104 protein-coding genes, 2 tRNA genes, 1 pseudogene and 1 riboswitch (2 of these 108 running past the window's edge) are annotated in these 115343 nt (G+C 57.9%); of the genes and pseudogenes, 51 read left to right on the top strand and 56 right to left on the bottom strand.

The window, feature by feature from the left end:
* Both ACR0NA_RS17700 and ade read right to left on the bottom strand, forming a co-directional pair.
* On the bottom strand, positions 1-1078 hold the 5' portion of the coding sequence (locus ACR0NA_RS17700; protein WP_480731159.1) for an AMP nucleosidase. Its footprint begins 386 nt before the window's first position; the window shows 1078 of its 1464 coding nt (coding positions 1-1078); its start codon is at positions 1076-1078; the stop codon falls past the left edge of the window.
* Complete coding sequence (ade, locus tag ACR0NA_RS17695) at positions 1075-2877, bottom strand: adenine deaminase (protein ID WP_480731157.1); 1803 nt, start codon at positions 2875-2877, stop codon at positions 1075-1077. The genes ACR0NA_RS17700 and ade overlap by 4 nt, the downstream gene beginning before the upstream one ends.
* Between ade and ACR0NA_RS17690 the strand changes: the two genes are divergently transcribed.
* On the top strand, positions 2876-3019 hold the full coding sequence (locus tag ACR0NA_RS17690; protein ID WP_480731155.1) for a hypothetical protein: 144 nt from the start codon (positions 2876-2878) through the stop codon (positions 3017-3019). The genes ade and ACR0NA_RS17690 overlap by 2 nt on opposite strands.
* Positions 3020-3291: 272 nt before the next feature.
* Here the strand turns inward: ACR0NA_RS17690 and ACR0NA_RS17685 are convergent, their stop codons facing one another.
* Positions 3292-3738 carry a c-type cytochrome gene (locus tag ACR0NA_RS17685; protein ID WP_480731152.1) on the bottom strand — a complete coding sequence of 149 codons (447 nt, stop codon included), beginning with the start codon at positions 3736-3738 and terminating at the stop codon, positions 3292-3294.
* A gap of 491 nt (positions 3739-4229) precedes the next feature.
* Here ACR0NA_RS17685 and petA point away from each other — a divergent pair, with 491 nt between their 5' ends.
* Genes petA through ACR0NA_RS17670 form a run of 3 tightly spaced genes read left to right on the top strand, consistent with a single transcriptional unit; the run spans position 4230 to position 6944 of the window.
* On the top strand, positions 4230-4790 hold the full coding sequence (gene petA, locus ACR0NA_RS17680; protein WP_480731212.1) for a ubiquinol-cytochrome c reductase iron-sulfur subunit: 561 nt from the start codon (positions 4230-4232) through the stop codon (positions 4788-4790).
* A 12-nt stretch (positions 4791-4802) separates the two neighbouring features.
* Entirely contained in the window at positions 4803-6134 is a 1332-nt protein-coding gene (gene petB, locus ACR0NA_RS17675; protein ID WP_170655000.1) for a cytochrome b, read from the top strand.
* A 15-nt stretch (positions 6135-6149) separates the two neighbouring features.
* Positions 6150-6944, top strand: a complete 795-nt coding sequence (locus ACR0NA_RS17670; protein ID WP_170655003.1) for a cytochrome c1 — start codon at positions 6150-6152, stop codon at positions 6942-6944.
* Between the two features lie 61 nt (positions 6945-7005).
* Here the strand turns inward: ACR0NA_RS17670 and ACR0NA_RS17665 are convergent, their stop codons facing one another.
* From ACR0NA_RS17665 to dapF, 3 genes are all read right to left on the bottom strand, one after another.
* Positions 7006-7401, bottom strand: a complete 396-nt coding sequence (locus tag ACR0NA_RS17665) for a hypothetical protein (protein ID WP_480731149.1) — start codon at positions 7399-7401, stop codon at positions 7006-7008.
* A 125-nt stretch (positions 7402-7526) separates the two neighbouring features.
* Positions 7527-8786 (bottom strand): tRNA (N(6)-L-threonylcarbamoyladenosine(37)-C(2))-methylthiotransferase MtaB, encoded by a 1260-nt coding sequence (gene mtaB, locus ACR0NA_RS17660; RefSeq protein ID WP_480731147.1) that lies wholly within the window; start codon positions 8784-8786, stop codon positions 7527-7529.
* The gene (dapF, locus tag ACR0NA_RS17655) at positions 8783-9625 is read right to left on the bottom strand and encodes a diaminopimelate epimerase (RefSeq protein WP_480731145.1); all 843 of its coding nucleotides are present in this window, start codon (positions 9623-9625) and stop codon (positions 8783-8785) included. Before dapF ends, mtaB begins: the two co-directional genes overlap by 4 nt.
* 210 nt (positions 9626-9835) lie before the next feature.
* On the opposite strand from dapF, the gene ACR0NA_RS17650 reads away from it, so the two are divergent.
* Positions 9836-9911, top strand: a tRNA-Lys gene (locus tag ACR0NA_RS17650).
* Between the two features lie 333 nt (positions 9912-10244).
* Here the strand turns inward: ACR0NA_RS17650 and ACR0NA_RS17645 are convergent.
* A complete protein-coding gene (locus ACR0NA_RS17645; protein WP_480731142.1) occupies positions 10245-11099 on the bottom strand; it encodes a hypothetical protein in 855 nt (284 codons plus the stop codon).
* 1 nt (position 11100) lies between these two features.
* Positions 11101-12876, bottom strand: coding sequence for an amidohydrolase (locus ACR0NA_RS17640; protein ID WP_480731140.1), 1776 nt, complete (start codon positions 12874-12876; stop codon positions 11101-11103).
* Positions 12877-13024: 148 nt separating this feature from the next.
* Between ACR0NA_RS17640 and ACR0NA_RS17635 the strand changes: the two genes are divergently transcribed.
* On the top strand, positions 13025-13948 hold the full coding sequence (locus ACR0NA_RS17635; RefSeq protein ID WP_480731137.1) for an AraC family transcriptional regulator: 924 nt from the start codon (positions 13025-13027) through the stop codon (positions 13946-13948).
* Between the two features lie 316 nt (positions 13949-14264).
* On the opposite strand, the gene urtE is transcribed toward ACR0NA_RS17635, so the two are convergent.
* From urtE to urtA, 5 genes are all read right to left on the bottom strand, one after another.
* A complete protein-coding gene (gene urtE, locus ACR0NA_RS17630; RefSeq protein WP_480731135.1) occupies positions 14265-14960 on the bottom strand; it encodes an urea ABC transporter ATP-binding subunit UrtE in 696 nt (231 codons plus the stop codon).
* 3 nt (positions 14961-14963) lie between these two features.
* A complete protein-coding gene (gene urtD, locus ACR0NA_RS17625) occupies positions 14964-15704 on the bottom strand; it encodes an urea ABC transporter ATP-binding protein UrtD (RefSeq protein WP_480731133.1) in 741 nt (246 codons plus the stop codon).
* The gene (gene urtC / locus ACR0NA_RS17620; protein ID WP_480731130.1) at positions 15701-16930 is read right to left on the bottom strand and encodes an urea ABC transporter permease subunit UrtC; all 1230 of its coding nucleotides are present in this window, start codon (positions 16928-16930) and stop codon (positions 15701-15703) included. Before urtC ends, urtD begins: the two co-directional genes overlap by 4 nt.
* A 3-nt stretch (positions 16931-16933) precedes the next feature.
* Positions 16934-18886: an urea ABC transporter permease subunit UrtB gene (urtB, locus tag ACR0NA_RS17615; protein WP_480731128.1), complete on the bottom strand. Its 1953-nt coding sequence runs from the start codon at positions 18884-18886 to the stop codon at positions 16934-16936.
* Positions 18887-18948: 62 nt separating this feature from the next.
* Positions 18949-20229, bottom strand: a complete 1281-nt coding sequence (gene urtA, locus ACR0NA_RS17610) for an urea ABC transporter substrate-binding protein (RefSeq protein ID WP_480731126.1) — start codon at positions 20227-20229, stop codon at positions 18949-18951.
* A 398-nt stretch (positions 20230-20627) separates the two neighbouring features.
* On the opposite strand from urtA, the gene ACR0NA_RS17605 reads away from it, so the two are divergent.
* The 8 genes from ACR0NA_RS17605 to ureG are packed head-to-tail and all read left to right on the top strand — an operon-like array spanning position 20628 to position 25739.
* Positions 20628-21443 (top strand): urease accessory protein UreD, encoded by an 816-nt coding sequence (locus ACR0NA_RS17605; RefSeq protein ID WP_480731124.1) that lies wholly within the window; start codon positions 20628-20630, stop codon positions 21441-21443.
* A 1-nt stretch (position 21444) separates the two neighbouring features.
* Positions 21445-21747 carry an urease subunit gamma gene (locus tag ACR0NA_RS17600; protein WP_170655068.1) on the top strand — a complete coding sequence of 101 codons (303 nt, stop codon included), beginning with the start codon at positions 21445-21447 and terminating at the stop codon, positions 21745-21747.
* A gap of 18 nt (positions 21748-21765) precedes the next feature.
* Complete coding sequence (locus tag ACR0NA_RS17595) at positions 21766-21927, top strand: hypothetical protein (RefSeq protein WP_480731122.1); 162 nt, start codon at positions 21766-21768, stop codon at positions 21925-21927.
* Positions 21924-22256 (top strand): urease subunit beta, encoded by a 333-nt coding sequence (locus ACR0NA_RS17590; protein ID WP_480731120.1) that lies wholly within the window; start codon positions 21924-21926, stop codon positions 22254-22256. The genes ACR0NA_RS17595 and ACR0NA_RS17590 overlap by 4 nt, the downstream gene beginning before the upstream one ends.
* Positions 22231-23991 (top strand): urease subunit alpha, encoded by a 1761-nt coding sequence (gene ureC / locus ACR0NA_RS17585; protein WP_480731118.1) that lies wholly within the window; start codon positions 22231-22233, stop codon positions 23989-23991. The genes ACR0NA_RS17590 and ureC overlap by 26 nt, the downstream gene beginning before the upstream one ends.
* A 17-nt stretch (positions 23992-24008) precedes the next feature.
* Positions 24009-24461: an urease accessory protein UreE gene (gene ureE, locus ACR0NA_RS17580; protein ID WP_480731116.1), complete on the top strand. Its 453-nt coding sequence runs from the start codon at positions 24009-24011 to the stop codon at positions 24459-24461.
* On the top strand, positions 24427-25098 hold the full coding sequence (locus tag ACR0NA_RS17575) for an urease accessory protein UreF (RefSeq protein WP_480731114.1): 672 nt from the start codon (positions 24427-24429) through the stop codon (positions 25096-25098). Before ureE ends, ACR0NA_RS17575 begins: the two co-directional genes overlap by 35 nt.
* Positions 25095-25739, top strand: a complete 645-nt coding sequence (gene ureG / locus ACR0NA_RS17570; protein WP_480731111.1) for an urease accessory protein UreG — start codon at positions 25095-25097, stop codon at positions 25737-25739. Before ACR0NA_RS17575 ends, ureG begins: the two co-directional genes overlap by 4 nt.
* 212 nt (positions 25740-25951) lie before the next feature.
* Here the strand turns inward: ureG and ACR0NA_RS17565 are convergent, their stop codons facing one another.
* The 4 genes from ACR0NA_RS17565 to xrtT all read right to left on the bottom strand — a co-directional run bounded on the left by ACR0NA_RS17565 (position 25952) and on the right by xrtT (position 31868).
* Positions 25952-27505: an ATP-binding protein gene (locus ACR0NA_RS17565; protein WP_480731109.1), complete on the bottom strand. Its 1554-nt coding sequence runs from the start codon at positions 27503-27505 to the stop codon at positions 25952-25954.
* Positions 27502-28185, bottom strand: a complete 684-nt coding sequence (locus ACR0NA_RS17560) for a response regulator transcription factor (protein ID WP_480731107.1) — start codon at positions 28183-28185, stop codon at positions 27502-27504. The genes ACR0NA_RS17565 and ACR0NA_RS17560 overlap by 4 nt, the downstream gene beginning before the upstream one ends.
* A 153-nt stretch (positions 28186-28338) precedes the next feature.
* A complete protein-coding gene (locus ACR0NA_RS17555) occupies positions 28339-30417 on the bottom strand; it encodes a VIT and vWA domain-containing protein (RefSeq protein WP_480731105.1) in 2079 nt (692 codons plus the stop codon).
* Positions 30414-31868, bottom strand: coding sequence for an exosortase T (gene xrtT / locus ACR0NA_RS17550; RefSeq protein ID WP_480731103.1), 1455 nt, complete (start codon positions 31866-31868; stop codon positions 30414-30416). Before xrtT ends, ACR0NA_RS17555 begins: the two co-directional genes overlap by 4 nt.
* A 268-nt stretch (positions 31869-32136) precedes the next feature.
* Here xrtT and ACR0NA_RS17545 point away from each other — a divergent pair, with 268 nt between their 5' ends.
* Positions 32137-33294, top strand: a complete 1158-nt coding sequence (locus ACR0NA_RS17545) for an efflux RND transporter periplasmic adaptor subunit (RefSeq protein ID WP_480731101.1) — start codon at positions 32137-32139, stop codon at positions 33292-33294.
* Positions 33295-36414, top strand: a complete 3120-nt coding sequence (locus tag ACR0NA_RS17540; protein ID WP_480731098.1) for an efflux RND transporter permease subunit — start codon at positions 33295-33297, stop codon at positions 36412-36414.
* A gap of 145 nt (positions 36415-36559) precedes the next feature.
* On the opposite strand, the gene iolB is transcribed toward ACR0NA_RS17540, so the two are convergent.
* From iolB to ACR0NA_RS17510, 6 genes and pseudogenes are all read right to left on the bottom strand, one after another.
* Complete coding sequence (gene iolB, locus ACR0NA_RS17535) at positions 36560-37387, bottom strand: 5-deoxy-glucuronate isomerase (protein WP_480731096.1); 828 nt, start codon at positions 37385-37387, stop codon at positions 36560-36562.
* Positions 37380-38294 carry a myo-inosose-2 dehydratase gene (gene iolE, locus ACR0NA_RS17530; protein ID WP_480731094.1) on the bottom strand — a complete coding sequence of 305 codons (915 nt, stop codon included), beginning with the start codon at positions 38292-38294 and terminating at the stop codon, positions 37380-37382. The genes iolB and iolE overlap by 8 nt, the downstream gene beginning before the upstream one ends.
* Before the next feature lie 44 nt (positions 38295-38338).
* Positions 38339-40165, bottom strand: coding sequence for a 3D-(3,5/4)-trihydroxycyclohexane-1,2-dione acylhydrolase (decyclizing) (gene iolD, locus ACR0NA_RS17525; RefSeq protein ID WP_480731092.1), 1827 nt, complete (start codon positions 40163-40165; stop codon positions 38339-38341).
* Positions 40162-42075: a bifunctional 5-dehydro-2-deoxygluconokinase/5-dehydro-2-deoxyphosphogluconate aldolase gene (locus tag ACR0NA_RS17520; protein ID WP_480731090.1), complete on the bottom strand. Its 1914-nt coding sequence runs from the start codon at positions 42073-42075 to the stop codon at positions 40162-40164. Before ACR0NA_RS17520 ends, iolD begins: the two co-directional genes overlap by 4 nt.
* Positions 42072-42389 (bottom strand): annotated as a pseudogene (locus ACR0NA_RS17515) (P-loop NTPase family protein); the annotation flags it as partial. The gene ACR0NA_RS17520 and the pseudogene ACR0NA_RS17515, both read right to left, overlap by 4 nt.
* A 396-nt stretch (positions 42390-42785) precedes the next feature.
* Positions 42786-43601: a MurR/RpiR family transcriptional regulator gene (locus tag ACR0NA_RS17510; RefSeq protein WP_480731088.1), complete on the bottom strand. Its 816-nt coding sequence runs from the start codon at positions 43599-43601 to the stop codon at positions 42786-42788.
* Positions 43602-43703: 102 nt separating this feature from the next.
* Between ACR0NA_RS17510 and ACR0NA_RS17505 the strand changes: the two genes are divergently transcribed.
* From ACR0NA_RS17505 to ACR0NA_RS17470, 8 genes are all read left to right on the top strand, one after another.
* A complete protein-coding gene (locus tag ACR0NA_RS17505; protein ID WP_480731086.1) occupies positions 43704-44036 on the top strand; it encodes a Gfo/Idh/MocA family protein in 333 nt (110 codons plus the stop codon).
* On the top strand, positions 44027-44833 hold the full coding sequence (locus tag ACR0NA_RS17500; protein ID WP_480731084.1) for a Gfo/Idh/MocA family protein: 807 nt from the start codon (positions 44027-44029) through the stop codon (positions 44831-44833). The genes ACR0NA_RS17505 and ACR0NA_RS17500 overlap by 10 nt, the downstream gene beginning before the upstream one ends.
* 12 nt (positions 44834-44845) lie before the next feature.
* Positions 44846-45835: an inositol 2-dehydrogenase gene (gene iolG / locus ACR0NA_RS17495; protein WP_480731082.1), complete on the top strand. Its 990-nt coding sequence runs from the start codon at positions 44846-44848 to the stop codon at positions 45833-45835.
* Between the two features lie 174 nt (positions 45836-46009).
* Positions 46010-46969, top strand: coding sequence for a dihydrodipicolinate synthase family protein (locus ACR0NA_RS17490; RefSeq protein WP_480731080.1), 960 nt, complete (start codon positions 46010-46012; stop codon positions 46967-46969).
* Positions 46960-47892: a 4-hydroxyproline epimerase gene (locus ACR0NA_RS17485; RefSeq protein WP_480731078.1), complete on the top strand. Its 933-nt coding sequence runs from the start codon at positions 46960-46962 to the stop codon at positions 47890-47892. The genes ACR0NA_RS17490 and ACR0NA_RS17485 overlap by 10 nt, the downstream gene beginning before the upstream one ends.
* 47 nt (positions 47893-47939) lie before the next feature.
* On the top strand, positions 47940-49181 hold the full coding sequence (locus ACR0NA_RS17480) for an NAD(P)/FAD-dependent oxidoreductase (protein WP_480731076.1): 1242 nt from the start codon (positions 47940-47942) through the stop codon (positions 49179-49181).
* A gap of 332 nt (positions 49182-49513) precedes the next feature.
* Positions 49514-51286: a capsular polysaccharide synthesis protein gene (locus ACR0NA_RS17475; RefSeq protein WP_480731074.1), complete on the top strand. Its 1773-nt coding sequence runs from the start codon at positions 49514-49516 to the stop codon at positions 51284-51286.
* Between the two features lie 70 nt (positions 51287-51356).
* A tRNA-Leu gene (locus tag ACR0NA_RS17470) sits at positions 51357-51442 on the top strand.
* A 30-nt stretch (positions 51443-51472) separates the two neighbouring features.
* On the opposite strand, the gene ACR0NA_RS17465 is transcribed toward ACR0NA_RS17470, so the two are convergent.
* From ACR0NA_RS17465 to ACR0NA_RS17455, 3 genes are read right to left on the bottom strand one after another with little or no spacing between them, the layout of a single operon-like run.
* Positions 51473-51871, bottom strand: a complete 399-nt coding sequence (locus tag ACR0NA_RS17465; RefSeq protein ID WP_480452557.1) for a (deoxy)nucleoside triphosphate pyrophosphohydrolase — start codon at positions 51869-51871, stop codon at positions 51473-51475.
* Complete coding sequence (gene argJ / locus ACR0NA_RS17460; protein ID WP_480731071.1) at positions 51868-53094, bottom strand: bifunctional glutamate N-acetyltransferase/amino-acid acetyltransferase ArgJ; 1227 nt, start codon at positions 53092-53094, stop codon at positions 51868-51870. The genes ACR0NA_RS17465 and argJ overlap by 4 nt, the downstream gene beginning before the upstream one ends.
* Positions 53095-53099: 5 nt before the next feature.
* Positions 53100-53951 carry a peptidylprolyl isomerase gene (locus tag ACR0NA_RS17455; protein ID WP_480731069.1) on the bottom strand — a complete coding sequence of 284 codons (852 nt, stop codon included), beginning with the start codon at positions 53949-53951 and terminating at the stop codon, positions 53100-53102.
* 176 nt (positions 53952-54127) lie between these two features.
* On the opposite strand from ACR0NA_RS17455, the gene secA reads away from it, so the two are divergent.
* The 4 genes from secA (at position 54128) to ACR0NA_RS17435 (ending at position 60638) form a co-directional block, all read left to right on the top strand.
* Positions 54128-56833, top strand: a complete 2706-nt coding sequence (gene secA / locus ACR0NA_RS17450) for a preprotein translocase subunit SecA (RefSeq protein WP_480452561.1) — start codon at positions 54128-54130, stop codon at positions 56831-56833.
* Between the two features lie 100 nt (positions 56834-56933).
* Positions 56934-57869: a hypothetical protein gene (locus tag ACR0NA_RS17445; protein WP_480731066.1), complete on the top strand. Its 936-nt coding sequence runs from the start codon at positions 56934-56936 to the stop codon at positions 57867-57869.
* A 24-nt stretch (positions 57870-57893) separates the two neighbouring features.
* Entirely contained in the window at positions 57894-59453 is a 1560-nt protein-coding gene (locus tag ACR0NA_RS17440; protein WP_480731064.1) for a phosphate ABC transporter substrate-binding/OmpA family protein, read from the top strand.
* Between the two features lie 249 nt (positions 59454-59702).
* Entirely contained in the window at positions 59703-60638 is a 936-nt protein-coding gene (locus ACR0NA_RS17435) for a hypothetical protein (protein ID WP_480731062.1), read from the top strand.
* A 54-nt stretch (positions 60639-60692) separates the two neighbouring features.
* On the opposite strand, the gene ACR0NA_RS17430 is transcribed toward ACR0NA_RS17435, so the two are convergent.
* Positions 60693-61640 (bottom strand): cation efflux transmembrane domain-containing protein, encoded by a 948-nt coding sequence (locus ACR0NA_RS17430; protein WP_480731060.1) that lies wholly within the window; start codon positions 61638-61640, stop codon positions 60693-60695.
* 241 nt (positions 61641-61881) lie between these two features.
* Between ACR0NA_RS17430 and ACR0NA_RS17425 the strand changes: the two genes are divergently transcribed.
* From ACR0NA_RS17425 to ACR0NA_RS17410, 4 genes are read left to right on the top strand one after another with little or no spacing between them, the layout of a single operon-like run.
* Positions 61882-63060: an efflux RND transporter periplasmic adaptor subunit gene (locus ACR0NA_RS17425; RefSeq protein ID WP_480731058.1), complete on the top strand. Its 1179-nt coding sequence runs from the start codon at positions 61882-61884 to the stop codon at positions 63058-63060.
* A gap of 3 nt (positions 63061-63063) precedes the next feature.
* The gene (locus tag ACR0NA_RS17420; protein WP_480731056.1) at positions 63064-66192 is read left to right on the top strand and encodes an efflux RND transporter permease subunit; all 3129 of its coding nucleotides are present in this window, start codon (positions 63064-63066) and stop codon (positions 66190-66192) included.
* A gap of 38 nt (positions 66193-66230) precedes the next feature.
* The gene (gene aspT, locus ACR0NA_RS17415; protein WP_480731054.1) at positions 66231-67916 is read left to right on the top strand and encodes an aspartate-alanine antiporter; all 1686 of its coding nucleotides are present in this window, start codon (positions 66231-66233) and stop codon (positions 67914-67916) included.
* Positions 67917-67934: 18 nt separating this feature from the next.
* Positions 67935-69551, top strand: a complete 1617-nt coding sequence (locus ACR0NA_RS17410) for a bifunctional aspartate transaminase/aspartate 4-decarboxylase (protein WP_480731052.1) — start codon at positions 67935-67937, stop codon at positions 69549-69551.
* A 116-nt stretch (positions 69552-69667) separates the two neighbouring features.
* On the opposite strand, the gene radC is transcribed toward ACR0NA_RS17410, so the two are convergent.
* The 13 genes from radC to dnaK all read right to left on the bottom strand — a co-directional run bounded on the left by radC (position 69668) and on the right by dnaK (position 81242).
* Positions 69668-70423: a RadC family protein gene (radC, locus tag ACR0NA_RS17405; RefSeq protein WP_170655177.1), complete on the bottom strand. Its 756-nt coding sequence runs from the start codon at positions 70421-70423 to the stop codon at positions 69668-69670.
* A 35-nt stretch (positions 70424-70458) separates the two neighbouring features.
* A complete protein-coding gene (locus tag ACR0NA_RS17400) occupies positions 70459-71193 on the bottom strand; it encodes an ABC transporter permease (protein WP_480452573.1) in 735 nt (244 codons plus the stop codon).
* Entirely contained in the window at positions 71190-71918 is a 729-nt protein-coding gene (locus ACR0NA_RS17395; RefSeq protein ID WP_480731050.1) for an ABC transporter ATP-binding protein, read from the bottom strand. Before ACR0NA_RS17395 ends, ACR0NA_RS17400 begins: the two co-directional genes overlap by 4 nt.
* The gene (tenA, locus tag ACR0NA_RS17390; protein ID WP_480731048.1) at positions 71915-72595 is read right to left on the bottom strand and encodes a thiaminase II; all 681 of its coding nucleotides are present in this window, start codon (positions 72593-72595) and stop codon (positions 71915-71917) included. Before tenA ends, ACR0NA_RS17395 begins: the two co-directional genes overlap by 4 nt.
* Complete coding sequence (locus ACR0NA_RS17385; RefSeq protein WP_480731046.1) at positions 72592-73527, bottom strand: ABC transporter substrate-binding protein; 936 nt, start codon at positions 73525-73527, stop codon at positions 72592-72594. The genes tenA and ACR0NA_RS17385 overlap by 4 nt, the downstream gene beginning before the upstream one ends.
* A gap of 19 nt (positions 73528-73546) precedes the next feature.
* The gene (locus ACR0NA_RS17380) at positions 73547-74509 is read right to left on the bottom strand and encodes a HesA/MoeB/ThiF family protein (protein WP_480731044.1); all 963 of its coding nucleotides are present in this window, start codon (positions 74507-74509) and stop codon (positions 73547-73549) included.
* Positions 74506-75102 (bottom strand): thiamine phosphate synthase, encoded by a 597-nt coding sequence (locus tag ACR0NA_RS17375; RefSeq protein ID WP_480731042.1) that lies wholly within the window; start codon positions 75100-75102, stop codon positions 74506-74508. Before ACR0NA_RS17375 ends, ACR0NA_RS17380 begins: the two co-directional genes overlap by 4 nt.
* On the bottom strand, positions 75099-75869 hold the full coding sequence (locus ACR0NA_RS17370) for a thiazole synthase (RefSeq protein WP_480731040.1): 771 nt from the start codon (positions 75867-75869) through the stop codon (positions 75099-75101). The genes ACR0NA_RS17375 and ACR0NA_RS17370 overlap by 4 nt, the downstream gene beginning before the upstream one ends.
* 2 nt (positions 75870-75871) lie before the next feature.
* The gene (gene thiS / locus ACR0NA_RS17365) at positions 75872-76066 is read right to left on the bottom strand and encodes a sulfur carrier protein ThiS (RefSeq protein ID WP_170655197.1); all 195 of its coding nucleotides are present in this window, start codon (positions 76064-76066) and stop codon (positions 75872-75874) included.
* A complete protein-coding gene (locus tag ACR0NA_RS17360; protein WP_480731038.1) occupies positions 76050-77027 on the bottom strand; it encodes an FAD-dependent oxidoreductase in 978 nt (325 codons plus the stop codon). Before ACR0NA_RS17360 ends, thiS begins: the two co-directional genes overlap by 17 nt.
* Positions 77024-77827 (bottom strand): bifunctional hydroxymethylpyrimidine kinase/phosphomethylpyrimidine kinase, encoded by an 804-nt coding sequence (thiD, locus tag ACR0NA_RS17355; RefSeq protein ID WP_480731035.1) that lies wholly within the window; start codon positions 77825-77827, stop codon positions 77024-77026. Before thiD ends, ACR0NA_RS17360 begins: the two co-directional genes overlap by 4 nt.
* A gap of 47 nt (positions 77828-77874) precedes the next feature.
* Positions 77875-77979, bottom strand: a riboswitch (TPP riboswitch).
* A gap of 132 nt (positions 77980-78111) precedes the next feature.
* A complete protein-coding gene (gene dnaJ / locus ACR0NA_RS17350) occupies positions 78112-79260 on the bottom strand; it encodes a molecular chaperone DnaJ (protein WP_170655206.1) in 1149 nt (382 codons plus the stop codon).
* A 74-nt stretch (positions 79261-79334) separates the two neighbouring features.
* The gene (gene dnaK, locus ACR0NA_RS17345) at positions 79335-81242 is read right to left on the bottom strand and encodes a molecular chaperone DnaK (RefSeq protein WP_170655208.1); all 1908 of its coding nucleotides are present in this window, start codon (positions 81240-81242) and stop codon (positions 79335-79337) included.
* Between the two features lie 214 nt (positions 81243-81456).
* Here dnaK and ACR0NA_RS17340 point away from each other — a divergent pair, with 214 nt between their 5' ends.
* Positions 81457-82059, top strand: coding sequence for an alpha-ketoglutarate-dependent dioxygenase AlkB family protein (locus tag ACR0NA_RS17340; RefSeq protein WP_480731033.1), 603 nt, complete (start codon positions 81457-81459; stop codon positions 82057-82059).
* 3 nt (positions 82060-82062) lie between these two features.
* Here the strand turns inward: ACR0NA_RS17340 and ACR0NA_RS17335 are convergent, their stop codons facing one another.
* Positions 82063-82887, bottom strand: coding sequence for an ABC-2 transporter permease (locus ACR0NA_RS17335; protein WP_170655215.1), 825 nt, complete (start codon positions 82885-82887; stop codon positions 82063-82065).
* Positions 82888-83008: 121 nt separating this feature from the next.
* Here ACR0NA_RS17335 and cysQ point away from each other — a divergent pair, with 121 nt between their 5' ends.
* The 7 genes from cysQ (at position 83009) to ACR0NA_RS17300 (ending at position 91019) form a co-directional block, all read left to right on the top strand.
* Positions 83009-83806 (top strand): 3'(2'),5'-bisphosphate nucleotidase CysQ, encoded by a 798-nt coding sequence (gene cysQ / locus ACR0NA_RS17330; protein ID WP_480731031.1) that lies wholly within the window; start codon positions 83009-83011, stop codon positions 83804-83806.
* Positions 83806-84606, top strand: a complete 801-nt coding sequence (locus ACR0NA_RS17325; protein ID WP_480731028.1) for a 3-deoxy-manno-octulosonate cytidylyltransferase — start codon at positions 83806-83808, stop codon at positions 84604-84606. The genes cysQ and ACR0NA_RS17325 overlap by 1 nt, the downstream gene beginning before the upstream one ends.
* A 78-nt stretch (positions 84607-84684) precedes the next feature.
* A complete protein-coding gene (galE, locus tag ACR0NA_RS17320) occupies positions 84685-85668 on the top strand; it encodes a UDP-glucose 4-epimerase GalE (protein WP_480731026.1) in 984 nt (327 codons plus the stop codon).
* Positions 85669-85675: 7 nt separating this feature from the next.
* On the top strand, positions 85676-86710 hold the full coding sequence (locus tag ACR0NA_RS17315) for a glycosyltransferase family 2 protein (RefSeq protein WP_480731024.1): 1035 nt from the start codon (positions 85676-85678) through the stop codon (positions 86708-86710).
* A gap of 185 nt (positions 86711-86895) precedes the next feature.
* The gene (locus ACR0NA_RS17310) at positions 86896-87882 is read left to right on the top strand and encodes a glycosyltransferase family 2 protein (RefSeq protein ID WP_480731210.1); all 987 of its coding nucleotides are present in this window, start codon (positions 86896-86898) and stop codon (positions 87880-87882) included.
* Positions 87879-89579: a DUF5927 domain-containing protein gene (locus tag ACR0NA_RS17305; protein ID WP_480731022.1), complete on the top strand. Its 1701-nt coding sequence runs from the start codon at positions 87879-87881 to the stop codon at positions 89577-89579. Before ACR0NA_RS17310 ends, ACR0NA_RS17305 begins: the two co-directional genes overlap by 4 nt.
* Before the next feature lie 6 nt (positions 89580-89585).
* Positions 89586-91019: a sulfotransferase family 2 domain-containing protein gene (locus tag ACR0NA_RS17300; RefSeq protein ID WP_480731020.1), complete on the top strand. Its 1434-nt coding sequence runs from the start codon at positions 89586-89588 to the stop codon at positions 91017-91019.
* A gap of 6 nt (positions 91020-91025) precedes the next feature.
* Here the strand turns inward: ACR0NA_RS17300 and ACR0NA_RS17295 are convergent, their stop codons facing one another.
* From ACR0NA_RS17295 to hslO, 8 genes are all read right to left on the bottom strand, one after another.
* Entirely contained in the window at positions 91026-91547 is a 522-nt protein-coding gene (locus ACR0NA_RS17295; protein ID WP_480731018.1) for a L,D-transpeptidase family protein, read from the bottom strand.
* Positions 91548-91608: 61 nt separating this feature from the next.
* The gene (locus ACR0NA_RS17290) at positions 91609-92418 is read right to left on the bottom strand and encodes an ion transporter (protein WP_480731016.1); all 810 of its coding nucleotides are present in this window, start codon (positions 92416-92418) and stop codon (positions 91609-91611) included.
* A complete protein-coding gene (locus tag ACR0NA_RS17285) occupies positions 92415-93647 on the bottom strand; it encodes a class I SAM-dependent RNA methyltransferase (protein ID WP_480731014.1) in 1233 nt (410 codons plus the stop codon). Before ACR0NA_RS17285 ends, ACR0NA_RS17290 begins: the two co-directional genes overlap by 4 nt.
* A gap of 39 nt (positions 93648-93686) precedes the next feature.
* Complete coding sequence (locus ACR0NA_RS17280) at positions 93687-95519, bottom strand: ABC transporter ATP-binding protein (RefSeq protein WP_480731012.1); 1833 nt, start codon at positions 95517-95519, stop codon at positions 93687-93689.
* Positions 95516-97354, bottom strand: coding sequence for an ABC transporter ATP-binding protein (locus ACR0NA_RS17275; protein WP_480731010.1), 1839 nt, complete (start codon positions 97352-97354; stop codon positions 95516-95518). The genes ACR0NA_RS17280 and ACR0NA_RS17275 overlap by 4 nt, the downstream gene beginning before the upstream one ends.
* Positions 97355-97553: 199 nt before the next feature.
* Entirely contained in the window at positions 97554-98708 is a 1155-nt protein-coding gene (locus ACR0NA_RS17270) for a CCA tRNA nucleotidyltransferase (RefSeq protein WP_480731008.1), read from the bottom strand.
* Positions 98705-99349 (bottom strand): CoA pyrophosphatase, encoded by a 645-nt coding sequence (locus ACR0NA_RS17265; protein WP_480731006.1) that lies wholly within the window; start codon positions 99347-99349, stop codon positions 98705-98707. The genes ACR0NA_RS17270 and ACR0NA_RS17265 overlap by 4 nt, the downstream gene beginning before the upstream one ends.
* On the bottom strand, positions 99294-100280 hold the full coding sequence (hslO, locus tag ACR0NA_RS17260; RefSeq protein ID WP_480452608.1) for an Hsp33 family molecular chaperone HslO: 987 nt from the start codon (positions 100278-100280) through the stop codon (positions 99294-99296). The genes ACR0NA_RS17265 and hslO overlap by 56 nt, the downstream gene beginning before the upstream one ends.
* 76 nt (positions 100281-100356) lie before the next feature.
* Between hslO and ACR0NA_RS17255 the strand changes: the two genes are divergently transcribed.
* Positions 100357-100800 carry an NUDIX hydrolase gene (locus ACR0NA_RS17255; RefSeq protein WP_480731004.1) on the top strand — a complete coding sequence of 148 codons (444 nt, stop codon included), beginning with the start codon at positions 100357-100359 and terminating at the stop codon, positions 100798-100800.
* Here the strand turns inward: ACR0NA_RS17255 and ACR0NA_RS17250 are convergent.
* Positions 100797-102068, bottom strand: a complete 1272-nt coding sequence (locus ACR0NA_RS17250; protein WP_480731003.1) for a PP2C family protein-serine/threonine phosphatase — start codon at positions 102066-102068, stop codon at positions 100797-100799. The two genes, ACR0NA_RS17255 and ACR0NA_RS17250, sit on opposite strands and share 4 nt — an antisense overlap.
* A 167-nt stretch (positions 102069-102235) precedes the next feature.
* Between ACR0NA_RS17250 and ACR0NA_RS17245 the strand changes: the two genes are divergently transcribed.
* On the top strand, positions 102236-102562 hold the full coding sequence (locus ACR0NA_RS17245) for an Hpt domain-containing protein (RefSeq protein WP_480731000.1): 327 nt from the start codon (positions 102236-102238) through the stop codon (positions 102560-102562).
* Positions 102563-102565: 3 nt separating this feature from the next.
* Here the strand turns inward: ACR0NA_RS17245 and ilvA are convergent, their stop codons facing one another.
* Together ilvA and ACR0NA_RS17235 are read right to left on the bottom strand one after the other, a co-directional pair.
* The gene (gene ilvA / locus ACR0NA_RS17240; RefSeq protein WP_480730998.1) at positions 102566-103792 is read right to left on the bottom strand and encodes a threonine ammonia-lyase IlvA; all 1227 of its coding nucleotides are present in this window, start codon (positions 103790-103792) and stop codon (positions 102566-102568) included.
* A 58-nt stretch (positions 103793-103850) separates the two neighbouring features.
* Positions 103851-104618, bottom strand: a complete 768-nt coding sequence (locus tag ACR0NA_RS17235) for a hypothetical protein (RefSeq protein ID WP_480730997.1) — start codon at positions 104616-104618, stop codon at positions 103851-103853.
* Between the two features lie 139 nt (positions 104619-104757).
* Between ACR0NA_RS17235 and ACR0NA_RS17230 the strand changes: the two genes are divergently transcribed.
* From ACR0NA_RS17230 to ACR0NA_RS17220, 3 genes are all read left to right on the top strand, one after another.
* Positions 104758-105984, top strand: a complete 1227-nt coding sequence (locus ACR0NA_RS17230; RefSeq protein ID WP_480452616.1) for an argininosuccinate synthase — start codon at positions 104758-104760, stop codon at positions 105982-105984.
* Positions 105981-106421 (top strand): DUF1810 domain-containing protein, encoded by a 441-nt coding sequence (locus ACR0NA_RS17225; RefSeq protein ID WP_480730995.1) that lies wholly within the window; start codon positions 105981-105983, stop codon positions 106419-106421. The genes ACR0NA_RS17230 and ACR0NA_RS17225 overlap by 4 nt, the downstream gene beginning before the upstream one ends.
* A gap of 92 nt (positions 106422-106513) precedes the next feature.
* The gene (locus ACR0NA_RS17220; RefSeq protein WP_480730993.1) at positions 106514-106795 is read left to right on the top strand and encodes an SCP2 sterol-binding domain-containing protein; all 282 of its coding nucleotides are present in this window, start codon (positions 106514-106516) and stop codon (positions 106793-106795) included.
* A gap of 25 nt (positions 106796-106820) precedes the next feature.
* On the opposite strand, the gene ACR0NA_RS17215 is transcribed toward ACR0NA_RS17220, so the two are convergent.
* Genes ACR0NA_RS17215 through ACR0NA_RS17205 form a run of 3 tightly spaced genes read right to left on the bottom strand, consistent with a single transcriptional unit; the run spans position 106821 to position 110359 of the window.
* On the bottom strand, positions 106821-108329 hold the full coding sequence (locus ACR0NA_RS17215) for a heme biosynthesis HemY N-terminal domain-containing protein (protein ID WP_480730990.1): 1509 nt from the start codon (positions 108327-108329) through the stop codon (positions 106821-106823).
* Positions 108330-108339: 10 nt separating this feature from the next.
* Positions 108340-109590, bottom strand: a complete 1251-nt coding sequence (locus ACR0NA_RS17210; protein WP_480730988.1) for a COG4223 family protein — start codon at positions 109588-109590, stop codon at positions 108340-108342.
* A 55-nt stretch (positions 109591-109645) separates the two neighbouring features.
* A complete protein-coding gene (locus ACR0NA_RS17205; RefSeq protein WP_480730985.1) occupies positions 109646-110359 on the bottom strand; it encodes a uroporphyrinogen-III synthase in 714 nt (237 codons plus the stop codon).
* Between the two features lie 97 nt (positions 110360-110456).
* Between ACR0NA_RS17205 and tsaD the strand changes: the two genes are divergently transcribed.
* The 5 genes from tsaD to ACR0NA_RS17180 all read left to right on the top strand — a co-directional run bounded on the left by tsaD (position 110457) and on the right by ACR0NA_RS17180 (position 114419).
* Positions 110457-111554, top strand: a complete 1098-nt coding sequence (tsaD, locus tag ACR0NA_RS17200; protein WP_480730983.1) for a tRNA (adenosine(37)-N6)-threonylcarbamoyltransferase complex transferase subunit TsaD — start codon at positions 110457-110459, stop codon at positions 111552-111554.
* Complete coding sequence (locus ACR0NA_RS17195; protein ID WP_480730982.1) at positions 111551-112513, top strand: NAD(P)H-dependent glycerol-3-phosphate dehydrogenase; 963 nt, start codon at positions 111551-111553, stop codon at positions 112511-112513. The genes tsaD and ACR0NA_RS17195 overlap by 4 nt, the downstream gene beginning before the upstream one ends.
* Before the next feature lies 1 nt (position 112514).
* The gene (locus tag ACR0NA_RS17190) at positions 112515-112784 is read left to right on the top strand and encodes a YciI family protein (RefSeq protein WP_480730980.1); all 270 of its coding nucleotides are present in this window, start codon (positions 112515-112517) and stop codon (positions 112782-112784) included.
* Positions 112784-113206 (top strand): EVE domain-containing protein, encoded by a 423-nt coding sequence (locus tag ACR0NA_RS17185; protein ID WP_480731208.1) that lies wholly within the window; start codon positions 112784-112786, stop codon positions 113204-113206. The genes ACR0NA_RS17190 and ACR0NA_RS17185 overlap by 1 nt, the downstream gene beginning before the upstream one ends.
* Positions 113207-113369: 163 nt before the next feature.
* Positions 113370-114419 (top strand): hypothetical protein, encoded by a 1050-nt coding sequence (locus ACR0NA_RS17180; RefSeq protein ID WP_480730978.1) that lies wholly within the window; start codon positions 113370-113372, stop codon positions 114417-114419.
* Positions 114420-114638: 219 nt separating this feature from the next.
* Here ACR0NA_RS17180 and ACR0NA_RS17175 read toward each other — a convergent pair whose 3' ends face one another.
* Positions 114639-114980: a DUF2853 family protein gene (locus tag ACR0NA_RS17175; RefSeq protein WP_480730976.1), complete on the bottom strand. Its 342-nt coding sequence runs from the start codon at positions 114978-114980 to the stop codon at positions 114639-114641.
* A gap of 187 nt (positions 114981-115167) precedes the next feature.
* On the opposite strand from ACR0NA_RS17175, the gene ACR0NA_RS17170 reads away from it, so the two are divergent.
* Positions 115168-115343, top strand: the start of a protein-coding gene (locus ACR0NA_RS17170; protein WP_480730974.1) for a DUF899 family protein. 472 nt of this gene lie beyond the right edge of the window; 176 of the gene's 648 nt are visible here — the first part of the coding sequence; it begins with the start codon at positions 115168-115170; its stop codon lies beyond the right edge, outside the window.

Below are 115343 nucleotides of genomic sequence, written 5' to 3'. Positions count from 1 at the left end.
TTACCTCAGCCACTGCCTGTTCAAGCGCGATCTGGATTTCCGCCAAAGGCGGGATGGGGACCCAAACCGGCAAATCATCGTCCAGCACCTTGTCTTCGCGAAGATAGGCATGGGCCAGAACAAAATCCCCAAGGGCTTGTGTGTTGCGCAACCCGGCACAATGCCCGACCATCAGCCAGGCATGTGGGCGCAGAACGGCAATATGATCGGTTGCGGTTTTTGCGTTTGACGGACCGACACCGATATTGACCAGAGTGATCCCGGACCCATCCTCACGCTTGAGGTGATAGGTGGGCATCTGTGGCAGTTTCAGCGGAAGCTCGACCGGGGTTTCAGGATCGGTGATTTCAATATTACCGGTCGACACAAAACTCGTGTAGCCGCTGGCCGGATCAGCCAGTTGCGATCTGGCGTAATTCTCGAACTCCGAAACATAGAACTGATAGTTGGTGAACAGAACGTGGTTCTGGAAATGATGCGCGTCCGTAGCCGTATAATGCGCGAGACGTGCCAGAGAGTAGTCGATACGCTGAGCTGTGAACAATGCCAGCGGCCCGACACCGTTGTCCGGTTCGTGGACGCCGTTGACGATGTCGTCATTTGTTGTGGTCAGATCCGGCACATCAAAAACATCGCGCAGGGTAAACCCGGCGGCCCCCTGATGTGGCACCACCAGATCGGGGTTGTTTGCAACGGCGAAATGCACAGGAATTGGTGTCTTTGAAGGGCCGATCACGACCGGTTGGTCGTGGTTCTTTATCAATAGGGCAATCTGCTGAGTCAGATAGGACCGAAACAGATCCGGCCGCGTGACCGTAGTGGCATGCGTCCCGGGTTCCGAGACATGACCAAAGCTCAGTCGACTGTCGACTTGCGCATAGGACAAGGTTTTTATGCGAATTTCCGGGTAATAGGCCCTATACCGCCCAACTGGTGCTCCGTTTTCGATCGCTTCGGAAAACCCTTCGCATAAAAAGCTGATAGCCCTTTCATACAATTCCTCCAGATGCGCGACTGCAGCAACGGGATCGGTAAAGCTTTCGGCGTCAACGGTTTCCGGTGTTCTTATTGTTGTCATGCAAGCGGTTCCAAAAGGTCGATCTTTTCGAAGGTGCGCACATCCACCAGCCCAAGGTCGGAAATTCTGAGTTCCGGAATCACGACCAGGGCAAGCAGGGAATGCTGCATATACGCATTATTCAGGTCACAGCCACACGCCTGCATTGCATCAACCATCGCCTGCGCTTTGGCCGCGACTTCAGTTGCGGGGCTGTCAGACATCAATCCGGCGATCGGCAGTTCAACAAGCGCCAGTTCCTTGCCGTCCCGGAAAATGGTGATGCCGCCACCGACCTCGGCCAGCCGGTTGGCGGCCAGTGCCATTTGTTCGCGATCCGTGCCGACGACGATCATGTGGTGGCTGTCATGCGCCACGGTCGAGGCCATGGCCATCCGGCCCTGATACCCAAAGCCTGACACAAATGCGTTGGTTACCCCACCAGTGGCGCGGTGACGTTCCACCAGCGCGATCTGGCAGGTGTCGCCCTCACCTTCAACCAGACCGCCAATCACCGGCAGTTCCTTTTTCAGTGCTTTGGTCGGGGCCTGATTTTCCACGATACCAATAACATTGGCCCGGACCCTGTTGGCACCTTCGGGCGCTTGGATTTCAAAGTCTTCAGCTCGCAATGCATGCCCAAGGTGAACGGTGTTCCGTGCCGAGTCCGGCCAGTCAAAATGCGGACAATCCACCGTAATAGAGCCGTTTTCCGCAACAACCCGTCCGCGTGCGATCACCAGTTCGACAGGCAGTTCGCGCAAATCGGAGCTGAGTATGACATCGGCGCGCCGCCCCGGCGTGATCGAGCCGATCTCGCGTTCCAGCCCGAAATGGGTTGCGGTATTGATCGTCGCCATCTGCAGCGCCACCAGGGGATCGCAGCCACAGGCAATCGCGTGGCGCACGACGCGGTTCATATGACCCTCATTGACCAGAGTGCCCGAATGGCAATCATCCGTGCACAGGATGAAGTTGCGCGGGTCCAACCCCTTTTGCGTCACGGCCGTTATTTGGCTTTCGACGTCATACCAGGCCGAGCCTAGTCGCATCATAGACCGCATCCCCTGCCGTACACGCGCGATTGCGTCGGCTTCGCAGGTCCCCTCATGATCATCGGCCGGGCCACCCGCGACATATGCGGCAAAGTTTGGCCCCAGATCGGGCGAGGCATAATGGCCACCAACAGTCTTGCCAGCGCGTTGTGTCGCGGCAATCTCGGCCAGCATCTTGGGGTCTGCGTTGGAAACGCCGGGAAAATTCATCATCTCGCCCAGGCCGATAATGCCGGGCCATGTCATCGCTTCGGCAACGTCTTCGGGCGTGATCTCGTACCCGGTTGTCTCCAGCCCGGGCGCGGATGGCGCGCAGGAGGGCATCTGGGTAAAGATATTCACCGGTTGCATCAGCGCCTCGTCATGCATCATCCGCACGCCATCAAGGCCCAGAACGTTGGCAATCTCGTGCGGGTCAGTGAACATCGACGTTGTGCCATGCGGGATAACTGCTCTGGCGAATTCCGCCGGTGTCAGCATCCCGGATTCGATGTGCATATGCGCGTCACACAGGCCGGGTATCATATACCGCCCGTTCGCCTCGATGATCTGGGTATCTGATCCTGTGCAGTGCGAGGCGTCCGGGCCGACAAAAGCCACCCGACCCTCGGCTATTGCGATGGAATAACCGGTAAGTGTCTCTCGGGAATGGACATTGATCCAGATTCCATTGCGGATCACCAGATCCGCAGGCTCACGTCCTGCTGCGACGGCGATCAAGCGCGGGGCGACATCGGGCCAACTTGGGAAGGATACATTTTCCATGGCTCAACTTTCCCGAATGCTGCGACAGGTGCAACCCCTGCCGCAACGGGATCATGAAACCTTCATGAAGCAACCCTGTTTCAATGAGTTGCCCAATGACGAATATCAGGGATGGCTGAGCACATGTCCCAAAGGACGGTAGACGCGCATGGATCTGGACAGGCGTTGCGTCGATTGGCCTGAACATTCCCATTGAAAGTATGGTGGCATATTTCCCTTATTAGAGCCTGTTTTCTAAACAAAGACTGTGCTGCGGTACCAACGGCGACACACAACAAGGACCGGCGACTCCTCCTCGGAACTCGCCGGTCAATTCTTAAGCGGCTGCTATACCGCTATCTCTCCCCCCACAATCGTTCCAGTTTGGATAAGCCAAACACGGGAGTGAAACAGAAGCACGCAAGTTCCTGATTGTCAGTGACTGCTGAATGTCGCGATATATGCCGAGATATCCTCGGCGCCTTTCTTCAGCTTGACGCTCATGTTCGGGCGGGCGGTGTCGTCGTCCAGATATTCGCGGATGAATCCGATCGGGTCCTTGGCGTAGGTTGCAATGTTTTCCTCGGTCCAGATCAAGCCCTGTTCACCCGCGCGGATCATGTCATCGGTAAACATGCCCACTGGCAAACGCTCACTGCCATAGCGGTAATCGGGCTCGGCTCCGGCAACGCGACCGATGACGCCATACAGATTCGGCCCGGTAATTCCGCCTTTCACCAGAACTTCGCCGTCCTTGATGATCGCATGGCAGGACGAGCACCGGTTATACAGTTTTTCACCTTTTACAGGGTCACCAGCAGCCAGAGCCGGTGCGCCGCTTGTTAGCACGAGCAAAATTGCGGTCAGAGTTTTTGTAATCATTTTGGTGTCCCCAACTGGTGTTCGCGCGATTCGCGTTATGAGGTTTCACGCTAAAAGTGCAACAGGGAATTTGGCAAAGTTCGCTTGTGAAAATATCTATTTAAAATAACACTTTATCTAGCACCGTGGGTGCGTGAAGAATGCTCTAGGAGCAGGCGGTTTTTCCTGAGTGTTAACTGCAGCAGACTGGGACATAATTTTGAGATGGCCGGCCTCAACATGGCCTCGGGCACACGAATCAGCCGGAAAGGTGGGGACAGGGTTTTCATGTCGCACTGAAACAGGCGTTAGTCCGCGTGTTTTTAGGGGATATTCTTGAAATTATGTGTCCGCGTTGCGACATGAAAGACCAGATGCGGCGTAGTGCGCGCCTATGACCGCTGGACGAACCGTTTTCTCCCGGATAGATAGCCGCGATGAGATGCCGCTTTGATGCGGTACTGATGCATGTTTGCCCGTTAAGCCGGGCGCTGGAATTCGGAGAAAACCTCGTGTCCCACGCAGAAGACCACGAAGGCACCCGCAGAGATTTCCTCTACTACGTCGCTGGCGGCGCAGGTGTCGTAGCCACGGGGGCCGTTGTCTGGCCTCTGGTCAACCAAATGAACCCTTCGGCTGACGTTCAGGCGCTGTCCTCAATCCGCGTGGATGTGAGCGGTGTCGAGATCGGAACCCAGATCACCGTGAAATGGCTGGGTAAACCGGTTTTCATCCGCCGCCGGACGCAGGAAGAGATTGACGAGGCACGCGCCGTCGAAATCTCGGAACTGCCTGACCAGGACGACCGCAACGCCAACAAGCCCGGTCTGGATGCGGCCGACGAAAACCGTTCGCTGGACGAAGCGGGTGAATGGCTGGTGATGATGGGTGTGTGTACGCACCTTGGCTGTGTGCCTCTGGGTGATGGCGCCGGTGATTATCACGGCTGGTTCTGCCCCTGCCACGGTTCGCACTATGATACGTCCGGACGTATCCGCAAGGGCCCCGCGCCCGAGAACCTGCCTGTGCCTGTCGCCGAGTTCGTCGACGAAACCACCATCAAGCTGGGATAAGGAGACGCGCCTATGTCCGGTATTCCGCACGATCATTATGAGCCGAAGACGAATGGCGAAAAGTGGCTGAACAGCCGCCTGCCCATCGTAGGCCTTTTGTATGACACCCTCATGATTCCCACCCCCAAGAACCTGAACTGGTGGTGGATCTGGGGCATCGTTCTGGCGTTCTGCCTTGCGTTGCAAATCGTCACCGGCATCGTTCTGGTGATGCACTACACCCCGCATGTCGATCTGGCCTTTGCCAGCGTCGAGCACATCATGCGCAACGTGAATGGCGGCTATATGCTGCGCTATCTGCACATGAACGGCGCGTCGCTGTTCTTTGTTGCGGTCTACATTCACATCTTCCGCGGCCTTTTCTATGGATCCTACAAGGCGCCGCGTGAGGTGACATGGATCATCGGGATGCTGATCTACCTCTGCATGATGGGCACTGCGTTCATGGGCTATGTTCTGCCCTGGGGTCAGATGTCCTTCTGGGGTGCGACCGTGATCACCGGCCTGTTTGGCGCGATCCCGTTTGTGGGAGACGCGATCCAGACCTGGCTGCTGGGCGGACCGGCGGTGGACAACGCCACGCTGAACCGCTTCTTCTCGCTGCATTACCTGCTGCCGTTCGTTATCGCGGCACTGGTTGTGGTGCATATCTGGGCCTTCCACACCACCGGCAACAACAACCCCACGGGTGTTGAAGTTCGCCGTGGATCCAAGGCCGAGGCCGAGAAGGATACACTGCCGTTCTGGCCGTATTTCGTGATCAAGGACCTGTTCGCACTGGCGATTGTTCTGGTGATCTTCTGGGCCATCGTCGGTTACATGCCGAACTACCTGGGCCACCCTGACAACTATATCGAAGCCAACCCGCTGGTTACGCCTGCACACATCGTGCCTGAATGGTACTTCCTGCCGTTCTACGCGATCCTGCGCGCCTTTACCGGTGAGGTCTGGGTCGTTCAGTTCGCAAGCTTCATCACCGGTGGCATCATCGACGCCAAGTTCTTTGGTGTGATTGCGATGTTCGGTGCGATCCTGGCGATGGCGCTGGCGCCCTGGCTGGACACGTCGAGCGTGCGTTCGGGCAAATACCGTCCGATGTTCAAATGGTGGTTCTACCTGCTGGTCATCGACTTCTTCGCCCTGATGTGGCTGGGTGCGATGCCCGCCGAGGAGCCCTATGCGACCTTCTCGCTGATCGCGTCCGCCTACTGGTTTGCCTATTTCTTCGTGATCCTGCCGATCCTGGGTGTGATCGAGAAGCCCGAGGCGCAGCCGGACACCATCGAAGAAGACTTCAACGCGCATTATGGCAAGGCTGACGCCGACGCCACGCCCGCCGAGTAAGAGGGACTGGAAATCATGTTCAAGAAACTTGCAATCGGCGCTGCTGCAGCTCTGGCCCTTGCGCCCGCCTCGACCTTTGCGGCAGGTGGCGGTGAGCAGCACATCGAGGACTTTGCGTTCTCGTTCGAAGGTCCGTTCGGCACCTACGATCAGCATCAGCTGCAACGCGGCCTGCAGATCTATACCGAGGTCTGCGCGGCCTGCCATGGCCTACGCTATGTGCCTCTGCGCACGCTGTCCGATGAGGACGGTGTCGGCCTGAGCGAAGAGGCGGTCCGCGCCTATGCGGCCCAGAACTTTGAGGTGTTCGATCCCGAGCTTGACGATTTCCGTCCGGCACTGCCAACCGATCACTTCCCGGTCAACGATGGTGTTGGCGCACCCGACCTGAGCCTGATGGCCAAGGCCCGCGCCGGGTTCCACGGCCCTTACGGTCTGGGGATCAACCAGCTGTTCAAGGGCATGGGCGGTGCGGAATACATCGCCTCGCTGCTGGACGGCTATACCGGCGAGGAAAAGGAAGAAGCAGGCACCATCCTGTACGAAAACACCGCCTTCCCCGGCGGCTGGATTTCGATGGCCCCGCCGCTGTCGGACGAGCAGGTCGAGTTTGCCGATGGTCATGAAAACACCGTCGAAGCGATGTCCGAGGATGTCGCGGCCTTCCTGATGTGGACCGCCGAACCCAAGATGATGGCCCGCAAGAATGCCGGATTTGTTGGTGTGCTGTTCCTGATCGGGCTGTCTGTACTGCTGTACCTGACCAACAAGCGCCTGTGGGCACCCGTCAAGGGCAAGAAGCTAAGCTAAGCGACCAAACGCTTGGAACTGGAGGCTCCGCAGCTGGTCTGCGGAGCCTTTGTTTTTGGGCTCAGCTTCCTGCGGGCGGCTTGGCATTTGCGTTGGCGTTGAAGTTCACGCCGCGATTTGCGCACAACCCTTTCCATTTACCGCGCCACTTGCCTTTATTGTTTTTGTCGAGGTTGAGGGTGCCGTGTGAGTTCTTGCCACAATTTCCCCCAGTGAATTCGATTTTGACCACCATCGACGAGGCCGTCGATTTAAGCGTGGAAACCTTGGTGGCCGTGCTGGTTCCCACCTTGCCATCCGGAATCGTGACCTGACCATTTGAGACATTCATCGTCAGTGTGAACGGGTTTTTGGAGCTTACTTTTGTCTTCCAGACACCTGCCGGAAGCCCCTCTGCAAACGCTGTACCGGAAAAGACGCAAAGTATCGCGACGAGCGCAAATTTACTTGGTTTCATAACTACCTCACTCAGAAAAACGTCTGAAAACGTAAGACGCGCAGAGTTTCCGAGTCAATGTTTGAGGCAGAGCAATAAATCTGGCGAATGGTCCGGGTCGGTGAAATTCCGGTGGTACAGAGTGCTTATTCTCCGCACAGGCACTCGCCGGACACACCAGTGATTGTTGCCGAAATCACTGAACCCTCGACCCGGGGGCTATTGAATTCCACTTCGGTAAACTGCTCCGTCCGGCCCATGTGGGGGTTTTCCATCAGGATACTGTGGGTTTTGCCAACCTGTGCCGCCAGATGCCTCTCAACCTGCGCTGCACCCGCGTCCCGCAGCCTGGCGGCGCGTTCCTTGATGACGTTGCCGTTCACTTGCTGGGGAATGCGTGCAGCAGGCGTGCCTTCGCGTTTGGAGTAGGGAAACACATGCAGCCAGGTCAGATCGCAGTCGGTGACAAGCTTGAGAGAATTTTCGAAATGCGCATCGGATTCCGTTGGGAAGCCTGCGATGATGTCGGCCCCAAAAGTCATGTCGGGGCGCAGCTTGCGCGCCTCTTCGGTAAAACGGATCGCGTCGTCGCGCAAATGGCGGCGCTTCATCCGTTTCAGGATCAGATCGTCGCCATGCTGTAGCGACAAGTGCAGGTGTGGCATCAGGCGAGATTCGGTGGCAATAGCCCGCATCAGGTTCTCATCCACTTCGATCGAATCGATCGAGCTGATGCGCAGACGCGGCAGGTCCGGAACCAGTTTCAAAATCCGCATAACCAGATCGCCAAGTTTGGGCTGCGCTGGCAGGTCAGTCCCCCACGAGGTCAGGTCAACCCCGGTCAGCACAACCTCGTTATACCCTTTGTCCACAAGGCGCTTGATCTGATCCACGACGATCCCCGCCGGAACACTGCGAGAGTTCCCACGGCCATAAGGAATGATGCAGAAGGTACAGCGGTGATCACATCCGTTCTGAACCTGAACATAGGCGCGCGAACGGGTGCCAAAACCGTCGATCAGGTGACCTGCGGTTTCGGTAACCGACATGATATCGTCCACCTGCACCGCCTCGGTCTCACCAATGAAATCTGCGGCCATGCCTTTCCACGTCTCGGGGCGCATCTTCTCGGAATTGCCGATGACCGCGTCCACCTCGTCCATTTGCGCAAAGGTCTCGGGTTCGGTTTGCGCCGCGCAACCGGTGACGATCAGGCGGGCATCCGGATTCTCACGCCGCAACTTGCGGATTTCCTGGCGGGCCTTGCGGACCGCTTCGGACGTCACCGCGCAGGTGTTTACGATCACCGCATCGCTCAGGCCCGCCTGTTGCGACAGTTCCTTCATCGCCTCGGTCTCATAGGCGTTCAGGCGACATCCAAGCGTGGTGAATTTCGGAGGCTTCATTCAATAGTCCCCAGAAATTCAGGCGTCAGCGTTCCGCTGAACACATGACATGTCGGACCAGTCATCCAGACACCGTCCTCGCGCCAGTCGATCCAGATCGTCCCGCCGTCGAGTTTAATCTGAACTTTGCGCCCCGTCAGGCCGCGCCGGGCGGCTGCAACCGCCGTCGCGCAGGACGAAGACCCGGAGGCAAGGGTTATGCCCACGCCGCGCTCCCAGACACGCATACGGATGTGGTCAGGGCCGATGATCTGCGCCACCTGCACGTTGGTACGTTCTGGATACAACGGATGATATTCATAGCGCGCGCCAAACTGCTCCAGCGGGACCGATTCGGCGTCTTCAACAAAAAATGTGCAGTGCGGGTTTCCCATCCCGGTTGCGGTAGGGCCGCCTTCGATTGGCAGTTCCAGCGTTTCCACATCTTCGGCCAGTGGGATTTCCTGCCAATTAAGCTGAGGCTGGCCCATGTTGACGGACGTCAGCCCCTCTCCGGCGTCTTCGGCAAACAGGATGCCGCGTTCCGTCGACAATGTAAGGCTGGACTTTCCTGTCTCGTCCATCAGATGACGGGCGATGCAACGTGTTGCATTTCCACAGGCGGCAGAGGTTGAACCGTCAGAATTATAGAACACCAGATGCGCGTCAGCGTCACCATTCGTGATGATCGCCAGCTGATCGAACCCAACCCCGAATTGCCGATGCGCAATTACCTGCGCCAGAGCCGGCGTGACCTCGACGGTTTGCGCGCGCGCGTCGACAATGACAAAGTCATTGCCCAGCCCGTGCATCTTCATGAAGGGCAAACCGGTTTCGCGAAAGTGTTGCATGGCGGGCATATAGCGCCGCGCTTCGAATGAATCCACCCTGTCCCGAAGATTCCTTAAAAAAGGGGTTGACCCCTTCGGCGGCTCTCCCTAATTAGGCCGCCTATCGGGTCGCCGGAAACTTTCGGGTCAAGGCGAAACGAGGCGCAGAAAAGGGCCTTGAACCCAGTCGGGAATTTGGTCTAGAGAGCGCTGCGGGTCGAAGAGATCCAACAAAAGAGTGGGCCGTTAGCTCAGTTGGTAGAGCAACTGACTTTTAATCAGTGGGTCGCAGGTTCGAATCCTGCACGGCTCACCACTTTTTTAATAAAGGCAGAATATTGCGCGCAAGTCTCGCCGGTGAGCTTGAAGGCGCGTTCGTTCCGGAAGCTATACGGAAGCATTGTGACTAAGAAAAAGTGTCGTTGCGGTTGTATCACAAGAACAGCATCAGACATGTATAGCCAGACGCGGTCTTCGGGACACAGGGGTAAAACTGTCAGGATTCGCGAAATGGGCGCGAACAAAATTGAGTTCGGTTCGTTACCTACCAACAAGCGGTGTCAATGAAGGTCGCCTCAAAAGATGCAAGCAGCCCGCTACGGTTCCTGTGTTGGCGCATGAACCTTAGTGGGCAACAAAATGGGCATTCTCAGAAAAAGAATGAAAGCCCCAATTTTAGCTGACTATCTGGCCCACCGGTTGGCTTACGGTCCAGTGCATAGTATCCGACACTGACATCCATCGCGGTTCCCTTTTCTTCGTTTAGGATGGATGTTTTACCGACGGTCAGACCTATTGGGATGGTCCACGCCTCACGGCTGTTTGCTGCCTTCCAATTGTAGGACATCACGTTGTTGTAGCCAAAATACCAGCCTTGTCCGAGCCCATAGGTTAGAATGGGCTGAATGATTGAGACGCTGAAATCGTTCTCTCCCCACATATGTCCCAAGACGCCACCCCAGGATAGATCGCCGGCTTGTCCGAAAACAACAAAGGCTGGCCCCGCACCCCAACCTGCACCGGCAAGGGCGGAATCACTGTGCGTCGGTAGCGATACCTGCATGCCGTAACCAACCGCGATTCCACTTTCCCCCGGCGTCGGAGCGTAGAAGGCTTGAACCGTCGTATCGCCAATCCCCCAGGTCAAATCGTTCGCGGGTGAGGGTACGTTGATACTCGGCGGCAGCACTGCACTTGGCTGGACGCCTTGAATGGGAATAATCCCTCGTAGCACCAGGTTCGCGTCATTCAATGGCACCGAGTAAACTGGTTGGAGTTGGAAATTATAGCTGTCTTCGTCGTTGGTGCCGGTTCGAAATGCAATCGTGTTGTCCGTCATCAAAGCTTTGGTGTCGGCAAGAGGGTTCGCCGCCTTACGCGCCGCCTGACACGCGGCGTCGCATGCATGGGCGATGTTTCCGAGGAAGGTTGCCACGCCAAGCGTCAAAACTAAAAGTAGCGCAAGCAGGGCCTGTTGTTTCCTCCCCTTAGAGGGGATGATCATCTCAAAGTCCCTCACGATGGGTGAATTCACCATTAAGCAAAGTACCCACGACAATTGCTTCAGCGATCATGTTTTCGGGTTCAATCTCGCGCAGGCTTTTCTCCCAAATCGCGATATCAGCATATTTTCCAACTTCGAGAGACCCGATCACGTCTTCCATACCCATTTGCCAGGCTGGGGCTCGCGTATAGGCGTTCAGAACCTGATCAATAGTCATAACCGGACGCCAGTCGGGGAAGGGTTGCGCGCCTTCAATCGAAGGCTCGATCAGGGTCATTGACTGCTGGAACAGATAGGCAGGGTAAGCGCGTTCGATAGCGGCGCCGGGCGCGTCACCTGACAGCGAAAGATTGTCGTACATCTGCGCAATCTGAGAATATTGTCCATGGGCCTCACGGGCGAACGCTTCCTGCATGATCTTGAACAACTCAGAGCCATTCCGACCGGCATCCAGCTCGTTGTAAAACAATGGGCTCGCGTTGGTTGGAATGTTGTGCAGGACCACCTTATCGCGCGTTTCATCGTCCATTGAGGTAAAGTGATCGATCCGATTGCGGGCGTCGGGGTACGACTTCTTCGCCTCGATGATGATGTCTGTGTATCGTTTGATCAAACGCGAGCCATCTGCATGCGTGATGATGTCGAGACCATTTGCATTTGCCCGATTGACCATTTCGAACAACCGGTCGGGTGATACGCCATACTCGCCCCACGTCAGCGGATCGCCGTCGTTTTCTGGAAGGTATGGAACAAGCTGAGTCGCTCCGCGCGACAACCACGCGTTCTCAGGGTGGATCTTGATCTTGTCGGTGCGTAGCATGTCAGTGTTGTAAAGCGACTGCATCTCCAGAGCGAAATCTACGATGTCCTGTGCGTCCGCATCCGGCAGCTTGAACCAAGGCATGATGTTGAATCGCATCTTCAGTTCGCCGCTGTCCTCGCGCTCCTTCATGACGGCCATGATGTCGCGCATGTCCTGCTTCATGTTCTCGGTACTTATCGAAAATCCGGGTGTCACGAGACCCGGAACCATCGCTGTGGTCACGCCCTTGCTGGCGAGGTAATCTTGGAGAAAGTCGGCAGAGTCCGGGACAAGTTTGTCCGGATCCCAGGCCCCAATGTTCACAAATGCCTCAAAGAAGATCGTTTCGATACCAAGGCCCGTCGGGTTACCGTCCGTGTCGCGCTCCCAATAGATAACGCCGGGTTGCGTATCCGGGGTATCCTTTGTGATCCCTGCGGCTTCGAGCGCAAGCGTGTTCAGCACCGCATCGTGAGATGCGTTGCCGAATACCATCGTGGGGCGACCCAGATCCCACTTGTCCAGATCGGCGGCGCGGGGTTGCGCATTGCCAAGATTGGCGGGCACCCAGCCATACCCGGTCAAGGGGCCAGTCTCGTCTGGGTTGGCGTCCACATATTCTTTCATCAACCGTCCGACATCATCGACGGACCGTGCTGAACTTACATCGACGCCGGTCGTGATCCACTTTGAAGAAACGACGTGATTATGGGATTCGATCATGCCTGGTGTGACGTACTTTCCACCAAGATCGATTACATCTGTCTCGTCTCCAGCAAATGACTTGGCATCTTCCGTGTCACCTACGAACAGAATTTTCCCGCCTTTGATAGCGATGGCTTCAGCCACTGGCTGAATAGGGTTCATCGTCTCAATGTTGCCATTGAGCAGCAATCGATCCGCTGTTTGAGCATGCAAGGCAGCTGCGGAGCCCATGAAAGCAGCAACGGTAAACACTATTCTTTTAAATGTCATATCTAACACCAGGCCAGTCTGTTTCATTCAAAGAGAAGAATGCCTAAAAGTGTTTTTGCTGGCTATCCGATCTGAGCAAGCTACTTTGGAAAGGGTGGTTGTGGCCGTGTCGCCATTCCGAAAACACCTTTAGAAACCAGAGCGCTCAATGTACGAAAAACTCATTGTCCTGTCGGTGGAACACCTTCCTGTCTATCAAGATGTAGAGCTGGAGGCGCTCCCTTTGTGTTCACAAGGGCCAAAGATGAGCCTGCGGAGGGCCGCTCTGGGCGACGTAACAGTGCATGCCGAGGCGTTTCTGAGCCGGATCAGATATAGTGAAATTCAGCAGGGCGATGTCGTCTATTACGGCTTGTTTCTGCCCCAAGGCGACCCTGTTCGATTTCGCGGAGCGGTTTTCGCCAAACCATTCCTCGTGTGTTGGCATGGCATTGGGCGTACCGAATACGACTATATCGTCGAAGGCGGAACGAAGATTTACTTACTGGAGGTTTCAACCTCTCTTGTGCATCGCCGAGGGTGGCAATTTCCACCCGCTTCACTTGTTCCGGTGCAAGCGGACCGTGTTCCTCGCTTCACGCAGTTGTTGGAAAGCGGTCTGAAGCTTGCCAAAGAGCAATCTGGCGAGGACTTATTTCGACGGGGCCAAATCATTTTGAAGCAATTTGAACTGCTGATTGGAGATGAGCTGTTTCATTACCCCAAGTCCTTCCAACTGGACAAAGCCAACGCCCGTCATAGGAGGCTGGTTGTAGAGGCTGAGGAATTATTGTTTGAGAACGCGCACCAAGAACAACTGACTGGGCACGAAATTGCCCGGTTCCTTGGTGTCCCGAGGCGTACTCTCTACGCTGCGTTTCACAGTCAGATGGGTCTTGGTCCCAGTGAATTTCAAAGGCTGGTACGAGTTTACCGGTTGCGTCACCTTCTGAAGAATACGCCCTATCAGAAAGGGATCGTCTCAAAACTTATGCAGGACGTAGGTTTCAATCACTTCGGTCGTGCGTCTAACATCTACCGTAGTCACTTCGGCGAAACACCAAGCGACACTATTCGCGCAATGAACCATTGAGCTTGATAGAAATTCCTCTGGGTGGCGGTTCTTTCCCCGCACAACAAACGATGTTTCTACCGTTAGAGTAGTATTCTCTCCCTTCATGCTGAACGTCTGCTTTTGGTTAATCAGTCGGCCGCAGGTTCGACGCGCGCCAGCAACCTCACGCTTCACGTTCACCAAAGAAGTTCTTACGGGCTGATTTTGTGGTGCTGTAACCCAGTAGGCGCACCAATTCTCCGTTGTTGATGCAGACACGTGCAGATCGAAATCCAAATTTTTGGATTGGTAACATATGCCTAAGTCGTTCAGAATTTATCTTCGCGACTGAAACCTAAACCGTCACCCCCTGTAAGACCTGATCGCGGGAAAGCTCCGATTTAGTTCCTGCCATCAGGATTTCGCCTCGTCTGAGAACGACGAACCGATCTGCAAGATCATAGGCGAAATCGAAATATTGTTCGACCAGAACAATCGCCATCTCACCTTTGGTTCTGACGTGGCGGATGACCTCTCCGATCTGCTGGATGATGTTGGGCTGAATGCCCTCGGTGGGTTCATCAAGAAGCAACAGCTTTGGCTTCGTGATCAGTGCCCGTGCGATGGCTAGCTGTTGTTGTTGACCGCCCGATAAATCTCCGCCACGCCGGTTCTGCATTTTCTTGAGCACCGGGAACAGGTCGAAAATCTCGTCCGGGATAAAATGATCACTGACAGGCAGACAGGCGAACCCGGTTTCCAGATTTTCACGCACGCTCAGCAGCGGGAATATTTCGCGCCCCTGCGGAACATAAGCCACGCCTTTCCACGCCATTTTATGCGCAGGCAGAATACCTAGTTCTTCATCATTCAACTCTACCTCGCCGCCGGACCGTGGATGCGTACCAGATATGGCCTTTATCAGGCTGGTTTTGCCGACACCATTGGTTCCCATCACACAGGTGACTTCCCCCTGTTTCGCCTCCATCGAAATCCCGTGAAGAATTTGCGAATGCCCATAGTACAACGTCAGATCGGTCAGTTTCAGCATTGCTCAGCGCCCCAGATAGACGTCGATGACGTCCTGATTTGATGTGACATGGTCGAGACTGCCCTCGGCCAGAACTGACCCCTCGTGCAGGACAGTGACCTTGCAGTTCAGGCGGCGAACGAATTCCATATCGTGTTCGACCACCACCACCGCGCGGGTTCTGGCGGCTTTCACCAGCAAATCAGTGGTATGTTCGCGCTCTTGCGAGGTCATACCGGCGGCGGGTTCATCCACCAGAAGCAGACGAGGCTCCTGCGCCAGCAACATACCGATTTCCAGCCATTGTTTCTGTCCGTGGCTAAGTTCTCCGGATTTTCGGTTCAGTTCCGCCTTCAACCCGATGTCGGTGGCCAGCGATTGCACTTTTTGCAGATCAGCCTCGGCAGGTCGGTAGAACAAAACACGCAACCAGCCGCGCTTGTTCTTTAACGCCATCAACAGATTTTCCTGCACGGTCTGATCTTCAAAAACCGTGGGTTTCTGGAACTTTCGCCCGATGCCCGCCTGTGCGATCCTGGCCTCGCTCATCCGCAGCAGCGACACAGATTTTTCACCCCAGATCACTCGCCCTTCGTCTGGGCGGGTTTTGCCGGTGATAATGTCCATGAATGTGGTCTTACCCGCCCCGTTTGGCCCGATCACCGCCCGCAATTCAGCGTTACCGATCTGAAACGACAGGTTGTTGATGGCGCGGAACCCGTCAAAGCTGACAGAGACGCCGCTCACCTCTAGCAGAGTGTTCATTCAGTGGCCTCCTTCTCGCGCAAGGCGCCGTCATCGGGGCCGAGGTTGGCGCCATGTCGGTCGGGATGGCGGCGGTTGCCGACCAGATCGAACAAACCGCCGATGCCTTGCGGGGCGAATAGGGTGACCAGCACAAAGGAAACGCCCAACAGGACCTGCCACCAGTCCACCCATTTGATTGTATAAAATCCCAGCGGGATATCCGGTGCCTGCCCGCCGGTGAACCATGTGCTGAGCAGGCTGACAAAGGCCGCGCCGATAACTGCCCCATACAGACGTCCACGCCCGCCTATAGCAACCCAGACAACCAGATAGATTGATGCGATTGGCGCCATTTCCTCGGGGTTGATGATACCCGCCTGTGGGTAATACAGCGCGCCCGCGACGGCCGCGATACAGGCAGTCAGCGTAAAAACCGTCAACTTGTAGACTTCGACCGAGTAACCCAGAAACCGCACCCGCGCTTCGTTATCACGGATACCGCGAATGACCGAACCAAACTTGCCCGAAACAATCCACGCCGCCAGCAAATAGCCCAGACCCAATGCAAGCGCCGAAGCCCAGAAAAACCAGACCGACACTACATCCTGAGCGGCAGAGACTCCGGGCAAATTCTGCAATCCCGACAAGCCGTTATTGCCGCGCAGTCCACTGTCATTCTGAAAAAGATACAACGCCAGCGCCAGGGTCATCGCCTGTGTCAGGATCGACAGGTAAACACCCGTGACCCGGCTGCGGAAGGCCAGCCAGCCAAACACCAGCGCCAGCAGGCCCGGCACCAGCACCACCATGATCAGTTGCAATGTCAGCGAATGCGAAAACGCCCAGATCAACGGAAAGTCGGACGCGCCCACTACGCCGAAAATCTGATTGGCAATGGCGTCAGTGACCTCGGATTGGGTCGGCGGGATTTCCGACTGCGACAGCGACTCGACCACGATCAAGCGGGTGCGCTCATACATCAGCCACATGCCGATCATGTAACCCCCCAGCCCAAAAAACGCGAAATGACCCAGTGACAGGATGCCGGTAAAGCCCCAGACCAGATCCATCGCAACCGCGATCAGACACAGGCACAGGGTCTTGCCCAGAGTCTTTATGAAACTGGTTGAGATCACGCCGATCCCGAACCCTTCAGAGAGGACGGTCACGCCCAACGTGAACAGGGACAGAATGGCGAGAAAGACCAGAACAGATGGGTTTTTAGCGATAAAACTACGTTCCATGGCTCAATCCCCCGCTGCGCGGCCTTTAAGGGCGATGATGCCCCGTGGCCGGAACTGAATGAAAATGATGATGAAGATGATCATGTAGGTCTGCGCGGCCAGCGTGTTCGAGGGGTTCATCCATTCGATCCCCTTTTGCAGAAAGCCGATCAACCCAGCCCCGGCAAGCGCCCCCCAGATGTTGCCGACACCGCCGACAACCACGGTCATAAAGCTCTGCACGATATAGTTGCTGCCCAGATCCGACGTTACCTTGGCAAAAAGGCCAATGGCCACCCCAGCGATCCCGGCAATGCCTGAGCCAAGGCCAAAGGTCAGCATATTCACCCGCCCCGGGTTGATCCCCATCGAGCCTGCCATGCGCCGGTTCTGCGTCACCGCGCGCATTTCCAGCCCCAGCCGCGTGCGCTTCATGATGAAAAGAAACAGAACCAGAAAAATCAGCGCCAGTACAAAGATCGCAATCCGGATATAACTGATCGAAACCACATCGTTCAGCACCCACGCCCCGTCCAGCCAGCCGGGCGCGGTCAGCGGTCGGGCCTGCGTACCAAAGATGTTCTTGGCCAGTTGTTGCAGCGCAATCGAGATGCCAAAGGTTGCCAGCAGCGTTTCCAGTGGCCGCGCATACAGCCAGCGGATCACCAGACGCTCCATCGCCACGCCCATCGCAAAAGTGACAGCAAATGCCAGTGGAATCGCAACAAGGATCGAAAGCGTGTGATCCGGAACGAATTGCTGCACCACGTAGCCTGTATAGGCGCCCATCATGATGAACTCGCCATACGCCATGTTGATCACACCCATGACGCCAAAGGTGATCGCCAGCCCAACGGCGGCCAGGAAATAGATCGACGCCAGAGAAATCGCATCCAGCGTCAGATCAAGCGTCTGGTTCAGGCCAACCTTCAATTCGACCTGTTCCAGTGCCCTTGCGGCGGCGGCCGTGACTTCGGATGACGGCTCAGCGTAGGTTTCAATGAAAACATGCGCGCCCAATGCAGCGTCGATGTCGGCCTCCGTTACCAAAGCAGGCACGAGTCCGGCTTCGGCCAGTGCGGCATACGCCTTTGTCCGTGAAGAATCGGTGTTCAGTTGCGCGACCGGAACTCCGCCTACGCGGCCACCCTCGATATTCGCGGCCAGAGCCACGCGGATGTCGCCCACCGACACACGCGGCGCAGCGAGATCGCCAGCGACCAACAGATCATATGCCTCGTCCCGGGACAGGGATTCCGAACCGGGCACCAGAACAACGGCAACGTTTGCATCCGACGGCAACTCCTTAACCGCCTTTCGTACGGTCACGACCAGGGGGTTCAGCGCCGCGCGGACATCGACGCCCAGATCGCCGGACATTTCTTCGATGGCGGCTACGCGGGCCGCTGCGTCTTTGTCGAACCCGATAGTCAGCAAGCGTTCGAGCCGTTGTTTCTGCGCCTTCACGTCCGCATCCGGTTCGCCCTCGATCGAGGCGCGCAGAGGTTCCAGCAAAGCAGCTTCGGGATCGCGCTGGATGGATTGCAATGCTGCCAGACGTTTCGGGCGGCTCGGGTCGGTCAACTGGAACTGAACCAGCGCCGTGCCAATCATGGCGCGGATGCCGCTATTGGGCTTTAGCTGTTTCAGATCGGATTTCTCAAACCTGCCCACCACCTCGCCGGTGTCGAAATCCGTCAGCTCATAGGACCTCCCCTCGACCTTTTTCCCAGCAAAGAACAGACCATCCGACTTTCGCATCCACATGTCCTTTGCGGCCCATGTTTCAAGCATGGTCTGCGCCTGCGGCAGGCCGCTGGTCGCGATCGCATCAATCGCCGGCTTGATCGTCTTGCGCGAGCTTTTGGCGATGGCCGCCTGATGCTCCTGCAGGACCGGTTGCAAACTGGCCTCCTGCGCGCTGGCCGTCAGGCAGGCGCACAGCACTGCGAGGCCCGCTAGGAATAGTCGTAACATTTGGAGAAACCCGAGTATCTTTGGTGGTAAGGCGGGCGATGACACCCGCCTTTCAGCTTGACTTAGTAGTTCGACAGAGTCTGAACGCAGGTCTTGGTCTCGGTGTTGTACATACCGCAGCCCAGATTTTTCCAATCCGATTTCAGCACTGCCGATTCCGGCAGGTAATCGGTCCAGGCATCTCCCGGCACCACTTCGGTTTCACTGATAATGTCGAACTGACCGTCTTCCTGAATCTCACCGATCAGCACTGGCTTGGCCAGGTGGTGGTTCGGAAGCATCACGGCGGTGCCGCCGGTCAGGTTCGGAAATTCCTGCCCATACATGGCGGAACGCACGGCGTCGACTTCGGTCGAACCCGCCTCGGTCGCGGCGTTCACCCACATGTTGAAGCCGATGTAATGCGCCTCCATCGGGTCGTTGGTCACGCGCTCTTCGCCCATGGTGGCTTTCCAGGTCTCGACAAATTCAGCGTTGGCCTCGGTGTCGGCCGACTGGAAATAGTTCCATGCTGCCAGATGGCCCACAAGGTTGGCCGTATCCAGACCCGACAGTTCCTCTTCACCGACCGAGAAGGCCACGACCGGAATGTCATCGGCGGAAACACCGGCAGCGGCCAGTTCCTTGTAAAAGCCAATGTTGGCGTCACCATTGATCGTCGAGATCACGCCGACCTTCTTGCCATCTGCGCCCAGCGCAACCACGTCGGCCACGATCTTGGACCAATCAGAATGGCCAAACGGGGTGTAGTTCACAAAGATATCGTCATCCGCGATACCGTTGCCCTTCAGATAGCTTTCCAGAATGTTGTTGGTGGTGCGGGGATAGACATAGTCGGTGCCCAGCAGCGCAAATTTCTCAACTCCCAGTTCCTCTAGGAAATAGTCCGTCGCCGGAATCGCCTGTTGGTTCGGGGCCGCGCCGGTGTAGAACACGTTTTTCGAGCTTTCCTCGCCCTCATACTGCACCGGATAGAACAGCAGCCCGTTCAGTTCCTCGATCACCGGCAGAACAGATTTCCGGCTGACCGAAGTCCAGTTGCCAAAGATCACGTCAACCTCATGCACGGTCAGCAGCTCGCGCGCTTTTTCAGCGAACAGCGGCCAGTCGGATGCCGGGTCGACGACAACGGCCTCAAGCTGTTTGCCCAGCAGGCCACCTTTGGCGTTTTGCTGGTCGATCAGCATAAGCATAGTGTCTTTCAGCGTGGTTTCCGAGATCGCCATCGTACCCGAAAGCGAATGCAGCACACCGACCTTGATCGTGTCTTCGGCAGACAAAGCCGCCGTTGCCATGGCTGCAAAAATCGCCGACCCGGCGAGTGTGGATTTGAGAAATGACATGTAAGCCTCCTGGCGGGACCACAGGAGAGGGCTTGCGCATGGGCGCGCTCTTCTTCTACCTGTTCCCCGCAACTGTTGTTGCGTTCCGTGTGGCGGTTGTGTTCGAGGTCCAATTCGCGCAGCCGTCACACACCCCCGGGGTCGTCTCCGCGGCGGGTATCCATACTGTTTCTGCATTGCGGCAATCTTGGCAAATCGACACCAATTCAATCTTTTAAATTGGCCTTACCTGCCCAATTTTTGACCACAGGTTTCAGCTTGTGTCCAAAAATTAGTCACGCATATCGGAAAATCACCTGATTACGGCACCGCAGAATAGAGTTCCGGCGCACTACCGATGAAACAAGTGGCACAAATCTTAATCTCGCAGGTATGCCATCACTCATCTCGCCACCACATTGCCCAAGCAGTATGCGACGCCTCCACGTGCCAAGGGTGCGATTCGTCTGAGCGCCAAGCAATCGGGCGGCAGATCGGTACTGGACGGATTTCGCCAGTCAGGTTCGTTCAAATGTCTTTTCCCTCGCAGTAGCGACAGTGGGCTGGATGCGGTTCTACTGAACACGGCAGGCGGGGTAACGGGTGGGGATGCATTCCGGTTCACCGGGCACGCCGCTTCTGGAACCACCCTTACCCTGACGACGCAAGCCTGCGAGCGCGCCTACAAGGCGCAGCCCGGACCGTATGGCCAGATCACGAACCAGCTGAGCGTTGATGCAGGCGCCCGGCTGAACTGGCTTCCACAGGAAACCATCCTGTTCAACGGTAGTGCGCTGGATCGCCGGTTGCGGATCGATCTGGCCCCCGACGCAACCGCGCTGATGGTCGAGCCGCTGGTTTTCGGGCGTGCTGCCATGGGCGAGACACTGACCGATATTCGCCTGCGTGACCGGATCGAAATCCGGCGCAGTGGCGCGCCCGCGTTTCTGGATGCCACGCGATACTCGGGCGATCTGCACGCGCATCTGGCCAAACCACATATTGCCGATGGTGCGGGCGCGATGGCGCTGGTCCTCTTCGCCTCACCCACCGCCGAAGGCCAGCTGAGTCCGGTCCGACAGATGCTGCCCGACAGCGCCGGGGCCAGCCTGCTTCACGGCGACTTGCTGGTGATACGAATGCTGGCCGAAAACAGCTTTACCCTCCGCCGAGCTTTGATGCCCGTGCTGCGGCGGCTGAACGATGACCGCCTTCCCAGATGCTGGATGATCTGACATGAACCTGACCCCCCGAGAAAAAGACAAGCTGCTGGTCGCCATGGCCGCCGAGGTCGCCCGCAAACGGCTGGCGCGCGGCGTCAGGCTGAACCACCCCGAAGCAATCGCACTGATTACCGATGCCGTGGTCGAAGGTGCCCGTGACGGACGTTCGGTCGCCGACATGATGCAGGCCGGGGCCGAGGTGATAACCCGCGATCAATGCATGGAGGGCGTACCTGAGATGATCCACGAAGTTCAGGTTGAGGCCACCTTTCCTGACGGCACCAAGCTGGTGACCGTGCACAACCCAATCCGCTAACCTAAAAAGGATTTCCTCATGACCCGAATTCTGTTCCCCGCCCTGATCCTTGCTGGCCCCGCAGTGGCGCATACCGATACGCATATCCACGCGCATGGCACCGACTATGCCAGCCTTGGCGTCGGTCTGGCGCTGCTGGCGCTGGCCGTGGTTGCCCTAATCGCCAAGCTGCCGAAATGATCCCGGGCGAAATCATTCCGGCGGACGGAATGCTGACGCTCAACGCAGGGCGCAGCGGGCGGCTTGTGATGGTGGCCAACACCGGTGACCGTCCTGTGCAGGTCGGCAGCCACTACCATTTTGCCGAGGCCAACCCGGCGCTGGATTTCGATCGTTATGCGGCTTTGGGAATGCGTCTGGATATTCCGGCCGGCACCGCCGTTCGGTTCGAACCGGGACAAATGCGCGAGGTAATGCTCGTACCTTATGGGGGTCGGCGCCACATTTACGGTTTCAACAAACATATCATGGGGGCTTTGAAAGATGCCGGGCAAGATCAGTCGGAGTGACTATGCCGCCATGTTCGGCCCGACGGTGGGCGACAGGGTGCGTCTGGCCGACACGGACCTGATCATCGAGGTCGAAAAGAACCTGATCGTTGATCGCGCGACCGCAGCCCGGTTCAGTGAATCGGGCCATCGCGAAGATGTCTATGGCGAAGAGGTCAAGTTCGGCGGTGGCAAGGTGATCCGCGATGGGATGGGGCAATCTCAGGCAACCCGTGCCGAGGGAGCCGTGGACACCGTCATCACCAATGCTCTGATCGTGGATCATTCGGGTATCTTCAAGGCGGATGTCGGCCTGAAAGACGGGCGCATTGCCGGACTTGGCAAGGCCGGAAATCCGGATACCCAGCCCGGTGTGGACCTTATCATCGGCCCGGGCACCGAGATCATCGCGGGCGAAGGTCGCATCCTGACCGCTGGCGGGATCGACAGCCATATCCATTTCATCTGCCCGCAACAGATCGAGGATGCGCTGCACTCGGGTCTGACCACCATGATCGGCGGCGGCACTGGCCCAGCGCATGGCACTTTGGCCACCACCTGCACCCCTGGACCCTGGCATATCGGGCGAATGCTGCAGGCGGCGGATGCCTTCCCGATGAATCTGGCCTTCGCGGGCAAAGGCAACGCCTCGCTGCCTGCCGCACTGGAGGAACAGGTCAAGGCCGGTGCCTGCGCCCTGAAACTTCACGAGGATTGGGGCACTACCCCCGCCGCCATCGACTGCTGCTTGTCGGTGGCCGATGCAATGGACGTGCAGGTGATGATCCACACCGACACGCTGAATGAATCAGGCTTTGTCGAAAACACCGTGGCCGCCATGAAGGGCCGCACCATCCACGCCTTTCACACCGAAGGCGCAGGCGGTGGCCATGCCCCCGACATCATCCGCATCTGCGGCGAAGACCACGTGTTGCCGTCCTCGACCAACCCGACACGACCCTTCACCGTCAACACGGTCGAAGAGCATCTGGACATGCTCATGGTCTGCCATCACCTCGACAAGTCGATCCCCGAAGACGTGGCCTTTGCCGAAAGCCGCATCCGGCGCGAGACTATCGCCGCCGAGGATATCCTGCACGACATGGGTGCGTTCTCGATCATCGCATCCGACAGTCAGGCCATGGGCCGCGTGGGTGAGGTGCTGATCCGCACCTGGCAAACCGCCGACAAGATGAAGAAACAGCGCGGTCGCCTTTCCGATGAAACCGGCGACAACGACAATCTGCGGGTGCGCCGCTATATCGCGAAATACACCATCAACCCGGCAATTGCCCACGGGCTCAGCCATGAGATTGGCAGCATCGAAGAAGGCAAGCGCGCCGATCTGGTGCTATGGAACCCCGCCTTTTTCGGCGTGAAGCCCGAAATGGTCCTGCTGGGTGGCACGATAGCCTGCGCACAGATGGGTGATCCCAATGCCTCGATCCCCACGCCGCAGCCGGTTTATAGCCGCCCGATGTTCGGGGCTTATGGCCGCTCGGTCGAACATTCTGCGATCACGTTTGTTTCCGAGGCCGCGCAGGCCGAAGGGATCGGTGAAACACTTGGGCTTGCAAAACAGACCGTCGCCGTACGCAATACGCGGGATATCGGAAAACGGGACCTGATGCTCAACAACGCGACTCCCCGGATCGACGTCGATCCCGAAACCTACGAAGTCCGCGCCGATGGCGAATTGCTGACCTGCCAGCCCGCCGAAGTACTACCGATGGCGCAACGCTATTTCATGTTTTGAGAATAAAGGAGGCCCCGATGACCACCGCGATCAAAACCGCCCGCATCTATCACGACCACCAACACTCTCAGGCCCATGCACAGGTCTCGCTGAACTATGACGGTCGCTTTCTGCGCCGCAAGATGCTGACGACGGATGACGGCGAGGCCTTTCTGGTCGATCTGGCGCAAACCAAATCTCTGGATCATGGCGGAGTGCTGGTGCTGGAAGACGGTCGCCAGATTGAAATTGTCGCCGCCCCCGAAAACCTGTTGGAAGTGACGGGTGGCAACCTGCTGAGGTTGGCCTGGCATATCGGCAACCGCCATACCCCCTGCCAGATCGAGGATAACCGCCTGCTGATCCAGCACGATCACGTCATCCGCGATATGCTGGAGAAGCTGGGCGCTGACATCCGGGAAACCGTTGAACCCTTTACCCCCGAAGGCGGCGCTTATGGCCACGGCAGGACCCATGGCCATTCCCACTGACACCGATATCCTGACCCTGACGCAATGGTTGTCGCCTGCTTACCCGGTGGGCGGGTTCGCCTATTCGCATGGGCTGGAATGGGCCATTGACTGTGGCGCCGTGGCCAATGCCCCGGACACTGGTGAATGGATCGCCGATGTGATCAAGCACGGCTCGGGGCGCAATGACTGTGTGTTCCTTGGGGCGGCCTATCGGGCGGAAACCTGCGAGGAACTGCACGAAATCGACCGCACGTCCCGGGCCTTTTGCGCCTCGTCCGAACGCCTGCGCGAAACACATCTGTTGGGCGAAGCGTTCTGCGGCGTGACCTCGGATGTTTGGACGCTGGACATGGGAACTCTGACCTACCCCGTTGCCATTGGGCATGCCGCAAGGGCCCGGAATCTACCGGTGCAACTGACAGCGCAGATGTTCCTGCACAGCTTCATGGCCAATCTGGTGGCCTGTGCAACACGACTGGTGCCTCTGGGCCAGACTGATGGACAGCGGTTGATCCGGGATCTGATGCCCCTGTGTCAGCGCACCGCGTCCGAGGCGATCAAGGCCGGGTTGGACGATCTGGGATCGACCACGTTCCTGCCCGACATCGCGTCGATGAAACACGAAACTCAATATTCAAGGATGTTCCGAACATGAGCAACATGAACGGCCCTCTGCGCGTTGGCATCGGCGGCCCGGTGGGCGCGGGCAAAACTACCCTGACCGCCGCCCTGTCCGAGGCGCTGCGTGACAAGGTTTCTATCGGTGTGATCACCAATGACATCTACACCCGCGAAGACGCCGAGGCGCTGATGCGGATGCAGGTTCTGCCGCAGGACCGGATCATCGGCGTTGAAACGGGCGGCTGCCCGCATACGGCGATCCGCGAGGATGCCTCGATCAACCTGGCCGCCGTGGCCGAGATGCAGGCCCGTCACCCGGATATCGAGGTCGTCCTGATCGAAAGCGGCGGCGACAATCTTTCGGCCACGTTCAGCCCGGAACTGGCAGATGTGACGCTTTACGTAATCGACGTGGCCGCGGGTGAGGAAATCCCGCGCAAAGGCGGGCCTGCGATCACCAAATCCGACGTGCTGATTATCAACAAGACAGATCTGGCCCCCCATGTCGGCGCTTCACTTGAGGTGATGAACCGGGATGCAGCCAGAATGCGCAACGGTCGTCCTTTTGTGTTTTCGTCCCTTCGGCACAAAAAAGGGGTCGATGAGATCACCACATTATTGGCGCAAATTGGGGGCCTGGAAATACCGGACGACATGCGTTCACGCCGCGCTTAAAACACGCGAGCTGCCACGGAAGCCCTCTGTTCAAGAATTTACAGCGACAGGTAATTCGGCAGTTCGACCAAGGCAAACGTCGCTGTTGCACAGTCCGGGCTAACCGCTGCAGGCGCAAGTTTTCGAGCTGGTCGAACATGCGCATTGCGCAACAAGCCAGGAAACGCGGCACAGACACAAAGTTGATCGTGCTTGGTGCAATCGATAAGGGCTCAAAACCTGATCCGAAAACTGGCGCCGTGCTTTGGAGTCATTGCCTCAATCACCGCATTGGCTTGTTTCAACACGGCAGCAACAATGGAAAGGCCCAGACCGGTTCCACCTTGATCCCGTCTGGTCGTAAAGAATGGGTCTGTGATGCGAGCACTGTTTCGCGCGGAGATTCCCGTGCCGTTGTCGGCAACAATCAGGCTGGTTGAAGCCGCTTCATAGGTTATGTCGACACGCGTTGCCCCATGCTGGAACGCATTTTGCAGAAGATGGTGCAGAACAATTTGCCCCTGATCCTTGGACAATGGCAGATACGTGTCGGACGGCGCGTGACACTCGATGACGTGATCCGGGAACGAAGCTGACGCGGCCCCGACAATATCCGCCAGTGACGTTGGGGCCGGGTCTGTCTGAACGCTGGCCCGGGCCAGTTCGCGCAGACGCCCCAGCAGAGCGTTCATGCGCAGACCTTCTTGCTGAATGTTATGAACCAGTTTCTGATTGCGATCACCGGACACCGCAGACGGCCCGTCAGACAGCAGCTCAGCCGCGCCGAGAATTGCAGTGACCGGTGATTTCAATTCATGCGTGACATGGCTTGTGTAAGTCTCGATCGCTGTGGATCGATCCGACAAAGTTGCGGCCATCGAAACGACATTGCTGCCCAAATCCGCAAGCTCCTGCACACCATAGTGCTGCACGGGATCAGGTATTGGTTTCGATCCGCTTGCGACATCCCGGCTCTGACTGCTGAGATCGCGAATTGGCTTTGAGATCAGCCGCCACATCATCCAACCGATCCCAGCCGCGGACACCAGCATGAATACGGCGACAGAACCCAGCGTGAACCGTTCCTGAAACAGAAATTTCCTCAGGTCCATCGGCGTGCGAGACAGATAAACAGCGCCGATAACCCTGTTCTCCAACACCACCGGATGGGCGACAAACACGCGGTAAGTGGTGTCTCGGCTGATCGAGTTCAGAAGGTGCCGTTTGGATGGGTCGTCCCGATATCTCAGCAATGAGACGGTTTCTCCCTGCAGGGCCTGCGACACTTCTGGTACATGCAGAAAAGACCCGCTGACCGGTCCGCTGCCAGCAATGACCTGTCCGGAGTGATCTAAAAAGACATATCCCGTCAGAGTCGTTTTTTTCGCCGAACTCGCCAGCTGTGACAGAGTTGAAGAGATCGCTGCATAGGTCACACCCAAAGGTTCGACAGCTTCAACCGGGTCGGGACGAGGCGGCAAGACCTGACTGCGGAACAGATCCAAACTGGGTGGGATGGGATGAAAATCCCGCGCAAGTCGTTCTATCTGCTCGTTGGACAAGCGATGACCGAGATCGGGCGAAGCCTGCAGTTCCGAGAACGCCGCAGCGTACATTTCGGCAAGGATAACCGCCTGAGACAGCAAACCGCGCTCAGTCTCACGCGCGAACTGGTTGCTGGACAGCCGGGCGCCCAGTACGCCGATAATCGGGAGGGTCACCAACGCTATGCAGACCAGCGCAATTACCAGCGCAAGCGATGGCCTCCATTTTTTCTTGATGGTCAACACTGGCAAATGCCCAGTTTCACCCCAACCCCGTGCACGGTTTGGATCAGGTCAGGATAGCCCAGCACACGCGCCTTTTGACGGATATTACGGATATGACTGTCGACCGTGCGACCGGACAGATAGGTGTTGTGACCATAGACCAGTTCGATCAGCCGCGCGCGCGAATAGACTCTGCTTGGTGTCTTTGCCAGGATCGACAACACCGAAAACTCGATCCCGGTCAGCTGAATCTCAGCCTCGGCAAGGGTGCAGCAATGTGCGCTATGATCCAGTCGAAGGTCCTGAAATACTGTCACTTCGTCCGGCGCGTCTGAAGCGCTGGCGCGGGCAAGGATGGCCTTGATCCGCAGCACCAGCTCTCGTGGGCTGAAGGGTTTGGTGACATAGTCATCCCCACCAAGCTGAAAGCCCAGAATACGATCAATCTCATCATCGCGCGCAGTCAGAAACAGGATCGGCACAGTCGAGCATTTGCGAAGCTCCCTGCAGGCTTCCAGCCCGTCCATTTCCGGCATCCCGATATCCAGAACCACCAGATCAGCCGGAGATTTTCCGAATAGCTCCAGTGCATCCTGACCGGTGGCCGCCTCGGTTGTCCGAAAGCCGGAATCTTCCAGCGCAAAGCGAACGACATCACGAATGCGGGCATCATCGTCTACGATCAGGATGTTGTTCACTATACGCGTCCGTCATCGAAGTTTCACCGAAGTCACGATCAGAGATCATACTGCCATTGGCCGGGTCAAGTGGAGCCTGAACCTGCGGTCTGCGCCAGGCGAAATCATCCCCCAGCCACCAGGCATCTGTGCGCAGTTTGTAGGGGACGTTTCTCATGCCGCGCCCCTCCGACCACGGGTCAGACGCAGCGCGCCCAGAGCCGCAAGAATAATCAATCCAAATATCGTTTGGGGCTCGGGTGTGGATGATCCACTAAACGCGGTTTTGGGATAGGCCCCGGCGCCAACACCCGCCACCTGAGGCAAGGCTACCGGAGTAGTGGCTGTTGGCACATCGCCAGTGTTGACGATCAACTTTGACACGGCAACAAATGAGGTGAACTGCGTCTGAAGATTGAACTGCAACCCAAGATCGGTGATCTGCGCCTCAAGCTCCTTGGGATCGCCAGCCTGTACCGCGATGGCACGGTCAAGATCCGCAATTCTGGTACGGGCCCAGGTCAATGGGATCGCAGCGCCCTGATGCGTATCGCCCTCTGGATCGGAAACTGTTGGCAGAACCGGCGACAGTGGCATTCGTGCTTTTCTACCCTGCACCAGGCCATTGATCGTGATGTCGGCAGGCCCACCACCGTCGTACCGGGCCAGAACCCGGATTGAGCCGCCATCGAACAGGTCTGGAATGTGGTATGGTACCACTTCGCTGACATTCAACTCGCCCCAATCAATGGAGATATCAGTCAACACCGGCGATTTCAGGTCTCGGGCCAGCGTATCCGCTACATCCGAGGCGCGCTGAGTCGGATCAACATAGCGGGCATAGCCGCGGCCTTCTTCGGCCATCGCGTCCAAAAGGTAACGATTTACCGAAGTACCCACCCCAAAGGCATATATACGGGCATCGCCGATTTGCCGCCGGATTGTGCGCAGAACACGCGACTCGTGACCGATATAGCCATCGCTGAGGAAAACGACGATGCGCAGCGTGTTGGCGGGCTGTTGCGTTGCAAAAGCATGACGAATTGCATTGTCGATTTCAGTGCCACCCCCGGCACGAAGACCGCGCACATAGCGCAAGCCAGACCGGATGTTGCCATGCGTAGCAGGAACGGCTTGGGATGCGAACTCGGACGCACCCGAAGAAAACCGGATCACGCGAAAATAATCCTCGGGGCGCAGCCCCTGCAGTGCGGATTCCATAAACCGTTTGCTGGCATCCAGAGGCGCGCCGTCCATCGAACCCGAGGTATCCAGAACAAAAACCAGCTCTCGTGCGGTGATCTGATCCGCTTGCGGGATCTTGGGCGGTTCAACCAGCAACGATACAAAGCCGCCCCGCTCATCGTGATAGGCCAGCACTCCGGCAGTTGTCTCATCGCCCCCAAGTTCGTAGCGCAAAATAAGGTCACGGTTGTCGATCACCCGCCCGTCCCGAAAAATGGCGCTGATCACTCCTTCTGACTGTTGGACTTGCAAGTCATGCGTTGCGCTTGTCAGATTGGATACGGGAACAGCCGCGCGCAGGTTCAGATCCAGCGAGACCCGCGCGGGTTCGATGACATCCGGGTTCGAAAGGTGTGGAACCGGTGGGTATTCCGGCAGTTCGGAAACAGTCCAACCGTCGACCTTGGTTGAGGCAGCCGGGTCTTCTTCGTGGAAATCCGCCAACACAACGTGCTCGGACGTTGGGTTGGAGTTCACTGCCCCCTGATAGCGCGGCCCGACGACCAGCGGCAGAACCAGTTCATAAGAATCGTCGATCTTGGGAACGGCCTGCACATAGCTAAGCGTCACCGTGATCGGCTGCCCCGGCATCAGGTTGGCGACTTTCTGTGTGAACATGTTGGGACGATGCTGGGTCAAAAGGGCCGCTGCCTTGCCCTCTTGCTTTGCGGTCTCAAAGGTCTGTTCGGCCTGCTGCTTTTTCTGAATCTGTGCCTCAACCACTTCATCCCCCACCTGCATCTGCATCGCATAGACGGCAGCCTTTTGGTTGAGAGGGAACAGATATTCCGCCGACATCGGATCATCCGACGGGTTCACGAACACCTGCCGCACCTGAACAGTTGCCATATCTCCCTGAATATCAACGGAAAGGTCCGATTTCAGCAGAGGCAAGTCCAGTTGCCCGGCTGCCCCGCTGCCGATCAAACGGCCTGCGATCTCGTCGTCGGGCTGTGCGTACACAGCCCCGGGCAGCAGCAGAAAAACAAAAGCAAAATAGCGTATCATGTGTCCGTTCCTTCGATGGTTTGAATGTCCAGAGCTGCGATCGTGGCAGCGTCGAGTTCGGCGCGCAGTGCAGTGTCCAGAGCCCATGGGGTGATCCTTTGCACGCTGCTCCAGGTGCCGCCGGTCCCGTTCAACCAGCGCCAGATCGCTTCGCCGACGCTGGGAGTGACCTGCCCGCTCTGCGAGACATAGCTGACCGCAACCAACCATCGGTCTCCGTCGGGACCCGTGGCCCGATAGTAGGCGCTGGGAACGCCGTCATAGCGTGTGCCCAGAAACCGCACTTTGTAGCCAAGACCCCGCAGGCAGATTTCGGGGGCATGAAGATGCCGCAGCGGCGCGCGCGTGCTGACCACATTCAGCCCCAGCGGACCGAACTGGGCCTTCTGTGCCTGCCCGCCATAGGCTTCGAAATAACGAGATTCCATCTGTGTCAGAGGCACTTTCTGCCCCTGAAATCCTTGGATTTGCGCGGGCAGGATCGGCACCGTCACGCTACCCGAAACGTCCACCGGATTTGCCTTTAGGGACACGATGACAATGCTGCCGATAAGGCAAGCAATCCCCGCCAGCATTTTGATGGGTTTCGGCAGAATAAATGGCTTGGGCCGTGGGCGGCTTTCACGCGTCTTTCTGCTGCAGGGCCGATAGAACAGGGCAAAGGGTGCGACGGTCAGGCCAAGTGTCGTCAACCCAATAAGGCTGTGCCAAGGCTCGGCCATCACATCCAGATCATAAGCGAGGCCAGTTGCAAGCAGCGAAATACGAAGGCTGTTTCCAAGTGTGGCGCATCCAATTACGGCCAACAGGCTGAGACCGCCGACATGCCACCGTGGCCTCATAACCGCGTTTTGGGTCACCACGAAGGCCAACGACAGCAAAAGACCCGAGGCTCCGGAACAGGGCAGGTCTACCAGAATGTCCTTCCGCTCCAGGGTGATGCGCACCCCGTCGCAGGCCACATTCGAGAACAGTGTGACGAGCATGTGGCAGGCCAATTCCGCCGAAACCATTTGCAACGGGAACCCAAGCGTGCGCTGCAGGACCATTTCTGTTGGCAGGGAAAACAGAAACAACGCAGCCATCCAGAATGGTGAAATCGCAAAGGGTCGACGATTTAGCTGCAGCAGTACAACCAGAGCAAAAACATCTACAGCAAGCGCAAGTGCACTGAGAATGTTGATCGCCAATATCTGCCCCAAAAACCGGATCAAAGCGGCCATCAACAACAAGGCAATCGCCGGCATCCGAGAGACAACTTCTTTCGGCCGCCCGCTCAGCAAACTCATCCCGGCCAGACACAAAATCAGCAGGACGTAGGCGTACCCGTAAGACCCGTAAGCAGGACTGAGCCAACTTCGGACAAGCCATTGCAGAGGCTGCGCGGCCAATATTGCAGAGGCAATCGCGAATGCGCACCAAGCCACTGTATCTGTGGAAAAACTTTTCATGCCGCCAGTTGTGAACGGCGAACGCGCATTTACTCTGCCCAAGTTGTGCAGATTCTGATGAGATTGCCGCTATTTGCGAACCTGATCCCATCATTGTCCTGGCAAATTTACGAAGAAATGGCCGACATTAGAGGACAACCCATCTATTTCGTTTCCGCCGTCATCAACTTCTGCAAGAAGCGGTGGATACGCAGAAAACTGTTGTTGGTGATAATGCGGGCAAATTAAGCTATCAATAATTCAGGGTGTTGAGTTTCAGGAGGAGTGAGTGCGCTTTGGGCAGCGAATAACGGGTGAGAACCGGGGCGCACGCCATATATTTTCGGTGTGCCTGCTGATCCTTGTTTCCGGCTGCTTCGAGAAAGAGTCGGATGAAACAAAAGCCAAAGCACCGAAGGTTGTCGTCGCACAGGCAAAGACACAAGAAGTACCGCTTTTTCTTGAGCTGACCGGACGTACCGAGTCGCCCAACACGGTGTCCGTTCGGTCGCGCGTCGATGGTCACGTTGAATCGCGTCCCTTCAAAGAAGGTACAGATATCGTCAAAGGCGATACCCTGTTCGTAATTGACCAACGTCCTTACGCAACTGAACTAAAGCGCCTCAAGGGCGAGCGAGACAAAAGCCAGGCCAGCTTAGACTTCGCCAACAGGGAGAAGGAGAGGGTTTCCGCTCTGGCGAGTGATGGAACAGTCGCACAGGAGAAATTGGACGAGAAAACCACCAGCGCGGCCGAAGCGAAGGGCGATCTCGACAGTAGCCAGGGCGCGGTGGACTCGGCTCAGGTCAACCTTGATTACGCGACGGTTTCCGCCCCAATTGATGGACGTATCGGACGGGTTTATCAGGATGTCGGCAATGTCGTTTCGGGAAATGACACTGTCCTGACTGAACTGGTCCAGATGGATCCCTTGTTCGTTTATGTAAGCCCAAGTGAGGCGCAATTTCTGGAACTGGAAAAATACAGATCGGCAAATCCCGATCTGAAGGTCGCGATCACGCTGGTCGACGGCAGCGTACATCCGCACGAAGGTGCGCTTGATTTTTCGGAACCGGGCATTGATCCCACGACAGGCACTATTGCTGTGCGTGCCGTGTTTCCCAATCCCGACAAAACGCTGCGCCCCGGTCAATATGCCAGAGTGAACATCCAGCTAGCCGAGCAGTCAGGCCAGATAACAGTACCCTCTGAAGCGGTTGCGCAGGATCAGGCCGGATTCTTTGTTTTTGTCGTCGACAAAACCGACAAGGCCGAAATGCGCCGGGTAACCGTTGGCCGCAACTACGAAGGTCGCCGCATCGTCATGACGGGGCTCAAGGACGCTGAAGTGGTGATCATCAAGGGGCAACAACGCGTCCGGTCAGGCATGGCTGTGGAGGTCACAAAACCTTCCGCCGGTTCGGGTACAGACAAGGCTGATGGCTGAATGCTGAGCCGGTTCTTCATCTTCAGGCCAGTCTTTGCCTCGGTTATCGCGCTGGTCATCGTGATCGCCGGATTGATTTCGATACCACTGCTTCCCGTCGGCGAATTTCCCGAAGTCGTGCCTCCGACGGTTGTCGTCAGCGCCACGTATACCGGCGGCAGCGCCGAAGTTGTCGAAGAGGCTGTGACAATTCCCCTTGAGGAGCAGATCAACGGCGTTCAAGGGATGGTTTACATGTCGTCCACCAGCTCCAATGACGGCACCTCGAACATAACCGTCACTTTCGAGGAAGGTTACGACCTTAGTATTGCAGCCGTGGACACGCAAAACAGGGTTTCCACAGCGATGGCGCAACTTCCGGATGAGGTCGTCGCCTCGGGAGTGACCGTAACAAAGGAGTCGGTTGACCTGATCATGGGGGTTAACCTTATTTCGCCGAACGGCCAGTTCGACGAACTCTTCATCTCAAACTACGCGGACATCCACATCACGGATCGTCTCAAGCGTATTCCGGGTGTTGGAACGGTTATGGTTTGGGGTGAGCGGGTCTATGCAATGCGGATCTGGCTTGATCCCGAAAAGATGGCAAGCCTCGGCCTGACCGCATCTGATGTTTATGACGCGATAACCGAACAAAACCAGCAGGTCGCCGCAGGTTCGTTGGGCGCGCCGCCGAACCATAACAGCCAGAAATTCCAACTGACGCTGACTGCAAAAGGAAGGCTGCAAAACAAGGAAGAGTTTGAAGATATCGTTCTGGGCATCGGCGGTGACAGTGCTGTTATCAGGCTTAAGGACGTGGCGCGGGTGGAACTGGGCGCCGAGGACTATTCGTTCAACTCGACCTTGGATAGCGGCCCTACAGTGGGCCTTGGTGTCATGCAGCTTCCGGGGGCCAACGCCCTGCAACTGGCATCGCAGGTTCGCGAAACCATGGCGGAACTGTCACAGGATTTCCCTGAGGGTCTTGAATATACAGTTATCTACGACACAACGAACTTCGATCGAGAAGCAATTCGGGACGTTCTCTTCACACTTGGACAGGCTATCCTGCTTGTCGTTTTTGTCATTGTCATCTTCCTGCCCAACCTGCGGGCTGCGCTAATCCCGGTGATAACAATTCCGGTCTGTCTGATCGGCACTTTCGCTTTGATGTACGCTTTGGGCTTTTCAATCAACCTGCTGACGCTGTTCGGTCTTGTGCTGGCGGTTGGTCTGGTTGTCGATGACGCAATCGTCGTGGTCGAGAACGTATCGAGGCATATCGAAAACGGTGAGACGGATGCCAAAATAGCCGCACGTCGCGCAATGGACGAAGTCACCAGCCCGATTGTGGCCACTTCGCTGGTTCTGATGGCAGTTTTCATACCTGTTGCCCTGATGCCCGGGCTGACGGGCAAGTTATATCAGCAATTCGCCCTGACCATTGCCTCGGCCGTTGCTATTTCAGCGATCAACGCCCTGACACTCAGCCCAGCCTTATGTGGTTTGCTTTTGGGCGGGGCACGACCAAAAGCCAAGATAATCCAAAAATTCGATGCCGGATTTGCGTGGTTTACCCGGCGCTATGAGGCGGTTGTCGGCTGGTTCATCCGGGTCTGGCAACCTGTGGCACTGGGCTTTGCGGCGCTACTGGCGGGAACTGTCTACATGTTTACCGTCGTGCCCGTGGGTTTTATCCCAAACGAAGATCAGGGCTATTTCATCATCAGCTTGGAAACGCCGGAAGGTACCGCGCTGGGTCAGACCCAAAAGGTCGTCGATGAAGCTTACGAAATTCTGCATGATCTGCCGGGGGTCAAAGGTGTCATTACTTTCACCGGTTTCAGCATTTTGACAAACACGTCAGCGCCCAATCAGGGCAACCTGTTCGCAGTTCTCGAATCCTGGGACAAGAGAAAGGGGTCGGGTGAAAGCGTAGCGGCGCTCATTGCCAAGGCGCAGGCGCAATTCGATGAGATCCCCGGCGGAATACTGACCACCTTCAACCCGCCCCCCATTTTTGGCCTATCGCCAACCGGGGGGTTCCAGTTCGAATTGCAGGACACAACGGGCGGCTCGCTGCAGGACCTGGAGCAGCTGACTAGGGAAATGGTTGCGTCTGGAAATGCCCGGCCTGAGTTGTCCGGCCTGTACAGCCCGTTTTCCGCCAGCACGCCGCAGCTGCATATCGAGCTTGACCGAACCAAGGCTCTGACCGAGGGCATTTCGATTGGTGATGTCTTTGATGCGCTGCAGACGTTTTTGGGCGGCGTCTACGTCAACGATTTCAACGTCTACGGCAGAGTTTACAAAGTATATCTGCAAGCCGATGTAGATGCCCGGCAAGCCGAAGAAGACATTGGTCGGCTTTACGTGCGCAACGACAAGGGCAGCATGGTACCGTTGAGTGCTTTGGTAAAGTTGCAGCCCCAGATCGGCGCACGCACCATCAATCATTACAACCTGTTCCGTTCGACCAGTATCAGCGGTGCCGCAGGTGAAGGTCACAGTTCCAGTCAGGCGATCACGGCCATGAACACTTTGGCGAAACAGACGCTTCCAAGGGGGTATACCTTTGAGTGGACCGGTAATGCGTATCAGGAAATCAAAGCGGGGAACGTAGCGCCGATCCTCTTCACGCTGGCTGTCGTATTCGCTTTTCTGTTTCTGGCCGCCCAGTATGAAAGCTTTGTGATGCCGCTAATGGTTCTGTTGGCGGTTCCGCTCGCGATTTTCGGGGCATTGGTGGCGCAATGGTTTCGAGGCTACGACAACAACATCTATTGCCAGATCGGATTGGTCATGTTGATCGGTCTGGCAAGCAAAGGCGCCATTCTGATTGTCGAGTTCGCCCGACGTCGACGCCAGGAGGGTCTTTCGATCGAAGAGTCGGCAATGGAAGCCGCACGCATCCGGATAAGGCCATTGTTGATGACTGCATTTGCTTTCATCCTGGGCGTAGTGCCGCTGGTCATTGCCAGCGGTGCTGGATCTGCCGCTCGAAGATCCCTTGGAACTGCTGTCTTTGGCGGGATGATAGTCGCTACAGTGCTTAGCCTCGTGCTTGTACCGGTATTGTACGTCGTTATCGAACGGCTACGCGAGCGTCTGACGAAACGCCGCGCGATCTCCGGTTGAGACCGCACAGTCAGGCTATTCGAGCCTAAGGGCCAACGGCAGCTCTAGGCCGTCGTTACCACAACAAATGGCGACAAGAGGCGCAAATCTCCAACCGTTGCACTTCAAGACATAGCGCGGTTCGAATTGTGACGATCGTGATGCGTCAAACAGCGTCGCGCTGCGCGATCCAGTCGTGATCCGGATCGTTCTGAAAACGCCACTTTCGCAGCGGCCCGGCCATGACGTTCAGATAGTACATCTCATATCCGTAAGGCGCCCCGCAAGGGTGGTGGCCGCGTGGGACCAGCACGACGTCGCCATCCCTGACCGCCATGGTTTCATCCAGCGATCCGTCCTCGGCATAGACCCTTTGAATACCGAAACCCTGCGCCGGGTTGAGGCGGTGATAATAGGTCTCTTCAAGGTATGTCATGTTCGGATAATCATCCTCATCATGGCGATGGCTTGGATAGGACGACCAGTTGCCGTCAGGCGTAAACACCTCGGTCACCAGCAAGCTGTCGGCCACATCGCGGCCTTCCATTGCAATGTTGTTGATATAGCGGATGTTCTGCCCCTTGCCGCGCGGCGTCAGTTCGATGCCTTCCGGGCCCAGTCGGCATGCGGGATAGTTTCTCTTGCCGGGCGCACTGCATACCGCCAGAACGCATTTTGTGGTTGCCGTGGCCGACCACGCGTTGTCGTTGGGAACATAGGCACAATGCGGTGGCGTCTTTTCGAACACACTCATCCGGTCGCCCATTTCGCCGAAATCCATACTGTCGCAGCTGACGTTTGCCTTGCCCTCGACCAGCACCAGAATGACTTCGCGGCTGCCCGTGGATTCGGCCACAGTCTCACCCGGTTCCAGATGGTAAAGACCAAAGCCCACATAGCTCCAGTCCGGGTTCAGCGGACCGCGGGCGCTATCGGGCGTAATATCATGAACCTTGCCTGATGTCGCAGACGGTTTGCACAGCAGATCACCCACCAAGACCAACTCCTCGTGCCGTTTGTTTCAGAGATTTGAGCCCCATCGACTGATAGTGATGTGGATTGCGTTGCTCGGGGTCCTGTTCGGCTTCGATCACAATCCAGCCGTCATAGTTCTGATCCTTGAGGATCCGCAGCAGCGGCGTGAAATCCACCCCGCCCTCGCTATCACCGGGAACTGTAAAGACGCCTGCACGAACGCCATCCATAAAGGACAGGCCCTTCTCACGTACCTCGGCCATGACGTCGGGGCGCACATTCTTGGCATGGAAATGGCGTACGCGATCCCTGTACTTCCGCAGGATTGGCGCGGGGTCCTGCCCATTCGCGCCAAAATAGCAGTGACCCGCATCGAACAACAGTTTTGTCGCCGGGCCAGTGGCCGCCATGAAAGCGTCGATCTCCTCCGGTGTTTCCACCACCGTTCCCATGTGATGGTGATAGACCAGATCAATCCCCTGATCGGCACAGTATTGAGCGATTTCTTCGATTTTTGCCCCAAACGAGGTCATTTGCTCGGGCGTCAGAACGGGTGCATCGTCTACCGGAACATCCAGCCCCTGCACCGAATTCGATGTCTCACACACGATACAAACCTTGCAGCCATTGTGTTTCAGCTTGTCCAGATGGGGCTGTATCGCCGCTTTTTCCTCTTCGACCGAGTGGTCCAGCAGGTTCAGTGAGTGCCAGCCCGAGATGAACTTCAGGCCATGCCCGCCCAACAGTTGTTTCAGCGCCTCAGGGTCATCCTGCGGCCAGCGATGCCCATTCTCTATCCCATCGAACCCGATCTGGCTGGCCTCGGTCAGGATTTGTTCGGTGGGGATATGCGCGCCCAGAGACTGGTCGTCATCATTCGCCCATGCGATGGGATTGGTGCCGTAAAGGATCATGGCTGTGTCCATCTTCTGATTATTTCGAAAACGCGCGCCCGGCTGAGGTGACGCGCCTAATTCAAGCGCGCGCGCAAGGCTGCTTCGTACCCAAGGCGCGCTTCCTTCACCTCATCACGGTCACTGACTTCAGGCACCGCCACGTCCCACCAAGAACCGCCATCGGGTGTGCTGGGGTAAGGATCGGTATCGATGACGATTACAAAAGGACCTTCCGCGGTTTTGGCTCGGTTCAAAGCATCCTCCAACTCGGCAACCGTCCCGACATGCACTGCGGCCGCACCCATTGCGGCCGCGTGTGCGGCAAAGTCGATATTCGATGGGTTGGTGTGATGCGCGTGGTCCAGCAGATTGTTGAACTCGGCCCCGCCGGTGCCCATTTGCAACCGGTTGATGCACCCGAAACCACGGTTATCGGTAATCACGATCGTGATTTTGATACCCATCATGCAGGCGGTGGCCAGCTCGGAATTCGCCATCATGTAGGACCCGTCGCCGATCATGCAGACCACATCGCGATCCGGCTGCGCCATCTTGATGCCCATGGCCCCTGCAATCTCGTACCCCATGCAGGAATAGCCATATTCCATGTGATACGCCCCGGGACGCGGCGCTTTCCAGAGCTTATGCAATTCACCCGGCATCGTGCCCGCTGCACACATGACCACCGTGTCCGGCCCGCTGGCACGTTGCACAGCGCCGATGACCTGCTGGTCTGTCGGCAGCGCATTGCCATCCCCGGACGTTTCAGTCAGGGAATCAACGGCTGCAAACCAATCGGTTTTCAGAGCCGCATCGGGCGCGCTGGCTGCGTGACTGCCCAATGCGCGCGTCAATTCCTCAAGCCCTACCCTCGCATCGGCCTGTAGTGGCATTGCCCCATGTTTCACGGCGTCATAGGCAGCGACATTCAAGCTGACCAGTTTACAGTCCAGGTTCTTGAACAGCGCCCATGACCCGGTGGTAAAATCCTGAAACCGGGTGCCGACCCCCAGAGCCAGATCGGCCTTTTCGCACAGCGTATTGGCGCTGGAGGCTCCGGTCACCCCAACAGGGCCAAGGTTCAGTGGATGATCCCACGCCAGTGCCGATTTGCCGGCCTGACTTTCAACAACCGGTATCTGATGCGCTTCGGCAAAGCTTTGCAGCGCGGCGCAGGCATCCGAATAATGCACCCCTCCTCCTGCAACGATCACGGGGTTCTTCGCCGTTTTTACCGCATCCGCCACACGCGCCAGTTCGCCCTCATCAGGGCGCATACGTCTCTGATGCCATGTTTTTTCATCAAAAAAACTTTCGGGCCAATCATAGGCTTCGGCCTGTACATCCTGACAAAAGGCCAGCGTCACTGGTCCGCAATCTGCCGGGTCAGTCATGGTAGCAAAGGCACGGGGCAGCGCGGTGAGCAACTGTTCGGGCCGGGTGATGCGGTCGAAATATCTGCTGACCGGGCGGAAGCAATCGTTGGCGCTGACGGTTCCGTCACCAAAATCCTCAATCTGCTGCAAAACTGGGTCAGGACCGCGACCGGCAAATACATCGCCGGGGATCAGTAACAACGGCAACCGGTTGACATGCGCCAGCGCCGCAGCGGTCACCATGTTGGTGGCGCCCGGACCGATCGAGGACGTCACTGCCATCGCCCGCCGCCGACCGGATTGCTTGGCATAGGCAATCGCAGCGTGGGCCATGGTCTGTTCGTTGTGTCCGCGATAGGTCTGAAGAGTGTCACGTTCCGCATACAGCGCCTCGCCCAGACCGGCGACATTGCCATGTCCGAAAATCGCCCAGACACCAGCAATAAATGGCGCACCGTCTTCGTTTTTTTGCGCCGAAAGATAGCGCACCAGTGCCTGTGCCGCAGTTAGCCGGATCGTGCTCATGCTGCCTGTTCCTTTGCTTGCGCGCGCACCTGATCCCAGATCGCGCAAAGGTCTTCATATCTCGCCGCCATCTGTGCAACGGCATCCGTGTCGCCAAGCTCACCCTTCATCCAGGCGCGAGCGGCATCACCAAAAATCGTGCGCCCCACGGCAAATCCCCGGACCAGATCGAATTTGGCAGCCTGCGCGAACGAGGCCGCCAGTTCATCCGCCGGGGCATCCAGCCCCAGAACAACGATCCCTCGCGTATGGGCATCATTGCGCTGGACGGCCTCGACCACAGCTGCCCATTCCCCATCGGTCCTGAGCGGCTCCAGCTTCCACCAATCCGGATAGACACCAATATCATAGAACCGCTGGATGATCTTTGGTGTGGTTGCAGATCGCACAGCCCCCACCTTGGACGGAATGACTTCGAGCAGAAACTCCAGTCGGTTACGCCGGGCTGCCGTGAACAAACGCTTCACGACGTCTTCCTGCCGGGCCTTCATCTCATCGCTGTCATCAGGGTGATAAAAGCACAGGCATTTCACCACATGTTCCGACGGCCATTCGCCCAACCCACCGAAATCCGGCCCGATCTCGGGCTCGGCCCGCAATGGGCGCGAGGCGGGCAGTTCTACGGGGTGGCCGATCCACAGCCCTTGCCCGGCTGCCTTGTACAGGGCGTCTCGTCCCAGACGCGAGTCGCATAGCAGGCCATAACCCGGCCGACCACCAGCCACCCGCGTTGCAGCCTCCAGGCAGAGCGATTTGAACGCACCGATCTTTTTGGGCGTTGCGCCCTCCATCTCTTCGAACTGGATGCGGTGATCAAACGCAAAGACCCGCATTGTGGACCAGTCGCCTTTGCGGTTCGTGGACCAGTGCAACTGTTCCAGCTGGGCATCCTTTCGCAACGCCTTTTCCCTGACACCGCGGGTCAGGAAAAACTGCAGCTCTTCCCAGCTGGGATAGGCCGGGGTACAGCCATGGCGGCTGACGGCAAAGGCGCCGCAGGCATTGGCGTATCCCAGAGCAGTTGGCCAATTCTCCCCATCCAGCCAGCCTTTGAGTAGACCGGACATGAAACCGTCACCGGCACCCAGAACGTTGAATACATCAATGGGAAAGCCCGGGCCGCTCTGCCCCTCATCCAAAGTAGCGGGAATGTCGCCCACAAAGGCCGATGCGCCCATTGGCCCCCGTTTGCAGATCAACACGGCATTTGAAACGGCCCGCACCGCACGCAGGGCGGCCATGATATCAGTGGTGCCGCCTGCAATATGAAACTCTTCTTCGGTGCCTACGATCAGATCGAACAGGTGCAGGGTCGATTGCAGCTTTGCAGTGACCTCGGCGCTTTCCACATACCGGCTTTCGCCATCCCCATGCCCGGCCACGCCCCACAGGTTCGGGCGATAGTCGATATCCAGTGCTGTCTGCGCCCCATTTTCGCGTGCCAGTTTCAGCGCCTTTAGCGTTGCGGCTTCGACCTGCGGATGGCTCAGATGTGTGCCGGTCGCCACAACCGCGCGCGCTTCGGCGATGAAGGCCGGGTCGATGTCATCCTCGCTTAACGCCATGTCGGCGCAATTCTCGCGGTAGAATATCAGGGGAAACTGCTCCTGATTGCGAATACCCAGCAACACCAGCGCAGTCAGCCGGTCAGGATCGGTTTTGATCCCGCGCACATCAACGCCCTCGCGCGCCAGTTCCTCGCGGAGGAAACGGCCCATATGCTCATTCCCGACACGGGTGATAAGCGCGGATTTCAACCCCAGCCGCGCGGTGCCTGCCGCCATATTGGTTGGCGATCCGCCGATATATTTGTTGAAGGAAGCCATATCCTCCAACCGGCCGCCCACCTGCGCCCCATAAAGGTCAACCGACGAGCGTCCAATGGTGATGACATCAAGCGTCTTTGTCATACGGTTCCCCCAAGACTGCCTTCGAGCTGAGCCAGTTCCTCACCATCAGCAATCATGTCCTGCAACTGGTCCGGTGTGATCTCACCGCGCACAGCCGTGCCCAGCGTCTGACCCCGGTTCAGCACCGTGAAACGATCACCCACCGCCATCGCATGCCGAACGTTATGCGTGATGAAGACTACGCCAATTCCATTTTTGCGGACCCTGTCTATCGTGGCCAGAACATTCGCAGTCTGCCGCACACCCGATGCCGAAGTAGGCTCATCCAGAATCAGAACCTTGGCCCCGAAATGCACCGCGCGCGCGATGGTCACGATGATGCCATGCGGATCGGTGGCGGTAGCCTGTTCAACAATCCGCGCCATATCGGCCAGATCGCCCGTTGGCGGATTGCGATACTCGACATCCGCGCCCATCTGCTCACCTGCGAGCGAAATTGCGTTCTTGATCGTATTCCACCAGCTGTCGCTGTCCGGTGCGTGGCTGATTAAAATGATCTTTTCACCTTCGGCGGCTGCCGGCGCCGCAAAGCCAGTCGCGCAAATTGCGGCAGCAGCTACGGCTGTCAGCAATTTCTTCATGAGATCCTCCCAAATTCATGCGAGCCGCGGCTCGTTTTCTGCGCGGGCTTCGAACGGTAAAGGTCCGCAAAGCACCATGTATGGAATAAACATTCCAAAGTAGTAATAATCAATAGCTAAATTCCAAAATCAGGAACTCCTTCCCGCACCAACGGAGACAGCCAGTGCCACGGCCAGCGACAAGGTAGCAGATAGCGCGCGGAACGCGCCAAAATCGACTTCGGCCACTGACAAGGACAATACGCCCTGCATTTGGAGGGGGCTTAGTCCGGTATCCGTAATCGCAACAACAGGAACTTTGCGCGCAACGCTTTCACGCGCCAGCGCCACCGTCTCTTCGGAATAGGGCGCAAAGGTAATGGCGATCAGCGCATCACCCGGCCGAACGGCATGTACATGGTTCAGGTTGCCGACGCTGTCATGCAACATTGCCGGGATTTCCATCTTTTCAAAGACATAAGCCAGATACGACGCCACGGGAAATGCGCGCCGCAAGCCAATGACATGTATCATCTCGGCCTGCACCAGTTTTGCCACCGCTTGGTCCAGAACGCGGGAATCCACGGTATTTGCAAGGTTTTCCAAAGACATACGACCCGCATCTACAAACTCGGCCAGCAGGGCCGAAGGGCTGCCGGCACCACGTTCGCGCAAGGCTGCAAGGCGGCTGGCATAATCAGGAAACCCCTGGGCTACCGACTCGCGGAATAGTTTCTGCATTTCGGAATAGCCGGAAAAGCCCATGATCTGGCAAAACCGCATCATCGCGGATGGCTGCACCTGTGCGCCCGCTGCCATTTCGGCCACAGTCCCCAGCGCGATCCTGTCGGAATGCGCCGCAAGATACTCCGCGCACTGTTTCATTCGCTTCGGAAGCGTATCGGAAATTTCGCGCAGGCGGTGATGAAAGGCTTCGACACTTTTTGGTGCGGGCAGGTCGTGCATCAGGGGTCCATTTGTTCTTGACAGAATGCTTGCAGATCACGATAGCGATAATGGAACAAATATTCCATAGAGCTTTCGCAAACGACAAGACGGGAGATCAAGATGAGCACGCCGTTGGGCATCGGATTGATTGGGACCGGATTTATGGGCAAAGCCCATGCGCTGGCTTATCGCAATGCGCGCGCCGTCATGGGCAATCTTCCCGCGATCCGGCTGCGCACATTGTGCGACACGCCGCTTTCAAAGGCCGGCGCGATGGCAGATCAATTCGGGTTCGAACAAGCGGTCGACGACTGGCGTCTAATGCTGGATGATCCAGACATTCACATCGTTTCGGTCACCACGCCAAATCAGATGCATAAGGACATGGCATTGTCGCATTGTCCGCAATCTCCGCTGGCAAACATATCTGGTGTGAGAAACCAATGGCACTGACACTGGAAGACGCCGCAGAAATGGAAAAGGCCGCGCGCAAGGCCGGGGTCGTCACCCTTGTCGGATACAATTACGTTCGGAATCCAACATTCAAGCTGGCGCAACAGTTGATCGACGACGGCGCAATTGGCCAACTGGTACATTTTCGCGGCTGGGTGGACGAAGATTATCAGGCCGATCCGGACCCTCCATGGACATGGCGGGCCCGTCTGGCAGATGCCGGGCTAGGAACGCTAGGTGATCTTGGCTGTCACCTGGTTTCGATGGCCTATGGCCTCGTGGGCCCAATCGACAACCTGGTAGCTGACATTCAAACGGTGCACGCCACGCGTCCGCTTCCGGATGGATCAGGCATCGGCCAAGTGGAAAACGAAGATGCCGCCAGCGCGCTGGTGCGCTTTGCCAATGGCGTTCACGGCTCATTGTCCACGTCACGGTCCGCCTGGGGCCGCAAAAACCGACTGGCATGGGAAGTGCACGGCACGCACGGCATGATCTGCTTTGATCAGGAACGAAAGAACGAGTTGCAGATCTATCAGAACAAAGGGGACAGGGCGGAGCAGGGTTTCAAGACCAACCTCACCGGACCCGAGCACGAGCCATACGACAGTTTTTGCCCGGCACCCGGACATCAGCTTGGTTTCAACGACCTGAAAATCATCGAGGCCGCCGAGCTGCTCGGAACCATTTCCGATGGGCGCACAGCCTATCCCGATTTCACCGCCGCGCTGGAATTCGAAAAAGTTATCCACGCCATGGCACGGTCCCCACAAACCGGCGCCCGCGTTTCGATCTGAGAAAGGTTTGTCATGACACTACGTATCGCCATTCTGGGCGCAGGCCGCATCGGGCAGGTTCACGCCAAAGCCGTCGCCGCCAATTCCGACGCAGAACTGATTGCCATTGCCGATGCTTCGGCACAGGCTGCGGAAGCGCTGGCAAACAGATATGGCGGTGAAACCCGCACGATCGACCAGATCGAAGGCGCTGCCGACATTGATGCAATCATCATTTGCACACCCACCGACACCCATGCCGATCTGATCGAGCGGTTTGCCCACGCAAACAAGGCTGTATTTTGCGAAAAGCCCGTGGACCTGAGCCTGCCCCGCGTCGAAGCCTGTCTGAAAACCGTCGCAGAAGCCGGTACACCACTCATGGTCGGCTTCAACCGCCGGTTTGACCCTCATTTCGCCGCGTTGAAACAGGCGATTGACACAGGCCGGATCGGTAATGTCGAGCAGGTGACAATCACCTCGCGCGATCCGGGGCTGCCGCCGTCTGACTATATCAGCGTCTCGGGCGGCATCTTTCGCGATATGACCATCCATGATTTTGACATGGCCCGGCACCTTTTGGACGAAGAAATTACGCAGGTGTTTGCCACCGCCTCGACGCTGGTCGACCCGTGCGTTCGCGAACTTGGGGACTATGACACTGCCACGGTTCTGCTGACCACGGCCAGCGGGCGGCAGGTGACAATCCTGAATTCGCGCCGGGCCACCTACGGGTATGATCAACGGATCGAGGTTCATGGCTCCAAGGGCATGGTACACGCGGAAAACCAGCGTCCGGTCGGGATCGAGGTGGCCACAAAAGACGGATACGCCCGCCCGCCGCTGCACGATTTTTTCATGACCCGGTATATCGATGCCTACGCAGCCGAACTGGACGCCTTTATTTCCGGCCTGCGTTCGGGCCGGCCCCTTATGCCCAGCGGAACAGACGGGCTGGAAGCGTTGCGTCTGGCCGAGGCCGCGCTGGAATCTGTCAACTCGGGCAAACCCGTCAAACTGTAACGGTTTACAAGCCGCCACAGACAGGGGTGTGGATCATCGATTCACGCCCTTTTTCTTTTCTTGTGGATTTTGGATACAAAATCCCATATTGCACGAAGAACCCGTGACGGCACTCTATCTGGACGCACAGACGCCGTCACAAACTGACAACCGAGCAAACCAACAGAGGCACACATGCAGGACAACGTTTTCACCGGAACCATGCCAGCGCTAATGACCCCTTGCACCGCTGACAGAACACCGGATTACGACGCCCTTGTCAGAAAAGGTCGTGAAATGATCGATGCCGGTATGTCCGCCGTTGTGTATTGCGGTTCGATGGGGGACTGGCCGCTGTTAACAGATCAGGAGCGCATGACCGGTGTCGAGCGTCTGGTTAATGCGGGCCTGCCCGTGGTGGTCGGGACCGGTGCGATCAACTCGAAATCAGCCGTAGCCCTTGCAGCGCACGCTCAGAAAGTTGGTGCCGCCGGTTTGATGGTTATTCCAAGAGTTCTGTCGCGCGGCCAGTCGATTGCCGCGCAGAAAAACCACTTCAAGGCGATCCTGTCGGCGGCCCCAGATGTGCCCGCGATCATCTACAACAGCCCGGTCTACGGTTTTGCCACACGCGCCGAGCTGTTCTTTACCTTGCGGGCAGAACATCCCAATCTGGTTGGGTTCAAGGAATTCGGCGGCAAGGACGATCTGCGCTATGCCGCCGAGCACATCACCAGCAAGGATGATCAGGTCACGCTGATGGTCGGGGTCGATACCGAGGTGTATCACGGCTTTGTCAATTGCGGGGCGACCGGGTCCATCACCGGCATCGGAACCGCCCTGCCCAAAGAAGCGTTGTTGCTGGCCGCCCTGTGTCAGAAAGCGGCCGATGGAAACGCCGAGGCCCGGCTGCGGGCCCGCGAACTGGAAGAAGCATTCGGTGTTCTGGCCAGCTTTGACGAAGGCACCGATCTGGTGCTGTATTACAAACACCTGCTCGTCCTGAACGGTGAAGAGGAATATCGCCTGCATTTTGTCGAAACCGACGCGCTGTCCGACGCCCAGCGCAATTATTGCGAACAACAATATTCCCTGTTCCGAAAGTGGTTCGCCGACTGGTCCGCGCAAGGCGGAGTAATAGCCGAATGCATGTGATCGACAGCCATACCGGCGGAGAACCCACCCGGGTGATCCTGGATGGCGGCCCCGATCTTGGCTCGGGATCATTGGCAGAACGTGCGCGGCGCCTGTCCGACGAACACAAGGATTTCTACCTTTCGGTCATGCTTGAACCGCGCGGTCAACCCGCCATGGTCGGCGCCCTTCTGGTGGAACCTACGGACCCGGAATGCGTCACAGGTGTTATCTATTTCGACGCGGGCGCGGTGCTTGGCATGTGCGGGCATGGCACGATAGGGGTGGCGGTAACGCTGGCGCATCTCGGGCGGATAGGTCCAGGCACGCATCGGATCGAGACCCCGGTGGGCATTGTCGAAGTCGCGCTTTCTGATGCCAACACAGTTACCCTCACCAACATTGAAAGCCGCCAGATCGCACAAGCCGTATCGCTGGACGTACCTGGACATGGGCAAGTGACCGGGGATGTCGCCTATGGTGGCAACTGGTTCTACATCCTCGACCCCAGCCCGATCCCGGTCGAACCCGGCAACATCCGCGCCTTGACCGATCTGGGAATCGCAATCCGCGATGCGGCCAATTCTGCAGGCATTGGTGGTGAAAAGGGCGAACCCATAGATCACGTGATCTTTCAGGGCCCCCCACCTGTTGATGGAGTACACAGCCGAAACTTCGTACTTTGTCCGGACGATGCCTATGACCGCTCTCCTTGTGGCACCGGCTCGTCGGCGCGGCTGGCCTGTCTGGCAGCGCAGGGTCAACTGCAACCGGGCGAAGAGATCGTTCAGCATAGTGTGATTGGCAGCCCCTATCGCCTGTCCTATCAGCCGGGTCCGCAAGGGGGCGTTATCCCGACCATCACGGGTCAGGCTTTTGTCACAGCCGAAGCCCGACTGATCTTTGGCGATGCAGACCCGTTCCGGTCCGGGATCAGGATTTAGGGATCCTTCAGAAACCGAGCAGGCAAAGCGCAGAAAGCAAACGCAGGATGCAGCAACAGGACGTCATCGTCATAGGGGCCGGAATTATTGGCATCAGTACAGCGCTTGCCCTGCAGATGCGCGGGCTGAATGTATGTGTTCTGGACCGCAAGGGCGTCGCAGCTGAGGCATCACAGGGCAACGCTGGTGCATTTGCTTTTACCGACATCGAACCTCTGGCGGCGCCGGGCATCATGCGCAAGGCGCCAAAGTGGCTGTTCGATCCTTTGGGCCCTCTATCTGTGCCACCGTCATACGCATGCAAAATCACACCCTGGATGCTACGGTTCTGGCGCGCCAGCTGGCCTGACCGCTACAAAGCCTCCGTTGTCGCGCAAGCCCGCCTGATGGATCACTCGAAAGCCGCGCTTGAACGCCAGATCACGGCGGTTAACGGCGAAAAGATGATGCGGCGCGAAGGTCAGTTGCAGCTTTACGAAGGGGGCAGGCAATTCCGCGACAGCCTTCCCGGATGGCAGCTGCGCAAGGAACATGGCATCGTGTTCGACATCCTGAACGGTCGCGACGCAATCGCCGAGATACAACCAGGCATCCATCCGCGCTTCACCCATGCCGTATATACTCCTGACTGGATGAACGTGACGGACCCCTTGAAGTGGACCGAGCATTTGGCCGGTTGCTTTCGGGCGATGGGCGGAACAATCGAGATTGCCACAATCAACGCCTTGGAAATTCAGGGGGATGAGGTCGCACTGCTCACCGCAAAGGACAGTTTCAAGGCCAGTAAAGTTGTCGTCGCCGCCGGAGCGTGGTCTCATTATCTGGCCCGCAGTCTGCAAGACAATATCCCATTGGAAACTGAACGCGGCTACAACACCACCTTACCCGGTCAGGCCTTCTCGTTGCGTACACAACTTACGTTTGGAAACCACGGCTTTGTTGTCACAAAAATTGGTTACGGATTGCGGGTCGGCGGTGCGGTAGAGCTGGGCGGGCTGACATTGCCGCCAAATTTTGACCGGGCCAGTACGTTGCTTGCAAAAGCCGCACAATTCCTGCCCGGTCTGAACACGACGGGGGGCAAGCAATGGATGGGATTTCGGCCTTCATTGCCTGACAGTTTGCCGGTGATCGGACCATCTCCGCGGTCTGGCAACGTGATTTATGCCTTCGGGCACGGACACCTTGGGCTGACTCAGGCGGCCGGAACCTCAGAGCTGGTTGCTGACATTGTATCAGGGGCTGAAGCACGCCTTCACCTTGCTCCTTACGGGGCGAACCGGTTTTGACCACCGCGGAACTTTCGGTGTGAGAGCCCACTCCTTTGGCGACGGGTACCACGCTGCAGTGGAAACAAGGCGCGTCGAAGTACCATGAACACAAACCATCGCGCGTAATTGTTCCCCAGCCGGCTGCAACGCACCCTGGTCCGGACGGAGCAATCCGATTTGTTGGGTCCTGCTCGGGCAGGTTACGAAACAGCAGTGGACAAAGGCCAAACTGGCCGGGTAAGACCCAAGAACGCCCATTGCGTCGAGTTGGCTCATACCTATGGTACCGAGAACATGACTATCTGTGGCATTGCAGTCTGACCGGGTCACATTCGGTCAAATCAGAAGACTTGAAGAAAGCGACAGACTCTTTGATGAATTTCGCAGTTGCAGTTGCAGTGTTTCTGCCTTGGACTTTGTTAATCTGGCTTGCAGTTCACCACAGGAAATCAAGCCGTGCCCGCAAGAAAACCATCGCGGATACAAGACAGCAGTTGGAAAACGTCACTGATAGTCTTTCCCGCCGGGCGGAACGTGCGGAAAATGAAAATAGAACATTTGCCCCGAAACTGGATCGGGTGGAAAAAGAAAAAGAAGCACTTTCCCAGAAAATTAAGGGTCTTAAAACCGAGGTCGGTAATCACTTTGAAAAGATAGTGGACATTGCGAAGGCGATTCCCGAAGTCACCGGAAATATTATTGAAATTCCGGAAGTGGACCCCTCGGAAAACAGGGAAAATACGATCTGGATTTACTGGGATTCCGGTCTCAATTCGGCTCCGGATATTGTCTTGCATTCCTACAAGCTGTGGGTGGAAAAGAATCCGGACTTCCAGGTAGTTTTCCTAGATGACGAAAAGCTGAAATCCATCGTCGGGTTTGACTTTGCGGCAGATGCAAATTGCTTTCCTTTCGTCAAACTGACGAAAGCTTCGTTTTCCGACCTTCTTCGGGTGTATCTGCTGTATCGGTTTGGTGGCGTTTGGGTCGACTCGACGACGTTGTGTGTCGAGCCCATTTCGACCTGGCTCCCTAAAGAACAACGGGATCTTTTCTGCTTCAGGCAACCGCCGGATCATCCTGACAGGCAGTTGGTGTCTTGGTTTTTGGCGTCCCGGCAGGGGCATCCTGTCATTCGCGAGCTTCTGGAAGAAATCCTGCGCTTCCTTGGGAAGGAAAGAAACGGTCTTGCAACCGTAAATATGCCCGTCCTGCACAATGCCATCGCAAATAAGCGGGATGATCTGGTGTCACGGGAAGGCACAGGGTTGGACTTCCTCTCATACTGTGAAGACCGAAATGTGATCCCTTACTTCTGGATGTTCTACCTTTGGAACGAGGTTATGAAAAATAACCAGGACACGAAAAGGGAACTGGACAACAAGATCAACAGCTACTGCCAGCCTTATGCCGAATGGGACGAATTCAGATCATCAAAAGTTGCCAAGCAAACGCGCAAAAATACCAACAACAAAGATCTGGAAAAGAAGACAATCTATCTGCTGAAAAATTCAACTCCAAAGGCAAGGCTGAGCTTTCTTCACATACCCAAGGCCGCCGGCTCGTCGATTGAGAATGCTGCCCTGAAAAGAGGAATCTTCTGGGGCAGGTTCGACAGAACGCTTGAGAGGAACGATCTCGGGGTATCGCGTTGGCACTATCCTCAAAAGACTCTGTTCAAGGGCTTTTGTGTCATTCGAAATCCGTATGAGCGGGTGATCAGCCAGTTTCGGCACGAACACGAAACCAATGATTATGACGAAAACAAGCTGAACGCTTGGGTTGAAAAGAAGTTCGAACTGTTACGCGCAAACCCCAACCTGTCGGACGGCCATTTCATTCCACAGGTGGATTTCTTCAAGTTTTGCGATTTCGCAGTCGATTTTGGCAGGCTTGACGCACAGCTGCAAAGCCTCCTTTCAGAGTTTGGAGTGCCCGACTTTACAATCGGAAGAAATTTTGGCGGCGCCGTTCAGGATCAAAAAAGGCGCAACTCGACCTACAAACATCTGGGGATTGAACATCTGTCGACATCATCGGTCGACATCCTAGGCGCATACTACAAAGATGACTGCGACTTGTACGAAACTGTTGCATCCAGCCCTGACTTTCTTACCAAGTGAATGTGCTGTCGGGCTGATTGCAATAGCCTCCGCAGCAAGTTAGGAAGCAGTAGCAGGACACCTGTCGCGTGCGGGCGTGATGGAATGGTAGACATATCGGACTTAAAATCCGAAGGCCTTAGCGCCGTGTGGGTTCGAGTCCCACCGCCCGCACCACCGACCAATAAAAATGCTGAACTCGGATCGTCAAAGCCAGTCGCGCAGTATCGGGATCAACGGTATGTCTGCAGCGGGCATTGGGTAGTTCCGCAAATCCGCCGCGCGCACCCATTTCAGGGCCTGCCCCTCGTTTGACCGGGGGATACCCTCCCACTTGCGGCACGCAAACAGCGGCATCAGCAGGTGAAAATCGTCATAGCTGTGACTGGCGAAGGTCAGCGGCGCAAGGCATGAAGCCCATGTGCCGATCCCCAGTTCTTCGTCCAGCTCACGGATCAGGGCTGCTTCGGGGGTTTCACCGTTTTCAACCTTGCCACCGGGAAATTCCCACAGCCCGGCCATGGACTTGCCTTCCGGGCGCTGCGCCAGCAGCACCCGGCCATCGACGTCGATCAGAGCAACGGCAGATACCAGAATGGTTTTCACGACCGGTAATCCGCGTTGATCTCGATATAACCGTGGGTCAGGTCGCAGGTCCAAACTGTGGATGCCCCTTCGCCAAGCCCCAGATCTACAGCGATCACAAGGTTCTGGCCTTTCATATAGGCGGCGGCCTCTTCCTCGCGGTATTTGGGGCTGACCCAGCCATTTTCAGCAACCAAGATGTCACCAAACGAGATGCTCAACCGGTCCCGATCCGCCTGTGCGCCGGATTTGCCGATAGCCATGACCACACGGCCCCAGTTCGGGTCTTCGCCCGCGATGGCTGTTTTGATCAGCGGTGAATTGGCAATCGCCAAAGCATGCACTTTGGCATCCGCATCCGAAGCAGCGCCGGTCACACGAATTTCCACGAATTTCGTGGCCCCTTCGCCGTCGCGCACCACTTGCTGCGCCAGATCCAGCATCACGCTTTCCAGCGCCTCGGCAAACGCTGCATTTCCGGTGGCGTCGACGCCCGAGGTACCCGTCGCGCACAAAAGCAGGCTGTCCGAAGTTGACGTGTCGCTGTCGACGGTGATGCAGTTGAAGGTACGATCCGTCTGCGCACCGAGCATGGCCTGCAGTGCAGATTGTTCAAACTGCGCATCTGTAAAGATATAGACCAGCATCGTCGCCATATCCGGCGCAATCATGCCCGAACCTTTGGCAATCCCCGCTATAGAGACTGTTTTGCCATCAATATCGACCTGTGCGCTGGCCCCTTTCGGGAAGGTGTCCGTGGTCATGATGGCGCGCGCCGCGTCCTCGATCGCGTGGCGGCTGAGCCTCGATTTCAGCGCTTCAAGCTGCGCAACGATGCGGTCATGCGGCAGTGGCTCTCCGATCACGCCGGTTGACGAGGTCAAGACCCGTTCGACTGCAACTCCGGTCGCCTGGGACACGGCATGTGTCACCTCGGTTACCGAGGTCTGTCCGTAATGCCCGGTAAACGCATTGGCGTTGCCCGAGTTGACGAGAATTGCAGCAGGCCCGTCACTGGAGCCACCGATCTTGTCCTGACAATCCAGGACGGGCGCGGCGCGTGTGGCTGAGCGGGTGAAAACCCCGGCCACCGAAGTGCCCGGGTCCATCACCGCCAACATGACATCTGTTCGGCCCTGATAGCGTACGCCCGCCGCAACCGTGGCAAAGCGGACGCCTTCAATGACAGGCAGTTCGGGAAATTCCGCCGGTGCCAGCGGGGAAACTTTGGGTGCAGCGGCCAAGGGCGTTACTCCTGAATCAGGTCCAGTTGCCGGATGACTTCGGGCCCGACGCCTTCAAGTTCGGGGCGTTCGACCTGACCCTGTTGCGTCAGTTCATCGATACGGGCCTGAATGGCCTCCTGCCGAATGGTGCTGGCGATATCACCGCGCACGGCCTCAAGTCCCGGCGCTTCGGATTTGCGCTTGTCGTTCAGGATAAGAACATGCCAGCCGAACTGGGTCTGAACCGGCTCGGAAATCTGACCCTTTTCCAGTGCAAGCACCGCCTGTTCGAATTCTGGCACCATCGCCCCTTTGCCGAACCAGCCCAGCTCGCCGCCATTTGGACCGGACGGACCGGTGGATTTTTCCTTTGCCGTTTCGGCAAAATCCGCACCATCGTCCAACGCCGCCTTGATGGCCTGTGCCTCTTCTTCGGTCTCAACAAGGATATGCGAAGCGTTGAATTCGTCTTCGCCTTCGAAATTGGCGAACTGCGCGTCGTAAGCCGCCTGAATGGTATCTTCGGTCACGGCACTTTCGGTGATTTCTTCGATGGTCTGAACCGCACGCAGCGACCGTTCCTCGTTCTCCAATGTCAGAGCGACCAGTTTGGAAACATCATCACCCTGCACCTGACTCAGCAGGTGCTGCTGTACAAGCTGTTCAAGGATGAAGTCATACAGAACCTTGTCTTCCAGCTGCTGATACTGCTGCGGCAGGTTGGCAGCGGTTGCGATAATGTGACCCAAAGTGATGGCATCACCATTAACCTGCGCGACCACGGTGTCGGCATCCGGCTTGGTTTCGGCGGCAAGGGGCAGCGCCATCGCTGCTGCAAGTGCCAGCGATGGCAGAAAAGTGAGGCCTTTGGGCATGGATTCATCCTATTTCTTTGCCGCGACAGGGCGCGACGTTGACACTCTCTGGCCTGCCGCTTACATCGCCTTGAAGCCTTGGACAGGGCCGCCTTTCACCCCCCGTATCTATGGGTTGCGCGCAAGGTGGGCAAGCCTGTCGCAACCAAGACAAGAACAGATCCGCTGGAGTGAACATGCTGGGACTCGGAACGCTCGCCAAAAAGGTGTTCGGAACACCGAACGACCGCAAGATCAAGGCGACCCGCCCCCTGATCGAAAAGATCAATTCGCTGGAACCAGAGTTCGAAAAACTGTCGGATGAGGGTCTGATCGAAAAAACCGCTGAATTGCGCAAACGTGCGCTGGATGGCGAAAGCCTGGATGATCTGCTTCCCGAAGCCTTTGCCAACGTACGCGAAGGGGCAAGGCGCGCTCTGGGTCTGCGCGCCTTCGACGTACAGCTGATGGGCGGAACCTTCCTGCATCAGGGCAATATCTCGGAAATGAAGACGGGCGAAGGCAAGACACTTGTCGCCACCTTCCCCGCCTATCTGAACGCACTGACCGGGAAGGGCGTGCACATTGTCACGGTAAACGAATACCTGGCCAAGCGTGACTCGGAATGGATGGGCAAGGTGTTCGGGGCATTGGGCATGACCACCGGCGTGATCTGGTCGGGGCAGCCCGATCCCGAGAAGAAGGCCGCATACGCCTGCGACATCACCTATGCCACCAATAACGAGCTGGGTTTTGACTACCTGCGCGACAACATGAAGGCGGATCTGGAAGAGGTTTACCAGAAACAGCACAACTTTGCGATTGTGGACGAGGTGGACTCGATCCTGATTGATGAAGCGCGGACACCGCTGATCATCTCGGGTCCTTCACAGGACCGCTCGGATCTGTATACCGCAATCGACGCCCTGATCCCGTCGCTGCAGGATGATCACTACACCATGGACGAAAAGTCCCGGAATGTGACCTTTACCGATGAGGGTAACGAGTTTCTGGAACAGCAACTGCTAGCCGCTGAACTGATCCCCGAAGGCCATTCGCTGTATGATCCCGAAAGCACCACTGTCGTGCACCATGTCAACCAAGGCCTGCGCGCGCACAAACTGTTCCAGCGGGACAAGGATTACATCGTGCGTGACGGCAATGTTGTCCTGATCGACGAGTTCACCGGCCGCATGATGCCGGGCCGTCGTCTGTCCGAGGGTCTGCACCAGGCCATCGAGGCCAAGGAAGGTGTCGCCATCCAGCCAGAGAACGTGACGCTGGCAAGCGTAACGTTCCAAAACTACTTCCGGCTCTATGACAAGCTTGCGGGCATGACCGGTACCGCCCTGACCGAGGCCGAGGAATTCGCCGAAATCTATGGTCTTGGTGTTGTCGAAGTACCGACCAACAGGCCAATCGCCCGTCTGGACGAAGACGATCAGGTCTATCGCTCGGCCGCCGAGAAATACGGTGCCATGATAGACGAGGTGAAAGAGGCAAACGCCAAAGGCCAGCCGGTACTGGTCGGCACGACCTCGATCGAAAAGTCCGAGATGCTCAGCCAGCTTCTGACCAAGGATGGCATTCAGCACAACGTTCTGAACGCCCGCCAGCACGAGCAGGAAGCCAAGATCGTGGCTGAAGCAGGACGTCTGGGCGCGGTGACCATTGCCACCAACATGGCGGGACGCGGTACCGACATTCAGCTGGGCGGCAATGTCGAACTGAAGGTGCTTGAAGCCATCGCGGAAAACCCCGACGCTGATCCTGCAGAATTGCGCGCGGCCGAAGAGGCGCGCCATTCTGAGGAGAAGCAAAAGGTACTCGACGCCGGCGGCCTGTATGTAATTGCCTCCGAGCGGCACGAAAGCCGCCGCATCGACAACCAGCTGCGCGGTCGTTCAGGTCGTCAGGGCGATCCCGGTCGCACGGCATTTTACCTGAGTCTCGAAGACGACCTGATGCGCATTTTCGGGTCCGAACGTCTGGACAAAGTTCTGAAAACGCTTGGTATGCAAGAAGGCGAAGCGATCGTGCACCCTTGGGTGAACAAGTCTCTTGAGCGCGCCCAGGCCAAGGTCGAAGGCCGCAACTTTGACATGCGCAAGAACATCCTGAAATTCGACGATGTGATGAACGATCAGCGCAAGGTAATCTTTAACCAGCGGCGCGAAATCATGTCTGCCGATGACCTGTCCGAGATCGTGTCAGACATGCGCGAACAAGTGATCGACGACCTGATCGACCAGTATATGCCGCCGAAAACCTACGCCGATCAATGGGATACGGATGGCCTTCATGCAGCTGTTGTCGAAGGCCTGAATATCGATGTGCCCGTGCAGGATTGGGCGGCAGAGGAAGGCGTGGACGATGACGAAATCCGTGAACGTCTGACCAGAGCTGCGGATGACATGATGGCGAAGAAAGCCGTCGATTTCGGCCCCGAGAACATGCGCAATATCGAAAAGCAGGTTCTGTTGCAGACCATCGACAGCAAATGGCGCGAACATCTTGTGACGCTGGAACATCTGCGCTCGGTCGTGGGTTTCCGCGGCTATGCCCAGCGCGATCCGCTGAACGAATACAAAAACGAAAGCTTTCAGCTGTTCGAAACGCTGCTGGACACCCTTCGCGAAACGGTCACGCAACAACTGGCCCGTGTCCGCCCCCTGACCGAAGAGGAACAACGTCAGATGCTGGCGCAGATGGCGGCGCAACAGGCGCAGATGCAAAAGGCAGGCCAGCAGGCCGAAGCTATCGCCGAAGCAGATGCTTCGGGCGACGCGCGTCCGGGTTTCGTCGAGGACGACCCCTCTACCTGGGGCAACCCCTCGCGGAACGACAAATGCCCCTGCGGGTCCGGCAAGAAGTTCAAGCATTGCCACGGGCGTTTGTCCTGACCCGGACAGAATCGCGACACAATGACTCCCCGGCGCGGCCACAGATTGGCCGCGTTTCTTAACGAAATTGACCATCGCTCCTTCAACTGGGGAGGGTGTCTTGAGTTATATTCGAAATTTCTTGACCGTGGGCGGCACGGTCGGGTGCGCGCTTGGTGTCGGCTTTTTCATGCAGCATGGCCTGTCATGGATGTCACCCGCGGATTCACCCGGACAACAGCTGGCCTCAAATGCTGACAAATTGCCCGAAGGTGCCGTTATCGCCGGGCTGGAGGATATCGTCCTCACTGCTTCGTCTCCGTCGCAGGAACAGGCATCTGGCGCATCGGACCATCGGGCAAGTATCGAAAACGCACCTGAACCCAAGTTTCAGAAGACCTGCAATTTGAGTGCCGTGGCCGTCGCAGGGCCGATGGCCAGCGCAAAGTTAAGCGTAACAGCGCCCTGTAACGCAAACGAACGCGTGTCGATCCATCACAGCGGGCTCGTGTTCACTGAAATGACCGGTGCTGACGGGGATCTGGAACTGATGGTGCCCGCCATTACCGAGAATGCGGTTTTCCTGGTTTCATTCGAAAATGGGAAAGGAACCGTGGCCACCACGCATGTGGATGACCTGGATGCATACGAACGGATCGCCCTGCAATGGGACACTGATGCCGGTTTCCAGATCCACGCACTGGAATTCGGAGCAGGCTATGGCGAAGACGGACATGTCTGGGCAGACCGCTCTGCTCGAGGGGTGGGCCACGTCGTTCACCTTGGCAACAAAAAGGCATCCAAGGCGCAGTTTGCAGAGGTTTACACTTTTCCATCCCGCGAGTCCGATAGAACGGGGTCTGTTGCGCTGTCGATCGAAGCTGAGGTGACGCAGGCCAATTGTGGTCGTGACATTCACGCGCAATCCCTGGAACTGCGGCGGGATCGTAAACTGCGGTCACGCGATTTCACGCTGACAATTCCCGATTGTACAGCTGCAGGTGATTTTCTGGTGTTGAATAATCTGCTCCAAGACCTGAAAATCGCTTCAAAGTAATTCGCAGGCAATCTCAGGTATCACATGAACCGGCTCCGTGCGGCGGCGATCGCCGCACTTTCGTTACTGACAATCGCAACCGGTGCTGCGGCGCAGGATATCACTTTGACTTCGCATGACGGCAAGGTCGAAGTGACCGGTTCTCTGTTGGGGTTTGACGGAGAATTCTATCGAATCGAAACACAGTTTGGCGAACTGACCGTGGATGGTTCGGGCGTCACCTGTGATGGCCCCGCCTGCCCTCGTCTGACCGACTTCGTCGCCGAGGTGGTGTTTTCAGGCTCTTCTGTCATGGGAGAGTCACTGTTGCCAGCCCTTGTCGAGGGGTTTGCGCAGCAAACCGGGCTGAATGCACAACGCAAATCGCTGGGGGATACGCATTTTGTCTATTCTCTGCACCAGCCCGGACGGCAAGCTCCGCTTGCGCGGCTGACCTTCAGACTTGCGCATACCGATCAGGGATTTGCCGATCTTCTGAGCGATGAAGCGGATATAGTTATGGCGCAAAGGGAAATACGCCCTCTGGAAAAGGATCAGGCAATACAGGCCGGCATGGGCGACCTGACTCAACCCAGCCGGTCCCGCATTCTGGCGCTGGACGCGATGGTTCCCGTGGTGTCCACCGACAACCCGGTCCGGCAGGTCACGACCGCCGATCTTGCCGATATCTTTGCTGGTAAAATTGCCAATTGGTCCGAATTGGGCGGGCCAGATGCTCCGGTGACACTGCATCTGCCTGATGCGGGATCTGGTCTGGCGCAGGCTGTTGTTGACCAGCTTTTGAATCCGGTCAATCTGACGCTTGCGACGGATATCGTTCGGCACACGCGAAGCAGCGATCTGGGTCGTTCTATTTCCAGCGATCCATTTTCAATCGGTATTGCCAGCCATGCCGAAACAGCGGCCGCGCGCGCGTTGACTTTGGCGGGTCCCTGTGGGTTTTCCCTGTCGGCAACCCGCTGGACTATTAAAACCGAAGACTATCCTTTGACGTCGCCCATGTTTCTGTATCTGCCTGCTCGCCGCCTGCCAAAGATTGCGCGGCAGTTTCTGGCATACGCCCAGAGCCCTGATGCTCAACTGGTCATCCGCCGGGCGGGTTTTGTGGATCAGTCGACCGAAACCATCAGCATCGGACTGCAAGGTGATCGTCTTGCCAATGTCATCGCATCCAGTGGGGATGAAATTCAGATTGAAGAAATGCGGCGCATGATTGAAACGCTCAGGCCGATGGCGCGCCTGACAACGTCATTTCGTTTTGAACCCGGTTCGTCCCGCCCGGACGCGCAATCAAGATCGAACATTTTGCAGTTGGCGCAAGCGCTGGAGAGCGGAGAATACGACACGCGAAAGCTGATGTTTATCGGCTTCAGCGATGGCGACGGGCCAGCAAACGGCAACGCCCGCATCGCACTGAAACGTGCTGAATCCGTGCGCGATGCGGTTCTGGCGGCAATTGAAACCACATTGCCGGAAAGCGTCGAAATCGCCGTAGATGCCTTTGGCGAGGCGATGCCCATGGCCTGCGACAGCAGCGAGTGGGGTCGGAAAATTAACCGGCGGGTCGAAGTTTGGGTCGAGTGAACGCCACACTTCTCATGAAGTTATCGATGGCGGATACGTAACCTTTTGCAGACCTACATGCACTGGCTTTCGGGAACAAAACCCGTTGGCGTGCAGTAAGTAGACAAGAAACGAGGGTTCAATGTGGCAATTGGCACATCACCTCAACCGCATGATCTGGCTGATTTGCGGTTTAAAGTTGTTGCTTTATTCGATGCGTTTCTATCAAATTCTTGCCAATGGCGGGTATTCAGCTCTCCAGAATGAAGGATGACAGTGAAACCTGTTCGGTATTTGATTGCATTTGTTTCCTGCGCTTTGTCCCCACCTGTTTTGGCGCAGGGTGTTGAGCCGGATGTATCAGAAGTGGCCGCCAAAGCCGCATTGGCAGCGCTTAGCGTTGCTGCCACACCAAATGATATCCTGCCGTCATTCACTTTCCTGAACGCGTCCGGCCCGACCCGGGATTTTCGCTCAACGCAAATCAGGGGCGGCTTCAACCCGTTGGACAACAATCTTTATATCGAGTGGCTTGCGGCCTACCAAAACTATAATCCCGTTCTCATTTTTCCCGAGATAGCTCCGGGAAGGGAATTGGACGTGACCTGGGCGAGCATCGCCGGAACGGTGGGGGTTGGCTGGGATTTTTCACTGGGACGCGATTGGACAGTCCGACCTGTCGGCCATTTGTCATTTGGTCATGTTTCCACAGACGCGATTTTATCCGGCTCTCCACTGTCGCGAATGGCAACAAACCCGAATGACGATGCCGATGGAAATCTGGATGCTGTCGGGGTCGGCGCGTCACTCAGCCTGCTCCGCGAGGAAAAGTTTGGGCTTCTGGAAGGTGAGTACCGAATTCGCCAGACCTTTCTCAAATTTTATCCAATTGACGAACCATTGGCTGGGGATGCGACCGCAAGATCCAACCAGACCACTTTGTTTGCCCGACACAGATACCCCTTGCCCAAGGTCCGGCCCTTCAAACGCCCTACACGTCTGGTGATCGATACCGGCGTCGCCTTTTTTCACGGGGATAGTGCAACTGTATTGGATACAGACTGGATGGTATCAACCGGTCTGGGGTTGGAAGTCGATACAGGTACCGGCGGAAGATCGGGGATCAGGGCAGGTCGAATTATGTTAAATGGTGTATTCGCCCAAGATTTTAACGGCGTTGCTATCGGGTTCGGATTAAGTTTCTGACACCAAATCGTGGGTCAGATTATCCGATTGCACTGCTCTGCATTTTGGCTATCCCTACTCCGTCGGTAGAACGCGGCCGTGTTTTGAGATCACGACAAAGACTTCGGGGTCTGGCAGGGCCGCCCCAATATCTTTCTGCAGCTGCAAGGTCAGGTCATCAATATGCTCGGCAAGCACGGGGCGGTTTGGATCGTAGTAAACGAAGACCGTGAAAAGACGCCCCAGCTTGGAGACCGACAGATCACAAAGCAAACCCCCATCCTGTGTCAATGTGTGCCGGGCGGCGCGGCGCGCTGCGGCGACGTGCCGGGGGCTGGCAGTGACACCCGCCAATTCACCAAGGCCGCGTATAAAGTCCCGGAAATACTGTGCAACGACAGTTGTACACAGAACCAGAACAATGACCGAGTCCCCTACCGGAGCAATGGGTGCAAGAAATCCGTCCTTGAGAAAATGAATACCCAAAAGGCCCACGGCTGCGGCACCGGTGATTACGCCGTCAAAGGCAGCGGCCTTACTTTCCAGCCGCAGCACCTCGCTGAGATTTCCGGTTTTCTTCCATGACCAGCGATGAAAGGCCCATAACAGGACACAGGTCAGACCGACGACCACAAAATAGATGGCCATTGGTTCGAATACCAGTTTCGCCTGAGGTGCTCCGTTCACATAGCCAAGGATGTTCATCAGAGCGTTGGCTATGGCGAACAGAACCAGACCAAGAAGGGACAGCGCGCGAAATGTGGTGAAAATCGCCTCGTCACCGGCATAGCCGTATGGCCGGAACTTGTCCGGTTGACGGCGCGCATTTCGCGCAACGCGTTTGCCCAGCAGGGCAGCGGAAAAGCCGATCAGCGAAAACAACCCATCAACCAGAATGGCCTGTGAGTGCGAAAGATAGGCCGCTATCACCCCCGCCACACCCATAAACAGGTTACCGATCATTCCGGCAGTCAGGGCGCGGCTTTCAAGCTTTTCGGTGTCTTCTTTTGAAATGACCGTCATTGGCGTTCTCGATCCGCGATGTGTCTTTTGTTGGCGTACTGGGTTCACATTATTCATTATGTCGCGCAGGTCTATGCCCGGACTGGGCAGTGCTGCGGCCTGCAGGGAAAACAAATTCCAACTATTGAAACACTGGCTGATCGAAAAAACGGTTGGCACAAAGTTTCTGAAACTGGACTCAAGCGCGATTACCGCTATCGTGAAACGAGAATTCCAGATTATCCATAGTTGAGTAACGTATATGAAACGCCTAGCTGCGCTTATCACGTTGGTTTTTGTCTCGTCGGGCGGCCTTTCAGCTCCGGCCTTTGCGCAGTCCGGCGAACAGGCACCACCCAAACCGAAAGTGACCGTTGTTCCGGTCGAGTCAAAGCAGGTCTCGGAATCCGAAGTGTTCTCGGGCAGGGTCGTACCGGTGAACCAGATAGACATTCTTGCCCGTGTTCCGGGCTATGTTGAATCCATCGGGTTCGAGGAAGGCGGGCGCGTGGCAAAGGGCGACCTGCTGATTCAGATCGAACCGGACGCTTATGAGGCGGCGATCACCCAGATACAGGGCCAGATCAAATCCGCGCAGGCCGCAAAGACACTGGCGGACATCGAACTGGATCGTCAGCAAAAGCTATTTGAAAAAGATGATGTTGCCGAAAACATCGTGCAAAAAGCGCAGGCCCAGCAGGGACAGGTCGAAGGTGAGTTGTTGCAACTGAAGGGCAGCCTGCAGAATGCGCAGCTTAACTTGTCCTATACCAAGATCGCAGCGCCTTTCGATGGGCGGATGAGCTTTAGCAGCCTGTCGGTAGGGGCCTATGTGAACCCGGGCAGCGGGGTGCTTGTGAACCTCGCCAGTATCGATCCGATCTATGTCTCGTTTCCCGTATCCGAAACCGAGCTTCTGAAGTTCAGGGCTGAGCGGTCAAAGAACAAGGGCGGAGCACCTCTGGAAATCGACCTGATTCTGGCTGACGGCACGGACTATGCGCATAGCGGAAAGGTTTCGCTGCTTGATACCAGCGTTCAGTCCGGAACCGACACCATTATGATAAAGGCAACCTTCCCGAACCCGGACGGGGCGTTACTGAACGATCAGCTTGTTCGCGTAAAGGTTGTCGACCAACCGCAGGACAAGTCTTTGGTCATACCTGCGATTGCCCTGCAGCGGGATCAGTCCGGATATTTTGTCCTGACGGTCGATGACAGCGGAAAGGTCGCAAAACAGGAAATCGACGTGGCACGCATTGCCGGCACCGAGGCGGTTGTGGGCAGCGGTCTGAAAGAAGGTGATCAGGTCATCACCGAAGGGTTGCAGCGCGTCCATGCCGGTATCGAAGTGGATGCCGTGCAAAAGACATCTGCGAAATCCGGGCAGGACGGTCAAACCGACACCACCGGGGGTAATGCAACGGCAAAAGAGGATTGATCCGTGATCTCTCAACTCTTCATTCGCCGTCCCCGATTTGCGCTGGTCATTTCGATTGTCATTACGCTGGCCGGTCTTATTTCGCTGACCCAGCTGCCGGTCGAACAGTTGCCCGATATCGTACCGCCACAGGTTCAGGTTTCGACCGCCTATCCGGGTGCCGGCGCAGATGTCGTGGAATCCACAGTCGCGCAGATCATCGAAGAGCAGGTCGTCGGCGTATCCGACATGCTCTATATGAAATCGACCAGCGGTTCGGACGGAAGCTATAGCCTGCAGGTAACGTTTGAACCGGGAACCGACCCCGATATCAACGCGGTGAACGTCCAGAACCGGGTCAGTCTGGCCATGTCCAGCCTCCCGGATGAAGTTGTCCGGGCCGGTGTCAGCACCAAAAAGAAAAGCTCGGCGCTGTTGCAGGTCATTGCGATAACGTCGGACAATCCGAAACACGACGCGCTGTTTTTGTCGAACTTCGCCACGATTAACGTTCTGGACAGTATCAAGCGGTCGCCCGGTGTGGGGGATGCAGAGATATTCGGCGCGCAGGATTATTCCATGCGGGTGTGGCTGGACGTGGACCGGATGACCAGCCTGCAGGTGTCGGTTGACGATGTGATCAATGCAGTGAACGGACAGAACGTGCAGGCTGCGGTGGGCCGGGTAGGCGCGCAGCCGATGACCGATGATCCGGTCTTTCAGCTCAATATCCAGACGCAGGGCCGCCTGAGCAGCGTTGAAGAGTTCGAGCAGATCGTTGTCCGGTCCCTGCCCGATGGTTCGTTTGTGCTGCTTGGCGATGTCGGCTCGATTGAGCTGGGCGCCAAATCACAGGATTCCTTTTCCAAGTTCAAAGGCAAACCCACTGCGATGATCGGCGTCTATCTGGCGCCCGGCGCCAATGCGCTTGCAACATCCGAGGGGGTGAACAACGCCATCGACGCCCTGCAAAGCTCGTTCCCGCAGGATGTCAGCTGGAGCGTGCCCTACAACTCGGTCACATTCGTAAAGGCCAGTATCGAAGAAGTCATCAAGACACTGCTTGAAGCCTTTGTGCTGGTGGTGATTGTCGTCTTTCTGTTCCTCGGCAGTTTCCGAATGGCACTGATCCCCCTGATCGCAGTCCCGGTTTCGCTGATCGGAGCGCTTAGCTTTATTCTCGCGCTTGGCTTTTCACTCAACACGGTTTCGCTGCTGGCCTTGGTGCTGGCAATCGGCATTGTTGTGGATGACGCCATTGTTGTCATCGAGAACGTCGAAAAGGTGATGAGCGAGCGGCCGGAACTGTCGGTGGCCGAAGCAACCGGCGAGGCGATGAACCAGATCACCGCCCCGATTCTAGCCATCACTTTCGTTCTACTGTCGGTGTTTGTCCCGGTTGCTTTCATTCCCGGCATCACAGGATCGATGTTCCAGCAGTTTGCCGTGGCCGTGTCCTTTTCGATGCTGATATCTGCATTGAACGCCCTGACGCTCAGCCCTGCGCTGTGCACGCTTTTGCTGAAACATGACAACGAGCCAAAGCGCGGCCCACTGGCGTGGATATCCCGGCGGATCGACGATGCGCGCGATGGTTATGCCTTTGTCGTCACCCGGCTGGCCCGGCGTGCGCTGTTGTCGATCCTGTTTCTTGGGTTCGCCCTGTTCGGCGCCGGTGCGCTGTTCAAGATTACACCGTCAGGGTTTCTGCCCACCGAAGATCAGGGTGTCTATTTTGTCGAGGTGGCGTTGCCCGAAGGGGCCTCGATCAACCGGACCGCCGTCGTGCTGGACGATGTCTATGACATCCTAAAGGACGGGCCGGGCGTCGAGGAAGTGATGACCGTCACGGGTTTCAGCTTTGTCGACGGCATCTCGAAGTCCAATGGCGGTTTCGCAATTGTCATCATGAAACCCTTTGAGGAAAGGACCGACCCGGCGCTTTCGGTCAATGCCTCAATCCGCTACGCGCGACGGAGTTTCGCCGGGCTGGAATCCGCGGTTGCGTTTCCTTTCAACCTGCCGCCGATCATGGGGCTTGGTACGGGTGCCGGATTTGAATTCCAGCTTCTGGATCTGCATGGTGGCGATGTTGTCGATCTGGGGGCAACCGCGATGGGTCTTGTGACGTCGGCCAATGCGGATGACCGGCTTGCGGGCGTCTATACGACCTTTTCGGCGCAGACCCCGAAACTGGACCTCAAGCTGGATCGGAAAAAGCTTCAGACCCTTGGCGTCGATGTGGATGAGTTGTTCCGCGCCATGCAGGTGACGCTGGGCGGGTATTATGTGAACGACATGAACCTCTTTGGCCGCACCTGGCAGGTCAATCTGCAGGCGGATGAAAAGTACCGCAAAAGCGCCACGGATATCGGACGCATTCATGTGCGCAACAAGGATGGCGAGATGGTACCGATCCGCGCAGTGGCCGAAACGGACCTGATCCTTGGGCCGCAATTGCTGGTTCGCTACAACAACTTCCGATCCGTGACCATCAATGGTGCTCCGGCGCCAGGCGTGTCTTCGGGTGCGTCGCTGACGGCGATGGATCAGGTAGCTACCCAGACACTGCCGCAGGGCTATAGCTATGAATGGACCGGAACCGCCCAGCAAGAGATCGAGGCGGCCGGTAAGACCCCCATCGTTCTAGGACTGGCTGTATTGTTTGCCTATCTGTTCCTCGTCGCCCTTTACGAAAGCTGGAGCATTCCGCTGGCGGTTCTGTTGTCCGTGTCGTTTGGCGTGTGCGGGGCATTGGGGGCGCTCTTGCTGTTGGGGCTTGAAAACAACCTTTATGCCCAGATCGGTCTGGTCGTCCTGATTGCGCTGGCGGCAAAGAACGCGATCCTGATCGTCGAATTTGCGATGGATCGGTACAATAGCGGAATGAATGTCGTTGACGCCGCGATTGATGGCGCACGTGCACGTTTTCGGGCGGTCATGATGACCAGCTTTGCCTTCATCGCGGGGCTTTACCCGCTGGTTGTTGCAGAAGGCGCGTCAGAACTGGCGCGGCGCGGCGTCGGTACACCTGTGTTTGGCGGTATGCTGGCGGCCTCGCTTGTCGGGATTTTCATCATCCCGTCGCTTTATGTTTTGGCTCAGAAATTTCGGGAAAAGGTGCACGGCCAGCGGAAACAGGCAGAAACGTAAGCAGTGCAAAACTCGATCACCGTCAGGGGAGGAAGACTATGATCGACTGGTTTGTGGGTGTGCTTCGGAACTATCCGGAGCTTGCCGTATTTTTATCCATTGGAATCGGCTTTCTGGTCGGCCCATGGAAATTCATGGGGTTCAGTCTGGGGACGGTCACGGGCACGTTGTTGGCCGCCGTGGTCATCGGACAGGCGCATATCGACATCGATTCCGCCGTCAAATCCACTTTCTTCATCATGTTCATTTTTGCCGTTGGCTATGGCGTTGGACCACAATTTATCCGGGGCCTGAAAGTCGATGGCGCAAGAGAGGTTCTGTTTGCGCTCAGCGTCCTTGCGCTGTGCCTGATTGTGCCGCTGATCTCGGCCAAGGTTGCTGGTCTGGAGCTGGGTTATGCCGCAGGGTTTTATGCGGGGTCGCAGACCATCTCGGCTGCGATTGGCGTTGCGACGGATCAGATCAATCAACTCGGACTGTCATCGGAGGACGCTCAGAAATACGCAAATCAAATTCCGATCGCCTATGCCGTCACCTATATCTACGGCACCATCGGTTCGGCCATCATTCTGGCCAAGATCGGGCCGCGATTGATCGGCGTCGATCTGGTTGCTGCCTGCAAAGAGTATGAGGCCCAACTGGGTGGCGGCGCTGCGGCGGAAACTGGCGGCGGCATGGTCTCGGCCTACCGCGCGATCGAGGCCCGCGCCTTTGAAATCCCTCAGGGCAGTGCCCTTCTGGGGCAGCCTGTCAAGGATCTGCTGCCGGGCGTGCGGGTGTTTGCGGAACGGCTGCGACGGGACGGCAAAATCATCGAAGTGGACGATGATACCGTTCTGCAGGCAGGGGACACCGTCATGTTCTCGGGGCGGCGGGCCGATCTGGTCGGCCAGCTGGAACCAACCCTGAAAGAAGCCGATGCGCCGGAATTGCTGAGCATTCCATCGGAAAAGCTGGATGTTCTGATCACCAACAAAGAGGTTCACGGCAAAACCCTGCAAGACCTCAGCGAGATGCATCAGGCCCGCGGTATTTATGCCACCAAACTGATGCGCAACATGATCGACCTGCCGCTTTTGCCGGGAACGGTACTGCATCGTGGCGACATCCTGACAATCATGGGCAGCAAGCGCCACGTCGAAGCCGCCATTGCCGAACTGGGGTATGCAGACCGCCCCGTTGATACGACCGATCTGGCCTTTGTGGGCTGGGGTATTTTCATCGGCGGCCTGATCGGCACATTCGCGATCATGATGGGCGGCTTTCCGATCAGTCTGTCGACCACCGGTGGAGCGCTGCTGGCTGGCCTCGTCCTCGGCTGGCTGAGGACCGTTCACCCAACCTTTGGCCGGATACCCGGACCATCGCTTTGGCTGATGAATACCCTCGGGCTAAACGTCTTTATCGCGGTGGTCGGAATCTCGGCCGGGCCGGGTTTCGTCGCGGGCCTTCAGCAGGCGGGATTGGCGCTGCTGCTTTGGGGCATCGTGGCGACGTCACTGCCGATGATCTTTTCGGTTTATGTCGGCCACTATGTCTTCAAGTTTCACCCGGCAATCCTGTTCGGCGCCTGCGCGGGCGCCCGAACGACAACCGCTGCGCTGGGCATGATTCAAGAGGCCGCGCAAAGCCGCATCCCCGCGCTTGGGTATGGCATGCCCTATGCCATCGGAAACACGCTTTTGACCATTTTCGGAATGGTCGTCGTACTTGTTCTCAGCTGATTCAGAGAGGCTATTGCAATGGATAGATTGAAACTGCACGACTATGAGGCGCTCAGCCCGTTTCAGATCAAGGATGAGCTTATTCAACTGGCGTCAGCCGAGGCCCAAAAAGCCAACAGCGTCTTTCTGAACGCCGGACGCGGAAACCCCAACTGGGTCGCGACCCGCCCGCGAGAGGCTTTCTTTGCGCTGGGGCAATTCGCGATAACCGAATCCAAACGTGTCATGAACCATCCCGCAGGCCTGGGCGGAATGCCGGAAATGGCTGGCAGTCATGGCCGCCTGATGGGTTGGCTTGATGAAAACGGTGACATGCCGGGATCGGAAACCCTGCGCCAGGTGGTCGATCACGCCATTTCAGCCTTTGACTTTGATGCGGATGAATTTGTGCACGAGCTGACGGATTCGATCATCGGCGACAACTACCCCGTTCCGGATCGTATCCTGAAGCACAATGCGATCATCGCCCATGAATATCTGATGTGGTCCATGTGTTCGGGTCATAGACCCGACGCAAAATTCGATCTGTTCGCGGTCGAGGGCGGCACAGCGGCGATGTGTTATATTTTCAAGTCTCTCAAAGCTAATCGCCTACTGAATCCAGGCGACACGATTGCGTTGTGCACACCGATATTCACGCCCTATCTCGAGATGCCCGAGCTTGAGGACTACAATCTGGAATCCGTCCATGTAGAGACTGATGAGGAAGACGGATTTCAACTTACCGATGCGGCCGTGGAAAAGCTGAAAGACCCAAAGGTCAAAGCGTTCTTTCTGGTGAATCCCGGTAATCCGTCTTCGGTCGCACTGAATGACGCGTCGCTGCGCAAGCTGGATGATCTGGTGACCAACCACCGGCCCGACCTGATCGTGCTGACCGACGATGTTTATGGGACCTTTGTTCATGATTTCACATCGGTCATGGGGCAGCTGCCGCGCAACACGATCGGGGTCTATTCCTATTCCAAGTATTTCGGCTGTACGGGATGGCGGCTGGGTGTGATCGCGGTGGCCGAAGACAATATCTTTGACGAAAAACTCGCGAACCTGCCGGAAGAGATCAAAGAAGCGCTGGATCGCCGCTACGGCACGCTGAGCCTTACGCCACGCGATATCAGGTTCATCGACAGGCTGGTGGCCGACAGTCGCGATGTTGCTCTGAACCACACTGCCGGATTGTCCCTGCCGCAACAGGTGATGATGACGCTGTTCTCGCTTTGCGAACTGGTGGACACAAAGAAACTGTATCAGACCGCGTGCATGGAACTTGTCCACCGCCGGTTCAAATTGCTGACCGAGGCAATGGGTATCGAGGTGGATGCCGGTGCGCATTACGACGCATATTACGGGATCATCGACTTTGAATACTGGCTTCGGAAATACGTGGGCGACGATGTGGTCGAATGGATCAAGAAAAACGTTCATCCGTTGGATATCGCCTTCAAGCTGGCGGAGGATTACGGGATCGTGCTTTTGAACGGCAGCGGGTTTGACGCACCCGGCTGGTCCGCGCGCGTGTCCTTTGCCAACTTGCCAGATGAGGCCTATTCGCAAATTGGCCGTGCCGTCCGGTCCGTCGCCCGTGGATACGTTCAGGCATATCGGGCCGCAAACAATAAGCCGTTGCACGGGTGATCAGACAAACCGTTCCGGTGTTGGCGCACCGGAACGCCAGCATCCGGTAGGTTGCCTTCACGGGCCACGGCCGGATGCAGCTTTTCCGCGCCTGCAGTTGGCAGGCAACCTTTCGATCAAAGATATCCCTGCGAGCGGAAACTCAACTCGGTTGATTTTCCAATGATCAGATGGTCATGCAGAACCAGGCCAAGTGCGGTACAGGCGTCCTGAATTCGATTGGTCATGTCGATGTCGGATTGCGATGGTGTCGGGTCGCCTGACGGGTGATTGTGCACGAGAATCAGCGCGGATGCGTTCAGTTCCAACGCCCGTTTCGCAACCTCTCTCGGATAAACGGGAACATGATCCACGGTGCCTTTGGCCTGCTCTTCGTCTGCGATCAGGACATTTTTCCGATCCAGATAGAACACCCGAAACTGCTCTGTCTCACGATGCGCCATGGTGGTGTGGCAATAGTCCAGCAATGCGTCCCAGCCTGAGATCACGTGCCGTTGCATCACCCGCGCACGCGCCATCCTGTGGGCGCAAGCCTCAAGAATTTTGAGATCGGTGATCACGGTATCACCGACGCCCTTGATCTGGCGCAGCCGCTCTTCGGGCGCAGTCAGCACGCGATTGAAGTCGCCAAATGCATCCATCAAGGCCCGCGCCAGCGGTTTCACGTCCTGTCGGGAAATCGAACGAAACAAAACCAGTTCCAGCAGTTCATAATCCGGCATCGCCGCCGAACCGCCCGACATGAACCGTTCACGCAGGCGCTTGCGGTGATCCTTGATGTAGGACGGCAACCGGCCTGCGGGCAGCGGTTGCACCGGGGCTTCATCCGTTTCAAACAGCGTCGGGGCTTCGGCAAAGGTGTCCTGAGTCATATGCTCAGACTGGCTCAGAACTGGTTTCCGATTGGTTAATGCGACTCACCGGCCATGCGCGCGGTCGCACGCCGCACAGCCATATGCAACACAACCGAAAACACCCCCAAGGTCAGCATCGCGGCAAACATCAGATCAGTTTTGGCACGACCATTCGCTAGCAGCATCAGATAGCCCAGCCCCTGCGATGACCCTACCCATTCACCGATCACCGCACCAATTGGCGCGTAAACCGCAGCCAGTCGCATTCCGGATGCAAGTGAGGGCAGCGCGGCGGGAATGCGGATATGCCACAACACCGCGCGCGGCCCGGCCTGCATGGTGCGCGCAAGATCCAGATATCCGGGTGGCGTCCGCATCAGCCCGTCAAAGAATGACGAGGTAATCGGGAAATAGATGATCAAAACAGCCATCGCCACCTTGGACCAAAGCCCATAGCCCAGCCACAAGGTCAACAGAGGTGCCAGCGCAAAAACGGGCAACGCCTGTGTGAACACAAGCATCGGCTGCACCAATACCCGTGCGGCCCGCGAATTGGCCAGTTGCAGGGCGGTGATTACACCCAATAACGTCCCGCAAGCGAGGCCAATCAGCACCTCAACCGCGGTGATCCATGTATGTTCCGCAATCAGCCAGCGGTTTTGCCACCAGGTTTCGGCCACCAGCGCTGGCCCCGGCAGTATGAACTTGGGCAGACCCGTCAGGGTGACGATGGCCTGCCAGACAGCAACCGCGAACACGGTTGCGGCAAGGGCGGACAGGTATTTCATGCCGAACCCTCCCGCAACAGACGCAGCAAAGACCCCTGAGTCTCCAGCGTCTCTAGATCATCCACCTTTCTCGGAGCGGGTGCGTGCGGCGGCTGACAGTGGGTCAAGCCATGCTGCGTCATGACGACAATGGTTTGCCCCAGTCGTGCGGCCTCTCCGGGATCATGGGTGACCAGCAGGACGGTGCGCCCCAACAGCGCTTCGGCGGCCAGGTCCTGCATGTCGGCGCGGGTGCGCGCATCAAGGGCCGAAAAGGGTTCATCCAACAGGACAATGGGGCGATCTTCCATCAACGTGCGTGCCAGCGCGACGCGCTGGCGCTGACCGCCTGAAAGCTCGCCGGGCTTTTTTGACATATGATCCTGCAGGCGCATCCGCTTGATCAGGCGCTCGCGTCGATCCAGATCGACCCTCTCGCCCCGCAGTCGCGCACCCAACGAGACATTCTGCGCAACCGTAGCCCAAGGCAGCAACAGATCATCCTGCGCCATATAGGCCACCCGGTCCGGGACCGATACGCTGTCTGTCGCGGTAATTTCCCCTACAAACTCAGCGCCGGTCGCCAGACCTGCGATCAGGCGCAGGACCGTGGTTTTTCCGACGCCCGAGCCACCCAGAAGACAGGTCCATTGCCCCGCCGCAAGCGTCAGGGACAACGGCGCGAACAGCGGCGCAGCGTCAATGCGGGCCTGTCCACTGATGGTGATTTCGGGCGCAGGTGTCACGGGGTCAGACCCATTTGCCAGAAGTTTACCTCCAGTTCAGTGGCTGTACGGAAGGTTCGGCACAGGCGTTCCCAGCGTGGCGAGGCAGCGAAATCCGGGCCAATCCTTCGAGTTAGAGCCGAATCCAGCAATTCTCCAACTGCACGGCAGGCATCTTGATACTCATCACCCGCATAGGTATCGATCCAGTCGCGATAGGTTTCCGAAGTAGCCTCGGAACTCAGGCGCGTGCCAATTTCGCCGTAACCCATAACGCAGGGCGCAAGGGCTGCCAGAAGATCCAGCAAATCGCCGCTGTACCCTGCTTCGAGAACAAAGCGCGTATAGGCCAGATTCTCAGAACGTTCCGGTGTTGCGAATAATTCGTCCTGCGGAATGCCCGCTGCTTCGCAGACACCGATATGCAGCTTCATCTCTTCGCTGATCAGCCCGTTTACTGTACGCGCGGCGGCCAGCATCTCTTCATGCGTTTCCGACTTTACCACCGCCAGCGCCCAGGCGCGTGAGAAATGGATCAGGAACACATAGTCCTGTCGCAGATAATGCAGAAATGCCGGGCGCGGCAGTGTGCCGTCCTTCATCCCTTCGACAAAGGCGTGGCGGGTGTAATCCCGCCACGGCTCCTGCGCCGCATCGCGCATCAGCGCGAAGGCGCGGCCATAGTCCTGACCGCTCATTGCGCGGTCACGTCAATGGCAATGTCGCTGACCGGGTTGATGCTGTCGATCATGCCGCTGTCTTTCAGGAAGGCCTCGAACCGGGCATACCGACCCGCCTCAAGACCCGCCGGGCGCAGTGCGAAACGGGGCAGCGTATCAACCCAGGCGCGGGCGTTCAGCTCGTCCTGAAGCTCGGGCGAGGTGGACGAGAAGATCTCCCAGCTTTTGTCGGGGTTGTTGACAATGTACTGGGTCGCCTTTTCGGTCGAGGCCAAAAAACGTGCGACCTTGTCCTGATCCATGGTGTCCGGATTGGCGACATAGATCAGTTCATCATAGGCCGGAACGCCCTCTTCCTCGATGTAAAAGCAGGTGCCGGGACGGCCTTCGATGTCCATCTGATTCAGTTCGAAATTGCGATATGCGCCGATCACAGCATCCACCTGACCGGACATCAGCGAAGGCGACAGCGAGAAGTTGACGTTGATCAGCTCAACATCATCCAGTTTGACGTCATATTTGCCCAGAACAGTGCTCAGAACCGCCTCTTCAACGCCCGCGACCGAGAAGCCGATCTTCTTTCCTTTCAGGTCTGCAGGCGATTTGATCGGCCCGTCCTTCAGGACCAGCAGGCAGTTGAGCGGCGTGGCGACCAGCGTCCCAACGCGTTTCAGGGGCAGACCTTCGTGGATTTGCAGATGCAGTTGCGGCTGGTAGGACACGGCCAGATCAGCCTGACCAGCAGCGACCAGGCGCGGCGGGGCCGAAGGGTCTGCGGGTGGTACGATTTCGACCTCAAGCCCCTGTTCTGCAAAATAACCATTTTCCTGTGCCACGATGATCGGCCCGTGATCAGGGTTGATGAACCAGTCCAGCAGCACGGTCATCTTATCTTCGGCCCAGGCTGGTGCAGCGGCCAGCAGGGTGATTGCAGCGATCAGCTTTTTCATGTCTCGCGTTTCCTTCTGTTCACGAGGTTGAAGCCGCGACGAGGACAATCTCGCCCGGCCAATCCGGTTGAATACGCTCGGCCGCGCGCCATGCGCGCAGACCGGTGGCACAGCAAAGGGCCAATCTTTGCCCTTTGTTAGGCTCTATTTTGAGATTTTCCGGTGATATCCGACGAGCATCCGGGTGGATCGGTGTCGGTGCCTCATCCACATCTCGCAGCTCGACGATCAGATCAGTTTCGGTCAACGCGCTGGCGGTGACGAAGGGGAAGAATTGTGCCGGCTCAGGAGCGCGATCAAACCGGAATCCGGAGCTGCGGCAGGTGGTTGCATCGAACTGGACAAGCTGCCCCAAAGGGGACGGTTCCAGATCAAGGATCACACTCAATGCCATCTGTGCCTGCATCGCGCCCAGCATCGCAACAACCGGTCCCAGCACGCCCGCGGTGGCGCAGCTTGCGCCGCTGTCAGGAGCATCGGGGAACACCGCGCGCAGGGATGGGGCCCCTCCACAGAACCCGCCGACATATCCCGACAGACCGAGGACGGAGGCGCTGATCAGAGGTTTGCCCAGCGCAAGACAGGTATCAGACAGCGTGTAGCTGGCGGCGTAGCTGTCGGCGCAATCCAGCACCAGATCGGCGTTTTGTACAAATCCTACAGCATTTTCAGGGGTGATCTTCTGGTTCGTACCGATGATTTCGATATCGGAATTGATCCGGCGGCAGCGGTCGGCGGCGGCCTCGGCCTTGGGACGACCACAATCCTGTTCAGTGAACAGCGTCTGGCGATGCAGGTTCGACAGCGAGACGGTGTCCGCGTCGATGATCATCAGGTGACCGATGCCTGCGCCCGCCAGCAGCGGCAGCGCCGGGGCGGCAAGCCCGCCTGCGCCGACGACCAGAACCCGCGCAGCGGCAAGGCGGCTTTGCCCCTGCTCACCCACCTCGGGCAGGATCATCTGGCGGGCATAGCGTGTCATCGGCTGACCTCGATCCATGCGCGCACGCGCGCCTCGGGGTCGGCGTTCAGCGTGATGTCGGTGACGGCTGAGACGATATCGGCCCCCGCTGCAAAGACGCCGGGCGCGCGTTCGACACTCATGCCGCCGATCCCGACCAGCGGGATATCCCCCACGCGCGCCTTCCATTCGGTCACGCGCGGCAGGCCCTGCTGTTCCCATTTCATCTTTTTCAGGATGGTTGGATAGACCGGACCCAACGCCACATAGTCGGGGCCCATCGACAAAACACGCTCGAGCTCGTCATCGTCATGGGTGGAAACACCTAGTTTTAGACCCGCTTTGCGGATTGCCTTCAGATCGGCGTCGTCCAGATCTTCCTGCCCCAGATGAATCCAGTCGCACCCGGCGTCGATGGCGGCCTGCCAATAGTCGTTCACCACCAGAACCGCGCCATGTTCAGCGCACAGCGCCTGTGAAGTGGCGATTTCCTGACGAACAACCTCATCCGGCTGGTCCTTAATGCGCAACTGCACCAGTTTGACACCCAGCGGTAGCATCCGGCGCAACCAGTCGGAGTGGTCGAAGATCGGGTAGAACCGGTCGAGAGTCATGACAGGAATGCCTTTCCGATAACTGGGGTCGAGGCCTCGGCCATGTCGCGCGCCTCGATCGGGTCGGCCTGATGGGCCTGTTGCCCGGCTTGAATCGCCAGCGCCATGGCGCGCGCCATAGCCGCGGGATCGCCGGCACGGGCCACGGCCGTGTTCAGCAAAACCGCATCGAACCCAAGCTCCATCGCGTGAGCCGCATGGCTGGGCAAGCCGATGCCGGCATCAATGACCAGCGGCACATCGGGAAATTCGGCGCGCATGGCACGCAGGGCATATTCGTTGTTCAACCCCCGGCCCGAGCCGATGGGCGCGCCCCAGGGCATCAACACCTCACAACCGGCTTCGAGCAGACGTTCGCCCACGATCAGATCGTCAGTGGTGTAGGGAAAGACCTGAAACCCGTCCTCGGTCAGGATGCGCGCGGCCTCGACCAGTTGGAACACATCCGGCTGCAGGCTGTCGGTGTGGCCGATCAGCTCTAGCTTGATCCATTTTGTGTCGAACACCTCGCGCGCCATATGGGCGGTGGTCACGGCCTCTTTCACCGTGTGGCAACCGGCAGTGTTGGGCAGGACCAGCACGCCCAGATCGCGGATCATCTGCCAGAATGTCTGCCCGGCACCGCCCGCGCCTTCTCGGCGCAGGGATACGGTGGCAACCCCTGCCCCGCTGTCACGGAACACCTGTTCCAGAATGGCCGGGCTGGGATATTGCGCCGTGCCCAGCATCAGCGGGTTTGGCAGTTCAGTGCCGTAGAAGCGTTTCATTCTCAGCCCCCCTGCATCGGCGCGACGACCTCGACCCGGTCGCCATCGGTCAGTTTGTGGGCGACGCGCAGGCCCGAGGGCACGAAATCTTCGTTCACCGCTGTGGCGACGCGACCGGAAAACCCGCATTCGGCCAGCAGTTCAGACAGGGTTTCGGCGCGCACCTCGCGCGGTTCGCCGTTAAGCACGATCTTCATCGACCATCTCCGAATGTTTGTTTTCCAGCGCCAGATCGGCCACCCCCTGCGCCAGCGCGGGCGCCAGCAGGTAGCCGTGACGATAGAGACCGTTGGCATAGATTGTCCGCCCCAGCCGCCGGATACGCGGCAGATTGTCGGGGAAGGCGGGGCGCAGATCGACGCCGATTTCCAGCACCTCGGCCTCGCCAAAGGCAGGGTTCAGGGCATAGGCGGCGCTGAGCATTTCCAGCATCGAGCGGGCGGTGATCCGGCTGCTGTCCTCGGATTCGATCATCGTCGCGCCCAGCATGTAAACGCCGTCTCCGCGCGGTACGATGTACAGCGGCATACGCGGATGCAGCAGGCGCACTGGGCGCGACAGAGTGACATCCGGGCAGCGGATCACCAGCATCTCGCCTTTGACGCCGCGCAGGTCATAGAGCAGGTCGCGGGCGTGCAGGCCCCGGCAGTCGATCGCGTTTTCAAGACGCGCCGGAGCCAGTTTGCGGTGAAACACCACGCCGTTGTCCTGCAATCTGCGCGCGAGATCCTGCAGTGCCTTGCGCGGGTCAAGATGCGCCTCGTCCGCAAAGAAAAGACCTTTGCCGAATTTGTGCAGATCAGGCTCTAACTCGGCTATTTTCGCCCGATCCACCTCGGCAAAGCCTTCGGTACGGCGGGCAAAACGGCGCAGATCGGGCATGTCCCGGCCACTGGCGACAACCAGGGTCCCGTGACGTGTTACCTGAGTTTTTTCGGCCCACCAGCCGATGGCTTGCTGCCCCAGCCGCAGCACGGGTTCTTCGGCGTTTTCGTACTCGCACCAAGGCGCCAGCATGCCGCCTGCCCACCAGGAACAGCAATGCGGCCCCGGCACCCCGCCGGGGTCGAAGATTTGAACCGTTGCCCCGCGCGCGACCAGTTCGGTCGCAACCGCAAGGCCGGAGACACCGGCACCTATGACCGAGAAATCCGTCACGCGCCCCAGACCCGATGGAAGTGATGCACCGGACCATGTCCATGTCCAACCGCAAGACCATCCGCCTGCGAGATCGCACCCTGCAGATAGTCATGCGCCTGCGCCGTCGCCTCGGGCACCGTCAGCCCCATGGCCAGTCCGGCTGTAATCGAGGATGACAGGGTGCAGCCGGTTCCATGGGTGTTTTTCGTGTCCTGTCGCGGGGCCTCGAACTGCGCCAAAACGCCGGTACTGTCGATCAGCAGGTCGCGGCACAGATCGCCCTTGCCGTGCCCGCCTTTCATCAGGACAGATTTGGCCCCCATGGCGGACAGAGCATATCCCTGCCGGATCATCTCATCATCCGTTTCGGCGACCATTTCATTCAACAGACAGGCGGCCTCGGGCAAGTTCGGGGTCAGCACCGTGGCGCGGGGAACCAGCAGGTCGCGCAGGGATTGTACCGCATCGCGGGCCAGCAACGCATCGCCGGATTTGGCGATCATCACCGGGTCGAGGACCACCGGGCCGTCAAAGCCGGAAATCCCATCAGCGACCGTCTGGATGATTTCGGGTGTGGCAAGCATCCCGATCTTGATCGCCCGGACATCCAGATCACTCAGAACCGCGTCGATCTGGGCCGCAATAACGTCCAGCGGAATCCCGTGAACCGCAGTAACCGCCTGCGTGTTCTGGGCAGTGACCGCCGTAATCACGCTGGCGCCGTAAACGCCCAGCGCGGACATGGCCTTGAGGTCGGCCTGAATGCCCGCTCCGCCGCCGCTGTCAGATCCCGCTATTGTCAACGCGATATGCGCCATGTGGTTGCTCCAATTCACTTGGGCAACGCGGGGCATAAAAAACGTTCTCTTGTCTTTAGACCGTTCCCTACGCCGGAATTGCCCGGATCAGGTTCGATGGGTTAACGCATCCACGCCTCTCAGCCCGCAATCGGGCACCCCAACGGTTGGCGCGGACAATCTCAGGGGATGGCGCAGGAATCAAGGGCCAATCCTGTGGGGATTGAGGCCAATCTGGACTTATTGATCAGGCCAAAAAAAGGCCGGCCCGATTGGGCCGGCCTGAATTCGGGTTGTGGTCGGGCTTAGCCCTTCATCCCGTCCCAAAAGGTTTTCACCGAGGAAAAGAAGCTTTTGGATTCGGGATGGTTGTCTTCGCCCAGCTCTTCGAACTCGCGCAGCAGCTCTTTCTGGCGGCTGGTCAGGTTGACCGGGGTTTCGACGGCCAGTTCGATGAACATGTCGCCAACACCGCCGCCGCGCAGGGCTGGCATACCCTTGCTGCGCAGGCGCATCTGGCGGCCGGACTGGCTGCCGGCCGGGATCTGAACGCGGCCGCGACCGCCATCAATGGTGGGAACCTCGATCGATCCGCCCAGTGCAGCCTTGGCCATGCTGACCGGAACACGGCAATAGAGGTTCACGCTATCGCGTTCGAACAGCTGATGTGGAGAAACCTCGACAAAGATGTAAAGATCACCCGGAGGGCCGCCGCGCATTCCGGCCTCTCCCTCGCCTGCCAGGCGGATGCGGGTGCCGGTTTCGACACCGGCGGGAATGTTGACGGACAGCGCGCGTTCTTTTTCAACGCGGCCAGCACCCTGACAGGATTTACAGGGATTGTTGATAATCTGACCCAGCCCGGAGCAGGTGGGGCATGTGCGTTCAACCGTGAAAAAGCCCTGCTGAGCCCGCACCTTGCCCATGCCCGAACAGGTCGGACAGGTCGAGGGTTCGGCACCGCCTTCGGCACCGGTTCCATCACAGGACGAGCAACCAACCGCAGTGGGGACGTTGATCGTCTTTTGCATCCCCGCAAACGCCTCTTCCAGCGTTACGCGCAGGTTATAGCGCAGGTCGGACCCGCGCGCGGCCCGGCGTCCGCCGCCACCTCCGCGCTGACCACCCATGAAATCACCGAACAGGTCATCGAACACGTCCGAAAACGCGCTGGAGAAATCGCCCGACCCGAAACCGCCACCGGGGCGGCCACCGCCACCCATGCCGTTTTCGAACGCCGCGTGGCCAAAGCGGTCATAGGCGGCCTTTTTCTCACCGTCTTTCAGAACGTCATAGGCTTCGTTCGCTTCCTTGAACTGCGCCTCGGCATCCGGGTTGTCCTTGTTGCGGTCGGGATGCAATTCCTTGGCTTTCCTGCGAAAGCCCTTTTTGATCTCGTCCGCCGATGCGCCCTTGGACACGCCGAGCACATCGTAGTAGTCGCGTTTTGACATCAGTTTTTCCTTCTGCCTCAACGTAATCGGGCCGGCCCGGCAACCGGACCGGCCCGCATTGGCCCGGTTACCCGTTAGTTACGCTTGTCGTCATCCAGATCTTCGAATTCGGCATCGACGATGTCATCATCGCCGGGCGCAGCGTCTGCTGCTGCCGGTTCATCATCCGCTTCTTCAGCCTGCGCCTTGTAGATGGCTTCGCCCAGCTTCATGGCGGCTTCGGTCACGTTCTGGATGCCGGACTTGATCTTGTCGGCATTGTCCGTCTCGATCTCGTCCTTAAGCGCGGCAATCGCCAGCTCGATGGCTTCGATCGTGGTCGGATCGACCTTGTCCGAATGCTCTTCCATCGACTTTTCGGTCGAGTGGATCAGGCTTTCGGCCTGGTTCTTCGCCTCGATCAGCTCGCGACGTTCCTTATCTGCCTCGGCATTGTCCTCGGCGTCCTTGACCATCTTGTCGATGTCCTCTTCGGACAGACCACCAGAGGCCTGAATGGTGATCTTCTGCTCTTTGCCGGTGCCTTTGTCCTTGGCCGAAACCGAGACAATGCCGTTGGCATCGATGTCAAAAGTCACCTCGATCTGAGGCATGCCGCGCGGTGCGGGCGGGATGTCTTCGAGGTTGAACTGACCCAGGATCTTGTTGTCCGCGGCCATTTCACGCTCACCCTGGAACACGCGGATGGTCACGGCGTTCTGGTTGTCCTCGGCGGTCGAGAAGACCTGAGACTTTTTCGTCGGGATCGTGGTGTTGCGGTCGATCAGGCGGGTGAACACGCCACCCAGCGTTTCGATACCCAGCGACAGCGGGGTCACGTCCAGCAGAACCACGTCCTTGACGTCGCCCTGCAGAACACCGGCCTGAATGGCGGCGCCCATGGCAACCACTTCGTCCGGGTTCACACCCTTGTGCGGCTCTTTACCGAAGAACTTGGTGACCTCTTCGATCACTTTCGGCATCCGGGTCATACCACCGACCAGAACAACCTCATCCACATCCGAAGGCGACAGACCTGCGTCTTTCAGAGCGGCCTGGCACGGCTTCATCGATTTCTTGATCAGGTCGCCAACCAGCGATTCCAGCTTGGCACGGGTCAGTTTCATGACCATGTGCAGCGGCTGACCGTTCGAACCCATCGAGATGAACGGCTGGTTGATTTCGGTCTGCGATGTCGAGGACAGCTCGATCTTGGCTTTTTCAGCGGCTTCTTTCAGACGCTGCAGGGCCATCTTGTCAGCGGACAGATCGACACCGTGTTCCTTTTTGAACTCATCCGCCAGGTAGTTGACGATGCGCATGTCAAAGTCTTCACCACCCAGGAAGGTGTCACCGTTGGTCGATTTGACCTCGAACAGGCCGTCGTCGATTTCCAGGATGGTCACGTCGAAGGTACCACCACCAAGGTCATAGACTGCGATGGTCTGGGTTTCTTCTTTGTCCAGACCATAAGCCAGAGCAGCCGCTGTCGGTTCGTTGATGATCCGCAGCACTTCCAGACCGGCGATCTTGCCAGCGTCTTTGGTGGCCTGACGCTGTGCGTCGTTGAAGTATGCCGGAACGGTGATGACCGCCTGCGTGACTTCCTCACCCAGATAGCTCTCGGCGGTTTCCTTCATCTTGCCCAGAGTGAAGGCCGAGATCTGGCTTGGGGAGTACTTTTCACCGCGGGCTTCGACCCACGCGTCGCCATTGCCGCCATTTACGATGGCATAGGGCACCATTTTCTTGTCTTTTTCGACTTCTGCATCATCCACACGACGACCGATCAGACGCTTGACGCCGAAAATCGTGTTGTCGGGGTTGGTGACCGCCTGACGTTTAGCAGGCTGACCGACCAGTCGCTCATCTTCGGTGAAGGCGACGATCGAGGGCGTGGTCCGCGCCCCTTCCGCATTTTCGATGACCTTCGGCTGAGAGCCGTCCATGATTGCCACGCACGAGTTGGTTGTGCCGAGGTCAATGCCAATTACTTTTCCCATAGGTTCGATCCCTTTCTCTTCAAGGCGATGTCCCGAGGCCTGAACCCGTTACGGCATCCCGGCCCCGATCTGATGTGCGCGACAGCACTACACCATCGCGCGTCCCGGCGTATATAAGGGCCGGAAACGTGGCCTGCAAGCGTCGTGAAATGCAGGTTTTCACGATTTTCGGGCCTTTTTTGGCAAGGATTTGGAAAGGATTGGGGTTTCCGGGATGACTCAGCTGCTGTTGCGCGGTTTCGACATCAGAAAAGGCTATCTGGACGGGGCGGCACAGTCGGGTCTTATCGAGGAGTTGCGGCCGATTCTGAAGGCCGCCCCGCTGGTCCGGCCAACGACCCCGTCCGGGAAACAGATGTCGGTTCGCATGACCTCGGCCGGGGCGCTGGGATGGGTCACCGACAAAAGCGGCTACAGATATCAGCCCACCCACCCCACGGGCGTGACATGGCCCGACATTCCGGCATCGGTTTTGGATATCTGGCGACACCTGACCGGGGCTGACCGCGCGCCGGATTGTTGTCTCATCAACTATTATGGCGAGGGCAGCCGGATGGGATTGCATCAGGACAAGGACGAGGCGGATTTTTCCTGGCCTGTTGTCTCGATCTCGTTGGGGGATGACGCACTGTTCAGGATCGGCAACACCAGCCGGGGCGGCAAAACCGAATCGCTGTGGCTGAGTTCGGGGGATGTGGTGGTCATGGGCGGGCCAGCGCGCCTGACCTATCATGGTGTGGATCGAATCCGGTTCGGTTCGTCCCGCCTGCTGCTCAAGGGCGGGCGGCTCAACCTGACGCTGCGCGTCGCGACCTGACACTCAGCGGCGGGCGAACCAGCTTTTCGACACCTGCTGCCGGGTATAGAATTCGGCCATCAGGCCAATCATCACCAGAACAATGCCGACCCATAGGGCGTATTCCCAGCTGGTCACACGCGGAAAATAGTTTCGGAAGATGAAGCCACGGCATTGGTCGATGGCATGAAACAGCGGATTCCAGTCGAAAACCTTCAGCATGAAGGGCGGCAAGGCGTTGGCAACGACCATTTTGCCGGAAAACACCATATTCATGCGCCGGTAAACGCTGCTTCCGATACTTGCAACCGTGGGAAACCACGGCTGGATCGCCAGAAATACCAGCCCCACAGCGCAGCCTGTGAACCAAGCCAGAACAAGCATGGCAAATGCGCCGCCCGGATCCTGAATTTCCAACGGGTTGATCGTGACATGATAGATGAACAGGATAGCGATCAGAGACATTATCTGGACATAGAGTGTCTGGAACGCCGCCGCCAAAAGAACCACCATCATGTTCATTGGTGAATGAAGCATCATCGGATTGTTGCCGGTTCCCACCCCTGAAATGGCAGCAACAGCCTTGATATGGCCCTGAAACAGAAACACGCCCGACAGCAGGTACAGAATGAATTCGCCCCGAATTCGCGCGACACGCCCACCCATCACAAAGGTCATGATCAGGTAGAAGACGGCGACCATCAGGACGACCTGAATGATATTCAGCACAATCGCCAGAACGGCATTCGAATGCTTCGAACGCACATTGCGCACGATGCCATGAAACACCAGTTCAGCCGTCGAAATGGCGGCACCGATCAGGGTTCTATTGCGCTTGTACTGAAACACCGAAGAATTTTACCTGCGTCATTTCCGGGATCATGCCATGTAAATCTTGCCGAACCCTTTGCATCACACCATAAGATCGACAAGTTTGCAGATCAACAAATCACAGGATCGGAGCAATTTTGTGACCTACGAAACCCTTATCCCCGTTATCCGCCGTCTGGCCCTGGAAGCAGGCGACAAGATCATGGAGATTTACAACGCCGACGATTTCGACGTGAAGGTCAAATCCGATTCCAGCCCGGTGACCGAGGCGGATGAAGCGGCGGATGCGCTGATCTCGGCCGGATTGCGTGACGCCTTTCCCGATATCCTGCTCGTGACCGAAGAACAGGCCGCATCCCATTCGGAAAAGGGCGATACGTTTCTGATCGTCGATCCGCTGGACGGCACCAAGGAATTCATCAACCGGCGGGGCGATTTCACCGTGAATATCGCGCTTGTGGAAAACGGTGTGCCGACCCGCGGCGTGGTCTATGCCCCGGCCAAAGGGCGGATGTTCTACACACAGGCCGATGGTCAGTCGGTCGAGGAAACCGGCGCGCTGGACAAAGCACAGGCCGGGGAATTGGCGCCGATATCAGTGTCTAAACCGGACAATTCAGCGCTTTTGATCGTGGCGTCCAAATCGCACAGGGATCAGGCGACCGAGGATTACATCAACAAGTATCAGGTGCAGGACAGCAAAAGCGCGGGCTCGTCGCTCAAGTTCTGTCTGGTGGCGACCGGCGAGGCGGATCTCTATCCCCGCGTTGGCCGCACGATGGAGTGGGACACTGCCGCAGGCCACGCCGTGTTGGCGGGTGCAGGGGGCAAAGTGGTACGCTTTGATGATCATTCACCGCTGGGATACGGCAAGGATGGCTATGCCAATCCGTTTTTCATCGCCTATGCTCCGGGTGTTGAACTGAAGGAGGCCTGATGTCCGTTCTGATCGCGATCCCCGCCCGTTACGCTTCGACCCGGTATCCCGGCAAACCGCTGGTGCCGCTGACCGGCGCTAATGGAACTTCGATGACGCTAATCGAACGGTCGTGGCGCGCGGCCAAAGCCGTGTCGGGCGTAGACCGTGTCGTGGTTGCAACGGATGACGACCGCATCCGCGAGGTGGCCGAAGGTTTCGGGGCCGACGTGGTGATGACCTCGGAATCCTGCGTCAACGGAACCGAGCGCTGCGCCGAGGCGCATACGGTGCTGGGCGGAGATTACGAGATTATCGTGAACCTGCAGGGCGACGCGCCGCTGACACCGCACTGGTTTGTCGAGGATCTGGTTCAGGGGCTGCGCGCGGCACCTGATGCCGGGGTGGCGACGCCAGTTCTGCGCTGTGACGGCGATGCGCTCAACAGTTTGCTGAACGACCGCAAGAACGGACGTGTAGGCGGCACCACCGCCGTGTTCGGGGCAGATCACAGCGCGATGTATTTTTCGAAAGAGGTCATTCCCTATACCTCGGACACTTATGCCAGCACCGATAACACACCGGTTTTTCACCATGTTGGTGTCTATGCCTATCGCCCCGATGCGCTAAGCGCCTATCCGGCCTGGGCAGCAGGACCGTTGGAAAATCTAGAAGGGCTGGAGCAGCTGCGCTTCATGGAAAACGGTCGCAAAGTACTGTGCGTCGAGGTCGAGGCCAGGGGTCGCCAGTTCTGGGAGCTGAACAACCCACAAGACGTGCCGAAAATCGAAGAGATGATGACCGCCATGGGGTTGGACTGAACCGTTTTCCCCGTGGCGCGCAGCTTCGATGACACGTAGATACCTCAGAAAATTACGGATTTCAGATCGGGATTCATCATGACGAATATCTTGGTAACCGGTGGAGCGGGATACATCGGATCCCATGCCTGCAAGGCACTGAGCAGGGCGGGCTACACCCCGGTGACCTACGACAATCTGGTCACCGGTTGGCAGGACGCAGTCAAGTTCGGGCCGTTCGAACAGGGTGATTTGCTGGACCGGCAGCGTCTGGACGAGGTTTTTGCCAAATACGAGCCGGCGGCGGTCATGCATTTCGCCGCCCTCAGCCAGGTGGGCGAGGCGATGTCGCAGCCGGGCAGGTACTGGTCAAACAATGTCACCGGCTCGTTGAACCTGATCGAAGCGGCGGTGGCCGCAAACTGCCTGAACTTTGTATTTTCCTCGACCTGCGCCACCTACGGCGAGCACGATAACGTTGTTCTGGATGAGAACACGCCGCAGCATCCGCTCAACTCCTATGGCGCATCAAAACGGGCGATCGAGGATATTCTGAGAGATTTCCAGTCGGCACACGATCTGAATCACGTCATTTTCAGATATTTCAACGTCGCGGGCGCCGACCCAGACAGTGAAGTGGGCGAGTTTCACCGCCCCGAAACGCATCTGGTTCCGCTGATGCTGGACGCCATCGATGGCAAACGGGATGCCCTGACCGTATTCGGGACGGATTATGACACGCCGGACGGCACCTGCATCCGTGATTATGTGCATGTCTGTGATCTGGTGGATGCCCATGTTCTTGGCCTTAAGTGGCTGGAACAGGGGAAGGAAAGCCGCGTCTTCAATCTGGGCACGGGGTCGGGGTTTTCGGTGATGGAAGTGATCGAACACTCCAAAGCAGTCACAAATCGGACGGTCCCCTACACGATCGGCCCCCGCCGGGCCGGGGATTGCACCAAGCTGGTATCCGGTTCGACCCGCGCCGAAAGTGAACTGGGATGGCAGCCCAAAAGATCAACGTTAGAGACTATGGTCGCGGATGCCTGGCGCTGGCATCAGAACGGGCATTACGAGAAATGAAGCGGAGATGAGCGCAGCCGAAGCCCGATCCCCCGGCTGGGTACAGTCCTACCGGTTGCGATGGAAGCGGCGGCGGCTTTTGTGGCGATCCTTTCGCAGCAGGCATCAATTGGCCTGCCTGTCGGACCGCACCAACCAGATCGCGCCCGGCGACATTCTGGCCTTTACCACGCTACGGAACGAAGCCGGCCGTTTGCCTTGGTTTTTCAACCATTATCGCCGGTTGGGCGTGAACCATTTTCTGGTGGTGGACAACCACAGCGACGACGGGTCGGCTGAGGTGCTGCGGGAACAGCCGGACGTGTCCCTGTGGCAGACCGGCAGCAGCTATCGCGCAGCCCGGTTCGGGCTGGACTGGCTGACATGGCTGCAGATGCGTTACGGCCACGGGCACTGGACGCTGATGGTGGATGCCGACGAGTTGCTGATCTATGCCCATCACGACACCCGGTCCCTGCACGAACTGACAAACTGGCTGGACGCCGCAGGGCAAAAAGTGTTCGGCGCGCATTTGCTGGACCTTTATCCAAAGGGGCTGCTGGGCATTCAGACCTGTGCGCCGGAAACCGATCCCACAGAGATTCTTCCATGGTTCGACAGCGGGCCATACCGGGCGCAGAGGCAGAACCCGCTGGGCAATCTGTGGGTGCAGGGCGGTGTTCGTGAACGCATGTTTTTCAGCGACCGCCCCGAACGCTCACCCACGCTCAACAAAATTCCGCTGATGCGCTGGTCGCGCCGGTATGCCTATGTCAACTCCTGCCATTCGGTTTTGCCCGCTCACCTGAATTGCGGCTATGACGGCCCGGGGGGTTCGGCGCCCTCGGGCGTTTTGCTGCACACCAAGTTCCTGCCCGAGATTGTCGAAAAATCCCGGATCGAAAAGATGCGCCGCCAGCATTTCCATAGCCCGGATCAGTTCGGATCATACTATGACGGGATAATCGGCCAGCCCGATCTTTGGACAGAAAATTCAGTGCGCTACACGGGATGGCGGCAGCTGGATCAGTTGAAACTGATGCGGGCCGGAGGATTTGAATAAGGCGCCGAATGACGGACCCAATCAGCTACACCATCGCTAAGATTATTTAAATTCATTGCCTTGCAAGATACAAAAGTGTCATAAAGCGTCAAATGCCCGGCACCACTCTGGCCTCAACCAGCCCCGGGCATGCTCGCGTATCAAAAAGGTTGGGCAGTCGCGTGAGCCTGTTGGACTCTTACCGGATGAGATTGCGGCGCAGGCGCCGTGTGTTGCGCTGTCTGCGCAAGGGGCGCGAGCTTGAGCCGGTCAGCGACAATACGGCTGATATCCAACCCCAGGACGTGCTGCTGCTGAGCGTGGTTCGGAACGAAAAGACCCGGCTTCCCTATTTTCTGGAATATTACCGCAAACTGGGCGTGAACCATTTTCTGTTCGTCGACAATGGCAGCGACGACGACACCCGCGCCTACCTGACCAGTCAGCCCGACACATCCGTCTGGGAAACGGGCCACAGCTACAAACGCGCCACCTACGGCGTGGACTGGATGAATTACCTTTTACGCAAATACGCCCACAAGCACTGGGTGCTTACGGTCGATCCGGACGAGTTCTTTGTCTATCCGTTTTGCGATACGCGCCCCATCCGCGCCCTGACCGACTGGCTGGACGGAACCGGCATCCGCAGCTTTGGCACGATGCTGATCGACATCTATCCCAAAGGCCCCATAGACGCGGCGCATTATCACGAAGGGCAGAACCCGCTGGACATTGCACCGTGGTTCGACACGGGAAACTACACGATCACCAAGAATCCGGCCTATGGGAACCTCTGGATTCAGGGTGGTCCCCGGTGCCGGATGTTCTTTCGGGACAACCCCAAAAAAGCACCCGCCCTGAACAAAATTCCCCTTGTTCGGTGGGACCGGCGTTACACATATGTCAGCTCGACCCACTCGCTACTACCAAGGGGGCTGAACCAGGTGTACGAAGAATCCGGCGGTGAAAAGACCAGCGGTGCCCTGTTGCACGCCAAACTGATCGGATCTCTGGGTGTGAAAGCGGTTGAAGAGCTGAGCCGCGGGCAACATTACCGATCCTCCGAAGAATACAAGGCCTATGCCGGACACCTGAAGGATTGCCCGGATTTCTGGTGCAACTGGTCCGAGAAGTACATCAACTGGCGGCAGCTTGAGATTCTCGGCCTCATGTCGAAAGGCAACTGGGCATGAGCCGTCTGGGCGTCGTCATGCTGGTGCACACCGCGCTGGATCGGGCCGAGCAGGTCGCGCGCCACTGGACCGCGGCGGGCTGCCCGGTTGTGATCCATGTGGACCGCAAGGTGCCCAAAAGCACCTTTTCCGCCTTTGCAGAGGCTTGTTCCGATGACAGCCTGATCCGCTTTTCCCAACGCCATCTGTGCGAGTGGGGCACCTGGGGGATTGTCGCGGCCTCGCAATCGGCATCGGAACTGATGCTGGAGACGTTCCCGGACGTTCACCACGTTTTCCTGACTTCAGGCGCCTGCCTGCCCTTGCGGCCGGTACAGGAACTGACTGATTACCTTGCCGACCGCCCGCGCGCGGATTTCATCGAAAGCGCCACCACATCGGATGTGACCTGGACGGTCGGGGGGCTGGATCGCGAACGCTTTACGTTGCGGTTTCCGTTTTCATGGCGCAAGCACCGCAAACTGTTCGACGCCTATGTCAGGCTGCAGCGCCGCATGAATGTCAGGCGAAAGATACCCGATGGGCTGGTTCCGCATATGGGCAGCCAGTGGTGGTGTCTGTCCCGGCAAACGCTGTCGGCCATCCTGCAGGATCCCCAGCGAAAGACCTATGATGCCTATTTCAGGCATGTGTGGATTCCCGATGAAAGTTATTTCCAGACTCTGGCGCGGGTGTATTCGACCTGTATCGAAAGCCGGTCCCTGACCCTGTCAAAGTTTGACTATCAGGGTCGTCCGCACATTTTTTACGATGATCACCTGCAACTGCTGCGCCGGTCTGATTGCTTTGTGGCCCGCAAGATCTGGCCGCAGGCCGACCGTCTGTATCAGGCTTTTCTGACCGACCGGGCAACGGCAATGAAACCGGCCGAGCCCAATCCCGGCAAGATCGACCGGGTGTTTGCCAAGGCGGTCGAGCGCCGAACCCGCGGACGTGACGGGTTGTACATGCAAAGCAGATTTCCGCGAAAAAGCTGCGAAAAGGGCGTTTCAGCCCACCCTTATTCTGTGTTTCAGGGGTTTTCCGAACTGTTTGAGGATTTCCAGCCATGGCTGGCCAACGCAACCGGTACGCGGGTTCACGGGCATCTGTTCGGACCCGACAGGGCGGAATTCTCTGACGGTGAAACCATGATGAACGGGTCGCTTTGCGACGCTGCCACCTTGCGAGACTATAATCCCACGGCGTTTCTTCAGAACCTGATCTGGAACACCAGAGGGGAGCGTCAGTGTTTCCAATACGGCCCCGCCGACAACCAAAAGCTCAACGCGCTTTTTGCCCGTGACAAGAACCTGCAAATCTCAGTCATCACAGGCGCATGGGCTGTCCCGTTGTTCCGGTCGAACATGAATTTCGCGGATATCCGCCAGCAGGCCGCACAAATGCAGCAGACCGAAACGAAACAACTGGAGGTTCTGCGAGGGGCCGACACCAAGGCGCGGGTCAGAATCTGGTCGCTGGCCGAATTCATCGAAGCACCGATGGAACCGCTGCAAACGATAATCGAGGAAATCAGCCCAATCCCCCTGAGGCCCGTGTCCGAAGCGCCAACCCTTGTTGATCTGACCGGTTTTGGAAAGTTTCTTCAGAACCTGAAGAACCAGGGCATGCATCCCTATTTGGTTGGCGACTTTCCGGCCGACGATGATTTTGAACCGGCTCCGCGGCCTGTGCGGAAACCCTATCTGGTGCAATAATCAGCCATGGGTGCGAAGTTCGACTATTTCATTGTTTTCGCGGAGATGCGCACCGGATCCAACTTTCTGGAATCCAATCTGAACGCGCTTGATGGCGTCACCTGCCATGGAGAAGCGTTCAATCCCCACTTCATCGGATACCCCAATCGAACCGATGTTCTGGGAGTGAGCCAGCCACAACGCGACGACGATCCGGCCCGCCTCATCGACGCGATCAGGAATGGTCCGGGCGTGCTGAACGGGTTTCGCTACTTTCACGACCACGACCCCAGGGTACTGGAGCCGGCGCTTGAAGACGCCCGATGCGCCAAGATCATACTGACGCGCAACCCTCTGGACAGCTACGTGTCGTGGAAGATCGCGCGCGAAACCGGACAGTGGAAACTGACCAACATCAAACGGCGCCGGGAAGCGCGGGCTCGGTTCGATTCCACGGAATTCACCGACTATGTCGGCAAGCTGCAGGAATTTCAGATCGTCCTGCTGAACCGGTTGCAGCGGTCGGGCCAGACACCGTTTTATTTGTCTTACGAAGACCTCGATCAGATCGACGTCATAAACGGCCTTGCAAAATGGTTGGGCGTAGAGTCCCGGCTAGAACGCGTGAATCAGAGTCTGACTCGGCAAAATCCGGCACCTGTTCTGTCCAAGGTGACAAATCCGGATGACATGAAGGCGGCGCTGGCCGATCTTGATCCGCTCAACCTGAGCCGAACGCCGAATTTTGAACCCAGACGGGGGCCTGCGGTTCCCAACTACATCGCCGGGATCGAAACGCCCCTGATGTATCTGCCGGTGCGTGGCGGACCCGAGGATGAGGTGCGCAGATGGCTGGCCGATCTTGACCGAGCCGACACTGAGGCTCTGGTGACGAACCGCAATCAGAAACAGGTGCGCAAGTGGATGCGGACACATCCGCAGCATCGCAAATTCACCGTACTGCGCCACCCGTTGGCGCGGGCGCATTCGGCATTCTGCCAACGCATTCTGCCCAAGGGACCGGGCAGCTACAGCAAAATCCGAAATCTGCTGAGAAAACAGTTCAAGGCGCCGATCCCCGCCGAAAATCCGGGAAAGGACTATTCCCTGACACAGCATCGCGACGCTTTTGCCGGGTTTCTTGAATTCCTGCGCCTGAACCTTGCCGGTCAGACGGCGGCGCGGGTCGATGGCCTTTGGTGCAGTCAGTCGCAGGCGCTGTCAGGCTTTGCAGAATTCGCGCTGCCCGATCACGTGATCCGGGAAGAGGACATGGCGTCTGACCTACCCGATCTAGCCCGGAAATTGGGGCATCCCGCCCCGCCTACGCCCGCAGCGGCGACACCGGACACGCCATTCGAACTTGACCAAATCTATGATGAGGACCTTGAGAAGATGGCGGCGGAAATTTACCGCCGCGACTATCTGCAACTTGGGTTCGGACGCTGGAGACCGGTCTGAACCGGATCAGGGCCGCAATGTGATCAGCGTGCCTTCGTTGACCATCGAATAAATCTCTTCGATCTCATCGTTTTTGACCGCGATGCATCCGGCGGTCCAATCCGGCGTTTTCTTGGCGCGCTTGCGCTCTTTCTTCCGGTTGGGTTGCCCGTGAATAAAGATGTCGCCACCCGGATCAATGCCCGCCGCCTTGGCCTCGGCGATATCCTGTGAATTCGGATAAGAGATACCCAGCGACAGGTGATAGCGGCTGTTGGGGTTGCGGCGGTCGATCAGATAGGTTCCCTCGGGCGTCTTGCCGTCGCCCCGGACCTTTTTCGTACCGTTGGGCGCAAAACCCAGATCAACTTCGTACTCCTTCAGGATTTTCTCGTTATGAAGGAGGTACATTTTACGCGCGCCCTTGTTGATGACCAATGATGTCACCTCGGGCCCGTTATAGGTAAGAAATCTTGGGGAATTTGCCGACGCGCAAGCCGAAAGGCTCAGAGTCGCCAACGCTCCCATTCCAAATGCTCGACGGTCCATTTTTTTCACTGCCTGCTGCCTGTTTTGCCTGCCATTATGCCAAAATTTCAGAAATTCAAAATCACTTTTTGATGTTCTGCTGCTCTCTAAGCCGGTTTTCTATGGATTCCAGCCGCTCAAGCACCTCATCCCGATAGGCGTCGGTTTTTACCTCATCTTCGGCGTGATGGGCATCCTGCATCGAGTTCACGATCAGACCAACCAGCAGGTTTACCACCGCAAAGGTCGTGATCATGATGAAGGGCACAAAGAACAGCCACGCGTATGGATAGACCTCCATCACCGGACGCACGATGCCCATGGACCAGCTTTCCAGCGTCATGATCTGAAACAAAGTATAGGCGGACAGGCCCAGATCACCGAACCAGTCGGGAAACGATTGGGAAAACAGCTTGGTCGCGATCACGGCGCCGATGTAAAAGATGATCGCCATCAGCAGGAACACACTGGCCATGCCAGGCAAGGCCTGAATAAAGCCTTCGACCACGCGCCGCAGACGCGGAGCCACGGAAATGACGCGCAATACCCGCAAGATTCTGAGCGCCCGCAGCACCGACAGGCCCGCACCGCCAGGAACCAATGCAATGCTGACGATGGTAAAATCAAAAACGTTCCACCCGTTTTTGAAGAACCTGCCCCCCTGCGAGATCAGTTTCATCGCGATTTCAATGATGAATATCGTCAGGCACAACCCGTCGAGAAACACGATGACCGGCCCAAAATCCTCCATCAGGCCAGGTGCGGTTTCCATGCCCAGAAGGATCGCGTTGAAGATGATGACGCCGGTGATGAAGCGCCCGAAAATAGGAGACTCGGTCAGGTTCCGCAGCCGCTGCCTGATCCCGCCGGGAATGCTCTGCTGATCGGTCATGCTGTTTTCTTCCCCAGTCTGAATGACGCTGCCAGTTCCACATGTGTCGACCATCGAAATTGGTCAACGACCTGCACCCAATCAAGGGTGTATCCGACATCAACCAGTCTTTTTGCATCGCGGGCAAAGGTGACGGGGTTGCATGAGACATAGGCGATCACAGGTGGTTTCGCTTGGGCAAGCTCGGCCACCTGCGCCTCGGCCCCGGCGCGGGGTGGATCCAGAACAACGGCATCAAAGGGTTTCAGCTCATCCGGGGTCAGGGGGCGGCGGAACAGGTCCCGGGCCTCTGCGGTCACACGTCTGAGCCCCTGCGCCTTGCGCCAGCCCTGATCCAGGGCGCGGATCATCTCGACCTCGCCCTCGACCGCGTGAATCTCGGCCGTTTGAGCCAGCGGCAGCGAGAAGGTTCCGCTGCCTGCAAACAGGTCGGCAATTGTCTTTGCCCCCTCAACAGCCTCAAGAACTGCCTGTAACAGAGTCTGTTCACCGTCTTTTGTCGCCTGCAGGAATGCTCCGGGCGGAGGAACCACCGCAGCCGGACCAAAGGTCTGAACGGGTGCGTTCCGCATGGCGACAACCTCTCCATCCCAAGCCAGCCGCGCCAGATTGTACCGTTCGGTCGCCTGCGCCAGCGCCAGTTCCAGCGGACCATCGAGGGGCTTTCCCCCCTGAACCGAAACATCCAGCCCAGCCGTGGACAGGGTGAGTGTCACCGCCAGAACGCCCTTTCGGCTGCCGCCGAGAAGTGCCAGCGCTTCGGCCACGGGAATGGCGTCGATCAAAGCCGGATCAAGCAGGTGGCAATCCGGGATTTCGGTGATGGTGTCCGAGGCGCGCCCGTGAAATCCGGCCAGCGCCCCCTTTTTGGTACGGCGCACGGCAATCGTGGCGCGGCGGCGCGAGCGCGCGGCAGATGTGTGGATCGGACGCAGATCGGCACTCAAGCCCTGCCCGGTCAGCGCAGTGCGCACCACATCGGTCTTCCACTGCGCGACAAAGCTGTCGGAGGCATGTTGTAACTGGCAACCGCCGCAAGATTTATAATGTCTGCAAGGCGCCTTGACTCGCTGGTCCGACGGTTCGATCACGCGGATGTCGATCAGGTGAGAGCCGTCCAGCGTTCCTTGCACGGTTTCGCCGGGCAGGGTGCGCGGTGCGTAAACGGGACCATCGGCGATACCGTCACCCTGATGGCCGAGGCGGAGTATGGTGAATTCCTGCATCATGACGGGCCTGATAGCCGGGCTTGGCCTGCGACAAAACCCTTATTCGGCAGCTTCCGTCTGAATGAAGCCACCTGACTGGCGATGCCAGAACCGGGCATAAAGCCCGCCCTTGGCCAGCAGGGTGGCATGCGTACCGCTTTCCACGATGCGCCCCTGATCCAGCACGATGATACGGTCCATTTCGCTGAGCGTTGACAGGCGGTGGGCAATGGCAAGCACCGTCTTTCCCTCCATCACCCGATGCAGTGCGGTTTGGATTGCGGCCTCGACCTCGGAATCGAGGGCGGATGTCGCTTCATCCAGAACCAGAATGGGCGCGTCCTTGAGGATAGCGCGCGCTAGAGCGATACGCTGCCGCTGACCGCCGCTCAGCTTGACGCCGCGTTCGCCCAGATGCGCTTGATACCCGGTGCGGCCTTGCCCGTCCTGAAGACCGAGGATGAATTCATGTGCTTCGGCTTTCTGTGCTGCCGCGATCAGGTCCTCTTCGGAGGCGTCTGGGCGGCCATACAGGATGTTCTCGCGCGCCGAGCGGTTGAACATCGCCGTTTCCTGCGTGACCATGCCAATGGCGCGGCGCAAACTGTCCTGCGTGACCGTTGAGACGTTCTGATCATCAATGCGAATGGCGCCATCTTCGCTGTCATAGAGTCGCAAAAGCAGGGAAACCAACGTGGATTTCCCGGCGCCGGACGCCCCCACGATGCCCAGCTTTTCACCGGGCTTCACGCTAAGCGTCAGGTTCGCGACGCCGCCAATATCACGCCCATAGGCAAAGCTGACATCGTCAAAATCGATCTGTCCTTGGGGAACCGACAGCTCTGTTGCGGTGCTTCCGTCCTCAACCCGGTTGCGCACAGCAAGGGTCTTCATGCCGTTTTCAACTTCGCCGACATTGGCGTAAAGACCCATCAGCGTGAAACTGACCCAACCCGTCATCTGGGCAATACGGATCGACACGGCACCTGCGGCCACGATATCCCCCGGCGTCGCACTTCCTGCCTGCCACAACAGCAGCGTCGCCCCCAGCAACAACACGGGCAGAACCCCGGCCAGTACCATCAGTATGAACCGGAAACTGGCGGACAGGCGGCCAAAATCCAGCGATTTCTCGCGCAGTTCGACCATGGCTGTACGTGCGGCCTGATCCTCGTGATCGGAATGGGCGAACAGTTTCACCGTTTTGATATTGGTGATCGTGTCGACGATCTGTCCCGTCACCATCGCCCGCGCGCCTGCCCGGGCACCGGACCGCTTGCGGATACGCGGCAAATACCAGCGGATCAGCGCAAAATAGACCACAAGCCAAAGTACAAAGGGCAGCGTCACCAGCGGGTGAATAGACCCTAACAAGGCCAAAGACCCCGCCAGAGACGCCAGCGCAAAGACAATGGCGCTGATGGTTTCCGAGACGACCGACGTCAGCGCATTGGAGGTCTGCATCTGCTTTTGCGCAATCCGACCGGCGAAGTCGTCATCGAAATAGGTCACCGACTGGCCCAGCGTCCAGCGGTTCAGACGGGCCAGAACCAGCGGAGAGATATTGGGCATGACGATATAGTTGTTCGACACTGATGACAGGCCGAACAGTGCGGGCCGCAGGATCATGAAGAACAGAACCGCCCCGCCGATCATCCACATGTTCTGCGCGGTCAGGAAATTTTCAGGCCCGCTTGATGAGGCAAGGTCGATCACGCGCCCCAATATCCAGGCCGTGCCTGCCTCCATCACGCCTGCTGCTGCCGAAAAGAATGCCGCCACGAACAACATTGGCCAGGCACCCGACAGGCACCAGCGTATGAACGCCCCCAGCGTTTGCGGTGGGGGCGTTTCGGTGGTGCGAAACGGGTCGATAAGATCGGCTATCCTCATTCCGCGGCCTCCGGGTTCAGGAAGCCACCAGATTGCCGTGCCCAGAACTGCGCGTAAAGCCCGCCCTGCGCCAGAAGTTCGCCATGTCCGCCTTCTTCCACGATCCGGCCCTGATCCATGACCAGAATGCGGTCCATCTGGGCGATGGTGCTCAGCCGGTGAGCAATGGCGATCACGGTCTTGCCCTGCATCATGCCATAAAGCGTTTCCTGAATTGACGCCTCGACCTCGGAATCAAGGGCCGATGTGGCCTCGTCCAACAGCAGGATCGGCGCATCTTTTAGGATCACACGCGCAAGCGTCACGCGCTGACGCTGGCCACCGCTCAGCTTGACGCCGCGCTCACCCACATGCGCGTCATATCCCGTCCGCCCCTGTGGGTCCTGAAGATCCAGGATGAACTCATGCGCCTCGGCCTGCTTGGCGGCCCTGATCATCTCCTCCTCGGTGGCCTCGGGACGGCCATACAGGATATTGTCGCGCACCGAACGATGCAGCAGTGCACTGTCCTGCTGAACCATGCCGATATGGCTACGCAAACTGTCCTGCGACACGTGCGAGATGTCCTGACCATCGATTAGGATGGCACCGCGTTCGACGTCGTAAAATCGCAAAAGCAGCTTTACCAGAGTCGATTTACCGGCACCCGAGCGACCGATCAGGCCAATCTTTTCGCCCGGCTGAATGGTCAGGTTGATGTGATCCAGACCGCCGGTTTCCCGACCATAGTGATGTGACAGATCGCGAACCTCGATCCGGCCATTGTCGAGTTGCAGCGGGGCCGCAGCCGGCGTGTCCAGCAGGTCGATGGGCTGCGCAATGGTCTCCATCCCCTCAGCAACGACGCCCAGTTGGCGGAAGAAACTGGTCAGCGCCCACATGATCCAGCCGGTCATGGCGTTTAGCCGCAGGGTCAGGGCCGTGGCCGCTGCGACGACGCCGACGGTGGCGCTGCCCTGCATCCAAAGCATGATCGCCCAGCCAACCACACCGACGATCAGCAATCCGTTTAGCGTGACCAGCACCGCATCCATGATGGTGAATATCCGCATCTCGGCCTGAAATGTGCGGCGCGTTTCCTCGATGGCTTCGCGTGCATAATCCAGTTCCTGATCGTCATGCGCGAACATCTTGACCGAGTGGATGTTGGTATAGCTGTCCACGACCCGGCCCGTGACGGTAGAGCGCGCATCCGACGCAGCCTTTGATGCAGGCCCGACGCGCCGGATGGTCCAGCGCACCAGCAGCGCATAAAGCGCAAACCAGATCAGAAGAGGCACCAGCAGCCGGACATCCGCCGCCATCAGCAGAATGGCGGCCCCGATCAGGTAGGCCAGCGAAAAGGAAATCGCGTCAAAGACCTGAAACACGGCCTCGCCCGCAGCGGGCGGGGTCTGCATGATCCGGTTGGCAATGCGTCCGGCAAAGTCATTTTCGAACCAGCCCACGGATTGCCGCAGCACGTGTTTGTGCGCGCGCCAACGGAAAATCGAGCCTATGTTCGGCAAGATCGCATTGTTCAGCAGCAGCACGTCCACGATATGCAGCATCGGACGCAGCAACAGCACAAAAATCGCCATCAGGATCAATTCCGTGCCATGCACCTGCCAGACCTCGGACGGAGAGCCGGACAACAGATCAACCACCCGGCCCATGTAATAGATCAAGCCGATCTCGACCCCGGCCACAATCACCGACAGAAGGGCCGTCCAGAAGAATACGCGAAAGAACGGGCGGGTATATTCCACCATAAAGGGCCACAGCCGCGTCGGCGGTGCGTCGGTTTCCTGATAGTCGGCAAAAGGGTCAACGAGGTTTTCGAAATAGCGAAACATGGAAAGTGCTCCGATTGAGCAGTAACATTGGACATGCGAAGAAAGATGGCACCGAAACACCACCCCAACGGGTCAGGCGTTCCGGGTTTAGCCGAACCAGATCCCGTAATACATTCGCATTCCTCCATCCATGTGCCATGTGACAGGCGCACCCTAGCCACAAATGATCCGCTTTGTCATCCCTTTTTGAGACTTCAGGCTATTCCGCCAGCAATTCCTGACGGTTCAGCCGAAAGTCCGACGCGATCCAGCGGGCCTCGAGCTCGGCCAGTTTCTTGCCCAGCGCCGGGCCGGTATATTCCGGAATCAGGTCATTGGCCTTTATCGGAAAGCTGGCCGCAGCGCCTTTTTCAAGGGCCTCGGTCAGGTCGTGCGACCACGGCTGTTCCAGAAACGCACATCTCAGAAGCGTTTCATGCAGCCCGCCATCGGAACCGTACCGATAGCCCAGTTCCGCGACCCCTGCCGGGCCGGAGGCCTCGTCCCTCATTCTGGTCAGGCGCTGTATCTGGGCCCTGCTGAGGCGCAGGGTAGATGCCTGTTCCGGGTTCGCGATCGCGGCCAGACGGCGAATCGGATCGGGTGCGGCGCCGGCATTACCCTCAAGCGCCACAAGCAGTGCCAGAGACCGATCATCGGCGCCCGGCAAAAGTTGCGTCAGAACGCCGGTGTTGCGCATCGCAGCCACAGACGGGGCCGGATCAGCGGCTGACAAAAGCTTAAGCAGTTCGGCTCCTACCCGTTCGCGCGAGAGCTTTGCCAGGCCATCCAGATTGGCCGCGATCGCGGCCAGCGCGTCGGGGTCAAAGCCCGCGTCGGCATCCCCGTACCACGCGTGAAACCGAAAATAGCGCAGTGAGCGCAGGTAATCCTCGCGAATACGGTCCCCGGCATTGCCGATGAAACGAACATGCCGGGCCTGCAGGTCGGACAATCCGCCAAGCGGGTCCAGAATGGTTCCATCCGGACTGGCATACAGCGCGTTCATGGTGAAATCGCGCCGCGCCGCGTCTTCTTCGACCCGATCCGAAAAGGCGACCGTTGCGCGCCTGCCATCGGTTTCGATATCGCGGCGGAAGGTCGTGACCTCGTGCGGGACGCCCTTGCTGACAAGTGTCACGGTACCATGATCAATCCCGGTGGGAATGGCCTTGATCCCAGCTTTTTCGGAATAGGCGATGACCTGTTCAGGCCGGGCATCGGTTGCAATGTCGATATCGGCCACGGGCGCACCCAACAGCGCATTGCGGACGCAACCCCCGACAAACAAGGCCTGCGCGCCTGCATCGGTCAGGGCCGCGCAAACATCTTGCGTCGCCGTTTGCGAGACCCAGTTATCCGTGATCCGGTTCATTCATTCACCCTGGCCGCCAGCCCCCTCAGGATTCGTGCTGTCGCCCCCCAGATGTAATAAGGCCCGAAGGGTACGGCGAAATAATACCGCCGCTGGCCGCGCCATAAACGCGACTCGATGACATAGTTGCCGGGGTTCAGAACGTGATCGAGCGGGACGGAAAACACCTCGTCCACCTCGCCGGGTTCTGCAACGGGAGAGAACTGTTCGGTCAAAACCGCAAGCACCGGGGTGACGTTAAAGGACGTGACGGTCTCGTGCGCGGGCAAATGACCCAGCACCTGCGGCAACGTGGTTGGTAGGCCGATCTCTTCCTGTGCTTCGCGCAGGGCAGTTGCGGTCACGTCCGCATCATCTTCGTCCTGTTTCCCGCCGGGAAAAGCGATCTGGCCGGGGTGATGTTTCAGTGCCGAGGACCGCTTGGTCAGAATGACCCGTGGTTCGTCACCGACCAACGAGACCGGGACCAGAACGCCGGCTGGGCGCAGCCTGCGACCGGCGGGCAATACGGTGTCGGGGTTCAGGTCGAAATCGCTCGACCCGTTTCCCGGGCGGTTCAGGGCCGCCGTCAGTTCAGCGGCAGGATCACGCACTGTCCGGATTTTCGGCGTCGAATCCGACCGTGCCGGGAGCAAGGACATAATGCGCGCTGCAGAACTGGCAATCCGCCGTCACAGTGCCCTCGGGCGTGGTCATCTTTTCAATATCTCTGGCCGAATAGATCGACAGGCTTTGGCGCACACGTTCCTCAGAGCATGTGCAGCCGAACTGAACCTGCTGCGCGTCATAGACCCGAGGCTGTTCTTCGTGGAACAGACGGACGAGCAGGTCTGTCGGCTGGACTGTGGGGCCGATCAGTTCCAGATCATCGACTGTGTCCAGCAGGATGTTCACCCGGCCCCAGTTTTCACCCGCTTCTCCGTCGACCAGATCTTCGGCACTCAGAACCTCGCCGCTGCCTTCGCCCTTGGCCGCGAAAGGCGACGCCTTGGGCATATGCTGCAACATGATGCCGCCAGCGCGCCAATGCTCGTCGACGCCGGGTTCGATGGATTTCCCGAAGCTTAGCGAAAACCGGGTGGGCAGCTGTTCGGACTGGGCAAAATACGATTCGGCGCAGGCGCTCAGCGACCCACCGGCCAGAGGGGTGATGCCCTGATAGGGCTGCGTGCCCTTTCCCTGATCGATCAGAATGGCAAAATACCCTTCGCCAACCTGATCGAAAGGTGCGCCGCTGGTCAGACGCTCGCGGTCAAAGCTGGCATAGGCGCGAATCTTTGCGGGCTGTCCTTCTTCCTGCGGGGCGTAGTAGTCGGTGGCAATCATCCGCACCGGGCCCTTGGACTGCACCTGCAGGGAAAGCTTCCAGCGCAATGCGACGGTCTGACCGATCAGCGCGGTCAGCAGGGCCATTTCGGCCACCAGCGCCTCGACCTGTTCGGGATAGTCGTGCTGTTTCAGGATGCCGTCCAGCACGCCGTCCAGCCGGGCCACACGACCCCGCATATCCGATACGTCGAGTTGAAAGGGCAGGACCGTATCGTCCCACGCGATTTTCGTTCCAATAGACATGGGGTTTCCTTACACGCCACGGGTTGGCATACCGCCACCATATAGGTCCAACAGACTGGGTTGAAAGGGGCCATACATGATCAGACGGTTTGGTGAAACCCCACAAGCCGGGCGCAGGTATACCCGGCGCATCGGCGTTTATGCCCTGTTACCTGCGGGCGGTCGCCTGTTACTGACCTGCCAGACCGAACCCGGCCCGGACCTGCAGCTGCCCGGAGGCGGGATCGACCCCGGAGAATCACCGGTGTCCGCACTGCATCGTGAGGTATTTGAAGAGACCGGATGGCTGATCGCGGCACCCCGTCGGCTGGGGGCCTTCAGGCGGTTCACCTATATGCCGGAATACGACCTTTGGGCCGAAAAGGTCTGTGTCATCTACCGCGCCCGACCGGTGCGCCGCATGGGGCCGCCGACCGAAGCCTGTCATGAGGCGGTTTGGATGGATGCCGTCGATGCAGTTACCCTTCTAGGCAATGCCGGAGACCGGCATTTTGCAGCGCGCCATATGCGGGGGATTTAAGGCCCGTTATATTCGAAGAAAACGGCAGAGGTGTCGTCTTCCATCCCGCCTCCGGCAGGGATGTTCTGCGTCAGCCGCCAGAACATGTCGTCCAGAAATTCCGGCCCGTCGGCGTCAGCCGCGCAGTTGAGCGCCATGCCAAGCAGGCCGGATTCATCCAGGTGACTTCCATCCGCCAATCGACATTCGGTAAAACCATCGGAATAGAGCAACAATTTGTCACCAGGCTGAAGGTAAGTGTCGATCTGCTGAAACGATACATCGGGCAGCAGGCCGATGGGCATGCCGCCCTTGCCAAGAAATTCCGCGCTGCCATCCGCGCGCAGCAACAGCGGATGCGGATGGCCCGCCTGCACCATCTTCAGATGACCATTGCGCAGATCGATGATGGCGTAAGCCATGGTAAAATATTCCTCGATCCCCGTATCGGCCATAAGCCGGGCGTTCAGGATTGCGGCGACCTTCTCGGGCGGCAGCAGAGAATAGAACTTGTCGAACCGTTTCTCCATCGCGACGTTCTGGTCGAAATGCGCGCTGGACAGATACCCCCCCAGACGCGCGGTCATCATTGCCGAGGTGATGCCATGCCCTGAGACATCGATGCTGTAGAACCCCAGCCGATTGACGCCGGGTGAGAACATGCCCACCAGATCGCCGCCGATATGTCCGCAGGGTTTCAGCAGCAGGCTGACACGAGATTTGCCGAATTGCCGCGTCAGTTCGGGAACAAGCGAATCCTGAATTTTCCGAGCCTGTACCAGATCCTTGTCGATGGCCTCATGCGCCAGCTTCAATTCATCCAGCGCCTTTTCGATAAGTCGGTTCTTGTCCGACAATTCCCGCTGCATCCCCAGAATTCGGGCCCCGGCGGAGATGCGCGCGCGCAACTCATCCGCCCCAAGCGGCTTGATCAGGAAATCGTCGGCCCCGGCATCCAGCCCCTGCGCCACTTCCTGTTTTTCACTTTTCGAGGTCAGCAGGATGAAATACGCATACTGGTCGTTTTCCAGACGTCTGAACGCCTTGCAGAATTCCAACCCGCTCATCCCCGGCATGACCCAGTCGCTGAGCACCAGATCGGGGGGATCGGCGCAACAGATGTCAATCGCAGTCTGCCCGTTGTCGGCCTCGACAACGTCAAACCCCCATTTCCTGAGTGAAGCAACAAGGATACGGCGCTGCAGGCGGCTGTCGTCGACAACCATCACCTTTTTGATGGCACCAAAATCCTGTTCACAACCTACATCCGCTTCTACACCTTGTAACACATTGAATTTCCTGTTGTCCGCGACAGACCGGTTAGTCGCAAACTAGGGGCCACGCCTTAACATCCGGTGAAACCGGTTTTTGCGATTTTCACTCAGCCTCTTAACCGCGGCTTTACCTGCAAACGAATATCAACAGACCACCGGCGTATCAGCAGTGAGGTTTGGACATGATCGACTGGCCCAGGGTCAGGCAGTTGCACCACGAAGTCGGAGCAAGCGAATTTGACGAAGTCGTCGCGCTTTTTCTGGACGAGGTCACAGAGATGATTGCCCGGCTGCAGGCGGATAAGGGGCGTGCGCAGATCGAACAGAACCTGCATTTCCTGAAAGGCAGCGGGCTGAGCCTTGGGTTCGAGACATTTTCCAGATTGTGCCAGGATGGCGAGCGCAATGCGTCTGCCGGCAACAGGATGGATATCGACCTGGACGCAATTATTGCCTGTTTCGAGCAGTCAAAAACTGTCTTTCAGAATGAACTGGCCAAACAGATTTGAAATTCAGATCACGAACTGAACCAGAGTTTCGTCGTCGGTGATGTCGGTATAGGTGAACCCCGCATCATCCAGATGCGCGAACAGGCGCACGAAATTCTCGGGCCTGCTGGTTTCGATCCCGATCAGGACCGAGCCGAAGTTACGCGCCGATTTCTTCAGGTATTCAAAGCGGGCAATGTCATCGTCCGGGCCAAGGATGCCCAGAAACTCTTTCAGCGCACCGGGACGCTGCGGCAGACGCAGAATGAAGTATTTCTTTACCCCGGAGTAGCGCTGGGCGCGTTCCTTGACCTCTGGCAGGCGTTCAAAGTCGAAGTTGCCGCCCGAGGTGACACAGACCACGGTCTTGCCACGAATAAAGCTTTGAACATCCGCAACCGCTTCGACCGCCAGCGCGCCTGCGGGTTCCAGAACGATACCTTCGACATTCAGCATTTCGATCATCGTGGTACAAATCCGATCCTCGGGCATGACAAGAACGTCCGAAAGGTGTTGTTTCTTAAGCAATTCAAATGGCTTGTCGCCAATCCGTCCCACGGCGGCGCCATCGACAAAGGTATCCACGCGATCCAGTGCCACCGGATGACCGGCCGCCAGCGCCGCGCGCAGGCAGGCACCGCCCGCCGGTTCGACAAACAGACAATGGGTGCGATCCCCGAACCACGTTGCCACGCCCGAGGACATGCCCCCGCCGCCCACCGGCAACACCACGTGATCCGGTACGCCGCCCAGTTGTGCTTCGATCTCGACCGCCAGTGACGCCTGACCTTCGATCACGTCCGCATCGTCAAACGGCGACAGGAAATGCCCGCCCTGACGCGTACACCACTGCTGCGCTGCTGCCAGCGTGTCATCGAAATAGTCCCCGATCAGGTGAATCTCGACATTGTCGCCGCCGAACATGCGCGTTTTCTGGATTTTCTGCTGCGGCGTGGTCACCGGCATGAAGATCACGCCTTTCACGTCCAGATGCCTGCACATGAAAGCCACACCCTGCGCGTGATTTCCGGCGCTGGCGCAGACGAACAGGTCCTGTCCCTGCTGCTTGCGCATGGCGTTGAACGCACCGCGGATTTTGTACGACCGCACCGGGCTGAGGTCCTCGCGCTTGAGCCAGATATCGGCGCCAAAACGGTCGGACAGATGGGCATTCCGCTGCAACGGGGTTGCCGGGAAAACGGTGCGCATCGCCTGTTCGGCGGCGCGGGCGCGGGTCATGAAATCGCTCATGTCCGTTTCAGTGCCGCATCACCGCCGAAAGGGCAAGGAATACATATGTGTACGCGGGTCAGGAGAGTTCGCGTTTTTCGACGAAGACGCCATACATTGTGGTCAGGATGCTGACGTTGATCAATGGCAGAACAAGCATCGCGACAAAGACAAGGATCAGCGGGCCGATCACCGGGATAAAGATCAGCAATCCACCCAGAAACTGAATAAGAAGCTGAAACAGGGTGGCCACGACAAGCAGAACAACTATCGCACCGCTTGCACCTGTTGTTGCCGCCCATGCCTCGGAGAAAGTCAGCGAATTTCCGATGGCCGCAGCGGGCAGAATAGGCGATAGCCGATAAAACGCGATCAGAATCATCAGCAAGAAAACAAACATTACCCCGACGCTGATCGCAGGCGACGCCTGCGCCGCCACTCCGGCAATGAAGGACGCGGGCAGCAAGGCAATGAGCCCAAGCAAGCCCAACAAAACAGCGCGCCCGAAATAAGCCAGGATTCTGTCAAATCGGAACGGGGGCAGAAATCCGCGCGGATATTCCTCGAGCAGAACAAACCGGTGCCAGGACACCACGATCCAGAACACCGTGCCAACGAAAACGGCCAACATGCAAAGAATGAACGCCATAATCGAGCCGGGACTTGTCCCCGGCGGCAATCCTGGTTCGGAGCTGTCCAGCGCCTCAAGCGGGATATCGAAGACATAGAGCAGGGCGGTGATCAGTACCCCTCCGACCAGTGCCGGAACAACCGAAATCTGCAATGCCTGTTTTAAGTTGCGCAGAACCATCTTTACGGAATGTACAAATATCTCGAGTCCCAACATCAAACCCGCCCTCTCAACCATTCTTTGTATTACTTGCAACCGTTTCACCCCAATTCCCGGGCGGCGTCAATCCACACCGCTTGCCCCCACGTCCAAAACCCGCTAGGGGCCAATCGTCGTTTGAATTAGGGGAAGTCAGATGTCCGCGCCCAAGAAAGTTGTTCTGGCCTATTCCGGTGGCCTTGATACCTCGATCATCCTGAAATGGCTGCAGACCGAGTATGGTTGTGAGGTTGTGACCTTCACCGCCGATCTGGGTCAGGGTGAGGAACTGGAACCCGCCCGAAAAAAGGCCGAGCTGCTGGGGATCAAGCCCGAAAACATCTATATCGAAGACATCCGCGAGGAATTTGTCCGCGACTTCGTCTTCCCGATGTTCCGCGCCAATGCGCAGTATGAGGGGCTGTATCTGCTGGGCACCTCGATCGCGCGGCCGCTGATCTCGAAACGTCTGGTTGAGATTGCCGAGGCAACAGGTGCCGATGCCGTCGCACATGGCGCGACCGGCAAGGGCAACGATCAAGTCCGCTTTGAACTGGCGGCCTACGCGCTGAACCCTGACATCAAGGTGATTGCACCCTGGCGCGAATGGGACCTGACCAGCCGCACCAAGCTGCTGGAGTTTGCCGAAGCCAACCAGATCCCGATTGCCAAAGACAAACGCGGCGAGGCGCCATTCTCGGTCGATGCCAACCTGCTGCACACCTCGTCCGAGGGCAAGGTTCTGGAAGATCCCGCCGATATGGCGCCCGACTATGTCTATCAGCGCACCGTCCACCCCGAAGACGCGCCGAACGAGCCGGAATTCATCGAGATCGGCTTTGAAAAAGGTGACGCGGTCAGCATCAATGGCGAGGCGATGAGCCCGGCCACCATCCTGACCAAACTGAACGAATATGGCGGCAAGCACGGCATTGGCCGTCTCGATCTGGTCGAGGGTCGGTTTGTCGGAATGAAGTCGCGCGGCATCTATGAAACGCCGGGCGGCACCATCCTGCTGGAGGCACATCGCGGGATCGAGTCGATCACCATGGATCGCGGCGCAATGCACCTGAAAGACCAGCTAATGCCGCAATATGCGGAACTGATCTATAACGGCTTCTGGTACAGCCCCGAGCGTGAGATGCTGCAGGCCGCCATCGACAAGAGCCAGGAACACGTCACCGGCACCGTCCGCGTGAAACTGTACAAAGGTTTGGCCTCGACCGTGGGCCGCTGGTCGGATCATTCGCTGTATTCCGAGGCACATGTGACCTTTGAGGAAGACGCCGGCGCCTATGATCAAACGGATGCGGCGGGCTTTATCCAGCTGAACGCTCTGCGTCTGAAACTGCTGGCGGCACGCGACAAGCGTACCGGCAAATGATGGATGATGACGGCATAGGCGACGAACTGGAAATGTTCGTCGAGGCGCAGGACACCGTGTGGAATGATGTCCTGCGTGAACTGACCGATGGCAAGAAAACCAGCCACTGGATGTGGTTCGTATTCCCTCAGCTTGCTGATCTCGGCCGGTCCCACATGGCGCAGCTTTATGGGATCGAGGATCTGGAAGAGGCAACCGCCTATCTGGAACATCCCGAACTGCGCAGCCGCCTGATTGAAGTCAGCCGGTTGATGCTGTCCCATACCGGTGCCAATCCCGAAGATATTCTGGGCGGCATAGACGCCAAAAAGCTGCGGTCCTGCATGACGCTGTTCACCAATGTTGCGGATGCGCCGGGTGAGTTTCAGGGCGTTCTGGATGCGTTTTACGGCGGGACTCCCTGCCCATTGACCCTGCAGGCCCTTGGACGCGCCTGACACCCCGTAATTCTGACCCGTTATCGTTGGGTCAGCCTTGCCATTCTCTGTGCTCATTCTTTACCCGAAGGTAAAGAGCGGAGGGCAGGACTATGCTTCAGGATATCGCCGAAGGCATTCAGAAAGGTCTGGATGGCAAGGTTTTCGACGGGTCATTGAAATTCGATTGCGGTGATGACGGTGTCATCGTTCTGGCCGACAACGCGGCCTCGACAGAAGACCGCGAAACCGATTGCACCATCCGCATCTCACGCGAGAACCTGACCAAATTGCTGACCGGCAAGCTGAACCCCATGACCGGCGTGATGATGGGCAAGCTCAAGATATCCGGCGACATGGGGGTCGCGATGAAACTGGGACAGCTTCTCGGTTAAGCCGCGGCCGTCAGGCCGAATTCGGTCAGGGTTTGGCCTCGGCCTCGACGGGTTCTGCTTCAATCTCAACGGTTTCGGCGTCCGGAGTGTCCGGAGTGTCCGGGTCTGCCGAGTCCGATTCCGGAGCTTCATCGACATCGGCGGCGACCTTGTCCTCCAACGCGCCCACGATCAGCGGAAGCATGTGAACGCCTGTGGCGGTTGCGATTTCCGGTGTTTGCGGCGTTTGCCAGCTGAGGGTGTCAAAGCTGTTGCAGTTCTGACAGACCGGCGCCCATTCGGCGTGAATGTCGTGGCAGTTGTCGCACACCCACTGCGGACCACGCGGCGCATTCAGAGCCTTGGCAAGCCATCCCTGCACAACTGCGTCCGTCGCGCCTTCACCTCGTTCGATTGCGGCCATCAGGGTATAGGCCCGGGCATCTGCCTGTTTTTCGACGACATCGCCCAGCGCCCGGCGGGCTTCGGGGAAATCTTCGGCGACGATATTCAGCTCGGCCAGAATCAAACGGGTTTCCGGGTTTTCCGGGTGAATCCGCGTCAGGGCAGTGAACCGTTTGACGCGCGCATCAGGAGATTCTTCGGGCTCGATCTCGGCAAAGACGTGGGCCAGATCAGGATGCGGCTGCGCCTCCCACGCTTTTTTGATGATCTTGGTCGCGTAACGCGCCTTACCCTTGGCGATATAGGCACGGGCGGCCATTGCAGCGGCTGGCACCAGATCGGGGGAAAGCCGGTTCGCCTCGATCGCGCGTTCCTGCTGGTCGATGCTGGCGTCTTCGTCCAGAATGCCCTTGGCCTCGGACAGGGCCAAAACCGCATCGCGGCGTTTGTAGACATCGCGCGGCAGGGCGCCTGACTTGAGCTTGGCCGTCAGGGTCGAGCGCGCACCGGCCCAGTCCTGGGCCTTGGTCTGCAGGTTCAGCAGAACATCCTGCGTTTCCTCGTGGCGGGGTTTCAGCTCCAGCGCCTTTTCGGCAAGTTTGCGGGCGGTTTCGTCATCCCCTTCGGCCAGCTTCTGTTTCATGATGCCGCGAACGCCGACGAACCGGGTCGCATTGTTGGAAACCAATTGCTTGTAGGTATCCGAGGCTTTCTTGGTATCCCCGGTCATTTCCGCAGCTTGCGCCACCAGCAGGTTGGTCAGTTCGGGCTTGTTCAGCAGCTTTTCGGCCTTGGTCGCCTTGGTCATGGCCACCCGCCCCTCGCCTGAGGCCAGCGCCATCAAACCATCCGCCAGCGCTTGATAGCCACGCTGTTCACGGCTGCGGTCAAAGTAACGCGACAGCGCGGTTTCATCGCCATTGAGGAACTTCAGCGTGGCGATCAGCAGGCTGAGCAGCTTGAAGAACAGCCAGACCCCGACCACAAGAACGCCCAGCGCGATGACGGATTGCAGCGGACCAAGCGTGTATTCGGTCCCCGCCACGGTAACCTGCACGCCACCGCTTGTTTCCATGAGAAAACCAGCACCCAGTGCCAGCAGACCGATAATCGCCACAAAAACCAATATCTTTAACAATGACCACAGCATGGCAGGTCCTTCAGTTCGAGTTCGCGCTTTGCGCAAGCGCATCGGCGGCTTGCACAGCCGACAAACGGGTCGTCGCGGTTTGTTCCCAATCCGCCATCGCGGCCTGAGCGGCATCCGGAAGCGCCTTCAGTTCGGTCAGCGCATCAGAAAGGTTTCCACTGACCAGCGCCGCTTCGGCACGGGACAGGATCGCGTCGGGGTCATCGCCCTCTTTCGGCGAGACCGAGCGCGCACCGGTCTGACGTTGCAGGAAGGCAACGATGCCGGTTCCGGCCTGCGTATCCCGCGCATCGGCCAGTGCCGTGCGGGCAGCAGGCGCAAACGAGGCGCGCAGCGCCGAGAGGGTCGCGACACCTTTGTCAGCCGGGGCGGAAAGAGCGTCAGGGATATCCACGCCACCGGCCTTGAGTTCGGCCAGCAGGTCGGAATACGGAACACCCGCATCCAGTTGACCGTGCAGGCGCGAGATGATGGCGGCATTTGTCGCAGCCCGAGCCTCGGCCGATGCCTTGGCCTCAAGCGCCTGCGCGTCGGACACCATCTTTTCAACCTCTGCCCGCTGGGTGGCCAGCGAGTCCTGCAATTTCTTGAGCTCTGCCTCATAGGCGGCAACGGCCTCGGGCGAGGCACCTTCGGTGATCGGGCGTTTTTCCAGTTCCGTCAGCCGGTTGGCCAATGGATCGACCTTGCTGCTCAGCGCATCAACACTGGATTTCACCGCCCCCAGATCACTTTCGATCGGGTCCAGCTGACTGGTCAGGGCGGTTACCTTGTCGGAAAGGCCGGACAGGTCCGGCGCATCGGTCACCGCTTTCGAGAGTTTTGCGATCTGATCGGTCTGGTCGGCCAGCTTTGCCTCAAGCGCGGCTATCGCATCGGATGGTCCGGAATCGGCGGGAAAGATCATGTCGCTGCGGCCGGCAACAAACCCAAGGCCCGCCGCGATGATGCCGCCGATCAGTGCCGGAACAAAGCCGCCGCGTTTTTCCACTGTGCGCTCGACGATCTTTTCTTCGACCGCAGGAGGGGCTTCGGCTTCGGCTTCGGCTTCGGCTTCGGCTTCGGCTTCGGCTTCGGCTTCGGCTTCGGCTTCGGCTTCGGCTTCGGCTTCGGCTTCGGAAATCAGCTCATCTTTTGACTTACCGGCGTCAAGAGATTCGTCATCCGCGGCAGCACCGGTTTCGCCGGTCTGATCCTCTGACACACCTTCCGATTTGGGATCGGTGCCCGGTTCCTGATCCGCGTCTTTCTTATCAGCCACCGTCACACCCCCTTATTGATTCTGTAAAAAACCTGAACAACAGACCGATACAAGGTTAATCCGCGTCCATCGCTCTCTCAACCCGCATCACATCTTTCACCAGCTTTTTTACGGCCTTGCGCATCTTTTTCGGGGTTGGTCGCCTGGCAATGCGCAAACGTTCGAAATCCAGTGTTTCAAGGGGTTCTGCGGTTGCTTCGCTGATCGATGCCACCCAAAGCGGCGCCGGTCCGGACCAGAGGTCGGCAAATTGTCGCGCGGTACGAGGAGAAAAGATCGGGGCGATCACAGGGGCCTTTCCGGCCATGATGCGGCGTGCCTCATCAGAAAATGGCAGCAGACGTTGCTGGTAAATCACCTTCTCCTGCACGGTCAGACCCATTTGTGTCAGCCGCTCGGCGACATTTCCCCGGCTGTGCTCGCCGCGCAAGTGCAGCAGCGGGGATTGAGGGCGCTGTCGCAACAGGGCGGCGACAAGCTCTTCGGCGGTTTCGCCCACCATCTCCGCAGACCATCCGGCCTGATTGGCCGCCTGTGTCGTTGCCGGGCCAACGCAATAGGCGGGAAGATTCGGATCAACGTGCAATTTGACGGCCGCGTTTACACCATTGGCCGACGTAAAGATTAACCCGCGAACACCGTCGGTTTCGACCTCGCCAGTGGTTGTCCGTATGTCGAGAAGCGGGGAATGCACGACCTGAACCCGGCCCTGAAGCCGGGCGGGCAGCTGCGCGACAAACCTTTCCGAGGCGGCGCGAGGGCGGGTCATCAGCAAATACAAGGGTCGGCGCCTTCGGCCTCGGGATTGTTTGCGTCCGCGCGGAGTGATACCCCGCAGTCGGATCATGATGCAACGGTTCAGGTCAATGGCGCAAACACTTACGATTCTGGGACTGGAAAGCAGCTGTGATGACACAGCCGCCGCCGTTGTGCGCCAAACTGCGGGTAGACCGGCCGAAATCCTGTCTTCGGTCGTCTTCGGACAGACCGAACTGCACAGCGCCTTTGGCGGCGTCGTACCCGAGATTGCCGCGCGCGCCCACGCGGAAAAGCTGGATGTTTGCGTGATACAGGCGTTGGATGCGGCCGGTCTGTCGCTGAGGCAGATGGATGCCATTGCGGTCACTGCCGGTCCCGGCCTGATCGGCGGCGTGATGTCGGGTGTGATGTGCGCCAAGGGACTGAGCGCCGCGACGGGTCTGCCGCTGGTTGGTGTGAACCACCTTGCGGGCCATGCGCTGACTCCCCGTCTTACGGATGGCGTGGCCTTTCCCTATCTGATGCTTCTGGTTTCGGGCGGGCATTGCCAATATCTGATTGCGCACGGGCCCGACCGCTTTACCCGGCTTGGCGGCACGATTGATGACGCCCCCGGCGAAGCCTTTGACAAAACCGCCCGGTTGCTTGGACTGCCGCAGCCCGGTGGTCCGTCGGTTGAGGCTGAGGCGAAGCTTGGCGATCCAAAGCGATTTCGTTTTCCCCGCCCTCTGCTGGACCGGCCCGACTGCAACCTGTCCTTTTCTGGACTGAAAACCGCGCTGATGCGGATGCGGGATCAGATCGTTGCCGAAAAGGGCGGCCTGACACGCCAGGACCGCGCCGACTTGTGCGCCGGGTTTCAGCAGGCCATTGTCGATACGCTAGCCGAAAAAACCCGCCGGGCGATATTGGTGTATCTACAGGAACAGCCCTTGGAGCCGGTTGTCGCGGTGGCTGGCGGTGTGGCCGCAAATTCCAGCATTCGCGCCGAATTAGAGTCTGTTTGTGAAGCGCATGGCGCGCGTTTCACGGCCCCGCCCCTATCCCTTTGCACGGATAACGCGGCAATGATCGCCTATGCCGGAATGGAACGGTTTCGCGCGGGCGAACGCGATGGTCTGGACCTGACTGCCCGGCCCCGATGGCCATTGGATCAAAGCAGCCCCGCCCTTTTGGGTGGTGGAAAGAAAGGGGCCAAGGCATGACGGTTTCGGTTCTTGGCGCGGGGGCTTTTGGCACTGCGCTGGCCATTTCACTTGCCGGGAACGGACGCGTAACACTACTGTGCCGGTCTGCAGAACAGGCGCAACGGATGCAGGATCAGCGTGAAAACACCCAACGCCTGCCCGGTGTCCCCCTGCCCGATACGTTGCGCGTGACCACCGGATTCGAGGATGCGGCAGACGGTGATGTGGTTTTGCTGGCCGTGCCGATGCAAAAACTGCGCGATGCCTTGACGGAACACGCCCGGCAACTGGACGGCAAGGTTCTGGTTGCCTGCTGCAAGGGGATCGAACTGAAATCAGGTCAGGGCCCGCTTTCGGTGATTGCCGAAGTGATGCCACAGGCCCAGTCCGCCCTTTTGACCGGCCCGAGTTTTGCCCATGACATTGCGCGCGGGCTGCCCACGGCTCTGACGCTGGCCTGCGCGGATGCTGAACTGGGTGAGCGGTTGCAGGTCGAACTGACGACCGCCAATCTGCGCCTTTACCGCACGACGGACACAATCGGGGCCGAGCTTGGTGGCGCCCTGAAAAACGTCATGGCCATTGGCTGCGGTGCCTGTATTGGCGAAGGCATGGGCGAAAGCGCGCGCGCCGCGCTGATGACTCGGGGATTCGCCGAGATGCAGCGCTTTGCGGCCTTGCGCGGTGCTAGACCGGAAACGTTGATGGGGCTGTCGGGGCTTGGGGATCTGGCATTGACCTGCGCATCGGACCTGTCGCGGAACTTTCGCTTTGGGCTTGCCCTTGGAAGGCAGGAGGCCTTTGATGGCACGACAACGGTCGAGGGTGTTGCCACCGCGCGCGCAGTGGCCGAAATTGCGGTTGCCGAAGGTCTGGACATGCCCATCAGTACCGCTGTGGCCGAACTGAGCGGCGGAAAATACAGCGTGGCCGAGGCCATCCAGTCTCTGCTCAACCGACCCCTGAAGGAGGAATGAAATGCTGATCGCCCTGATTGCCCGCGACAAGGACAATGCCCTGCAGACCCGGCTTGATAATCGCGCGGCGCATTTGGCCTATATCGAGGAGACTGGCGTTGTGTCTCAGGCTGGGCCGTTGCTGGATGGCGATCAGATGATCGGATCGCTGATCATTCTGGACGTGGCGGATCTGGCGGCAGCGCAGGCCTGGGCCGATGGTGACCCCTATGCCAAGGCCGGGCTGTTTCAGTCGGTTGAACTGATCCCATGGAAAAAGGTTATCGGCTGATGGCGAACTGGTTGTTCAAATCCGAACCGTCCACCTGGAGCTGGGACCAGCAGGTTGCCAAAGGCGAGGTTGGTGAGGAATGGGACGGTGTGCGCAACTATCAGGCGCGGAATTTCATGCGCGAGATGAAGCTGGGTGATCGCGGTTTTTTCTATCACTCGCAAAAGGACAAAGCGATTGTGGGGATCGTCGAGGTCTGCGCCGAATCCCACCCTGACAGCACAACGGACGATGAGCGTTGGGAATGTGTGGACATAAGGGCCGTCCGGGCATTTGAGGTTCCGGTCACACTGGATCAGATCAAAGGTGATGAGCGGCTCTCTGAAATGGTGCTGGTCAGAAACTCGCGCCTGTCGGTTCAGCCCGTAAGCGACGCTGAATGGGCGGTGATTTGCGATCTGGGACAGACCCGCGCCGATTGACGGCGTGGGCCGGAAAAGACGAGAAACTTCTCACAAACGTGAAAAAATGCTATTATTTTCTGGCTGCGCCATGCGGGGGGCTGTTGGCGGCGGTTTTCGCAGGTCCAGATCGTTTGGCGTTGCTCTGATAGAGATCGGTCATTTTTTGAGAGTTTAAAAACCCATGTCTGACGTTAAGGGCAGCAGGGGAACACCCAGAAAGTTTGTCGCGGCGAAGGACTCCGGCAAGTGGGAAGATCGCCTTGAACTGGCGCGAAAACAGCGAGCCAAGGCGCTGGCCAAGACACGACAGCAACCGACGGCAAATACAGCCCCTGATGAGGCCCCAAATAAGCCCGAGCCTGTGCCGGATTCCTCGCGGGTCGAGGCTACGCCCGTAGCCGATGCCGAGGAATGGATTCGCCCGCGCGAGCGGACACGACCCAAAAAGCGCCAACGCCGGTATAGCATTGTTCTGATCGTGTTGGCGGCAATGCTGTGCGGTGCCTTTCTTCAGTGGGGTGCAGCCAAAGTCACGGACGATCGGCAACCCGAGAATATCGTGACCCGGAATGACGCCCCTTCATTGGGCGTGGCTCTTTCGAGCGAAGCTGCGTTTGATGGCTCGTTGCCCGCGGGAATTGATACATTGCCTTCGGATATCCAGATGTTGAACCGTTATTCGAGCCTGTCAAATACGACGGTTTCGCCAACCGACTCTCCGGGCCGGACGACCGGTCCGCCAGAACTGAATTTTGCGCCCGCCCCCGGTGGGGACGCCGTATTGGTATACGATCCGCAGCCACCAGTACCAAAAGCACCATTCGAACCGCAGTATTCCGAGGTAAAACCCCTTCCGATTCCGACGCGAACGACCGGAATTGAGGTCGGGTTGTTTGTGCCCCGAAGGGTTTCGGATGATGCCAGCAACAAAGCGCTGGAGGCTTTGACAAACGGCAAGGCCACTGTGGTCGCGACTGCGCGGGTGCCCTATTCGGTCCGCGAAACGCATGTTCGGTATTACCACCCGGATGATGCCATCAATGCAACGCTGGCCGCCGAAGCGCTTGGCGGAATTGCACGGGATTTCACGAAAGCCGGCAGCAAGACTCAACCCGGACGGATCGAGGTTTATCTGGCTGGAAGGGGCGGTTCCGGCAACACGGGTAACTCTAACCGGCAACCGACCGATTTTGACCTGTTCATTGCGCGGCTGCTTGACGAAATCAGATGAGTTTTCGGGAAGGCCCTGACTGATCAGAACCTTCCCTGCCCCGCGTGCTCCCTACTCACCACACGCATCTGCAAAACTCTGGTTCCGACCATCCTGGTCGCAAGTTGACACTAGCGAAACATGCACAACTTGCAATCGGCGAGTTTGAACAATTCGACTCAAATACAAAGGCACCCGCATTATGAAATGCGGGTGCCCTAAAAAATTTAGCGCTGAAATTCAGCTGTATACGGATTCTTTGCCGAATTGCTTGGTCAGCATGTAGTAGACGACAGCCCGGTACTTGTTACGTTCGGACTGACCATAAGTTTCCATGGCCTTGCTGATCGCATCCATCAGTTCGGGGCCATCGGACAGGCCCAGCTTTTTGATGAGGAAGTTGTTCTTGACGGTTTCCAACTCACCTTCCTGGGTGGCCGCGACGGTCGCTGCATCTGCGTCATAAATAGCGGGGCCGCAACCGATCGTGACCTTGGTCAACAAGTCCATATCAGGCTCTATTCCGCACTTATTTTTCAGATCATCTGCGTACTTCGCAATCAACTCGTCACGTTTTCCCATTGCTGTCTCCTGATCGGGTTGGTTTCCGTAAAAATCACCGAAAACGGTAGCGGCATTAAAAAAAATCATCAAAGGGAAAAATTTTGACCTTTCCCCCTAACCCGCCTGGACCCGCACAACGACGTGGTTGAAATCTCATCACCAATCATTTAACATTTTTGTTAAATAATATAGCCGGAGATTCGTAATGCCCATTTCCCTGCCAAACGAAAGCCCCGAATACCGTACCGCAAGAAACAAACTGCTGGCGGCCGAAACGGCATTGCGCGCGCAAGTCGAAGAAGTGGCCGCCCTGCGCCGGTCCCTTCCGAAGGGCGGATTGATCCCGCAGGACTACACGTTCACCGGGCCGGGTGGTGAGCC

The organism is Ruegeria sp. C11 (assembly GCF_056537725.1).
This window is presented reverse-complemented; position numbering and strand designations above follow the sequence as displayed.

What these genes read in the sequence shown, in the direction of transcription:
- ACR0NA_RS17690 (WP_480731155.1), top strand. Translation starts at nt 2,876, where the DNA reads ATGGCTCAACTTTCCCGAATGCTGCGACAGGTGCAACCCCTGCCGCAA.
- ade (WP_480731157.1), bottom strand. Translation starts at nt 2,877, where the DNA reads ATGGAAAATGTATCCTTCCCAAGTTGGCCCGATGTCGCCCCGCGCTTG.
- ACR0NA_RS17685 (WP_480731152.1), bottom strand. Translation starts at nt 3,738, where the DNA reads ATGATTACAAAAACTCTGACCGCAATTTTGCTCGTGCTAACAAGCGGC.
- petB (WP_170655000.1), top strand. Translation starts at nt 4,803, where the DNA reads ATGTCCGGTATTCCGCACGATCATTATGAGCCGAAGACGAATGGCGAA.
- ACR0NA_RS17670 (WP_170655003.1), top strand. Translation starts at nt 6,150, where the DNA reads ATGTTCAAGAAACTTGCAATCGGCGCTGCTGCAGCTCTGGCCCTTGCG.
- ACR0NA_RS17665 (WP_480731149.1), bottom strand. Translation starts at nt 7,401, where the DNA reads ATGAAACCAAGTAAATTTGCGCTCGTCGCGATACTTTGCGTCTTTTCC.
- mtaB (WP_480731147.1), bottom strand. Translation starts at nt 8,786, where the DNA reads ATGAAGCCTCCGAAATTCACCACGCTTGGATGTCGCCTGAACGCCTAT.
- dapF (WP_480731145.1), bottom strand. Translation starts at nt 9,625, where the DNA reads ATGCCCGCCATGCAACACTTTCGCGAAACCGGTTTGCCCTTCATGAAG.
- ACR0NA_RS17645 (WP_480731142.1), bottom strand. Translation starts at nt 11,099, where the DNA reads ATGATCATCCCCTCTAAGGGGAGGAAACAACAGGCCCTGCTTGCGCTA.
- ACR0NA_RS17640 (WP_480731140.1), bottom strand. Translation starts at nt 12,876, where the DNA reads ATGACATTTAAAAGAATAGTGTTTACCGTTGCTGCTTTCATGGGCTCC.
- ACR0NA_RS17635 (WP_480731137.1), top strand. Translation starts at nt 13,025, where the DNA reads ATGTACGAAAAACTCATTGTCCTGTCGGTGGAACACCTTCCTGTCTAT.
- urtE (WP_480731135.1), bottom strand. Translation starts at nt 14,960, where the DNA reads ATGCTGAAACTGACCGATCTGACGTTGTACTATGGGCATTCGCAAATT.
- urtD (WP_480731133.1), bottom strand. Translation starts at nt 15,704, where the DNA reads ATGAACACTCTGCTAGAGGTGAGCGGCGTCTCTGTCAGCTTTGACGGG.
- urtC (WP_480731130.1), bottom strand. Translation starts at nt 16,930, where the DNA reads ATGGAACGTAGTTTTATCGCTAAAAACCCATCTGTTCTGGTCTTTCTC.
- urtB (WP_480731128.1), bottom strand. Translation starts at nt 18,886, where the DNA reads ATGTTACGACTATTCCTAGCGGGCCTCGCAGTGCTGTGCGCCTGCCTG.
- urtA (WP_480731126.1), bottom strand. Translation starts at nt 20,229, where the DNA reads ATGTCATTTCTCAAATCCACACTCGCCGGGTCGGCGATTTTTGCAGCC.
- ACR0NA_RS17600 (WP_170655068.1), top strand. Translation starts at nt 21,445, where the DNA reads ATGAACCTGACCCCCCGAGAAAAAGACAAGCTGCTGGTCGCCATGGCC.
- ACR0NA_RS17595 (WP_480731122.1), top strand. Translation starts at nt 21,766, where the DNA reads ATGACCCGAATTCTGTTCCCCGCCCTGATCCTTGCTGGCCCCGCAGTG.
- ACR0NA_RS17590 (WP_480731120.1), top strand. Translation starts at nt 21,924, where the DNA reads ATGATCCCGGGCGAAATCATTCCGGCGGACGGAATGCTGACGCTCAAC.
- ureC (WP_480731118.1), top strand. Translation starts at nt 22,231, where the DNA reads ATGCCGGGCAAGATCAGTCGGAGTGACTATGCCGCCATGTTCGGCCCG.
- ureE (WP_480731116.1), top strand. Translation starts at nt 24,009, where the DNA reads ATGACCACCGCGATCAAAACCGCCCGCATCTATCACGACCACCAACAC.
- ACR0NA_RS17575 (WP_480731114.1), top strand. Translation starts at nt 24,427, where the DNA reads ATGGCCACGGCAGGACCCATGGCCATTCCCACTGACACCGATATCCTG.
- ureG (WP_480731111.1), top strand. Translation starts at nt 25,095, where the DNA reads ATGAGCAACATGAACGGCCCTCTGCGCGTTGGCATCGGCGGCCCGGTG.
- ACR0NA_RS17555 (WP_480731105.1), bottom strand. Translation starts at nt 30,417, where the DNA reads ATGATACGCTATTTTGCTTTTGTTTTTCTGCTGCTGCCCGGGGCTGTG.
- xrtT (WP_480731103.1), bottom strand. Translation starts at nt 31,868, where the DNA reads ATGAAAAGTTTTTCCACAGATACAGTGGCTTGGTGCGCATTCGCGATT.
- ACR0NA_RS17540 (WP_480731098.1), top strand. Translation starts at nt 33,295, where the DNA reads ATGCTGAGCCGGTTCTTCATCTTCAGGCCAGTCTTTGCCTCGGTTATC.
- iolE (WP_480731094.1), bottom strand. Translation starts at nt 38,294, where the DNA reads ATGGACACAGCCATGATCCTTTACGGCACCAATCCCATCGCATGGGCG.
- iolD (WP_480731092.1), bottom strand. Translation starts at nt 40,165, where the DNA reads ATGAGCACGATCCGGCTAACTGCGGCACAGGCACTGGTGCGCTATCTT.
- ACR0NA_RS17520 (WP_480731090.1), bottom strand. Translation starts at nt 42,075, where the DNA reads ATGACAAAGACGCTTGATGTCATCACCATTGGACGCTCGTCGGTTGAC.
- ACR0NA_RS17510 (WP_480731088.1), bottom strand. Translation starts at nt 43,601, where the DNA reads ATGCACGACCTGCCCGCACCAAAAAGTGTCGAAGCCTTTCATCACCGC.
- ACR0NA_RS17505 (WP_480731086.1), top strand. Translation starts at nt 43,704, where the DNA reads ATGAGCACGCCGTTGGGCATCGGATTGATTGGGACCGGATTTATGGGC.
- ACR0NA_RS17500 (WP_480731084.1), top strand. Translation starts at nt 44,027, where the DNA reads ATGGCACTGACACTGGAAGACGCCGCAGAAATGGAAAAGGCCGCGCGC.
- iolG (WP_480731082.1), top strand. Translation starts at nt 44,846, where the DNA reads ATGACACTACGTATCGCCATTCTGGGCGCAGGCCGCATCGGGCAGGTT.
- ACR0NA_RS17490 (WP_480731080.1), top strand. Translation starts at nt 46,010, where the DNA reads ATGCAGGACAACGTTTTCACCGGAACCATGCCAGCGCTAATGACCCCT.
- ACR0NA_RS17485 (WP_480731078.1), top strand. Translation starts at nt 46,960, where the DNA reads ATGCATGTGATCGACAGCCATACCGGCGGAGAACCCACCCGGGTGATC.
- ACR0NA_RS17480 (WP_480731076.1), top strand. Translation starts at nt 47,940, where the DNA reads ATGCAGCAACAGGACGTCATCGTCATAGGGGCCGGAATTATTGGCATC.
- ACR0NA_RS17455 (WP_480731069.1), bottom strand. Translation starts at nt 53,951, where the DNA reads ATGCCCAAAGGCCTCACTTTTCTGCCATCGCTGGCACTTGCAGCAGCG.
- secA (WP_480452561.1), top strand. Translation starts at nt 54,128, where the DNA reads ATGCTGGGACTCGGAACGCTCGCCAAAAAGGTGTTCGGAACACCGAAC.
- ACR0NA_RS17440 (WP_480731064.1), top strand. Translation starts at nt 57,894, where the DNA reads ATGAACCGGCTCCGTGCGGCGGCGATCGCCGCACTTTCGTTACTGACA.
- ACR0NA_RS17435 (WP_480731062.1), top strand. Translation starts at nt 59,703, where the DNA reads ATGACAGTGAAACCTGTTCGGTATTTGATTGCATTTGTTTCCTGCGCT.
- ACR0NA_RS17430 (WP_480731060.1), bottom strand. Translation starts at nt 61,640, where the DNA reads ATGACGGTCATTTCAAAAGAAGACACCGAAAAGCTTGAAAGCCGCGCC.
- ACR0NA_RS17425 (WP_480731058.1), top strand. Translation starts at nt 61,882, where the DNA reads ATGAAACGCCTAGCTGCGCTTATCACGTTGGTTTTTGTCTCGTCGGGC.
- aspT (WP_480731054.1), top strand. Translation starts at nt 66,231, where the DNA reads ATGATCGACTGGTTTGTGGGTGTGCTTCGGAACTATCCGGAGCTTGCC.
- ACR0NA_RS17410 (WP_480731052.1), top strand. Translation starts at nt 67,935, where the DNA reads ATGGATAGATTGAAACTGCACGACTATGAGGCGCTCAGCCCGTTTCAG.
- radC (WP_170655177.1), bottom strand. Translation starts at nt 70,423, where the DNA reads ATGACTCAGGACACCTTTGCCGAAGCCCCGACGCTGTTTGAAACGGAT.
- ACR0NA_RS17400 (WP_480452573.1), bottom strand. Translation starts at nt 71,193, where the DNA reads ATGAAATACCTGTCCGCCCTTGCCGCAACCGTGTTCGCGGTTGCTGTC.
- tenA (WP_480731048.1), bottom strand. Translation starts at nt 72,595, where the DNA reads ATGAGCGGTCAGGACTATGGCCGCGCCTTCGCGCTGATGCGCGATGCG.
- ACR0NA_RS17385 (WP_480731046.1), bottom strand. Translation starts at nt 73,527, where the DNA reads ATGAAAAAGCTGATCGCTGCAATCACCCTGCTGGCCGCTGCACCAGCC.
- ACR0NA_RS17380 (WP_480731044.1), bottom strand. Translation starts at nt 74,509, where the DNA reads ATGACACGCTATGCCCGCCAGATGATCCTGCCCGAGGTGGGTGAGCAG.
- ACR0NA_RS17375 (WP_480731042.1), bottom strand. Translation starts at nt 75,102, where the DNA reads ATGACTCTCGACCGGTTCTACCCGATCTTCGACCACTCCGACTGGTTG.
- ACR0NA_RS17370 (WP_480731040.1), bottom strand. Translation starts at nt 75,869, where the DNA reads ATGAAACGCTTCTACGGCACTGAACTGCCAAACCCGCTGATGCTGGGC.
- thiS (WP_170655197.1), bottom strand. Translation starts at nt 76,066, where the DNA reads ATGAAGATCGTGCTTAACGGCGAACCGCGCGAGGTGCGCGCCGAAACC.
- thiD (WP_480731035.1), bottom strand. Translation starts at nt 77,827, where the DNA reads ATGGCGCATATCGCGTTGACAATAGCGGGATCTGACAGCGGCGGCGGA.
- dnaJ (WP_170655206.1), bottom strand. Translation starts at nt 79,260, where the DNA reads ATGTCAAAACGCGACTACTACGATGTGCTCGGCGTGTCCAAGGGCGCA.
- dnaK (WP_170655208.1), bottom strand. Translation starts at nt 81,242, where the DNA reads ATGGGAAAAGTAATTGGCATTGACCTCGGCACAACCAACTCGTGCGTG.
- ACR0NA_RS17340 (WP_480731033.1), top strand. Translation starts at nt 81,457, where the DNA reads ATGACTCAGCTGCTGTTGCGCGGTTTCGACATCAGAAAAGGCTATCTG.
- ACR0NA_RS17325 (WP_480731028.1), top strand. Translation starts at nt 83,806, where the DNA reads ATGTCCGTTCTGATCGCGATCCCCGCCCGTTACGCTTCGACCCGGTAT.
- galE (WP_480731026.1), top strand. Translation starts at nt 84,685, where the DNA reads ATGACGAATATCTTGGTAACCGGTGGAGCGGGATACATCGGATCCCAT.
- ACR0NA_RS17315 (WP_480731024.1), top strand. Translation starts at nt 85,676, where the DNA reads ATGAGCGCAGCCGAAGCCCGATCCCCCGGCTGGGTACAGTCCTACCGG.
- ACR0NA_RS17310 (WP_480731210.1), top strand. Translation starts at nt 86,896, where the DNA reads ATGAGATTGCGGCGCAGGCGCCGTGTGTTGCGCTGTCTGCGCAAGGGG.
- ACR0NA_RS17305 (WP_480731022.1), top strand. Translation starts at nt 87,879, where the DNA reads ATGAGCCGTCTGGGCGTCGTCATGCTGGTGCACACCGCGCTGGATCGG.
- ACR0NA_RS17300 (WP_480731020.1), top strand. Translation starts at nt 89,586, where the DNA reads ATGGGTGCGAAGTTCGACTATTTCATTGTTTTCGCGGAGATGCGCACC.
- ACR0NA_RS17295 (WP_480731018.1), bottom strand. Translation starts at nt 91,547, where the DNA reads ATGGACCGTCGAGCATTTGGAATGGGAGCGTTGGCGACTCTGAGCCTT.
- ACR0NA_RS17290 (WP_480731016.1), bottom strand. Translation starts at nt 92,418, where the DNA reads ATGACCGATCAGCAGAGCATTCCCGGCGGGATCAGGCAGCGGCTGCGG.
- ACR0NA_RS17285 (WP_480731014.1), bottom strand. Translation starts at nt 93,647, where the DNA reads ATGATGCAGGAATTCACCATACTCCGCCTCGGCCATCAGGGTGACGGT.
- ACR0NA_RS17280 (WP_480731012.1), bottom strand. Translation starts at nt 95,519, where the DNA reads ATGAGGATAGCCGATCTTATCGACCCGTTTCGCACCACCGAAACGCCC.
- ACR0NA_RS17275 (WP_480731010.1), bottom strand. Translation starts at nt 97,354, where the DNA reads ATGTTTCGCTATTTCGAAAACCTCGTTGACCCTTTTGCCGACTATCAG.
- ACR0NA_RS17270 (WP_480731008.1), bottom strand. Translation starts at nt 98,708, where the DNA reads ATGAACCGGATCACGGATAACTGGGTCTCGCAAACGGCGACGCAAGAT.
- ACR0NA_RS17265 (WP_480731006.1), bottom strand. Translation starts at nt 99,349, where the DNA reads ATGTCCTTGCTCCCGGCACGGTCGGATTCGACGCCGAAAATCCGGACA.
- hslO (WP_480452608.1), bottom strand. Translation starts at nt 100,280, where the DNA reads ATGTCTATTGGAACGAAAATCGCGTGGGACGATACGGTCCTGCCCTTT.
- ACR0NA_RS17255 (WP_480731004.1), top strand. Translation starts at nt 100,357, where the DNA reads ATGATCAGACGGTTTGGTGAAACCCCACAAGCCGGGCGCAGGTATACC.
- ACR0NA_RS17245 (WP_480731000.1), top strand. Translation starts at nt 102,236, where the DNA reads ATGATCGACTGGCCCAGGGTCAGGCAGTTGCACCACGAAGTCGGAGCA.
- ilvA (WP_480730998.1), bottom strand. Translation starts at nt 103,792, where the DNA reads ATGAGCGATTTCATGACCCGCGCCCGCGCCGCCGAACAGGCGATGCGC.
- ACR0NA_RS17235 (WP_480730997.1), bottom strand. Translation starts at nt 104,618, where the DNA reads ATGTTGGGACTCGAGATATTTGTACATTCCGTAAAGATGGTTCTGCGC.
- ACR0NA_RS17230 (WP_480452616.1), top strand. Translation starts at nt 104,758, where the DNA reads ATGTCCGCGCCCAAGAAAGTTGTTCTGGCCTATTCCGGTGGCCTTGAT.
- ACR0NA_RS17225 (WP_480730995.1), top strand. Translation starts at nt 105,981, where the DNA reads ATGATGGATGATGACGGCATAGGCGACGAACTGGAAATGTTCGTCGAG.
- ACR0NA_RS17220 (WP_480730993.1), top strand. Translation starts at nt 106,514, where the DNA reads ATGCTTCAGGATATCGCCGAAGGCATTCAGAAAGGTCTGGATGGCAAG.
- ACR0NA_RS17215 (WP_480730990.1), bottom strand. Translation starts at nt 108,329, where the DNA reads ATGCTGTGGTCATTGTTAAAGATATTGGTTTTTGTGGCGATTATCGGT.
- ACR0NA_RS17205 (WP_480730985.1), bottom strand. Translation starts at nt 110,359, where the DNA reads ATGACCCGCCCTCGCGCCGCCTCGGAAAGGTTTGTCGCGCAGCTGCCC.
- tsaD (WP_480730983.1), top strand. Translation starts at nt 110,457, where the DNA reads ATGGCGCAAACACTTACGATTCTGGGACTGGAAAGCAGCTGTGATGAC.
- ACR0NA_RS17195 (WP_480730982.1), top strand. Translation starts at nt 111,551, where the DNA reads ATGACGGTTTCGGTTCTTGGCGCGGGGGCTTTTGGCACTGCGCTGGCC.
- ACR0NA_RS17190 (WP_480730980.1), top strand. Translation starts at nt 112,515, where the DNA reads ATGCTGATCGCCCTGATTGCCCGCGACAAGGACAATGCCCTGCAGACC.
- ACR0NA_RS17185 (WP_480731208.1), top strand. Translation starts at nt 112,784, where the DNA reads ATGGCGAACTGGTTGTTCAAATCCGAACCGTCCACCTGGAGCTGGGAC.
- ACR0NA_RS17180 (WP_480730978.1), top strand. Translation starts at nt 113,370, where the DNA reads ATGTCTGACGTTAAGGGCAGCAGGGGAACACCCAGAAAGTTTGTCGCG.
- ACR0NA_RS17175 (WP_480730976.1), bottom strand. Translation starts at nt 114,980, where the DNA reads ATGGGAAAACGTGACGAGTTGATTGCGAAGTACGCAGATGATCTGAAA.